The sequence below is a fragment of the Litorivita sp. NS0012-18 genome (assembly GCF_040371945.1).
In the GTDB taxonomy this organism is placed as follows: Bacteria; Pseudomonadota; Alphaproteobacteria; order Rhodobacterales; family Rhodobacteraceae; genus Litorivita.
This window is the reverse complement of record NZ_BAABWS010000001.1, coordinates 1,074,195-1,186,291: the sequence shown is the minus strand read 5'-3', so window position 1 is coordinate 1,186,291 and position 112,097 is coordinate 1,074,195. Positions and strand designations below refer to the sequence as shown.

Below are 112,097 nucleotides of genomic sequence, written 5' to 3'. Positions count from 1 at the left end.
AACCGCTCGCCCACCGTCGGGTCGCGGTCGAGCCCGCGTTTGAGCGTGCGCGCCCATTTTTGATAGCCGATGGAGCGCGCCGACATATTGATCGACAGGCGGATATGGGGTTGCTCGTGCAGGGTGCGCAGGCCTTTTTCCAAGGCGAGGCAATCAATCAACCGTCCGGTTTCCGTGGTCTCGATCGCATCGATGAAATCGCCTGCGGGGATCACGCGGCCGGTTTCGTCAAGCACGCGGATCAACCCCTCGTAAAAGGCCGGTTGGTCCTGTTGCAGCGCCTGCACCACAGGTTGGTAGGCCAGCATGACCTGATTATGCTCGACCGCCTCTTGCACCATATGCAGCGTCGAGCGGTCGCGCGAGGTGACGGCGTAATCGAGCGGATTGTGGTGGCCTTGGGGGATATTCGCGCGGATGCGTTTGATATTCGCGCGGCGGGCGGCTGCGCGCGGATTGTCAACATTGGCGTCTTGTGAGTCGCTCGGATGTTCCATGTAAATATGTCCCTTTCACCGCTTACAAATCTGCGCCTCAAGGGCTAACAATCTCTTAACCCGCGCCGATGTTGCGGGGCTTTGGTTAACGAAACGAGACCGGCGGTTTTGCCGGAGAAAGGCGCGCGACATGGGCGAGCGTTGCGGGTGGGTCGGACCCGAGCAAATCTATATCGACTATCATGACTTCGAATGGGGCGTGCCCGAATATGACAGCCGCGCGCTTTGGGAAAAGCTGATCCTCGACGGGTTTCAAGCTGGGCTGAGCTGGATCACGATCTTGAAAAAGCGGGACGGATTTCGCGAGGCTTTTGAAGGGTTTGACCCGAATGTCATCGCCACATGGGGCGAGGCAGAGGTGGCGCGTTTGGTGCAAGATACGCGCATCATCCGCCACCGCGGCAAGATCGAGGCGACCATCGGAAATGCGCGCGCGTGGCAGGCGATCGAGGCCGAGGAGGGCTTTGCCAAATGGGTGTGGTCCTATGTCGGCGGCGCGCCGGTGCAGACCCGTTTTGACACGCTCTCGCAGGTGCCCGCGAGCATGGCAATCTCTGTGCAACTGTCGAGAGATTTGAAGAAACGGGGATTCAAATTTTGCGGACCGACGATTGTCTATGCCTTCATGCAGGCGGTCGGCATGGTGAACGACCATCTGCTGGACTGCCCCGCCCATGCGGGGGTGGCGGCGATGGCGGCGGATGTGCCCGATTGGGGCAAGGTTTAGGGCGCTCTCAAGCAGGCTTTGGCCGGATCAGGCCGGATCGGCAAGGGCGCTCAAGATCGCGATGGCGCTGGGCGAGGCCCAATCGGCATCGCCGGTCAGCCGCGCGATCTCCATGCCCTGCGCGTCAAGGATCACCGTGATCGGCAGGCCCAAAACCGCCATATCGCGCGCAATGGCGCTTTTGGGGTCGCGGTGGCGGGGCAGGCTATCGGCCCCCACTTCGGCCAGAAATTTGTCAATCGCGGGGGGCGCATTGCGGCCCGTGGCGAGGGTGACGACGTGGATCTTGTCGCCCAACTCGCGCTGCAATTTGGCAAGGCTTGGCATTTCCTCGCGGCAAGGCGCGCACCATGTCGCCCAGAAGTTCAACACCGTCACCTTGCCGCGGTAGTCGGCCAATGTGCCGCTGCCGCCGTCCTTTTTGGTAAAGGGCAGGGCCGAGGCCTCTTTGGGCGCGGGGGCAAAGACCAATTTGCGCATATCGTCCTCGCGCAGGGCCTCAAGCGCGCTGTAATCCACGGGGGCGGAGCGCGCGGCGGGGTTTTTGAGCGCCACAAAGCCGATTGCCGCAATTGCACCCACGACAAGGGCCGTATAAACCAGCGCGGAACGATTGAATTTCATTTTGCCTCCCAAGGGTGCTGCGAGCTATGACCGAAAAAACCTCGAACCAGATGTGGGGCGGCCGTTTTGCCGCCGGACCCGATGCGATCATGGAGGCGATCAATGCCTCGATCTCATATGATCAGCGGATGGCCCCCCAAGATATTGCCGGCTCTCGGGCCCATGCGGCGATGCTCGCCGCGACGGGTATCGTCACTGATAAAGACGCCGAGACGATGAGGGAAGGCCTGCTCACGGTCTTGTCAGAGATCGAGGGCGGCACGTTCGAATTTTCCACCGCGCTTGAAGACATCCATATGAATGTCGAAGCGCGGCTCAAAGAGATCATCGGCGAGCCTGCGGGGCGGTTGCATACGGGCCGCTCGCGCAATGATCAGGTGGCGACCGATTTCAAACTTTGGGTGCGCGACCAGATGGACGCCGCCATTGAAGGCATCGAAGCCTTGATCCGCGCGCTTTTGGCGCAGGCCGAGGCGGGGGCCGATTGGGTCATGCCGGGGTTCACCCATTTGCAAACCGCGCAGCCCGTCACATGGGGCCATCACATGATGGCCTATGTGGAGATGCTGGGCCGCGACATGTCGCGCTTCAAGGATGCGCGCGCGCGGATGAACGAATGCCCCTTGGGCGCGGCGGCTCTGGCGGGGACGTCGTTTCCCATCGACCGCGAGATGACGGCAAAGGCCTTGGGCTTTGATCGCCCTGCGGCCAATTCATTGGATGCGGTATCGGATCGCGATTTCGCGCTCGAATTTTTGTCCTGCGCGTCGATTTGCGCCATGCATCTGTCGCGCTTTGCCGAAGAATTGGTGATCTGGTCCTCGGCGCAGTTCCGTTTTGTCACCCTTTCGGACCGCTTCTCCACCGGCTCGTCGATCATGCCGCAAAAGAAAAACCCCGATGCGGCGGAGTTGATCCGCGCCAAGATCGGGCGGATTTTCGGGGCGAATGTCGCCTTGATGATGGTGATGAAGGGGCTGCCGCTCGCCTATTCCAAGGATATGCAAGAGGACAAGGAACAGGTGTTTGACGCCGCCGATAACCTGATGCTGGCCTTGGCCGCGATGACGGGCATGGTCGCGGATATGAGCGCCAACCGGCCCAGCCTTGAGGCCGCTGCCGGATCGGGCTTCTCGACCGCGACGGATCTGGCCGATTGGCTGGTGCGCGAACTCAACCTGCCGTTTCGCGATGCGCATCACGTCACCGGCGCGTTGGTGGCGATGGCCGAAGGGGCGGGCGTGGACCTGCCCGACCTCAGCCTTGCGCAGATGCAATCGGTCCATGCGGGGATCACCGAAGCGGTGTTCGGCGTTTTGGGCGTGCATAATTCGGTCGCCTCGCGCATGTCCTACGGCGGCACCGCACCGGCGCAGGTGCGCGCGCAGATCAAGCGTTGGAGCGAGGCCTTGGCATGAAAGCCGCGCTGATCCTTTTGACATTTGCGGCTTTGGCGGGCTGCGGCGTGGACGGCGCGCCGATCCGCCCGTCGCTCAATACCGGCGTGACGGTCGGGGCAAACGGCGTGCAAACCCATAGCCGCGTCAATGTCGGCATCGGCAGCCGCATCAACGTCGGGATCGGTCTGTGATGAGCCTTTTGCGGATGATCTACCTCGCGCTGGCGCTTTGGGGCGCGGTGCATCCGATGGGGTATTTCATCGCGTGGTTTCGCCAAAACGGTTTTGACATCGGCGCGATGGTCGATGCATGGCACGTCAATGCCGCCACCTCCGGTTTGGTGTGGGACCTGACCATCGCGGCGATTGCCTTGACGGTCTGGATCGTGGCCGAGGTCGCGGTGCGGCGCAACTTCGTGGCGCTCATCGCCATTCCCGCCACATTCCTTATCGGCGTGAGCTGCGGCTTGCCGCTTTATCTTTTCTTGCGCACGCGGCCCGTCTAGGCGCCGCTGCCCCGACCCCTCTTTCAGGAGCCTGACTTCATGGATCATTTCCTTTACCGCGACGGCGCGCTTTATGCCGAAGACGTCCCCGTGACCGAGATCGCCGCCGCTGTCGGCACGCCTTTCTACGTCTATTCCACCGCCACCTTCGAGCGGCATTTTCGCCTGTTCGACGAGGCTTTGGAGGGGATGGACCATCTGGTGTGCTATGCGATGAAGGCCGCCTCGAACCAAGCGATCCTCAAGACCCTTGGCGCGCTGGGTGCGGGCATGGATGTGGTGTCGGGCGGCGAATATGCGCGCGCCAAGGCTGCCGGCATCCCTGGCGAGCGGATCGTGTTTTCCGGCGTTGGCAAGACGGCGGAGGAGATGCGCATGGCGCTGACGGGGGGCATTCGCCAGTTCAACGTCGAGAGCGAACCGGAGATGGAGCGGCTCAACGCCGTGGCGCTGGAGTTGGGCGTCAAAGCGCCGATCACCGTGCGCGTCAATCCCGATGTCGATGCGAAAACCCATGCGAAGATCGCCACCGGAAAATCCGAAAACAAATTCGGCATCCCGATCAGCCGCGCCCGCGCGGTCTATGCCCATGCGGCGACGCTCGAAGGTCTCGATGTCATCGGGATCGACGTGCATATCGGCAGCCAGTTGACCGATCTTGAACCCTTCCGCCTTGCCTATCTCAAGGTCGCCGAATTGACCGAGGCGCTGCGCAGCGACGGCCATGATATTCGCCGTCTCGATCTGGGCGGCGGATTGGGCATTCCCTATACCCGCTCGAACGAGGCCCCGCCCTTGCCGCTCGATTACGGCGCGATGGTCAAGGAGACGCTCGGCCATCTGGGCTGCGAGATCGAGATCGAACCGGGCCGTTTGGTGGCGGGCAATGCGGGGATTCTGGTCTCCGAGGTGATCTATGTGAAACAGGGCGAGGACCGCGAATTCCTGATCGTGGATGCGGCGATGAATGATCTGATCCGCCCTGCGATGTATGACGCCCATCACGATATCATCCCCGTGATCGAACCCGCGCCGGGGTTGGAGGGGGCGAAATACGATATCGTCGGCCCCGTTTGCGAAAGCGGCGATACCTTTGCCAAGGGCCGCGAGATGGCGACGCTCAAGGCGGGCGATCTGGTGGCGTTCCGCTCGGCGGGGGCTTACGGCGCGGTGATGTCGAGCGAATATAACACCCGCCCGATGATCCCCGAGGTGATGGTGAAGGATGATCAATTTGCCGTCATCCGTGCCCGCCCCACCTATGAAGAGATGATAAACCGCGATACCCTTCCTTCGTGGCTCTAGCCACGGGGCAAGCGCGCGCTTAGGCTTTGCCTCAAGGCCGCGGGCGAATCTTCGGATGCGCCGCGGCAGGTGCGCGCGCCCGCGCGCGAGCGAAAGGATGGGATGACCGGATCCAAACCGCCTCTGGATGCGGCGCTTCGGGCGCTGCGCTGGCCTTTGGCCCTGACCCGCGCGGGGCTGTTTGCCGAACGCGCGGCCAAGGCGTTTTGGCCCTTCTGGTCGGTGGTTCTGGCGGCGCTTGGCGCGCTGATGCTCGGCCTGCACGAGATTTTGCCGCTTGAGGCCGTTTGGGTTTTGGCGGTTCTGGCAGGGGTTTTTGCCGTTGTTTTCGGGTCGCGCGGGGCTTTGGCCTTTCGCTTTCCCACCCGCGCCGAGGCGCGCGCGCGCCTTGATGCGACGATGCAGGGCCGCCCGTTGCAAGCCTTGGCCGACCGCCCCGCAACGCGCGGCGATGCGGCCAGCGCGGCGCTTTGGGCGGCGCATCAATCGCGTATGGCGGCGCGGGCGAGAACGGCAAAACCCGTGCCCGCCGATTTGCGCCTGTCGCGGCGCGATCCGTTCGGGCTGCGCTATGTGGCGCTCTTGGTGTTGCTGCTGGGGCTGGTCTTTGGCTCCTTCTGGCGGGTCGGATCGGTGGGCAGCATGGGGCCGCGCGGCGGCGGGGCGGCTTTGGCCTCGGGGCCGACATGGGAGGGCTGGCTCGCGCCGCCGCCCTATACCGGATTGCCGGTGCTTTATTTGCCCGACCTGACCGGCGAGAGCCTCAGCGCGCCTGCGGGAAGCCGCCTCACCTTGCGGTTCTACGGCGAGGTCGGCGCGCTCAACCTGTCGGAAACCGTGTCGGACCGCGCCGAAGATGTGCCCGCCGCCAGCGATCCGGCGCAAGACTTCGTGATCCGCAAGAGCGGCGATCTGGCGATCAATGGCGCGGGCGGGCGGGCGTGGCGCGTCGAGGTGACGCCGGATACGGCGCCCTCGGTCAAGATCACCGGCCCCGCCGAGGTCTCGGCGCGCGGCGAGACGACGGTGCCCTTTGCCGCCTCCGACGATTACGGCGTGATCTCGGGGCGCGGGGTGATCGCATTGGATTTGGCGGCGCTGGACCGGCGCTACGGGCTGGCCGCTGCGCCCGAGCCGCGCGCCCCGATCGAGGTGCAATTGCCGATGCCCATCGCCGGCAACCGCGCTGATTTCGAAGAACGGCTGATCGAGGAATTGTCTAAACATGCTTGGGCCAATCTGCCCGTGAAGGTGACGCTTTATGCCAGTGACGCGGCGGGCCAAGAGGGGGCGAGCGAGACCCTGCCCATGCGTTTGGCGGCGCGGCGGTTCTTTGATCCTCTGGCCGCTTCGGTGATCGAATTGCGCCGCGATCTTTTGTGGACCCGCGCCAATGCGCCGCGCACGGCGCAGCTCTTGCGCGCCATGTCCTATCAACCCGAAGGCCTGTTTCGCAATGACGGCGATTATCTGCAATTGCGCACGATCTTGCGGCGGCTGGAGGCGGCGATTGCGGCGGGCGAGACCATGGAGGAGGCCAGCCGCGACGAGATCGCCGAGGCGATGTGGGCCTTGGCCTTGCAGCTTGAAGAGGGCGATCTGGAGGATGCACGCGAGCGGATGAAACGCGCGCAAGAGCGCCTAGCCGAGGCGATGAAACGCGGGGCCAGCGAGAACGAGATCGCCGAGTTGATGCAAGAGCTGCGCGATGCCACCGCCGATTACATGCGCCAGCTTGCACGCGAGCAAAACCAAGAGGGCGAGCCGCCGCAGAGCGCCCAAAACGGCGATGCGATGCAGATGACGCAAAACGATCTGCAACGGATGATGGACCGGATACAGGAATTGATGGAGCAAGGCCGCATGGCCGAGGCACAGCAAGCCTTGGCCGAGTTGCAAGAATTGCTTGAAAACATGCGCATCGCGCAGGGCCAAGGCCAAGGCATGCAATCACCTGGAGAGCAGGCGATGGACGGGCTGTCCGAAACCCTGCGCGATCAACAATCGCTCTCCGATCAGGCCTTCCGCGACCTTCAGGACCAATTCAACCCCGGACAGCAGAGCGGCCAGCCAGGCCAGCAAGGTCAAGAGGGCGCGCAGGGGCAGCAAGGCCAGAGCGGTCAATCGGGCCAAGGCCAAGACGGGCAAAGCGGTCAGGGCCGAGGTCAGGGGCAGGGCCAAGATCAGGCCCAAGGTCAGGGACAGGGCCAAGGACAGGGCGAAGGGCAGGGTCAGGGGCAAGGCGAAGGCCAAGCCGGTCAAGGGCAGGGCGGTCAGGATCTGGCGCAAAATCTCGCCGATCGCCAGCGCGCCCTGCGCCAAGAACTCAACCGCCAGCGCAACAATCTGCCGCAAGCGGGCAGCGAAGGCGGCGAGGCGGCGCGCGAGGCGCTGGACCGCGCGGGCGAGGCGATGGAGGGGGCCGAGGATGCGCTGCGGCGCGACGATCTGGCCGAGGCCATCAACCGGCAAGCCGAGGCGATGGACGGGCTGCGCGACGGCATCCGCACCCTTGGCGAGGCCATGGCCGAAGCTGCGGGCGAGGGCGAGGGCAGCGATCGGCAGGCCCAAGGCGAGGGCCAAGGCAGCCCGAGCGGCGCGCGCGATCCTTTGGGCCGCACGCAGGGCAGTACCACCGCAACCTCCGATGGCGGGCGCGGTTATGATTCCGACGCTTACGGCCAAGCTCTTGAATTGCTGGACGAATTGCGCCGCCGCGCGGGCGAGGTGGAGCGCCCTGAAAAAGAACGCGACTACTTCAAACGCTTGCTGGAGCGGTTTTAAGCGGCGGCAAGGTTTCTTCGCTATTGCGGGTTGATCCATTCGGAAGCGCAATCTGCGGCGTTGGAGCTATTCGCTTGCGGCCGGATTTTGCGGCGCGGCGGTATTGGGCGCGCCTGCCATATCGTCCATCTTGGTCATCATCGACACCATTTTGGCGTCCAACCAGCCGCGCGCGCGGTCCACTTGCGCCGCATAGCCATTCACCGCAGGGGCGATGGCAGGCACGGCGGCGGAGATTTTCGCGGCATTGGCGTAGACCACCAAAAGCACCACGGCGATGAGAAGCGCGCCGAGAAAGCCGGAGCGGAAGCTGCGCTTTTGCGGCGCCTCGTCCATCACGCCGTCCTGATCTCCCGCCGAGGCGGGACGGCGGTCGCGGGTCGAGCGCAGGGTCGAGTTGATCTCTTCGATATCGGGCAACAGATCGCGGCGCGACCCGCCCATGGCGGCCAATGTGGCGGCGGTTTCGGCGGGCGGCTCCGGCTCTCCGCGCATCCGCGCCATGCGGATTTGCGCCTCGCGCTCGCGGCGGGTGTCTTCGACCGATGGCTCGTCGAGGCCCAGATCGCCTTGGCTTTCAAAGTCGCTGTTGGATTCGGCGGCGCGGGCGCGGGCCTCGCGTTCGGCCTCCTCGCGCAGCAATTCGGCGACACCGGCATCAAGCGGACGGCGGGGCGGGGCGGGCGCGTCATCATGGTCGGCCTCGCCCGAGGCCCATTCATCCGCGCCGGTTTCATCCTCGTAATAGTCGTCCTCTGCGCTGGCGATGGCCTGATCCTGTGCGGGCGGGGTCCAGTCGTCTTGCTGCGCGGCGCTCTCGTTGGCAGGCTCAGGCGTCTCGGTGATCTCGATGAAGGGGGCGTCCTCGTCCTCGCCGCGATCCTGTTCGGTCTCATCGCTCAGCCCGTAATCGGGCAGCGTGTCCTCGGCATCCTCAATCACGGGATCGGGCGCGGGGGCCTGCGGCTCGGGATCTGATGCCGGCCGATCCTCGACAAAGCTGTCTTGCTCGGCGGCGCTTTCGGCCTCTGCCTCGGCGGCGGCGATCTGTTTAGGGTGCTGCTGGAACCATGTGTCGCCGCAGCTGGAGCATTGCACATCGCGACCGCTTTCCGGAACCACTTCGTCCGGAACTTCGTATTGCGCCTCGCAATTCGGGCATACCAACCGCATTTCGCCCCCATGCCGCATTCGACGGCTTTTCCTGCTGCTCTATGGTTAACCTTAGAATGTTTCGTAGCAACCGAAAAGAGCAAAGGAAATCCAGCGGCAGCGGATTGAATATATGTCGCCGCTGGGGCACAACGGGCGGGCATATTGCGACAGGATATTATCGGGTGCCACGCGGGCAAACGGCGAGGCAAAGGGGCGTGCAGCGTGATCGAATTGGAGAATGTGGCCTATAGCTACGGCGGCGGCGAGCTGCTGAGCGATATCTCGTTGAAACTCGCGCCAGGGTCGTTTCATTTTCTCACGGGGCCGAGCGGCGCGGGCAAGACGACATTTCTCAAACTGTGTTATGGCGCCTTGATCCCCACGGCGGGGCAGGTGCGCCTGTTCGACAGCGACGTGCGGATGATGACCCGCGATGATGCGGCTTTGGCGCGGCGGCGCATCGGCGTGGTGCACCAAGATTGCCAGTTTCTCGACCATCTGCCCTTGGCCGACAATGTGGCGCTGCCGCTGACGGTTTCGGGGCGCGATACATTGGCCGAGGCGGCCAACCTCAAGGAATTGATGGGCTGGGTCGGGTTGACGGCGCGCTCTGCGGCCTTGCCGCCCGAACTATCCGGTGGCGAGCGCCAGCGCGCCGCATTGGCGCGCGCGGTGATCATGTCGCCCGATGTGGTTCTGGCCGACGAGCCGACGGGCAATGTCGATTGGGAGATGTCGCAACGCCTGCTCAAGCTATTGATCGAGCTGAACAAAATGGGCAAAACGATCATGATTGCGACCCATGATATGAACCTTATCCGCGCCGCCAAAAGCCAAGTGCAGGCGCGCGTCTTGCGCATCGCGCAGCGGCGGTTGCAATTGGCGGGGGCGGATTTGTGAGCATGGTGCAAACGATCCTTGCCTTTGCCGCGGGTGACCGGCAGGCCGACCGCGTGGTGCCGCCCACCGGATTTACGGCGCGGCTGACGCTGTTCGCCTCGGGGGCGATGGCGTTTTTGGCGGTCTTTGCCTTGGCGCTGTCCTTGGCGACCGGACGTTTGGCGGATCGTTGGGGCGAGGAGTTGACCCGTTCCTCGACCCTGCGCATTTCAGCCCCCGCCGACCAGATCGCGGCGCAAACCGAAGCGGCCTTGCGGGTGTTGCAAACCACACCGGGGGTGGCCTCGGCCCGTCCCCTGTCGGGCGACGAACAGCGCGCGCTGCTCGAGCCGTGGTTCGGCCCCGATATGCCGGTGGATCAATTGCCGATCCCGCAGTTGATCGACGTGGTGGAAACCGCCGAGGGCTATGACGCCGAAGGCCTGCGCCTGCGGTTGGCGGGCGAGGTTCCGGGCGCGATTTTGGATGATCACACCCGTTGGCGCAAACCGATGGTGCGCGCGGCCTCGCGGCTGCGGCTTTTGGGGTGGGTGTCGATTTTGCTCATCGGCGGGGCGATGGCGGCGATGATCACCTTGGCGGCGAATGCGGCCTTGGCGGCGAATGCGCAGGTCATCACCGTGATGCGGCTCGTGGGCGCGCGCGATGGTTATATCGCACAGGCCTTCGTGCGCCGCTTTACCCTGCGCGCTTTGGGCGGTGCGGCGGTGGGCACGCTCGCGGGGCTGGTCGCGGTGATGCTCTTGCCCTCGGCGCAGGCCGAAGGCGGGTTTTTGACCGGTCTGGGCTTTCAGGGGGTGCATTGGCTCACCCCGCTACTGATCCCGCCGCTGGCCGCTTTGGTCGGATTTGTGGCCACCCGTATGGCCGCCAACAAGACGCTCAAGGAGCTTCCCTGATATGCGCTATGCTTTGCAATGGATCCGCTCGCTGATCTTTGAAATCAACGTTTACCTGTCGATGTTGGTGCTGGGCGTGGTGTTCTTGCCTTGGGCCTTGCTGCATGCGCGCGGGGCCCATACGGCCTGTTCGCTCTATTGCCGCTGGATAAGGTGGAGCGCGGTGTGGATGATCGGATTGCGCACCGAAGTGCGCGGCACGCCCCCCACCGATGAGGTTATGGTCGCGGCCAAGCATCAGTCTTTCCTCGATATTTTGCTGATCTTCGGTTCGGTGCCCGCGGGCAAATTCATTATGAAACGCGAGCTTCTTTATACGCCGATCATCGGCCAATATGCCTATCGCATCGGCTGCGTTCCGGTGAACCGCGGCAAACGCGGCGCGGCGATCAAGAAGATGGTGGCCGATGTGGCGGCGGGGCTGGCCAAACCGGGGCAGTTGATCATCTATTCCCAAGGCACCCGCGTCGCACCGGGGGCAAAGGTGCCCTATAAGGTCGGCACGGCGGTGCTTTACGAGGATCTGGGCCAGCCTTGCGTGCCTGCGGCGACCAATGCGGGCGTGTTCTGGCCGCGCCGCGGGATTTACCGCAAACCCGGTTTGGCGGTGGTGGAGTTTTTGCCGACCATCGAGACGGGGTTGGAGCGGGCCGAATTTATGCAGCGGCTCGAAAGCGCGGTCGAGACGCGCTCAAACGCCCTGATGCGCGAAGCGGGGTTCGATTTGGATGGCAAAGATTGAGACGATAGAGGCGCTTGAGGCGCTTTATGGCGCGCCTTCGAAGGCGGCGCTGCGCAAGGTGGCCAAGCGGCTGACCCCGATGTATCGCCAGTGGATCGCGGCCTCGCGGTTTTGCATTCTGGCCACCAATGGGCCGGACGGCACCGATGCCAGCCCGCGCGGCGATGACGGTCCGGTGGCTTTGGAACTGGACGCGGGCCATTTGGCCCTGCCCGATTGGCGCGGCAATAACCGGTTGGATTCGCTTCGCAATATCGTGACGGACGGGCGTGTGTCACTGATGTTCATGGTGCCGCGCGAGGATACGGTCGTGCGCATCAACGGGCGCGCATGGCTCAGCAATGACGCCGATTTGCGCGCGCGCTTTACCCAGCGCGGCACCCATCCGGCCAGCGTGATCGTGGTCGAGATCAAAGAGGTCTATTCGCAATGCCCCAAAGCTTTGATGCGCTCGAACCTGTGGGCGCGCGACGATAAGGCATTGGTGCCGAGCCTTGGCCAGATTTTGGCCGAGATGACGCAGGGCGAGATCGGCGCGCAAGATTGGGACAAAGCCTATCCAAAACGGGCGCAAGAGACCTTGTGGTAGCGCCCCGCATAGGCGGGATATGATACAAAAAGGGCCGGAGAAACCTCCGGCCCTTTTGTTTGTTTACAGGTGCTTAAACGTGGATCGCCCCGTCGCCGCAGGCCAATGCTGCTTCGCGCACGGCTTCGGAGAAGGTCGGATGCGCGTGACAGGTCAGCGCCACATCCTGCGCCGAGGCGCCGAACTCCATGGCGACACAGATTTCGTGGATCAAATCCCCCGCGCCTGGCCCGATGATATGGCATCCCAGCACGCGGTCGGTGTCTTTGTCGGCCAGCAGTTTGACAAAGCCGTCGCCAGCGAAAACCGCCTTGGCGCGGGCGTTGCCCATGAAGGGGAATTTGCCGACCTTATAGGCGCGGCCCTCGTCTTTGAGCTGCTCTTCGGTGGCGCCGACCGAGGCGACCTCGGGGTGGGTATAGATCACGCCGGGGATGACGCCGTAATTCACATGGCCATGCTTGCCCGCGATGACTTCGGCGCAGGCCATGCCTTCGTCTTCGGCCTTATGGGCCAGCATCGGGCCGGTGATCACATCGCCGATGGCATAGATGCCTTTGACATTGGTCGCCCAATGGGCGTCGGTCTTGATCTGTCCGCGTTCGGTCATCTCGACGCCAAGCGCCTCAAGGCCGAGGCCGTCGACATAGGGGCGGCGGCCCGTGGCGACCAGAACCACATCGGCGTCGACGGTGGCTTCGCTGTCGTCCTTGCGCAATTTATAGGTGACTTTGGCCTTGGTCTTGCCGGTCTCCACGCTTTGCACGGCGGCGCCCATGATGAATTCAAGCCCTTGTTTTGTAAGCATTTTCTGGAACTGCTTTTGCACTTCGCCATCCATGCCGGGGGTGACTTTGTCCATGAACTCGATCACTTGGACCTCGGAGCCGAGGCGTTTGTAAACCGAGCCAAGCTCCAGCCCGATCACGCCTGCGCCGATGACGACCATCTTCTTGGGCACTTTGGGCAATTCGAGCGCGCCGGTGGAGGAGACGACGGTTTTCTCGTCGATCTCGACACCGGGGATCGAGGAGGGTTCGGAGCCCGAAGCGATGATGATATTCTTCGCTTCATGGGTCTCGTCGCCGACTTTGACCTTGCCCGCTGCAGGGATCGAGGCCCAGCCTTTGATCCAATCTACCTTGTTCTTTTTAAACAAGAATTCGATGCCTTTGGTATTGCCGGTGACGGTTTCGTCCTTATAGGCGAGCATCTGTTTGAAATCGACCGAGGGGGATTTGCCCTTCAGGCCCATTTTGGCGAAATTATGCTCGGCTTCATGCAGCATATGGCTGGCGTGCAGCATCGCTTTGGAGGGGATACAGCCCACGTTGAGGCAGGTGCCGCCGAGGGTGTCTCGGCCTTCGACACAGGCCACTTTGAGGCCCAGTTGGGCGCAGCGGATGGCGGCAACATAGCCACCGGGGCCTGCGCCGATGATGATAACATCGTAATTCGCCATGGGGATCTCTCCTTGGTTCAGACGGTCAGTTTAGAGGCAAAAATGCGGGTCGGTAAGACGTCGGTATAACGTCGGTATTGCGTCGGTGCGGATGGCGCGGCGGGCGGCATGCGGCGCGCGCGCGGCGCGGCCCCCTGCCATGGGTATGCAAAAGCGGCCGCTCATATCAGCGCCGCCAAAAACAGCGCCGCGCAGCAGGCCATGGCCACCAGCCAGATATAGCTGCGCCATGGTTGCCAGCCAAAGGCATAGGCGGGGGTATAAGCGGCGCGGGCGGCCAGATAGAGCGCGGCGGCCCCGCGGGTGAGGGCGGTAGATTGATCGCTCAGCGTGATGATCACCACGCCCAGACCGAAAAGCGGCAACATCACCGCGCTGTTGTCATAGGCGCGCAGCAGGCGGGCGGTGGTGGTGCGCATCTCGCGGCTGGGCATGCGGTCGCGCGGCGAGGTGGTATAGCGCGGGCCGACATCGACATTGGCCATATAGGAGGCCAGCGCAAACTGCGCGATATGGAGCAAGCCCGCGAGGGCGAGGATGGTGAGTTCGAAGGTCATGCGGCGGCTCCTGTGCGGGGGCGGAGAAGATAGCTGATCTGGATCGCGCCGGTTTTGCGCAGGGCGCTGCCGGTGCTGTCGCGGGCCAGATCGGCGCCATACCACGCATCGCCGAACCGCGCGCCGAGCCGCGGCGAGATCATGCCAAGGATCAGCGCATATTTGGCCCGCTCAAACAGGCCGATGGAGCGTTCGGCGATGAAATGCGTCTCGATCTTGCGCAGCGTGGCGCGATCAAAGGGAAACTCCCATGCCGCATCGGTTTGAAAGGGGCGAAAGGCGGCGCGAAACAGCCGCGCGGGCAGCCAGCTTTGCAGCGGATCGAGGGTGATGATTTTCGCCTGCGGCGCGGCCAGCGTATCGAGGCGGTCGAACAGCACCTCGATATGGCGAAAGTGATGGAACACCGAATGGGCATAGATCACGTCAAATCCGGTCTCGGTAAACCCGTTGTCGAGGATATCGCCGCTGTGGAAACGGGCGTTCGGGCGCGGGCCGAGGCGGGTTTGCAATTGCGCCACCTGCACGGGGCTGAGGTCGATGGCGTGGTATTCGCCCGCATGATCGGCAAGATATTCGGACAGGGCCGTGCCGGTGCCGCAGCCCAGTTCGAGCACTTTCTTGCCCGCCAGATCGCCGATCCATTCGCGGTGGCGCGCGTAAAATCCGGCGCGCATCGTGTCCGAGACCGCCGCGCTGGCCCGCGCGCGCAGCCAGCGCCACAGGTTGGTCGCGGGGCTGTTGATCTCGGAAATCGCACCGCCGTCGGTTTGGTCATAATAGTCCCTCTGCGCCAGATTGGTCCGGAGCATCTCATCGCGTGGATCAGCACAGGGGCGGGGCGCGCCGGTCATGACGGACAGGCCGCCACAGTGGTGAACAGCCCGCGGGTCAATTCGAAAGGGGCGGCGTCCGGATGATTGGCGGTGTAGAATTCGTCATTGCCCATCCATTCGTCACGGTGGCCGATTTCGGCGGCGGCCTCCATCCACGCGGGCGCGTAGTGGCCAGAGACAAGCTCGGTCACGAGGAAGCGGCCTTGCAGGCCAATAACAGTAAAGCAGGCATTTTCTTGCGCCGCGTCCACGGGGATAAACCGGTCTGCCTTACTGTCGTAGCTGTGCGATTTGAGCACCAGATCACCCGTTGCCAGCCGCGCGGGATTGGCGGTTTCGGCGTGCATACTACTGCCCCAAAGGGCGGTGCAGGCCGTTGCAAGATGGATCGGGCGGATCATGTGGAGCACCAATAAGCGCAGGGAAAGAGGGGCGGCACGCGAACCGGCCGCCCCGCAAGCAGGTTACAGATCCATCAACAGGCGGCGCGGGTCTTCGAGCGCCTCTTTGACGCGCACGAGGAAGGTCACCGCGCCTTTGCCATCGACGATGCGGTGGTCATAGGACAGCGCCAGATACATCATCGGGCGGATCACCACCTGACCGTTGATGGCCATGGGGCGGTCTTGGATTTTATGCATGCCAAGGATGCCCGATTGCGGCGGGTTGAGGATCGGCGAGGACATCAGCGAGCCGTAAACACCGCCGTTGGAGATGGTGAAGGTGCCGCCTTGCATCTCGGCCATCGACAATTTGCCGTCACGCGCGCGCGCGCCTTTTTCGGCGATGGCCTTTTCGATATCGGCAAAGGACATGGCATCGGCGTCGCGGATCACCGGCACCACGAGACCCGTGGGCGTGCCCGCCGCGATGCCCATATGGACAAAGTTTTTATAGACCACATCGGTGCCGTCAATCTCGGCATTGACCTCGGGCACTTCCTTGAGCGCATGGACGCAGGCCTTGGTGAAGAAGGACATGAAGCCGAGTTTGACACCGTGTTTCTTCAAGAACAGGTCTTTGTATTCGTTGCGCAGGGCCATCACCTCGGTCATGTCCACCTCGTTATAGGTGGTGAGCATGGCGGCGGTGTTTTGGCTGTCCTTGAGGCGGCGCGCGATGGTCTGGCGCAGGCGCGTCATCTTCACGCGTTCCTCGCGCGAGGCATCATCGGCCGAGACCGGCGCGCGCGGGGCGGCGGCGGCAGGGGCCGGCGCGGCACTTGCGCCCGCCGCGATGGCTTTGGCGACGTCTTCTTTCATCACGCGCCCGTCGCGGCCGGTTCCAGTCACGGCGTCGCGGCTGATGCCGGCTTCGGCCATGGCTTTCTTGGCGGCGGGGGCGTCCTCGACGTCTTTGCCGCCCGAGGCTGCGGGCGCAGGGGCCGAGGCCGCAGCCGCAGGGGCCGCAGCCGCCGCGCCCGCAGAGCCGGAGATCACGCCCAATTTGGCCGAGGCATCGACGGTGGCGCCTTCGGCGGCGGTGATTTCGCTCAGAACGCCACCGGCGGGCGAGGGCACTTCGACCGAGACCTTGTCGGTCTCAAGCTCGCAGAGCATCTCGTCTTGGGCCACGGTGTCGCCGACTTTCTTGAACCATGTGGAGACGGTCGCCTCGGTGACGCTTTCGCCCAAAGTCGGGACCATCACATCCACGGATTTGTCCGACCCGCCTGCGGCGGGGGCTGCGGCGGCTTTGGTGTCGGATTTGGCGGGGGCGGCCGCGGCAGCGCCGCCTTCGGTGATGGTCGCGAGCAAGGCATCGACGCCGACGGTTTCGCCCTCGGCGGCGACGATCTCGCCCATGGTGCCAGCGGCGGGCGCGGGCACTTCGACGGTCACCTTATCGGTTTCCAATTCGCACAGCATCTCGTCGGCAGCGACCGGATCGCCGGGTTTCTTGAACCAAGTGGCCACGGTGGCTTCGGTCACGGATTCGCCAAGTGTGGGGACGCGGACTTCGGTTGTCATGGGCTTATTTCCCTTTGATGGTCAGCGCATCGTCGATGAGCGCCGCTTGTTGTTTCTTGTGTTGGGTGGCAAGGCCGGTGGCCGGCGAGGCAGAGGCCGGACGGCCCGCATAGACCGGACGGCCATGTTTGGCTTTGATCCGGCCAAGCGCCCATTCGATGTTGGGTTCGATAAAGCTCCACGCGCCTTGGTTCTTCGGCTCTTCTTGGCACCAGACCATTTCAGCGCCTTTGAAGCGCTCCAGTTCGGCCACCAAAGACATGGCGGGGAAGGGGTAGAATTGCTCGATCCGCAGCAGGTAGACATCATCGATGCCGCGCGCGTCGCGCTCTTCGAGCAGGTCGTAATAGACCTTGCCCGAGCACATGACGACGCGTTTGATATCCTTGTCCTTCTTGAGCTTGGTGTCGGAATTGCCCTTTTCGGCATCATCCCAAAGCACACGGTGAAAGCTCGATCCGGTGGTGAAATCCTCGGCCGAGGAGATCGCCATTTTGTGACGCAGCAGAGATTTCGGCGTCATCAGAACCAAGGGTTTGCGATAGCTGCGGTGCAATTGGCGGCGCAGGATGTGGAAATAGTTGGCAGGCGTGGTGCAATTGGCCACGATCCAGTTGTCGCCGCCGCACATTTGCAAGAAGCGTTCGAGACGGGCGGAGGAATGCTCCGGCCCTTGGCCCTCGAACCCGTGCGGGAGCAGCATCACCAGACCCGACATGCGCAGCCATTTGCTTTCGCCCGAGGAGATGAACTGGTCGAACATGATCTGCGCGCCATTGGCAAAATCGCCGAACTGCGCTTCCCACATGACCAAAGCGTTCGGCTCGGAGAGCGAATAGCCGTATTCAAAGCCCAGCACCGCATACTCGGAGAGCATCGAGTCGATGACCTCATAGCGCGCCTGACCCTCGCGGATGGCGTTGAGCGGGTAAAACCGCTCTTCGGTCTCTTGGTTGATAAAGGCCGAGTGGCGTTGCGAGAAGGTGCCGCGGGTGCTGTCTTGGCCCGCGAGGCGCACGGGGTAGCCTTCGGTGAGCAGCGAGCCAAAGGCCAAGGCTTCGCCGGTGGCCCAGTCAAAGCCCTTGCCGCTGTCGAACATGGCCTTTTTGGCGTCGAGCAGACGGCCCACGGTTTTGTGGATCGGGAAGCCCTCGGGCGCGGTGGTCAGCGCTGTGCCGACCTCGGCCAAGGTTTCGGGGGCAATGGCGGTTTCGCCGCGCTGGTATTCCTCGCCCTCGCGGTTGAGATGCGACCAACGCCCGTCGAGCCAGTCGGCCTTGTTGGGTTTATATTCCTTGCCTGCCTCGAATTCGTCGTTGAGATAGGCTTGGAAGGCCGCTTTCATATCCTCGATCTCGCCCTCGGGGATCAGACCGTCCGCCACAAGCCGTTCGGTATAAAGCGACAGCGTGGTTTTGTGGCGCTTGATCTGGTTATACATGATCGGGTTGGTGAACATGGGCTCGTCGCCCTCGTTATGCCCGAACCGGCGATAGCAGAAGATATCGAGCACCACATCCTTGTGGAACTTCTGGCGGAATTCGGTCGCCACTTTGGCCGCGTGGACCACGGCTTCGGGATCGTCGCCGTTGACGTGGAAAATCGGCGCTTCGACCATCAGGGCGATGTCGGTCGGATAGGGAGACGAGCGCGAGAAATGCGGCGCGGTGGTAAATCCGATCTGGTTGTTCACGACGATATGGATCGTGCCGCCGGTGCGGTGCCCGACAAGGCCCGACAGGCCGAAACATTCGGCCACGACGCCTTGGCCCGCAAAGGCCGCATCGCCGTGCAGCAGGATCGGCAAAACCGCGGTGCGGTCCGCGTCTTGCAACTGCGCCTGTTTGGCGCGCACCTTGCCCAAGACCACGGGGTTGACCGCTTCGAGGTGCGACGGGTTCGCCGTCAGCGACAGGTGAACGGTATTGCCGTCAAATTCGCGGTCCGAGGAGGCGCCGAGGTGGTATTTCACATCGCCCGATCCGTCGACGTCTTCGGGTTTGAAGCTGCCGCCCTGGAATTCGTTGAAAATGGCGCGGTAGGGTTTGCCCATGACATTGGCCAGAACCGACAAACGGCCACGGTGCGGCATGCCGACCACGATGTCCTTGACGCCCAGATTGCCGCCGCGTTTGATGATCTGCTCCATCGCGGGGATGAGGCTTTCGCCGCCGTCCAGACCAAAGCGTTTGGTGCCCATGTATTTGACATGGAGGAATTTTTCAAAGCCCTCGGCCTCGACCAGCTTGTTCAGGATCGCCTTGCGGCCCTCGCGGGTGAACTGGATTTCCTTGCCGTAGCCCTCGATGCGCTCCTTGAGCCAACCGGCCTCTTCGGGGTTCGAGATATGCATGTATTGCAGCGCGAATGTGCCGCAATAGGTGCGTTTGACGATATCCATGATCTGGCGCAGCGAGGCGATTTGCAGGCCGAGCACCTGATCGATAAAGATCGGGCGGTCCATATCGGCCTCGGTAAACCCGTAGGCCTTGGGGTCAAGCTCGGGGTGCGGGTCGCGCCCGTGCAGGCCCAGCGGGTCCAGATCGGCGGCAAGGTGGCCGCGAATACGGTAGGCGCGGATGATCATCAGCGCGCGAATGCTGTCCAGAACGGCGCGTTTGATCGCCTCGTCGCTGACCTCGACGCCTTTTTCGGCGGCTTTGGCCTTGATCTTGTCGCCTGCGCCTTTGGCCTCGGCGGGCACGGCCCATTCGCCGGTCAGCGCCGCCGTTAGATCGTCATTGGGCACCGGCGGCCAGTCGCTGCGCCCCCAAGAGGGGCCGGAGGCCTCGGCCTTGACGTCCAGATCCGCATCGCCGAGCGCGCGGAAAAACTCCTGCCACGCTTCATCGACCGCATTGGGGTCATTGGCGTAACGGGCATACATCTGCTCGAGATATTCCGCGTTATGCCCCTGCATGAAGGAAGAGGCGTGGAAAGTGTCGTTAGGGCTTTGGTCGTTCATAATGACGGGCTCCCGAGGCCAGATGAGGAAAGCTGCGTGAGAGAGACCCGTTGGGGGCGGGTCCCCGTCGCGGGGCTTTGTGGGGGGCTCGGGGCCAAGACAGGCCCCGAGCCGTGATGTGTCAGGCAGGCAGGGCCGCGCGGGCCGCTGCCTTTGGCGTTTAGCCGTTCTTGATCGCTTCCATGACCGCTTCGCCCAAGGTGGCGGGGCTGTCGGCGACGACGATGCCAGCGGCTTTCATCGCTTCGATCTTGCTTTCCGCATCGCCCTTGCCGCCTGCGACAATCGCGCCGGCGTGGCCCATACGGCGTCCGGGAGGGGCGGTGCGGCCCGCGATGAAACCGGCCGTGGGTTTCCAGCGGCCTTTCTTCTTCTCATCGGCGAGGAATTGCGCGGCTTCCTCTTCGGCAGAGCCGCCGATTTCGCCGATCATGATGATCGAGGTGGTTTCGGGGTCGGCCAAGAACATCTCGAGCACGTCGATATGCTCGGTGCCTTTGATGGGGTCGCCGCCGATGCCCACGGCCGAGGATTGGCCAAGGCCCATATCGGTGGTCTGTTTGACCGCCTCATAGGTCAAGGTGCCCGAACGCGACACAACGCCGACCGAACCGCGTTTGTGGATGTGGCCAGGCATAATGCCGATTTTGCACGCATCGGGCGTGATCACACCGGGGCAGTTGGGACCGATCAGACGCGATTTGGAGTTTTCCAGCGCCTTTTTGACCTTCATCATGTCGAGCACGGGAATGCCTTCGGTGATGCAGACGATCAATTCCATTTCGGCGTCGATCGCTTCAAGGATCGAATCGGCGGCGAAGGGGGGCGGGACGTAGATGACCGAAGCATTGGCTTCGGTGCGGTCCTTGGCTTCGTGGACGCTGTCGAAGACCGGCAGGTTCAAATGGGTGCTGCCGCCTTTGCCAGGGGTCACGCCGCCGACCATTTTGGTGCCGTAGGCGATGGCCTGTTCGGAGTGGAATGTGCCCTGCGAGCCGGTGAGGCCCTGACAGATGACTTTGGTGTTTTCGTCGATAAGGACTGCCATTGGATTAACCTTTCACCGCTTTGACGATCTTCTGAGCGCCGTCTTTGAGATCATCCGCCGCGATCACGTCGAGGCCGGAGTTGTTGATGATGGCTTTGCCTTCTTCGACATTGGTGCCTTCGAGGCGCACAACCAGCGGAACCTTGAGGCCGACCTCTTTGACCGCAGCGACAACGCCTTCGGCGATGACGTCACAGCGCATGATGCCGCCGAAGATGTTGACCAAGATGCCTTTGACGTTGTCGTCCGAGGTGATGATCTTGAAGGCTTCGGTGACTTTCTCTTTGGTCGCGCCGCCGCCCACGTCGAGGAAGTTGGCAGGCTCAGCGCCGTAGAGTTTGATGATGTCCATCGTCGCCATGGCAAGGCCCGCGCCGTTGACCATGCACCCGATTTCGCCGTCAAGCGCGATATAGTTGAGGTCGTATTTGGAGGCCTCAAGCTCTTTGCTGTCTTCTTCGGTCTCGTCGCGCAGGGTCATGATGTCGGAATGGCGGTACAGCGCATTGCCGTCAAAACTGACCTTGGCGTCGAGCACCTTGAGATCGCCGGAGCCTTCGAGAACGATCAAGGGGTTGATCTCGAGCATCTCCATGTCTTTTTCAAGAAAGGCGCGGTAGAGGTTGCCCATCAAGGCGACGCATTGTTTGACCTGCGCGCCCTTGAGGCCGAGCGAGAAAGCGATGCGGCGGCCGTGGAAGGCTTGGTAGCCCGTGGCCGGATCAACCGAGAAGGACAGGATTTTTTCGGGGGTCGCTGCGGCGACCTCTTCGATGTCCATGCCGCCCTCGGTGGAGCATACGAAAGACACGCGCGAGGTCTGGCGATCCACCAGCAAGGCGAGGTAAAGCTCGTTTTCGATGTCCGAGCCGTCTTCGATGTAGATACGGTTGACCTGTTTGCCTGCGGGGCCGGTCTGGTGGGTCACGAGGGTGCGGCCCAGCATCTTTTTGGCTTCTTCCGCCGCTTCTTCAACGGAGAAGGCAAGGCGCACGCCGCCTTTTTCGCCTGCTTCGGCCTCTTTGAATGTGCCTTTGCCGCGGCCACCTGCGTGGATTTGCGCTTTGACGACCCAAAGCGGGCCACCCAATTCGCCAGCGGCGGCTTTGGCGTTCTCGGCCTTCAGGACGGCACGTCCCTCGGAGACCGGAGCGCCGTATTCGCGAAGCAGAGCCTTCGCTTGATACTCGTGGATGTTCATCAGACTGTCCCGTGTTGCTACGATTGCAATCGGTATAGGCATAAGGTTACGCCCCGTTTAAGGGATTTTTTGGTTAAAGGCGCGATTTCGGGGTGTTTTCTGTGATTTGTGATCACAGGTTTTAAGCGTGTGATCACAAATTAAGAGATGCTTAAGAATGAGGCAGGTTTCGCGAGGATCACGGCGACTCAAAGGCCCTGCCATCGGGCCGCGCAGCGCGATGCGGGGCCTCAAATGAAAAGGCGCCCCCGCGAGGGAGCGCCTTTCGGTCTCATGATACGATCGGCGCGGGTTTAGGCCAGCGAGGGATCGATCTCTTTACAGGCGGCAACGAGGCCTTTGACCGCATCGACGGATTTGTCGAACATCGCCTGCTCGTCTTTGTTCATCTTGATGTCGATGACTTTCTCGACGCCATTGGCACCGATCACCGTGGGCACGCCGACGTAGAAGCCGTTGAGACCAAGCGCACCGTCCACATAGGCGGCGCAGGGCAGAACGCGCTTTTGGTCTTTGAGATAGGCTTCGGCCATCTCGATCGCCGAGGTTGCGGGCGCATAGAAGGCCGAACCGGTTTTCAGCAGGCCAACGATTTCGGCGCCGCCATCACGGGTGCGCTGGATGATCGCGTCGAGCTTGTCTTGTGTGGTCCAGCCCATGTCGACCAGATCGGGCAGGGGGATGCCGCCAACGGTGGAGTAGCGCGCCAAAGGCACCATCGTGTCGCCGTGACCGCCCAGAACAAAGGCGGTGACATCGCGCATCGAGACGCCGAATTCCACCGACAGGAAGTGACGGAAGCGCGCCGAGTCGAGCACGCCCGCCATCCCGCAGACTTTCTCATGCGGCAGGCCGGAGAATTCGCGCAAGGCCCAAACCATCGCGTCGAGCGGGTTGGTGATGCAGATCACAAAGGCGTTCGGAGCGTGGGCAGCAATGCCTTCGCCGACCGATTTCATCACTTTGAGGTTGATGCCGAGCAGATCGTCGCGGCTCATGCCCGGTTTGCGCGGCACGCCTGCGGTGACGATGCAGACATCAGCGCCGGCGATGTCCTCATAGGATTGCGTGCCGGACATGGTCGCATCAAAGCCCTCGGAGGGGCCGGATTCTGCGATGTCGAGCGCTTTGCCCTCGGGGGTGCCTTCGGCAATGTCGAAAAGAACGACGTCGCCGAGTTCTTTCAGGGCTGCGAGGTGGGCGAGGGTGCCACCGATCTGTCCTGCGCCGATGAGGGCAATCTTGGGTCTGGCCATGGATTTATCTCCGGTCCGTTTGAAATCGCGCATGGGGTAGTGCGGAAATCGCGCTCGCGCAAGGGTGCTGCGCTGCGGCGGGGCGGGGAAATGGGCGGTTGCGGCGGCGCAAAATCGGCGTAAAGTCCAAAAGACACAAGGATTTAAGGGGCCGCGCCGGTGATCGACTTCTCGCTCAGCTTTTTTGCCGTGGCCCTGCCTGCGGTGCTCTTTGCGGGCATCTCCAAGGGCGGCTTTGGCTCTGGCGCGGCCTTTGCGGCCTCGACGATTCTGGCGCTGGTGCTGGAACCGGGGGCGGCTTTGGGGCTGATGTTGCCGCTGCTCATGGTGATGGATGCGGCGGGTATGCGGGCCTATTGGCGACGCTGGTCGCCCGTGGATGCGCGCCGTCTGGTCCTCGGCGCCTTGCCCGGCGTGGGGCTTGGCGCGCTGTTCTATGCGGCGGTGAGCGCCGATGGCGTGCGGCTGTTGATCGGGGCGATCTCGGTCGGTTTTGTGCTGTGGCAATGGGCGCTCAAGGCGGGGCTGAAATTCGGCGCGCGGCCCATGGGAGCGGCGGGCGGGATCACGGCGGGGGTGGTCGCGGGGTTTTCAAGCTTTGTCAGCCATGCGGGCGGGCCGCCGGCGGCGGTCTATCTGCTGACGCGGCCCTTGGAAAAAACCGCGTTCCAAGGCACCACGGTCCTCGTCTTTACGGTGATCAACGCGCTCAAGATGCTGCCTTACGGGTTTTTGGGCATCTTCACGCTCAACAGCCTTTTGGCCGATGTGATCTTGGCCCCTGTGGCGGTTCTGGGCACATGGATCGGGGTGCGGCTGCATTATATGGTCTCCAAAGAGACGTTTTTCGCGCTGACCTATGTGCTGCTGCTGGCGACGGGCGGCAAATTGATTTTCGATGCGTTGACCTGAGCCGCGCGCGGGGCGCCCGTGCAGATACAAAAAGCGCGCCATCTCTGGCGCGCCTTCGGGGTCTTGGGTTTGGCCAGTAGGTTTGGCCAGTGTCTTCAGGCGTCATTGCCCTCGGCGGGCAGGGCCTCGGCCAGTTCCTCAAAGGCCTGACCGGAGGCGACAAGGCAGGTCATGCCCGAGGGCATGGTGACCGTGATGGTCCATGTGCCGCTTTCGTCCGAGGCGAAAACCTCGACCACTTGGTTGTTGGCGCCAAGGCCGATGGATTGGCGCGTCTCGCCATATCCCGAGGCCAGCCGTTCCACGACGACATCGCGCGGGCCGCAGTTTTGCCGTGTCTGCGCGGCGGCGCCATTGGCCGCAAGCGCGGCGATCAGGAGGGGAAGGCTCTTAAAAAGCAGTTTCATCGCGTTAACCTTTGCTCAATGGGGAAACCGCTCTTGGGGGGCCGCATCTGTTCAAGGCTCCACGCCTGTGCGGCCGGTTTGGCTTCCGGTGTTTCATCTTGCGCAGGTTGCCTCTTTGCGGTCTGAGGCGGTCAGTGGCGGCTTTGGGCTTGGCCCCGCTCTTTCATCCGGCGCATGGGATAAAGGTGCGCCTTGGCCCTGAAGTTAAGGTTAATCCGCCGCCCGTTCCGTCGAATTGTAGGCATTTTGGGTGGCCATCGCGCCCGACTTGCCTTGTCTCGCAGCGTTTTTTCTGCATTGCGGCGCAAATCCACTTGAACATTTGTGCAAAAAAGTGCCACTTGCAGCGCAACATTATTACCGGAGAGTTAAAATGGACCAGACCGACCGCCCCTACCGTTCCGTGTTGTATATCCCCGGCTCCAAGGACCGCGCATTGGACAAAGCACGCGGCTTGCCTGTGGATGCGATCATCTTTGACCTTGAGGACGCGGTGACGCCCGAGGCCAAGGTCGAGGCGCGCGCCACGCTCAAAGCCGCGCTCGATCAGGGCGGCTATGGGGGCCGTGCCAAGATCATCCGCATCAACGGGCTTGATACCGAATGGGGCGCGGGCGATGTTGCCGCGCTGAAAGATTGCGATGTCGACGCCTTCCTTTTGCCCAAGGTCAACAGCGTCGCCGATATCAACGCGCTCAGCGATCTTTTGGGCAATGGCAAAGCCATCTGGGCGATGATGGAAACGCCTTTGGGCATTTTGAACGCGCTCGAAGTGGCCGCGCATCCGCAATTGACCGGATTTGTCGCGGGCACCAATGATCTGGCCAAAGAGCTGAACTGCCGCGCGCGCGCCGACCGTTTGCCGATGATGATGGCGCTGCAACAAATCCTTCTGGCGGCCCGTGCCCATAACGTCATCGCGATCGACGGCGTCTATAACCAGTATAAGGATGAAGAGGGTCTCAAGCTCGAATGCGATCAGGGCCGCGATCTGGGCTATGATGGCAAAACCTTGATCCACCCCGCGCAGGTTGCCGTCACCAATGCGGCTTTTGCCCCCTCCGAGGCCGAGATCGACCTTGCCCGCCGCCAGATTGCCGCGCTTGAGGAGGTCGAGGCGACGGGGCAGGGCGTTGCGGTTGTGGACGGGAAAATCGTCGAAAACCTGCATGTCGAGACCGCAAAAAAGCTGTTGGCCAAGGCCGAGGCTATTGCCGCGCTGGGCGAATAGGCGCACCCTGACGGCGACAATGGACAGGCAGGGCGCCTGAAGACACCAAGGCGCCCGCCCAGCAACAGGGATGACAGCCATGACTTTACTCGTTCTCGGAATTGCGATCTGGATCGGCGCGCATTTGCTCAAACGGCTCGCGCCGGACCTGCGCGCCAGCATGGGCGAGAAACGCGGGCGCGGGATCATCGCGCTGGCGCTTTTTGCCTCGCTGGCCTTGATGATCATCGGCTTTCGCGGCGCGCCGCAGATCGATCTGTGGTATCCGCCCGCGGTTTTCACCCCGATCAACAACCTGCTGATGCTCTTGGCGGTGTTCCTTTTTGCCGTCTCCGAATCCAAAGGCGCCCTGCGTGCGAAAATCAAACATCCACAGCTCTATGCGGTCAAAACATGGGCCGTGGCGCATTTGCTGGTGAATGGCGATCTGGCCTCGGTCTTGCTGTTCGGCGGCATGTTGTTCTGGGCCGTGGTTTCGGTGATCTTGATCAACCGCAGCGGCGATTTCGTGCCCAAAGAGGCCGGCCCCGCCAAACGCGATATCATCACCGTTTTGGCGACGCTGGTCGCCTATGCGGTGATTGTCGCCATCCATTCGTGGCTTGGCTATTCGCCTTTCGCCTGACCCCTGCCTGATAAGGTTTTTCCAAGATGCCAGATATTTACCGCCTGCTGACCGAGGATGACACATCGGCCTTTTGCCATAAGGTCAGCGAAGCGCTGGGCAAGGGCTGGGTGCTCTATGGCGATCCGAGCTATGCCTTTGATGCCGCGCGCGGCGTGATGCGCTGCGCCCAAGCGGTCATAAAGACCGTCGATGCGCCCTATACCCCCGATATGAAACTAGGAGAGCAATAATGGCCAAGACGAATGCCGGTCGTTTTTTCGAGGATTACACACTTGGCGATGTGATCGAACATGCGGTGCCGCGCACCGTTTCGGGGGGCGAGCGCGCGCTTTATCATGCGCTTTATCCGGCGCGCCATGCGCTCTATTCCTCGGACGAATTCGCCCGCGCCAGCGGCCTGCCCGCTTCGCCGATCGATGATCTGGCGGCCTTCCATGTGGTCTTTGGCAAAACCGTGCCGGATGTCTCGCTCAATGCGGTGGCCAATCTTGGCTATGCCGAGGGGCGCTGGCTCTTGCCGGTCTATGCGGGCGATACGCTGCGCTCGACCTCCGAAGTGATTGGCCTCAAACAAAATTCCAACGGTAAAACCGGCGTGGTCTATGTGCGCACCCGCGGCCTCAACCAGCGCGATGAAGTGGTGATGGACTATGTGCGCTGGGTCATGGTGCGCAAAAACAACCTCGATGCGCCCGCGCCCGAAACCGTGGTGCCCGACTTGTCCAAGGTTCTGGCGGTCGAGGATCTGGCGATCCCTGCGGGGCTGGATTTCACCAATTATGACTTCACCCTCGCGGGCGAGGCGCATCGGTGGGGCGATTACGAGGTGGGCGAGCAGATCGACCACGTCGACGGCGTCACCATCGAAGAGGCTGAACATATGATCGCCACGCGCCTGTGGCAAAACACCGCCAAAGTGCATTTCGACGCGACCTTCCGCCCCGACGGGCAGCGCCTGATCTATGGCGGTCATGTGATTTCGATGGCGCGCGCCCTGTCGTTCAACGGTCTGGCCAATGCGCAGATGATCGTGGGCCTGAACGGCGGCGCCCATGCCAACCCGTGCTTTAGCGGTCTGACCGTCAAAGCGTGGTCCGAAGTGCTCGACAAGCGCGAAACCTCTGCGCCTGGTGTCGGGGCGATCCGCTTGCGGCTTGTGGCAACCTCGGGCAGCGCGCCTTTTGCGCTCAAGGGTGAGGATGGCAAATATCTGCCCGAGGTTCTGCTCGACCTCGACTATTGGGCCTTGATGCCGATGTGATCTCTGCCTCCGGCGGGGATATTTGGAGAACCTGCAAATCAAGCGCCCTGCTTTGCAGGTTCGTCAAATATCCTCGCCGAAGGCATAAGAGTCGCGCGAAGCGCCTTGGCGGTGCGGCGCGGGAGGTCACGCTTTGTTAATTTGTGATCACACTTTTATTCTCTGTGATCACACGGCGCCCAAAATCTTTGCCTTTGCAGCATTTTCTGTGTCTCGACATGCGCCTCATAGGTGACACGGCGTAAAAAAACGCTATGACAGAGGGCAGCAAGGGAACCCTGAAAGGATTTGATATGGCCGATGTGAATCGTGGCAACCGCCCGCTCTCGCCGCATCTTTCGATTTATCGCCCCCAGCTGACATCCATCACGTCCATTTTGACGCGGATCACCGGCAATGCGCTGTTGATCTCGGCGCTTTTGGTCGTTTGGTGGTTCTTGGCGGCGGCAACATCCGAAGAGTATTTCAACGTCGCCAATGGCGTGATCACAAGCTGGTTCGGCGATCTGGTCATGTTCTTCTCGGTTCTGGGGCTGTGGTATCACACGCTCGCCGGTTTGCGGCATCTGATCTGGGACAATGCCATCGGGCTTGACCTGCCGACCGCCTATAAAATGGGCTATGCGGTTTTGATCGGCTCTGTTGTTTTGACGGCTTTGACCGTCGTGATTTTGTAAGGGGGCGATCATGCGTTATCTGACAGACCGCAAGACAGCCGTCGGCATGGGATCGGCGAAAACAGGCACCGCGCATTTTTGGGCGATGAAAGTCTCCTCCGTGGCGCTTTTGCTGCTGGTTCCGTTGTTCGTGGCGACATTCGGTTGCGCCTTGGGCGGCACCTATGAAGAGGTCATGGCCTATTACAGCCGACCGTTCCCCGCGATTGTTGCGGCGCTGACCTTTATCGTGGGCTTCAAACATTTCAACGACGGCGCGCAGGTGTTGATCGAGGATTATGTTCACGGCTTGGCGCAGAAGATCTCGCTGATCCTGCTCGCCTGTATTTCCTATGCTGCGATGGCGACGGGCGTTTTCGCCATTGCCAAAATCGCGCTTTAAGACCGGAGTTCTAGCAATGGCTGCTTATGAATACGAAACGCACGAATATGACGTGGTTGTCGTTGGCGCCGGCGGGGCCGGTTTGCGTGCGACGCTCGGCATGGCCGAACAGGGGTTGCGCACCGCTTGCGTGACCAAGGTTTTCCCGACCCGTTCGCACACCGTGGCCGCGCAGGGCGGGATTGCCGCCTCGCTGTCCAACATGGGGCCGGACAACTGGCAGTGGCATATGTATGACACGGTCAAGGGCTCGGACTGGCTCGGCGATACGGATGCGATGGAATATCTCGCCCGCGAAGCGCCCAAGGCGGTTTACGAGCTGGAGCATTACGGCGTGCCGTTCTCGCGCACCGAAGAGGGCAAAATCTACCAGCGTCCCTTTGGCGGTCACACCACCGAATTCGGCGATGGTCCCGCGGTGCAGCGTACCTGCGCCGCCGCCGACCGGACCGGCCATGCGATTTTGCATACGCTTTACGGGCAATCGCTCAAGAACAACGCCGAATTCTATGTCGAATATTTCGCCGTCGATCTGATCATGTCCGATGATGGCGTGTGCCAAGGCGTGGTGTGCTGGAAGCTTGATGACGGCACCTTCCACATCTTTAACGCCAAGATGGTGGTTCTGGCCACGGGCGGCTATGGCCGCGCCTATTTCTCGGCCACCTCGGCCCATACCTGCACCGGTGACGGCGGCGGTATGGTGGCGCGCGCGGGTCTTGCGCTTCAGGATATGGAGTTCGTGCAGTTCCACCCGACCGGCATCTATGGCTCGGGCTGTTTGATCACCGAGGGCGCGCGCGGCGAGGGCGGGTATCTGACCAACTCCGAAGGCGAGCGGTTCATGGAGCGTTACGCGCCCCAATATAAAGACCTCGCGCCGCGCGATTACGTCTCGCGTTCGATGACGATGGAAATCCGCGAAGGCCGCGGTGTGGGCGAACATGGCGATCACATCCACCTGAACCTGTCGCACCTGCCTGCCGAAGCCTTGGCCGAACGTCTTCCGGGGATTTCGGAAAGCGCCAAGATTTTCGCCGGTGTCGATGTCACCAAAGAGCCGATTCCGGTTTTGCCGACGGTGCATTACAACATGGGCGGTATCCCGACCAACTATTGGGGCGAGGTGTTGAACCCGACGGCCAAGGATCCCAATGCCGTTGTGCCGGGTCTGATGGCTGTGGGCGAGGCGGGCTGTGCCTCGGTGCATGGGGCCAACCGTTTGGGTTCGAACTCGCTCATCGATCTGGTGGTCTTTGGCCGTGCCGCCGCGATCCGCGCCGGCAAGGTGGTGGACGCCGAGGGCGCGAACCCCGTGCTCAACCAAGCCTCGATCGACAGCGCCTTTGACCGTTTCGACGGGCTGCGCAATGCTTCGGGCGGCACGCCCACGGCGGAATTGCGCCTCGAGATGCAGCGCACGATGCAAGCGGATGCGGCGGTGTTCCGCACCGCCAAGACCATGAAAGAAGGCGTTGAGAAGATGACCGCGATTGCGGGCAAGCTGGGCGATCTGAAGGTCACGGACCGCAGCCTCGTGTGGAACTCGGACCTGATGGAAACGTTGGAGCTGACCAACCTGATGCCCAACGCTTTGGCCACCATCGTCGGTGCCGAAGCGCGCGAAGAAAGCCGCGGCGCCCATGCGCATGAGGATTTCGCCGCCCGCGACGACGAGAAATGGCGCGTGCACACGATCAGCCGCGTTGATGGCAACAAGGTCGATCTGAGCTATCGCCCCGTGGTCAAGGATCCTTTGACCACAGAGGATGAAGGCGGCATCAGCCTCAAGAAAATCGCGCCCAAAGCGCGGACTTTCTGATGCGGCGCGGCGGGTTCATAATCGCCGGTGGGTTGATGATGGTGGCGGGTCTTGCGGCCTGCACCTCGCAAAAGCGCCCCGATGTTGTGACCTCGTGTATGTTCGATGTCGCCGCACCGGGCAGCTATACCTATGAGGCGGGGGCCGCCGTGCCTGTCGTCACGCCGGTCGAGGATGGCACGCCCGAAGGCGCGGCTTTGCTCAATGCCTGTATTTCGGGGCGTTTGGCGGGGCAGGCGCCGCAACGCATGGTCGCCTCGGACCGCTATGCGGCGGGCAATGCTTCGGCAGCGCGCCCGTCCTCTGCCGATATCTTGCGCCACCGCAAACCGTTCAATGTCTATGACCAAAGCGCCTGTCCGGGCGGTATGTCGGGCATGTATGGCGGCGTCTCTTACTGCACGGGGAATTGAGGCATGATGGCTTTGACCCCCCGCACCGAAACTCTCGCTCTTCGCCCGCTTCGGGCGCAGATGTCCTAGCCTTAGCCAAGGAGATCGTCCCATGGTCCAACTGACCCTACCCAAGAACAGCCGCATCAAAACCGGTAAAACATGGCCCAAGCCCGAGGGTGCCACGAATGTGCGCAAATTCTCGATCTACCGCTTTGATCCGGACGCGGGGGAAAACCCGCGTGTCGATACCTATTTCCTCGACATGGACAAATGCGGCCCGATGGTTCTGGACGCGCTGATCAAGATCAAGAACGAGATCGACCCGACGCTGACCTTCCGCCGGTCGTGCCGCGAAGGCATCTGTGGCTCTTGCGCGATGAACATCGACGGGATCAACACGCTGGCCTGTATCTACGGGATGGACGAGATTTCGGGCGATGTGAAAATCTACCCGCTGCCGCATATGCCGGTGGTCAAGGATTTGATCCCTGATCTCACCCATTTCTATGCGCAGCACGCCTCGATCATGCCGTGGCTGGAGACGAAAACCAACCGTCCCGCCAAGGAATGGCGCCAGTCGATCGAAGACCGCAAGAAGCTTGACGGTCTTTATGAATGCGTGATGTGCGCCTCGTGCTCGACGTCTTGCCCCTCCTATTGGTGGAATGGCGATCGCTACCTCGGGCCTGCGGCTTTGCTGCATGCTTACCGCTGGATCATCGACAGCCGCGACGAGGCCACGGGCGAGCGTCTGGATGAATTGGAAGATCCGTTCAAGCTCTACCGCTGCCACACGATCATGAACTGCGCCAAGACCTGCCCCAAGGGCCTCAACCCCGCCAAGGCCATCGCAGAGATCAAGAAAATGATGGTCGAGCGCACCGTTTAAACGGGCGGGCTAACGATCAAAGACCACTGCGGGCGCCTCTTTTGCGGGGCGCCCGTTTTGCGTTCTGGACCCATAGGTCAGCTTTGCGAAAACCGCATGGCGTGGTTGCGAAAATTGGGGGATGTGCGCGATGCTGCGTTGCGGCATGATGGACGCAGGGAGGGCGTCACGCAAACATCCATGAGGCTCCCAATGGCACAAAAACACCCCACATCTGCTGAGTTGCGCAAAGCGCAAGCCGCGCTTGATGCGCTCAATGTCGCTTATGAATATTTCACGCCCGCGCCTTGGCTCGCGGCGCGCGCCGATGCGAAACCCGCCGCGCCTGACGATTATCTGCCGCTCGGCCACGCGGCCTGACGGCGGCAGAAGCGCGGGACGATAAATCACCGGATTTGAGGCGAGAGGGCTTTCCCTTTCGCCTCTTTTCTTGTGAGGTGGGCGCATGACACAGCCCCGCTCCCCCAAAGACGCCGCCGCCCGCCGCGCCATCGCGCCGGTGATTTGCTATCCCACCGACAGCCTGCCGCGCCCCGATCTGCCGCGCCTCATGGCCGCGCGCCGCGGCGCGATGCGTAGCGCACAGGTCACCGTGCCGCCCCGCGAGGCAGCGGCGTTTCGCGTCGCGGCGGGATCGTTTTTTCGCATATCCCTGCCCGAAGGGTCGCAGGTCGGCGATTTGAACCTGTGGAATGCGGAGCGTTTGGACGAGCGGTTCTATTCGGGCAAGACCCGCGCCTTACATGGCACCCATCTGTCGGTGGGTGATCGGATGTGGTCGTGCCACCCCTATTTGCGCCCGATGGCGACGGTGATCGCCGACAGCCTCGATTGGTATGGCATCGACGCCTATGGCGGCGCGGTGCATGACGTGATCGGCACGCGCTGCGATCCCTATACCCATCATTTGCTCAGCGGGCAGGACTATCACCATTGTTGCCACAGCAACCTGATCCGCGCGCTGGCGCAGGCCGAAGGGCTGACGGCGCAAGAGGCCGAGGCGCATGTGCATGATGTGCTCAACGTCTTTATGTGCACGGGCTTCACGCGCGAGACGGGGCAGTATTTCATGAAGGCCTCGCCCGCGCGGCAGGGTGATTTCATCGAGTTTTTCGCCGAGATCGACCTGCTTGGCGCGCTCTCCGCCTGTCCTGGTGGCGATTGCAGCGCCGAGCATAGCTCGGACGCGGCGCAATGCTATCCGATGCGGGTCGAGGTCTTTACGCCGCGCGCAGGGGCCTTGGGCGATTGGACGCCGCCGCCGGTCAACGGCTATGGCGGCGGCCACGGGTTTTAGGGGCTAGCAGTAGCGCTCGACGCCCATCATCTGACTGTCCGAATAGCGATCCCCTGCGGCAAATCCGGCGGGCAAGAGCCGCGCGATCTCGGCGCGGTCCTCTTGCGAGAAGGAGATCTCGGCCGCGCCGAGCCATTCGTTCAAATGCGCCGCCCTGCGCGTGCCGGGGATGGGGATGAGATGATCGCCCTTGTCGAGCACCCACGCCAGAGCCGCCGCCGAGGTGGTCCATCCTTTGGCGCGGCAAAATGCGCGGAACCCGTCGATTTTCTCCAGGTTATAGGCGTAGTTCGGCTCCATGAAGCGCGGCGAGACGGCGCGCCAGTCGTGTTTGCCCATCTGCGCCGGGTCGACCGAGGTCTCGCCGAACATCCCGCGCGCCAAGGGCGAGAAGGGGATAAACGCCGTGCCCAATTCGGCGCAGGTCTCGATCAGGCCCAGTTCCGGCAAGCGGGTCCAAAGCGAATATTCGTTTTGCACCGCCGCGCAGGGCGCCACCGCATGGGCGCGGCGCAAGGTGGCGGGGCACACTTCCGAGAGGCCATAGGCGTCGATCATGCCTTCGGCTTTGAACTTCATCAAGGTTTCGACCACCTCTTCGATCGCGATGCGCGGGTCGCGGCGGTGGATATAGTAAAGCTCGACCTTGTCACGCCCCAGCTTTTGCAAACTGCCCTCCAATTCGGCGCGCAGGTGGTCTTCGGTATTGTCGATCCGGCGCTCGGGGCGCACGATGATGCCGCCTTTGGTGGCCAGCGTCACCTTGGCACCGGTCTGGCGCAGATAGGACCCGATCACATTCTCCGAACGGCCCAGCCCGTAGATATTGGAGGTGTCCCAAAAATCGATCCCCGCCGCATCGGCGGCGGCGAGGCAGTCCATCGAGGTTTCGTCTTCGGTGGCACCGAAGAAACCGGCGAAACTCATACAGCCAAGGCCGATGGCCGAAACCATCGGGCCATCGGCACCAAGTTGTCGTTTGGGAAGGGGCATGAAGATATCCTTGTGTTGATGGGGCTGGCGCGGCGAATTGCGCCCTATCGGGTCCAGAGCACCCGCGCCTTAAGGCGCGCGCGGTCAATGGCATAGCGGGTCTCGCCGGTCGGGCAACAGCGCGGCTCGCCGGTTTTGAGCGTGGTCAGCGTCACCTCGATCCGGTCGGGCAAAAACAGCGGGTCGCGCGGATTATGACCATAAAGATCAGAGATCAAGCCGTGAAAGGTGAATTGCAGCGGCGGGTGGTCCAATGTGTAATAGGCGACGGCGATGCTGGTGTTGCCCGCCGATCCTTGGATCCACTCATAGACAATCGCCAAGGCTTCGCGCGCCTGATGCGGCGCGGGGCGGTCGGGCAAAAAGAACGATGCTTCGACCACGCCGGAGCCTTGGGCAAGCTGCGGGAAAAGCACCGCATCCAGATCGGGCCACGCCTCTTGTGCGGCGGCGCAAAGCGGCGCGGCGGCAAAAAGCAAAGCGGATAGGAACGACCGGCAAAACGGCATCGGCACCTCAATCATGACCTAAGGTCACAGTGCCTTGGCCCGCGCCGATATTCAAGTGTCAGGCGAAGGCGGCCTTCAGCGCGATGTCGACCATATCGCCAAAACTGCGCTCGCGCTCCGCCGAGGGTAGGGCGTCTTGCGTCAAAAGATGGTCGGAAACCGTCAGGACCGCCAAGGCGCGCACGCCGTGGCGCAGAGCGAGATTGTAAAGCTCGGCCGCTTCCATTTCGACGCCCAGAATGCCGTGGCGGGTCATTTGCTCGGTCAGGTCGGGGCGCTCGTCGTAGAACACATCCGACGAATAGATGCCGCCGACATGGGTTGCGACATCCACCGATTTGGCGGCCTCGGCGGCGGCGGACAAAAGGCCAAAATCGCAGCAGGGCGCGAAATTGAGTTCCTTGAAAATGCCGCTCGACGGGGTCGAAAGCGTGCTGGCCGTCATGGCGAGGATGATGTCGCGCACCTTGACCGCATGTTGCATCGCACCGCAGGAGCCGATGCGGATCAAGGTTTTCGCGCCGTAATCGCGGATCAATTCATTGGCGTAGATCGACAGGGATGGCATCCCCATGCCCGAGCCTTGGATGGTGACGCGGTGGCCGTTCCATGTGCCGGTATAGCCGAGCATCCCGCGGGTTTCATTGACCAATTCGGCCCCTTCCAAAAACGTCTGCGCCGCCCATTTGGCACGGTAGGGATCACCGGGCATGAGGACGGTTTCGGCGATCTGGCCTTTTTCGGCTCCGATATGGATGGTCATAGGGCTCTCCTCGCGAATGGATTAGCGTTGGTATTTGATAAAGGGCGTCAGCGTGGCGATGCGGTCATAGAGCTTGCGTGCCGTGGCATTGAACTCTTGGGTCATCCAATAGACCGAGGGCGTGCCATTGGCATCGGCCTCGGCATAAACAGCCTCGATCAGCGCGCGCCCGATGCCTTGGCCGCGCACATCCGGATCGGCATAGAGGTCTTGCAGATAGCACACGCGCTCGCGCTTCCAGTTGTGCGCATGATAGATGTAGTGGACGAGGCCCACCGCGCGCCCGTCCAGCAGCGCAAGCCGCGCGTTTTGGTCGGGGTGATCGGCAGACAGGAGCCGCTCGAAGGTGGTGTTGCTGACCTCCTCGGGCAGGGTGCTTTCGTAAAAGGTCAGATAGGCGGTCCAAAGGCGGTGCCATTCGGCTTTGTCGGCTTGCATGAGGGGGCGGATTTCGAGGGGCATGGGCGGCTCCGGTCTGTGTTTTGCGCAAGCCTATGCGCGCGCGGCGCAATAGAAAAGGCCCGCCGCGACGATTGTCGGGCGGGCCGTTTTCAAATTTCGTGATGTCTCTTATTCGGCGGCGACCGATTGCGGGTCCACCAGCGTGACGATGTCCATCATGATGGTGTTGAGCTCGAAATCCTTGGGGGTATAGACCTTGGCCACACCCATGGCGAGCAAACGTTTGGCATCGTCATCGGGGATGATGCCGCCGACGACAACGGGGATATGCGTCAAGCCTGCCGCGCGCATCCGCTCCATCATGTCCTCGACCAGCGGGATATGCGAGCCGGACAGGATCGACAGGCCGACAACATGGGCCTCGCCGTTTTGCGCGGCCTCGACCAATTGCTCGGGCGTCAGGCGGATGCCCTCGTAATCGATATCCATGCCGCAATCACGGGCGCGGAAGGCGATTTGCTCGGCGCCGTTGGAATGCCCGTCAAGGCCGGGTTTGCCGACGAGGAACTTGAGGCGGCGGCCCAATTTGTCCGAGACGGTGTTGACCGCATCGCGGATGTCATCAAGGCCTTCGGTCTTGTTCGACACCGATCCCGACACGCCGGTCGGGCCGCGGTATTCGCCAAAGACGCTGCGCATTTGCGCGGCCCATTCGCCGGTGGTGACCCCCGCCTTGGCCGCCGCGATCGACGGACCCATGACGTTGTCGCCCGCCGCCGCAGCAGCGCGCAGATCGGCAAGGGCTTTTTCCACCGCATCGCTGTCACGCGCGGCGCGCCACTCGTTCAAACGGCTGATCTGTTCGTTCTCGACGGCCGGATCGACGACCATAATGCCGCCATCGCCGGTCATCAGCGGCGAAGGCTCGCCCTGTTGCCATTTGTTGACGCCCACCACGATGGTTTCGTTCTTTTCGATACGGCCCAAACGCTCGGCGTTGCTCTCGACGAGGCGCGATTTCATATATTCGATCGAGGAGATCGCGCCGCCCATGCTGTCGAGGTTGGCCAATTCAGCGCGCGCCCCTTCCTTGAGCGCGGCGACCTTGGCGTCCACGGCGGGGTTGCCGTCGAACAGGTCCTCATATTCGAGCAGGTCGGTTTCATAGGCCATGATCTGCTGCATCCGCATCGACCATTGTTGATCCCACGGGCGCGGCAGGCCGAGCGCCTCGTTCCATGCGGGCAATTGCACGGCGCGGGCGCGGGCGTTTTTCGACAAGGTCACGGCCAGCATCTCGATCAGGATGCGGTAGACGTTGTTTTCGGGCTGTTGCTCGGTCAGGCCAAGGCTGTTGACCTGCACGCCATAGCGGAAGCGGCGGAATTTCGGATCGGTGATGCCGTAGCGCTCGGCGGTGATCTCGTCCCACAATTCGACAAAGGCGCGCATTTTGCACATCTCGGTCACAAAACGGATGCCCGCGTTCACAAAGAAGGAAATCCGGCCCACGAGGGTGGGGAAATCTTCGGCGGGGACTTTGTCTTTCAGCTCGTCGAGAACCGCAATGGCGGTGGCAAGGGCAAAGGACAATTCTTGCTCCGGCGTCGCGCCCGCCTCTTGCAGGTGATAGGAGCACACGTTCATCGGGTTCCATTTGGGCACGTTGGTATAGCAATATTCAGCCACATCCGCGATCAGTTTGAGCGAGGGTTTGGGCGGCAAGATATAGGTGCCGCGGCTGAGGTATTCCTTGATGATGTCGTTTTGCACCGTGCCTTGCAGCTTGGAGATATCGGCGCCTTGCTCTTCGGCGGCGGCGATATAAAGCGAGAGCAGCCAAGGCGCGGTGGCGTTGATGGTCATCGAGGTGTTCATCTGCTCCAGAGGGATCTGGTCGAAGAGGGTGCGCATATCGCCGATATGGCACACCGGCACGCCAACCTTGCCGACTTCGCCGCGGCTGAGGATGTGATCGCTGTCATATCCGGTTTGGGTGGGCAAATCGAAAGCCACCGACAGGCCGGTTTGCCCCTTGGCGAGGTTGCCACGATAAAGCGCGTTGGAGGCTTTGGCCGTGGAGTGACCCGAATAGGTCCGGATCAGCCAAGGGCGGTCTTTTTTCACTTCGGGTGCATCGGTCATGGCAGGCCTCCGGCGGCATAGGGATGAATCAGTTGAGCAATATTATTGCGTTACCGATTAGATAGCCGGAATTTCATGTCTACGTCAATTCGCCGCAATGCGGCATAAGTCGCAACCCTGCGGCATTATTCGGCCAAACCGGTCGTATCTGCGCTCTCGGGCGGGGCCCAGATCATCGTGGTCGCATAGGAAAACCCCAATATCCGCCGCAATGGCCATGCGGAGTGGGTCTCGCCCGCAACGAAACCTTGGCGTTCATAGAGGGCGCGCGCCCGCGGATTGGTGTCGATCACATCAAGGCGTAGCTGCCGATACCCGCGCGTCACGGCGGTTTGCTTGATGGCGGTGAGCAAGGCCGATCCGACCCCGCGCCCGCGCGCCTCTTTGGTCACAAAAATACCGTCCATCAGCAATTCATCCGGCGTCAGCTTGCGTTCAAGCGCAGCAAGCACCGGAGCGCGCAAAAGCGTATGCCACCAGCCATAATGCTGGGCCAATTCCGTAAGCCCGCCGCCGGAAAACGCCCCCTGAGAGGTTTTGAACCCCGCAAGCCCGAGCAAGCGGCCTTGCGGCGTGCGCGCGCAGACACAGTAGTCAGGATCGAGGGTTTGCGCGAAAAATGCCGTGGCTTTCGGCGCTGGCGCCATGATCTTTCCAAGCTTGGCGCCGAAGGCCTCCCAAAACAGGGCGGCGGCCAGTTGTCGCTCGCTGTTATGAAAACCGGTGGAGAGCGGGGGAGGCGGATGAGACATGCCTTGAATATGGGCACCCAGCGCGAAAAGAGAAGAGGATCGCGAAAACGTCGCGTAATTTCTGCGCCTGCGAGGTTATAAAATTTCAAAATCGCCATAAGTAGGATTGCATTGTTGCGCGCACGTTAATATCTCTACCCCCGATGGGCCGCGATTCTGCATTGCGGCATGGAGACACGCACAGGAGGCTACTATGGCTGATTTCGCGCAATACGACGCACCAAAGAAAGACCTTTACGAGATTGGCGAGATGCCGCCGCTGGGCCATGTGCCAAAGCAAATGTATGCTTGGGCGATCCGCCGCGAGCGTCACGGCGAGCCGGACACGTCGTTCAAGAAAGAGGTCGTGGACACGTGGCAAATCGACAGCCACGAGGTTCTGGTGCTCGTGATGGCCGCTGGCGTCAACTATAACGGCGTTTGGGCGGGCCTCGGTCAGCCGATCAGCCCCTTTGACGTGCATGGCGATCCCTATCACATCGCGGGCTCCGATGCCTCGGGCATCGTTTGGGCCGTGGGTGACAAGGTCAAGACATGGAAAGTCGGCGACGAGGTGGTCATTCACTGTAACCAAGATGACGGCGACGACGAAGAGTGCAACGGCGGCGATCCGATGTTCTCTCCGACGCAACGTATCTGGGGCTACGAGACCGGCGACGGATCTTTCGCACAGTTCACCCGCGTGCAAGCGCAGCAGCTTATGCCGCGCCCCAAGCACCTGACATGGGAAGAGGCCGCTTGCTACACGCTGACGCTGGCCACCGCATATCGTATGCTCTTTGGTCACCACCCCCATGAGCTCAAGCCCGGTCAGAACGTTCTGGTTTGGGGCGCGTCGGGCGGTCTTGGCTCCTATGCGATCCAATTGGCGAATACCGCCGGTGCCAATGCGATCGGTGTGATCTCGGACGAGAGCAAACGCCAGTTTGTGATGGATCAGGGCGCCAAGGGCGTGATCAACCGCAAGGATTTCAACTGCTGGGGCCAATTGCCCACGGTGAACAGCCCCGAATACAACGAATGGCTCAAAGAAGCGCGCAAGTTCGGCAAGGCGATCTGGGACATCACCGGCAAGGGCGTGAGCGTCGATATGGTGTTCGAACACCCCGGTGAGGCGACCTTCCCCGTTTCGACCCTTGTGGTGAAAAAGGGCGGTATCGTTGTGATCTGCGCCGGCACCTCGGGCTTCAACTGCACCTTCGACGTGCGCTATATGTGGATGCACCAGAAGCGTTTGCAAGGCTCGCACTTCGCCAACCTTAAGCAAGCCGCATCGGCCAACCGCCTGATGATCGAGCGCCGCCTTGATCCGTGCATGTCCGAAGTCTTCGCATGGGATGACATCCCCGCGGCGCATATGAAAATGCTGCGCAACGAGCACAAGCCGGGCAACATGGCCGTTCTGGTCCAAGCGCCCAAAACCGGTTTGCGCACCGTTGAGGACGTGATCGAAGCGGGCAAGTAAGCCGCGCCCGATCAAGATTAACCCTGTCTTTAACAAGTCTGGGTCATTCTAAGCCTGCGAATCGAGTGATCGGTTCGCAGGCTTTTTGGTTCGAATGGGTGCGTTTTTATAAAACAAGGCCTTAGAATCTCTGGCCTCACTATTTTTGGGGAGTGGAAATACGCGAATTTCGCATTTTTCACTCGCGTGCTACGATATTATTAACCATTCGTTAACCACTCACGGGCGAGATTCACCATGCAGAATGACTGGATACTGGACGTACTCTCCGACTTGAAAACTTTTGCTTCGGGCAATGGTTTGACAGCCTTGGCTGAACAGCTGGATGATGCCACGCTGATCGCTGCGGCAGAGCTTGCGTCGCATGGAAAGGGGCCGCGACAACATGCCTGCACCGAGGCAACAACGGCTGGAAGCTATATTGGAGGATCTCGAACAGGCCTCCGAGCTTGAACATATGCAAGACGTCAGCGAAGCGCTTCGCGACGTCTTCAAGGTCGATCATCTCGTCTATCATTGGGTCAGCAGCAATGGTGAACAATATGGATGCGGCACCTATGACCCTGAATGGGTTCAACATTACATCTTAAAAGACTACCTGCGCGTCGATCCCGTTGTGGTCGGCTGCTACCAACGCTTCCATCCGGTGGATTGGAAGCGACTGGATTGGAGCAGCAAAGCGGCGCGGGCCTTTCAAGCGGATGCCATCGCCCATGGGGTCGGCAATCAAGGCTACTCCGTGCCTATCCGCGGTCCCAACGGCCAGTTCGCGCTCTTCACCGTTTCGCACAATTGCGACGATGACACTTGGGCGGCCTTTACCGAGGCGAACCGCCGCGATCTGATCCTGATCGCGCATTACTTCAATCAAAAGGCCATCGAGTTCGAACCCGATCGTACGCCGGAGCCTGCGCAGCCGCTCTCGCCGCGCGAGATCGATGCCATGACGCTTTTGGCGATCGGATACAGCCGCGCTCAGGTTGCCGAAACGCTCGCGATTTCCGAGCATACGCTGCGGGTCTATATCGAGGCCGCGCGCTTCAAGCTGGGCGCGATGAATACGACTCACGCCGTTGCGCGGGCGTTGTCGCGCGGGCTGATCGTCGTATAGAATTTCTTTACCCGCGCGCCCCTTGACCTGCGGCGCGCGGGTGTTTTCCTTATTTTTAAGGCCTGTTGAGCCTTCTTGACATGGGCGCGCGCTGGTTGGGGTGCGTTAACCATATAGCGCTATTCTCCTTTTGTTCTCATCGGAAAAAGGGGCTTCCAAATGATCCGCTATATCTATGCCAACGATCTTCATGCTTATCCCAAACTGGCGCGCTCGATGTTTCTTGACCGTGCGGACCAATTCAAAACCCGCCTTGGTTGGGAGGTCACCGTGGATGCAAACGGTGAGGAGCGCGATGAATATGACGCGCTCAACCCGCTTTATGTGATTTGGGAAAAGGCCGATGGCACCCACGGCGGCTCGATGCGGTTGTTGCCCACCACGGGGCCGGTGATGATCAACGATCACTTCAGCCATTTGACCGGCGGCGTGCATATTGAAAGCCCGCTGATTTGGGAATGCACCCGCTTTTGCCTCGCGCGCGACACCGATCCCAATACCGCCGCCGCGCTGATGCTGGCGGGCGGCGAGGTGATGACCGGTTTTGGCGTCAAACACTACGCCGGTGTGTTCGACGCGCGCATGGTGCGCATCTATCGCCTGATCGGCTCCTCGCCCGAGGTGCTTGGCTCGCAAGGGGCGGGGCGCGACAAGATTTCCGTCGGCCTGTGGGAGTTCACCCCCGAGGCGCAGGCGCGCGTGGCGCAGCGCGCGGGTATCTCCCCGCAATTGTCACGGCTTTGGTTCGAGCGTGCCTTTGGGCGCAAAACCCGCCAACGCATGGCAAAATCCGCCTGATCCGCACCGCAAATCGCACCTGATAGGCCTTCGGCAAAGGATGGTCTCTGGCCCTTCATGGCGCGGTGATTTATCGTTGCGCCATGTCCCAACTTGCCCCCGTCTCCAGCGTCACATTCTCCCACGATCAGGCCGCCGCCTTTGACAGCATCGCCGAGGCGCTGCGCGGGGCGGGTGTGGATATCGAAAATGCGACCCTGACCCCGCCGCGTGATGGCGGCGCCTCGCAGGTTCTGGCCGTGATCGGCAAGGCGGGGTCGGGCAAAACGCTCCTGCTCGCAGAGCTTTACCGCGCCATGGAAGAGGCGGGGGTGCAATTGGTCAGCGGCGATTTCGAAAGCCGCAAAGCGCGCGACAAACGCAGCCTCGCGATCCTCGCGCCGACCAATAAAGCGGCCAGCGTTTTGCGTCTGCGCGGGGTGCCCGCGACGACGATCCACCGCATTCTTTATACGCCGGTCTATGATCCCGAATACGAGCGCATCGCCGAATGGTTGGCGGGCAATGGCGAGCGGCCCGAGATCGACGGGTTGACTGAGGTTGCGCTTGACCGCGCCTTTGCCTTCTTTCAAAGCAACAAATCCATTCCGGGTGCGATGGCGGCGGCGGGGCTGCGCGGGTCGGATTTCATCACCGGATGGAAGCGGCGCGAAGAGGGGCTTGATATCGGTTTCGTCGATGAGAGCTCGATGCTCGACGAAAAGCAATTCAATGATCTCAAAGAGATTTTTTCCACCCTTGTGCTGTTTGGCGATCCGGCGCAGCTTGCCCCTGTCGGGCAATCGGGGTCGATGGTGTTTGACGGGCTGAGCGCGCCTGCGAAGCTCGAATTGAGCCGCATCCACCGCCAAGACGCCGACAATCCGATCTTGGATCTGGCCCATGCTCTGGCCGATCCGGCGCTTGAATTCCATCACTTCGAGGCGATGATCGAAGAGAAGGCCAAGTGCGACGACCGCGTGATCTGGGCCAGCCGTGTCGAGGTGGATTTGATGGCGCGCAGTCCGGTTCTGGTCTGGCGCAATGCCACGCGCATCCGGTTGATCAACGCCTTTCGCGCCGTGCATGGCGCGCCCGAAACCGCGCTTTTGGCCGGAGAGCCGCTGATCTGCGACGGGTTGGAATTGCCGCTCAAACATCGCAAGAAACGGCTCGATCTTGAGGCGCGCGGCCTGATCAAAGGCGCGCAGGTGGTCTATTTGGGCGAGGGGCGCAAACCGGGGTTTTCGCGGCTTCATGTGATGGGGGCGGAAGACCCGCAACTTTCGGCGGCTTCTATCGTGAAAATCGAAAAACCTGATGAGGAAGAACCCTTTATCCCCTTTGCCGCCCGTATGGGGGCGACGTTTTTGCACGGGGCGGCGGTGACGATTCACAAGGCGCAGGGCAGCCAGTGGGAGAATGTTCAGGTCTTTGCGCCCGACCTCTATGTGGCGGCCAAAATGGGCCGGATCGAGGCGGGTCAACCGCTTTGGAAACGGCTGGCCTATGTGGCGATCACCCGCGCCGAGCAGCGGCTTTATTGGGTGGTGCGCAACCGTCTGGCAAAGCCGACCTATGGATTGACGGTCGATGATTTGACGCCCGCAAGCGTGCCCTTGGAACTGAAATTGCAATCGGAGGCGGCCCCATGAACAGCATCATGATCACTGGCGCAAGCAGCGGCATCGGCGCCGCGTGCGCGCAGGCGTTTTTGGACGCGGGGTGGCGCGTCGGGCTTTTGGCGCGCCGCGCCGAGCCGCTTGAGGATTTGGCGCAAGGGCGCGGCGATGCGGCGGTGATTTTGCCCGCCGACGTAACCGACGAGGCGCAGGTCGAGGCCGCATTCGAGCGCTTCATCCAAAAGGCTGGGCGGCTCGACGTATTGTTCAATAATGCGGGAATGTTCGGACCGATGGCCCCGATTGACGAGATCAGCCTTGCCGAGTGGCAATCGGTGGTCGATCTCAATCTGACGGGGATGTTTTTGGCTGCGCGCGCGGCCGTTCGCCAAATGCGCGCACAAAACCCCCAAGGCGGGCGGATCATCAACAACGGGTCGGTTTCGGCCCATAGCCCGCGCGCGGGATCGACCTGTTACACCACGACAAAACACGGGGTGTCGGGATTGACCAAGACCCTGTCCTTGGACGGGCGGGCCTATAATATCGCCTGCGGGCAGATCGATATCGGCAATGCGCGCACGGCGCTTTTGGAGGAGATCATCGCGCAAAACCCCAAGGATGCGCCGCCGGTGATGGATGTCGCGGATGTGGCCAAATCGGTGCTCGCCATGGCGCAGTTGCCGCTTGAGGCGAATGTGCAAAGCATGATGCTGATGGCGACCAAGATGCCGCATATCGGCCGCGGCTAACGCCGGATCAGCGTTCGCGGATCAACCGGAACAGCGCCGAGGCCCCCCATCCGGCCAGCACCGCCAAAGCCAAAGACAACAGCCCGTAGACCAGAGGTTGGCGGCGCGAGAGATTGAACAAAAACTGCTCCAAACCGACTTTGCGCACGGCGATGTCGCTGTCGTGGCTGGCAATGATATTCCCGCTGCGGGCAAGGAATATGCGCACCTGATACATTCCATCGGTCAAATTCGCGGGCAGCGAAATCGAGGTGCTAAACAGCGTGTCTTGGGCCACTTCGACGGTGCTATCGAGCTGTATGAACGCGCCTTCATCGGTGCGGATACGGATCACCGCATCGGCGAAATCCTTGCCGCGCGGGTTCAACAGCCGCGCCGTATAGGCCCGCACCGCGCGCGGGATCGAGATGCGTTCGCGCCGGTCATCCTTGGCGGAAATCACCTCACCCAAAGGCGCGGAGCTGGCCACGGCGTAGAAGGAAGGCGCGGCGTCGATGACTTCGGATTCGGTGTTGATCCAGATGCCGTAACGCCGCTCCTTGCGCCGCACAACAAGCGGCGCGAGCGGCCCTGCGACGGTGATCACCACATCGAGGTTTTCGGGAGGGATCGGGGCTTCGCGCTTGATCGCGCCAAAGATCAAAAGCTCGGATCCGGAGAAATCGGCGGTGATGGCGATGCTGTCTTGCGACAGGCCGAGCACGATATCCTCTTGGGCGCAGAGCGGCGCGGCGCAAAGCCATGCAAGCAGTATGGCCCCGATGCGCGCGATCATTTGGCGACCATCGGCGCGACGGAGTAGACCTCGCTGGGCGGCAAGAGCAGGTCAAGCGCCAGTTTGGCGCAGACCAAAAGCACCAAGGCCCCGAGCAGGACGCGCAAGGATTCGGGCCGCATTTTCGCGCCGATCCGCGTGCCGAATTGCGCCCCCACGACGCCGCCGAGGATCAACAAAACCGCCAAGGCGATGTCGACGGTATGGTTGGTCGTCGCGTGCAAAAGTGTCGTGAAGGCGGTGACAAAAAGGATCTGGTAAAGCGAGGTGCCGATCACGACTTTGGTTGGCATTCCAAGCAGATAGATCATCGCGGGCACCATGATGAAGCCGCCGCCGACCCCCATGACGGCCGAGAGCACACCGACAAACAGCCCGACCATCACGGGCGGCAGAACCGAGATATAAAGCCCCGATGTGCGAAACCGCATTTTGAACGGAAGTGCGGTGATCCATCCGCGCTGACGGCGCGGTTTGGGGGTGCTGGCCTTGCTGCGGCGCATGGCGCGCAGGCTTTCCACCATCATCAAACCGCCGACGATGCCCAGAAAAACCACGTAACACAGGTTGACCATCAAATCGACTTGGCCGAGCGCCTTGAGGTAATTGAACGCCATCACGCCAAGCGCCGAACCGGCCAGACCGCCGAGCAACAAAACGGTGCCCATGCGCAGGTCGACATTCTTGCGCCTCAGATGCGCCAAAAGCGCCGAGAAGGAGGAGGCGACGATTTGATTGGCTGAGGTGGCCACCGCAACGGCGGGCGGAATGCCGACAAAAAACAGCAAGGGCGTGATCAAAAAACCGCCGCCAACGCCAAACATGCCGGACAAAATGCCCACAATTCCGCCCAGCCCCAAAAGCAGGAACATGTTGACCGAGACTTCGGCGATGGGCAGGTAGATTTGCATATCCACTCCTAACGCGGCAGCGCAGCAAAAAGCAATCGGCCTGCGATGTTTGGCGCGAAAAAAGGCCGCAGCGCGCGGGGCAGTCTAGCCTATCGTTCCTTGATGTAAGGTTCACCGCCGGCGCGTGGCGGGATGGCTTTGCCGACGAAGCCCGCGAGGATCACCACCGTCAAGATATAGGGCAGCGCGTCCATGAATTGCACCGGCAGAGGGATGCCCGCAAGCTCGATGCTTTGGAAGCGCAGCGCGATGGCTTGGAGCAGGCCAAAGAGCAAAGTGGCACCAAGCGCATACCACGGCCGCCATTTCGCAAAAATCAGCGCCGCGAGGGCGATGAATCCGCGCCCTGCGCTCATCTCTTTGACAAATCCGGCTTGCAAGGCGGTCGCCAGATAGCCCCCCGCAATGCCGCACAGCACGCCGCAGATCGCCACAGCGGCAAAGCGCAGGCCGATCACCGAAACCCCCGCCGTATCGACGGCGGCAGGGTTCTCGCCCACGGCGCGCAGGCGCAGGCCGAAGCGCGTGCGATAGAGCAGCCACCACGTTGCGGGCACACAGGCCAGCGCGAGATAGACGAGGATCGTCTGCCCCGAGATCACTTCGGAATAAACCTGTTGCAGCGGGCCAGCCTCGGCGATCAGGTCCGATAGGGGGCGCGCGGCGGCTTTGGCCTCATCCGGGCCGATGGCGAAGGGCAGGGTGATCTGCTCGAACCGCGCGCCGCCGATCAGCGACGGCGTGCGCCCGCCTTGGCGAAACCATGCTTGGGCGATGAGAACCGTGAGGCCCGAGGCAAGGAAATTGATCGCCACGCCGGAGATCAGTTGATTGCCGCGAAAGGTGATCGAGGCGATGCCGTGCAACGCCGAAAGCGCCATGGAGGCGGCGACCCCCGCCAAGAGGCCGAGCCAGACCGAGCCGGTCATAAAGGCAATGGCCGCCGAGAAAAATGCGGCGGCGAGCATTTTGCCCTCCAGCCCGATGTCGAAAATGCCTGCGCGCTCGGAAAACAGCCCCGCAAGACAGGCCAAAAGCAGGGGCGTTGCAAGGCGGATGCTGCTGTCGAGCACTTGCAAGATCGTCAGATAGTCCATCTCTACATCACACCTTTGTTGTCGCGAGTTTGACCGCAAAGCCGAGGAAAAACAGGCCCAAGAGCGCCTCGACGGGGCGGCGCGCGCGGGCGTATCCGGCGCGGATCGGCGCCGAAGACAGCAGCACGGCCCAAAGCCCGTGCCCCAAGACCGAATTGACAAAGGCTCCGGCGACAAAAAGCGCGATCACATGCAGCGGCGCGCCGCCGATCCCGCCAAGCGCCGCAATGGCGACCCAAAAGAGCAAGGCCTTGGGGTTGGAAATTTGCATCAAGAAACCCGCCAGAGCATCGGCGCGCGCGCTGCGCGCGTGCGGGGCGTCGGCGGCTTTGATTTGCGGCGGGCGGGCGGCTTTTTTGAAGGCGCCGTAAGCCATCCAAAGCAGATATCCCGCGCCAAGGAATTTGACGGCGATCATCAGGCCAGCGGTTTTGGCCAGAAGCGCCGCCAGCCCGAGCACGGTGGCCAGGGCCAAAACGATGGCGCCAACTCCGATGCCAAGCGCGGTGGTCAGCGCCGCGCCGCGCCCGCGCGTCGTTGCCACGCCGAGGATCAACATCACCCCCGGTCCGGGGGAGAGGACGCCAGTCCATTGGATCGACCACGCCAAGAGCAGTTGCGGCAGATACTCGCCCATCACGCGCCCTCCTTGCGGCGCACCGCGAGGAACAAACGCTCCAGCGGCATGCGCACCATATTGTCGAGCGCGCCGGTGAAGAGGATCACCAAGGCTTGGATCACGACGATGAGTTCGGAGGGGATGTTGGTCCAAAGCGCCAGTTCCGCGCCGCCTTGGTAGAGAAAGCCGAAGAGCAATGCGGCGAGCAGCACGCCGAAGGGGTGGTTGCGCCCCATCAGCGCCACGGCGATGCCGATGAACCCCGCGCCTTCCACGGCGTTCATCACGAGGCGTTCGGCCTCGCCCATGACGTTATTGATCGCCATGCCGCCCGCCAATGCGCCCGAGATCAGCACCGCGATGATTGCCACTTTGGGCGCGGAAATCCCCGCATAGGTCGCGCCGCTTTCCGAATGGCCCAAGGCGCGGATCTCATAGCCCAGCCGCGTGCGCCAGATCAGCGCCCAAACAAAGACACAGGCCAAAAGCGCCACGATGAGAGAGACATTCGCGGGCGCGGATTTGGAGAAATTGATCCCCAAAGGCAACAGCATGTCATGCAGCGTCGGCAAATGCGTGGCTTCAGGGAATTTGGCGGTGGACGGGTCCATAACCCCTTGGGGCCGCAGGATATTCACCAAAACATAATTGAGCAGTGCGGCGGCGATAAAGTTGAACATGATCGTGGTGATCACGATGTGGCTGCCGCGCTTGGCCTGCAAATAGGCGGGGATCAGCGCCCAAGCCGCACCAAAAAGCAGCGCCGCGCCAAAGCCGCCGAGCAGCGCGAGGGTCCAATGCGGGAAGGGCACATAAAGGCACACCAGCGCCGCGCCAAGCCCGCCGATCATCGCTTGGCCCTCGCCGCCGATATTGAACATCGCGGCGTGAAAGGCCACGGCGACGGCCAGCCCCGTGAAGATAAAACTGGTGGTGTAATAGAGCGTATAGCCCCAGCCATTGGTCGAGCCAAAAGCGCCCTGCACCATGATTTTGACGGCCTCGACGGGATTTTCGCCGATGGCAAGGATCACCAGCGCCGATAGAGTTCCGGCCAAGATCAGCGAGATCAGCGGGACGAGGATCACATCGGCCCATTGTGGCATTTTTTGCATCTACCGGTTCCCTGCTGCTTGGGGGGCATTGGCGGCGGGCTCGGCTTTGGCGGCCTGCGAGATGTGCCAGCCCTGCATCCGCTGCGTGTCTTCGCCGCCCATCCCCGCCATGAGGCAGCCCAAACCGATATGATCGGCGCTGGCGGCGGGGCCGTGGCCCATGATCTGCCCGTCGCACATGACGGCAATCCGGTCCGAAAGCGCCATGATTTCATCCAGCTCGACCGAGACCAAAAGCACCGCCTTGCCCGCGTCGCGCAGGGCGATGATCTGGTTGTGGATGAACTCGATCGCGCCGATATCGACGCCGCGCGTCGGTTGCCCGATGAGCAAAATGTCGGGGGATTGTTCGATCTCGCGGGCGACGACGATCTTTTGCTGATTGCCACCGGAAAAGTTTTTGGCCGCCAGTTTCGGATTGGGCGGGCGCACGTCGAAACGGTCCATCTTGGCTTGGGCTTCGTCGATGATGGCGGCGTTGTTCATAAACGGTCCGCGCGCCCATTTGGGGTCGCGGTGATAGCCGAACACCGTATTTTCCCAAGCGGCGAACTCCATGATCAGACCTTCGCTCTGGCGGTCTTCGGGGACATGGGCGATGCCGCGCGCACGGCGCGAACGACCGTCCGAATGGCGCCCCGTCAGGTCAAGCTCTTGGCCCTTCATGCGCACCGATCCGGTCGCGGTTTGCATCCCGCCGAGCACTTCGAGAAGCGCCGATTGACCGTTGCCCGCCACCCCCGCGATGCCGAGCACCTCTCCGGCCCGCAGCTCCAGATCGATGCTGCGCAGCCGCTCGATCCCGTCGGCATCAATGACCCGCAGCCCGCGGATTTCCAAGACCGTCTCGCCCGGGGTTGCATCGGTTTTTTCGATTTGAAGCAAAACCTTACGCCCGACCATCAATTCCGCCAACTGCTCTGGCGAGGTTTCGGAGGTCGTGACCGTGGCGGTCATTTCGCCGCGCCGCATGACCGAGACCGTATCGGTGATCTCCATAATCTCGCGCAGCTTGTGGGTGATCAGGATGATGGTTTTGCCTTCCGAGCGCAGCCGGTCGAGGATGCGAAACAACTGGTCCGCCTCGGCAGGGGTCAAAACGCCCGTCGGTTCGTCAAGGATCAAGATATCGGCGCGCCGGTAGAGCGCCTTGAGGATCTCGACACGCTGCTGCATGCCAACGCCGATCTCTTCGATCAAGGCGTCGGGATCGACCTCCAAACCGTATTCGGAGGCCAAAGATTGCAATTCGCGCCGCGCTTTGGCGAGGCTGGGGCGCAAAAGCCGCCCGTCTTCGGCGCCAAGGATGACGTTTTCGAGAACCGTGAAATTTTCGACCAGTTTGAAATGCTGGAACACCATGCCGATGCCCGCCGCGATGGCGGCTTGGCTGTCGGGGATGCGGGTTTTGTGGCCCGCGATATAAATCTCGCCCGCGTCGGCTTTGTAGAAGCCGTAAAGGATCGACATCAGCGTGGATTTGCCCGCGCCGTTTTCGCCGATAATGCCGTGGATCGTACCAGGCATGACGCGAATGGAGATGTCTTTATTGGCCTGTACCGGCCCGAAGGCCTTGGAAATGCCTTTGAGTTCGATCGCAGGTGAATTAGTCAACATCTTTCTCCACGCAATACCCACCCCTAGTGGGGGAGCCTGCCCCATCATTGATCAACCACGTGTCGGTCCACGTTCCGCCAACTGAAGAGCGCTCGATGGTTTGCACCACTGCGACGCGCTCGTTGGTACCGTTGACTAATAGCCAAATACCATCGCTGCTAGATTTGATTACCGAATAGGAGGCGGATGGGTCGTCTGAACGATCCGCCACTTTCGCAGTTAGGTCCACGTTGATCGTGATTTCATATTCGCGGTTTTCCGCGGCTGTCCATTGGCACACGAAACTCAACTGGTTCGCTTCGTGCTCAGCATGCAGAATTGAAGCGATGAGCGGAAGCAGGCCTGAGACAAATATGAAGATTAATCGTTGCATGTGGTTTGCCCTGAGCCGAACCAACGGTTCAGGGCACCTTTACTTACTCGACCGGGCAGGTGCTGTCGGACATGTAATCGTGGACCACGATTTCACCACTGGCGATTTTGGCCTTCGCGCCGTCAACCATTGCGGCCATTTCGTCATCAACCAGCGACGCGTTATGCTCGTCCAGCGCATAGTCGATGCCGCCATTGGCGACGCCCATCACGTTGAAACCGGTTTCCAGATCGGTGCCCGCCTTCATCGCATCATAGACCGCGTTGTCGACGCGCTTGAGCATCGAGGTCAGAACCTTGCCGGGGTGCATGTAGTTTTGGTTGCTGTCGACGCCGACCGAGAGGATGCCCTCATCGGCTGCGGTTTGCAAAATGCCCACGCCGGTGCCGCCAGCGGCCGCATAGACCACATCGGCGCCTTGGCTGATCTGTGCTTTGGTCAACTCGGAGCCTTTGACGGGGTCATTCCATGCGGCGGGGGTGGTGCCGGTCATGTTCTGGATGATTTTGGCATCGGGGTTCACGGCTTTGACGCCCTGCACATAGCCGCAGGCGAATTTGCGGATCAGCGGGATATCCATGCCGCCGACAAAGCCCACGGTGCCCGATTTCGACGCTTTGGCCGCCATCATGCCAACAAGGTAGGAACCTTCGTGCTCGTTGAAGACCACCGAGCGCACGTTGGGCGCATCCACGACCATGTCGATGATCGCGAATTTGGTGTCGGGGTAATCGGGGGCCACTTCGCCCAAGACGTTGCCAAAGGCAAAACCGGTCATGACGATCGGATTGGCGCCGGCTTCGGCGAAACGGCGCAGGGCCTGTTCACGCTGGGCTTCGGATTTCAACTCGATCTCGCGAAAGGTGCCGCCGGTTTCCTTGGCCCAACGCTCTGCGCCGCTAAAGGCAGCCTCGTTGAAGGATTTGTCGAATTTCCCGCCAAGGTCAAAGATCAGCGCCGGTTCGGCCAATGCGGCTCCTGCGCAGAGCGCGGTCGCGGCAGCGGCGCTCAGAATAGATTTCATAAAGGTCATGGAGTGTCTCCCAGTCATGTCACGCCCTCTTTGCGGGGCAAACGGTTTACAAGGAGGGATCGCGGCCCGCGCGCGGCGGGCGCAGCCCCCCAGCATACGCGCAGATCGTCGTGATCCTGCACCGGATTAGGCCGCAGGCGCGATAAGGCGTCAACCGGTTTCTGACCATTTGGACAACTGGGGGCGCGATTTCGCGTCTTTGACCTTAGGCCAACTGCTTAACCATCAGGCAGGCATCTGCATCGGCGCGCCCTTTGCGCCGGTAGTAGGCCTTGCGGCGTCCGGTTTCGATATATCCGGCGCGCTGATAAAGCCCGCGGGCGGGGGCGTTGTCATCGGCGACGTCCAAAAAGGCCTGATCGGCGGCGCGCAGGCGCGCTTCGGCTTCAAAGGCTTGCAGCGCGGCGCGGCCAAAGCCCTGGCCTTGATGCGCCGAAGCGCAGGCAATCGTCAAAAGCTCTGCCTCGCCCGCCACAACGCGGCCAAGGGCAAAAGCGTGCGGAGCGGAGCTATTGGGCAGGGCGCAAGCAAAAACATGCGGCGAGGCCATCAGCGCGGCCAGTTCCTTTGCGCTCCACGGGCGGTCATGGATAAAGGCGGCCGCATGGATTACCGCGAGCCTGTCGGGCAGGCCCTCGGTCACGGTAAAATCACCGGCGCGGGGTCGCGCGGCGGGGCGGCATCGGCGGCGCGGATATAAAGCGGCGCGGGGGCGGGATGCTCGCGCGAGACGGCGAGGCGCGCGGCGGCCACGCGGGCGATGTTTTCGGCGAGTGTTGCGGCCTCGGGCGGCAGGGCCAGAGGGCCAAGGGCTTCGGCCTTGTCGCGCGGCAACAGGGCGGGCGCGGCGGGATCGGCATTGGTGTAAAGCTGGTCGCGGGGGGCGGGAACGGCGGCGATGGCGCCGGGCGCGTCAAAGGCGATGGCCGCAAAGGTCGACACGCCGATCGCTGGGGCCTTGGGCAGCGCCAAGGCCAAGCCCCGCGCCGCCGAGACCGAAATGCGGATGCCGGTAAAGTTTCCAGGCCCGACGCCAACGCCGATCCCGTCCAGATCCGCCCATGCCTTGCCGTGGCGCGCGAGCAGCTCTTCGAGCAGGCCCATCAGGCGCTCGGCTTGGCCGCGGCTCATGGGTTCGGCGCGCGCTTCGAGCAGCCTGTCGCCTTCAAGCAAAGCGGCCGCGCAATGCGCGGCCGATGTGTCAAATCCGAGGATCAATGCCATAGGGATGCGCCGGTCAAACTGCGACGGGGCGCACTTCGGTCACTTCGGGAATATAATGGCGCAGCAGGTTCTCGATGCCCATTTTGAGGGTCAGCGTCGAGGAGGGGCAACCGGCGCAAGCGCCCTGCATATGCAAATAGACAACGCCGCGTTCAAACCCGTGGAAGGTGATGTCGCCGCCATCTTGAGCCACGGCGGGGCGCACACGGGTGTCGAGCAATTCCTTGATCTGCACCACGATCTCGCCGTCTTCGCCGCTATGTTCGGCATGGCCCGAGGAGGGCGCCGCCGCATCCGAGGCCATAACCGGTTGGCCGGATTGGAAATGCTCCATGATTGCGCCGAGAAGGGCGGGTTTGATATGGTCCCAATCCACGGCTTCGGATTTGGTGACGGTGATGAAATCGGTGCCAAAGAACACACCTGCGACCCCGTCCACCGCAAAGATACGCTGTGCCAAGGGCGAGATTGCCGCGCCGGAGGCATCGGGGAAATCGGCGGTGCCCATCTCCAGAACGCTTTGCCCGGGGAGGAATTTGAGCGTGGCGGGGTTCGGGGTGGATTCGGTTTGAATGAACATGATGCGCCCTTTCTGGTTGGGTTCAGATATGCGCTCGGGCGCGGTCCGTGTCAAGGTTTAGAATGGTTCTAAACTGTGCGGCGGGTCTTTGGCTTTACCGGACCCAGCGCCTGATCGGCGGGCCATCCCTTTGCGATGCAGAGCGCGGCGACGGCGCCGCGCGCCTCAGGTGACCGCCTCGAGCCGCTCTTTGGACATATCGCCAGGCACGATGGTGATCGGGATCGGCAGGCTTCCGGCGTTCTTGGTCAGTTGCGTCACCAAGGGGCCAGGGCCTTTGCGGCCGGTGCCCGCGCCAAGCACCAGAACGCCGATATCGGGATCGTCCTGCACTTGGGCGATGATCTGCGCCACCGGTTCGCCCTCGCGGATCACCAATTCGGGGTCGATGCCCTGTTTGTCGCGCATCCATTTGGCGAAAACCTCGAAATGCACTTCGATCCGCTCGCGCGCCTCTTCGCGCATCAAATCCGAAACGCCGATCCAGTGGTTGAATTCGTCCGGCTCGATCACCGAGAGGATTTCAACGCCGCCGCCGGTATTGGCCGCGCGCATCGCCGCGAACCGCATGGCGTTGAGGCATTCGCGGCTGTCGTCCAGCACAACGAGGAATTTACGCATGATCGGTCTCCTTCGCGGCGGATCATGCCGCAGGCAGCGCAGCGGGGCAATGGAGATGATGAGGCGCGGCGCAGCGGCGCAAGGGGGCGGTTGCCGCGCAACATAGGCCGCGCGGCGAAGGTGGCTTAGGCCGCCTCGGCCAAAAGCGCCTCCAGATCGAGCGGGGCGTTGACCATTTTGAGCGTGCCGCTGTCGTCGCGGGGCCAATCGGCCTCGGCGCGGTCACAGTAGAGTTCAACCCCGTTGCCGTCAGGGTCCGACAGGTAGATCGCCTCCGATACGCCATGATCGGCAGCGCCGTCGAGTGCGATCCCCGCCTCCAGAACACGGCGCAGCGCATCGCCAAGCGCGGCGCGATCAGGGTAGAGGAAGGCGGTGTGATAGAGGCCAGGGTGGCCGCGCGGCGCGGGGCCTGCGCCTTGGCTTTCCCATGTGTTGAGCCCGATATGGTGATGATAACCGCCCGCCGACAAAAACGCCGCCTGAGCGCCATAGCGTTGTTGCAGCTCGAATCCGAGCACGCCGGAGTAAAAGCCGATGGCGCGTTCGAGGTCAGAGACCTTGAGGTGGACATGGCCGATGCGGGTTTGGGGGTGGACAGGTTTGGTCATCATTGCCTCGCGTTTGGGGTGCGAGGAAGATGGCATCTGCGCAAATTATGCACAATTGCGAGAATATAGAGAGACATGGTGCGCGGGTGCGCAGTGGCGCGGCAAAGCCCCCCAAGGGTGCAAGAGCGCACCCTTGGAGGTCTTGCTCATTTGCGCTTAGGCGAAGGCGGGGTTTGCCCCTTTGCGGCGGCGCAGGCCAAACAGCGCCGCAAGCCCCGTCAGCAAGCCCCATGCAGCGGCGGGCAACGGAACGGCAGGCGCGGCCATGGCGGAATAGGTTGCCGAGCGGATTTCATCGCCACGGTAATATTCCCAGACAAGAAACTGGTCACCGATGGTCGTGGCCGTGCGCGAGCCGAAAAACATATCGGCAGTGCCACCGTCATGTTCGCCGAAGATGCGGAAGGAGAGCCGCGTCGGATCTCCCGCCGTGATATCGGTATCGGTCCACAGATAGGCCTGTGTGCCTTCGGGTCCGTCGAGGAAGGTCGGGATCACGCCTGCGCTCCATGTGGCGGATCCAAGCATCACATCCTCAAGAACTTCAACGGTTTGATAGCCATACCAGTCGTGGGTCACGCCCGCTTCGCCCGTGGTGTAAACGATCGCGCCTGCGGTATCGACGCGCAAGGAGACGGTGACCGACCCGTCATAGGGCGATAGGCCAAAGACGTCGTCATCGCCGTCAACTTGGCCATCAACGGGGTTTGTGCCGAAATCGGCGGCGGTCCAAGAGCCGGTGATGTCGAGGTCGATGACGGCAGCATTTACAGACAGGGGAAGCGTCGATAGCACGAGTGCCGAGAGAAGATGTTTCATATCTCATTCCTTTAAATTGGGTTGTCAAAAATAGTCAGTCGTAAAAAATCGGACCCTGTGCCCGGTCATGAAATGACGACCGGTGCAGGGGTAAATCGGGCCGAAAATTGCGACCGTGGCTAAAAATAACCCAAACCGGCCCGAGACGCAATTGATCTCGGGCTGATCCGGCGCGTTGCTGCGTTCTTGCTTGTTTTTCCGCCGTCCCCCTGCCTTAGCGGGACGGCGGTCTGCGTCAGGCTTTGGGCACCACCATACCGACGATATCGTAGGTTTGCGCGAGGATCGGGGCTGCGATCTGGCGGGCGCGGGTGGCGCCTTTGGTCAGGATGCGGTCGATCTCGTCGGGATGCTCCATCAGGCGGGCCATCTCGGTGCTGATCGGCGAGAGTTTGGCGACCGCCAGATCGACGAGCATCGGTTTGAATTGCGAGAACTGCTTGCCGCCCGCTTCGGCCAGAACCGCATCGACGCTCATATCCGCCAATCCCGCATAGATGTTCACCAGATTGCGCGCCTCGGGGCGATCTTCCAAACCCTTGGCCTCGGAGGGCAGGGCCTCGGGGTCGGTTTTGGCCTTGCGGATTTTCTTGGCGATGGCCTCGGCGTCATCGGTCATATTGATCCGGCTGGCGTCCGAAGGGTCGGATTTCGACATTTTCTTCGACCCGTCGCGCAGGCTCATCACCCGCGTGGCCGCGCCCTCGATCACCGGTTCGGTCATCGGGAAGAAATCAACGCCGTAATCGTGGTTGAACTTGGCCGCCACGTCGCGCGTCAGTTCGATATGCTGCTTTTGGTCCTCGCCCACGGGGACATGGGTGGCGTGATAGACCAAGATATCGGCGGCCATCAGCGCGGGATAGGCAAAGAGGCCCAGCGAGGCATTCTCACGGTTCTTGCCAGCTTTGTCCTTGAACTGCGTCATGCGGCTCATCCAGCCCATGCGCGCCACGCAATTGAAAATCCAGCCCAATTGCGCGTGTTCGGGCACTTGGCTTTGGTTGAACAGCATGGATTTGGCCGGATCGAGGCCCGCCGCGATGTAACCTGCGGCCAATTCGCGGGTTTGGCGGCGCAAGGCATCGGGGTCTTGCCAGACGGTGATCGCGTGCAGATCGACCATGCAATAAAGCGTCTCGATCCCGCTTTCTTGCATATCGACAAAGCGCTTGATCGCGCCAAGGTAATTGCCAAGGGTCAAACCGCCCGAGGGCTGGATGCCTGAAAACACGCGGGGGGTGAAGGCTTGTGGGCCGCGGGATTGCGTTTGGACCGCATCCGTCATGATGTCTCTCCATCTGGATTTATCTGAGGCCTTGGCTTACCTAGGGCCCAGCGGCCCGTCAAGCGAAGGCCGAAGCCCGAGGAGAGAGCCGCCGATGCAAACCCCGCCCCATAGGCCCAATAGCGGCCCGAACGCCAGCCCCGTCAACCCGATGCCGCCCTTTGTTGTGGCGCTGTTCTTGCTCATCGCGGGGATCGAGATCGCCTTTTCGGCAGGGGCGCGGGGGCTTGTCGGCGGGCCAGGTGCGGTTGGATGGCGCTTGGAGGCGGTGCAAGCCTATGCATTCTCCGGCGATGTGTTCGGTTGGATGCTCGCCAACGGGCAATACCCCAAAGAGCATCTGATCCGTTTCGTCACCTATCTGTTTGTGCATGGCTCCTTTACGCAGGCGGCTTTTGCCGGTGTGATGCTGTTGGCGCTGGGCAAATGGGTGGGCGAGGTGTTTGGCGCCTTGCCGACCTTGGCGGTGTTTTTCGGATCGGGCGTTTTCGGCGCGCTGGCCTTTGGGCTCTTGACCAATGATCCGGTGCTGATCGGCGCATTTCCGGCCGTTTACGGGTTGATCGGGGCCTTTACCTATCTGCTGTGGGTCAAACTGGCGGCCACGGGCGAACATCAAGGCCGCGCCTTTTCCCTGATCGGGATGCTGATGGCGATCCAATTGGTGTTCAGCGTGATTTTCCCCAATGGCAGCAAGGATTGGGTGGCCGATCTGGCAGGGTTTGCAGCGGGGTTTGCGATCTCGCTTCTGGTCAGCCCTGGAAGCTGGCACCGCATCCGCGGCAAGCTGCGCCGCGACTAAGCGGTTTCAAGGCGGAATTTAACGAAGGTTTCGCCGCCGTGGGTGACTTGCCCGATGCGGCGCGCGCCCAGCCGCCCCAGCGGGCGCAGATGGCGGCGCGTGGGCGGCAATAGAAAGGTCACGAAAGGGATGCGCGGATCGCCTCGGGCATAGGCCAGAGCCTGCCGCGCGATCCTTGGCCCCAATCCAAAGACCTCGGGGCGCAGCACAAGGCCGAAATCCCATTCGGCCTCCGCGCCACGGCCCTCGCGCTGAAACCCGCCCCAGCCCAGATAGCGCCCGCCGCGCGCAAACCCCCAATGACCCAATCCGTTTTCGGCCCATGTGGCCTCTTTGGCGGCGACAAAGGCCTCGGCCTGCGCGATGTCCCATGGCGTCTTGAGCAACGGCATGTGTTCCGCCATACGCGCATCGGACATATGGGCGGCAATATCGGCGCGGTCAAAAGCACTCAGGCGCAGAAAATCGATGGTCTTGTTGGTCATGGTCTGCATCGTGGTGGATTTGCGGCGCGGCGCAAGGGGGGGCTTGGCTTCGGCGATCACATCGGCGTGCCCATCACAATGGCGTGCTTGCGCTCACCCTTTGCGCCGCCGCATCGCGCCTTTGACTTCGGACAGATGCAGCGCGCCGACCATTTGCGCGATGGCGAAATACCCGATGATGCCCACCGCGATCAAGACCACCAGCGCCCCATAGCGCAGCCCGCTCATGGCCAAAAGCGGCGCCAGCACAAGCTGCGCGCCGTAGAGCAGCGCGCCCATGGCGAAGGCGGCGATCAGGATACGCCAGATGCGTTTGTGATAGCGCGCGTCAAAGCGGGCCACCTCGCCAAAGCTGCGGCTGCCGAGGATCAGCAACGCAACCATGCCCCAGCCCGCTATCGTCGTCGCCCAAGCGCAGGCGATCCAGCCGATAGAGGGGCTGAGCCCGAAGGCGATGACGGCATTGATGATCACCGCGATCACCGCAAACCGGAACGGAGATTTCGTATCGCCGCGCGCAAAAAACAGCGGCTGTAGCACTTTTTGCATCACGAAGGCGGGCAGGCCGAGGCCGTAAACGGCGACGGCTTGGGCCATGGCGGCAGTGTCGGCGGTCCCTGTTGCGCCGCGCTCGAAAAGTACCGAGACCAAGGACAGGGGGATCACCACGAGGGCCACGGCGGCGGGGATGGTCAGCGCCAAAGAGATTTCCGCCGCTCGGCTCAGCGCCTCGCGCCCGCCCGCATCATCACCGGCCTGCAAGCGGCGCGACAGGTCGGGCAGCAAAACGATGCCCACGGCAATGCCCACCACTCCCAGCGGCAATTGATAAAGCCGGTCCGCAGCATAGAGCCAGCCGACCGCCTTGTCGAAATGCGAGGCGACCTGTTGCCCGACCAGAAGGTTGATTTGCATCACCCCGCCCGCCAGCGCGGCGGGCACGGCGACTTTGACGAGCGCTTTCATTTGCGGGGTCCAGCGCGGGCGCTGGGGCCGGATGCGCAGGCCCGCCTTATCCGCCGCGCGCCAGACCAGCCCAAGCTGCGCCGCGCCGGTGAAGGGCACGGCCCAGACCAGAGCCGTGGCAATCGGCCCGTCCAAAAGCGCCGCGCCGATCATCGCGCCGATCACCCCGATGTTGAGCAAAACAGGCGCAGCCGCGGCAGCGGCGAAATGGCCCGCCGCGTTCAACACGCCAGAAAACAGCGCTGCCAGCGAGATGAAGAAAATATAGGGAAAGACCACGCGGCCAAATTCGACCGTCAGATCGAAGCGCTCGGAACCGGCAAAACCCGAAGCCGTGGCCCAGACCAGCGCCGGCATGAACAACAGCGCCAATGCGCAAAACAGCATAAGCACAAAGGCCAGCCCGCTGAGCGCCTCGCGGCAAAACCCGATGGGGTCGTCATCCGCTTCGAGCCGTTTGGAAAACATCGGCACAAAGGCGGCGTTAAACGCGCCTTCGGCGAAAAAGCGGCGGAACATATTGGGCAAGCGGAAGGCGGCGACAAAAGCGTCCAGCACCGGACCAGGACCGATGTAGGCCAGCAAGATCACCTCGCGCAGCACGCCCAGAACACGGCTTGCAAGCGTCCAGAACCCTACGGTCAGGAAACCCGACATCAAGCGGATCGGTTTCATGGGCGGCGTCCTCATACCCTTGCGCCCCTGCGCGGATGGCGGCGGGGCGGCTGCTCGTGGGGCCTCGTGATGTGGGCGCCCTATGGAGACGGGTATACCAAGCGCGGCGCGCGCCGCCTATGGGAAAAACACAGCGCGAGATCGGGGCGAGGTTGAGCGAGCGCGCGGCGGCGCCTGCACGGGCGCAGGCGGTTTGCGCTGTGCCGGTCGTATGCGCGGCCTCGCATCGCGCCGAGGCGGGCAGCGGCGCGATGGTGCTAGGACAAAGATGTCGCTACGACAAAACGGCCTGCTTTGCCCCTTGCTCGATCGCTTCGCGCAGCTTTTTTTCCAAAGAGGCGCGCTTGGACTCGGAGTAGTATTTCAGCCCGAACATATCCTTGACGTAGAAGGTATCGACCACCTGCTCGCCATAGGTCGCGATGCCCGCATTGGCGATATAGACGTTGTTATTGGCCATAGTGCGGGCCAGATCATACAAAAGCCCCGGACGGTCGCGGGTGTCGACTTCGATGATGGTGTAAATCTCCGATCCCTCGTTATCAAAGGTGATCGAGGTGGGCACATTGAAGGCGCGCTCGCGCTTTTTGATCTTGTCGCGCGACTTGATCGCATCGCGGGCGACGACCTCGCCTTTGAGGGTCTTTTGGATCATCGTGCGCAGCCGCGGCAAGCGCTCGGCCTCGAAAGGGTGGCCGTCGGCGTCCTGTATCCAAAAGGCCGCCGTGGCATAGCCGTCTTTCGACGTATAGGTGCGCGCATCCACGACATTGGCCCCGACCAAGGCCAAGGCACCGGAAAGGCGGCTAAAGATACCGGGGTGATCGACCAGAGCAAAAAGCGCGCGGGTGGCGTCGCGGTCCTCGTCAGGGTGCAAATCAATGCGGATTTCGTCGTCATCGATCCCGTCGAGCATGGTCGCAAACAGCGCATGGGCGGTGACGTGCAGACCTTGCCAATAGGGCGGGTAGTGGCGGTTGATCTCGACGCGCAGCTTCTTCTCGGGCCAATCGGGGAATTCGGCGCGTAGGTTTCGCTTGGCTTCGGTGCCGCGTTGCTCGCGGTTGAGCGCCTCGAGCCCGTGTTCCAAGGCGACGCGCGTTTGGCGGTAGAGCGCGCGCAAAAGCGAGGCTTTCCAGTTGTTCCAAACTCCCGGCCCGACGCCGCGAATGTCGCAGACGGTCAAGACGGTCAACAGATCAAGCCGTTTGACCGATTGCACGGCCTTGGCAAAATCGCGCACCGTGCGCGGATCGGCGATATCGCGTTTTTGCGCCATATCCGACATGAGCAAATGATAGCGCACCAGCCATTCGACCGTTTCGCTGTCTTGTTTGTTTAGCCCCAGTCTCGGCGCGACCTTGCGGGCGATCTGCGCCCCCAGCACCGAGTGATCAAGCTCGCGCCCTTTGCCGATGTCATGCAAAAGCATGGCGATATAGAGCACCTTGCGGTTGACCCCTTTCTCAAGGATTGAGGAGGCCACGGGGAGTTCCTCGTCAAGCTCGCGGCGCTCGATCTGGGCGAGGTTGCGGATCACCTGAATCGTGTGCTCGTCCACCGTGTAGCTGTGATACATGTTGAATTGCATCATCGCGACGATGGGTTCGAATTCGGGAATAAAGGCGGCCAGAACGCCCAATTCATTCATCCGGCGCAGGGCGCGTTCGGGGTTGCCGTGTTTGATCAGCAGGTCGAGGAAAATGCGCTGGGCTTCTTTGTCGTTGCGCATCGCATCGTCGATCAGATGCAGGTTCGCCGTCACCAGACGCATGGCGTCGGGGTGGATCAACATGCCCGTGCGCAAGGCCTCTTCGAAGAGGCGCAAGATGTTGAGCTTATTGTCCAAAAACACGTCCCGATCTGCGATCGCGAGGCGGTTGTTGATCACCTCGTAGAGGTCTTTGACCTTGGGCGTGCGGCGGAAAATCCGCTCTAGCAGCGGGCCGGATTTCACATGTGCCGCTTCGAGTTTGGTCAGAAAAATGCGGGTCAGGTCACCGACCGCCGTGGCGTGGCGGAAGTACTCTTGCATGAAGTGTTCGACCGCGCGGCGGCCGGTTTTGTCGCTATAGCCCATGCGCGCCGCCACCTCGACCTGCGCATCAAAGGTCAATTGGTCGGCGGGGCGATCCGCGATCAAATGCAAATGGCAGCGCACGGCCCAAAGGAATTCCTGCGCTGCGGCGAATTTGGCGTATTCGTCTTTGCGAAAGACCCCCAGATCGACCAGTTCTTGCGTGGTTTGCACCTTGTAGAGATATTTGGCGATCCAATAGAGCGATTGCAGATCGCGCAGCCCGCCTTTGCCTTCCTTGACATTCGGCTCGACCACGTAGCGTTGGCCGCCTTGTTTCTCATGGCGGCTGTCGCGCTCTTCAAGCTTGGCCTCGATGAATTCGCGCTCGGAGCCTTTGAACAGTTCACTCCACAGCTTTTGGTCCAACTCCTCGGCCAGTTTGAGATCGCCGCCAAGGGTGCGGTGCTCCAAAAGCGCGGTGCGGATGGTGAAATCCTCGCCGCCCAGTTTGATGCAATCGCGGATCGTGCGGCTGGAATGGCCGACCTTGAGGCGCAGGTCCCACAAGATATAGAGCATGGCTTCGATCACCTGCTCGGCCCATGCGGTGATTTTCGACGGGGTTAGAAACAGCAGATCGACATCGGAATGGGGGGCCATTTCGCCGCGCCCGTAGCCGCCGACCGCCACCAAAGCGAGGCGGTTTTCCGCGCCTTTCGGGGCAGGGTGCAAATAGGTCAAAGCGATGTCAAAGGTCGTCAGGACCAGACAATCGGTCAGATAGGTATAGGCCCGCGTCACCGGATCGGCGTCGAAGGGACGCGCGGCAAAGGCCTGTTCAATCGCCGCATTGCCGCGCTCTCGCTCGGCACTAAGCGCCTCGACCGTTGCTTTGCGCACAGCGGCGGGGCTGGTGTCCTTGGCAATTTGCGCATCCAGATGTGCGCGCAGGGCGGGGGCGTCAAAAATATCTTGCGCATCACAGATCAGGTTCTGCGGCGGGGGAGGCAATTTTGTCATCAAGCCTGTTCTTTTTTCTGGGCGTGCATGGGGCGGGCGAGGCCATGCATAGCGCGATCCGTCTTGGCGATGTGTTAACATGCGCATGAGGCAGGGAAAAGCGCGGCTTTTGCCACATCAGGGCCGGAGCGATGGGGTCTTGGCCAATGCAAATCGCGCGCCCCGCCGGTGAGCGAAGCGCGCGATCTATGCGTTTGGTCTTGGGAACGCGGCGGGCGCGGGCGGGGTGCTTAAAATCCGCCGCCAGAGAAGCCGCGCGGCGCGGGATCGAGGATCACGACCTTTTTGTTCTGGATCGTGGCCACCGCTAATCCGCGCTCGTTGGTGCCATTGGGGCGCAAACGGAACACGCCGCCGACGCCTTGGAACCCTGCGCTTTGCGTCAGGGCCGAGGCGGTCAATGCATCGGCCTTGCCAGCTTTGACCAATGCGCCGATGGCTGCGATCCCGTCATAGGCCAAACCGCCAATGGGATGGGGCGGGCTGCCAAAGGCGGCGCTGTAGCGCGATTGGAATTGTGCGGCCAAAGCGGGATCGGGCAAGGCAAACCATCCGCCCTGAACTCCTGGCAGATCGGTGGTTTGCGCGGGCACGTCCCAACGGGTCAGGCCGATGTATTGCATCGACGAGGAGGGCAGACCGGCCTCTGGCAACATTTGCGACAGAAGCGGCAGATCGGCATCGGAATTGGCGGTCATGAAAATCGCATCCGCCGCGCCGTTGGTGGCGGCGGCTTTGATCTGCGGAATGGCCGCGATCAACCCTTGTTGCGAGAATTCATAGCCTACGGATCCGGCGATGGCTCCGCCCGCGCGGCTCACCGCGCCCGAGATCGCCTGCGCCCCGAGCTGCCCGCCGATGTTATCGGCATGGGCGATGAGGATGCGTCTTTTGCCTTGGCGCGCGGCGTAATTGGCCAAACGGTTGGCCGTGTTGTCAAAGGTCGGGCCAAGCACAAAGACATTGCCGCCCGCGATGGTCACATTGTTGGAAAACGACATCACGTTGACGCCCGAAGGGGCAACCGCGACACCGGCGGCATTCGCGGCTTCGGCAAAGACGGGGCCGAGGATGATTTTGGCGCCATCCGCGACGGCCTGTTTCGCGGCGGTCTGCGCTTGGCCTGCGTTGCCCGCCGTGCCGTAAACGCGCAAATCGATTTTCACGCCGCTCAAATCGGTGATGGCCAAGCGGGCCGCGTTTTCAAGGCTTTGCGCCAGCAGGTCATCTCCGGGATTGCCCGATCCGCGCGGCACCAAGAGGGCGACGGGAACGGGGGCATTGGCGTCGATCTTTGGCCCGCCCGCCATGCCAGCCCCGGGAATCGCCAAAGGCTCACAAGCGGCAAGTGCGACGGCAGCAACAGCAGAGGCGACCCAAGGGATCACGCGGCGAAGGCCCTTGCGGGCGGGGGTTAAAACAGCAAACATAAGTAATCTCACTCCCTCGAGATCGGATGGCCCGTTCTGGGCCTTTGTTTCGAGACAATATAATAGAGACACAGAGGGGCGGGTCTAGACATGAATCCGAACAGCGCGGTTTACGGTGCGAAAAACGGCCCGCTTGCGGGCGGGCTGTATTTGATTGCAACGCCGATTGGCACGGCGCGTGATATCACGCTGCGCGCGCTTGATATCCTTGCCAGCGCGGATGTTCTGGCCGCCGAAGACACGCGCACGATGCGCAAGCTGATGGATATTCACGCGATTGCCGTCGGGGATCGGCCGATGCTGTCCTATCACGACCATAATGGCGGCAAGATACGCCCCAGATTGCTGCAATATCTGGCCGAAGGGAAATCTGTGGCCTATGGGTCCGAGGCGGGAACGCCGCTTGTTGCCGACCCCGGTTTTGATCTGGCCCGCGCGGCGCGCGAGGAGGGGTATCTTGTCACCTCCGCGCCCGGACCATCGGCGGTGATCACGGCGCTGACGATTGCCGGATTGCCGACGGATCGGTTCATGTTTGCAGGGTTTTTGCCAAGCGCCAAAGGACAGCGGAAAACCGCCCTTGCGGCGCTCAAAGATGTGCCGGCGACCTTGGCCTTTTACGAATCGCCCAAACGCATCGCCGCCATGCTGCGCGACGCGGCGGAGGTCATGGGCGAAGAGCGCCAAGTGGCCGTTTGCCGCGAGTTGACCAAGAAATTCGAAGAGGTGCTACGCGGCACGCTCGCGCAGGTCGCGCAGACCTGCGCCGAGAAAACGCTCAAAGGCGAGATTGTTGTGCTGATCGACCGCGGGCATTTACCTTCCATTAACCAGATTGAGCTAGAACAAGAAGTGAACAAAGCGCTCGCCGAGATGTCGGTGCGCGATGCTGCTGATGCGATTTCTGCGCGGTTTAACTTGCCGCGTCGGCAGGTCTATCAAGTCGCGCTGGAATTGGACAAAGGCAAAGTTTGAGGGGCCGGTATGAGCCTGCAGATGGAATTTGATTTCGCGGCGGCCCGTGCCGTGCCTTTGCCGCCTGCAGCCTTGGCGCGTCGCAGTCGGGGGCAGGTGGCCTATCTTTACGGCCGCGCCGCAGAAGAGGCCGTCGCGCGTCATTACCAGCGTGGCGGGTATCGCCTTCTTGAGGAGAGGTGGCGCGGAAAAAGCGGCGAGATCGACCTGATATTCGGGCGCGATGATGCGATTGTTGTCGTGGAGGTCAAGGCCAGTAGCAGCCACGCAAGGGCGGCTGAGCATCTGACCATCAGGCAGTTACAACGAATTTTTCGCGCCGCCTCCGAATACCTTGGCCATTGCCCGAATGGGCAATTGACCGAGATGCGCGTCGATCTGGCCACGGTCAATCGCTTTGGCGAGATCGAGACCCGCGAGGGGCTTTTCGCGGATTTCTGATTTGCCCTCAGCCCGAGCTTGCGCCATGTAAGTGGAGACACAGCTTGAGAGGCGCGCGATGAAGATTGCATTTCAAATGGACCCCATCGGTCCGATCAACATTAATGCCGATAGCACCTTCCGCATTGCCGAAGAGGCGCAGGCGCGCGGGCATGAGCTTTTTTACTACACGCCGGATTGCTTGGCTTACGAAGAGGGGCGGATCACCGCGCGGGGCTGGCCGCTTACGGTGCAGCGGGTTGAGGGAAACCATTTCTCGCTCGGTGCCGAGCAGGTGGTTGATCTGGCGGAGTTCGATGTCGTTTGGCTGCGCCAAGACCCGCCGTTTGACATGTTTTATATCACCACGACGCATCTGTTGGACCGGTTAAAAGACACCACGCTTGTGGTCAACGATCCGTTTTGGGTGCGCAATTACCCTGAAAAGCTTCTGGTTCTGGATTTTCCCGACCTGACCCCGCCGACGACCATTGCGCGCGATTTGCAGACCATTCGCGCGTTCAAGGAAAAGCACGGCGATATCATTCTCAAGCCGCTATATGGCAATGGCGGCGCGGGGGTTTTCCGGTTGACGCAAAGCGACCGCAACCTCGCGTCCTTGCACGAGCTGTTCACAGGTTTTTCGCGCGAGCCATTGATTGTCCAAAAGTTTCTGCCTGCGGTGTCCAAGGGCGACAAGCGGATCATCTTGGTCGGTGGGGCGCCGGTGGGTGCGATCAACCGTGTGCCCGCCGAAGGAGAAACGCGCTCGAACATGCATGTGGGCGGGCGGCCCGAGAAGATCGGCCTAACGGAGCGTGATCTCGAGATTTGCGCCGCGATTGGTCCGCTCTTGCGTGAAAAAGGTCAGGTCTTTGTCGGGATCGACGTGATCGGCGACTATCTGACAGAAATCAACGTGACCTCGCCGACCGGCATTCAGGAGTTGGAGCGGTTTGACGGCACGAATATCGCCGAGAAAATCTGGTTGGCGATTGAAGCCAAGCGCCAATGAGCCTGCGGCTGTGGCTATTGAACGGCGCTTTGCGCCTGTTCGAGCGCCGGTTTTTATCCCGCGTCAGTGATCCGGCCGAGGCGCGCTACGCCTTTGCGCGCAAAGCGCGGATCCTGTTTCGGCCGGATAGGTGCGTGCCGTTATCCCAAAACCGTATCGGCACTCTGGAGTGTCTTGACATCGGTCGCCAAGAGGCGGGCGTTTTGCTTTATTTTCATGGTGGTGCCTATATTTTTGGCGCCCCGCGCACCCATGCCGCGATGCTGGTCGAACTGTCGAAGATGACAAAGATGAGCGCCGTTTTGCCCGACTACCGGCTTGCGCCCGATGCGCCTTTTCCAGCGGCCTTTGACGATGCCGTGGCGAGCTATGAGGCATTGATCGCGCGGGGCGTTGCGCCAAATGATATTGTGATCGGCGGGGATAGCGCGGGGGGCGGTTTGGCCTTGGCGCTCTTGGCGCATATTTGCGCGACAGGCTTGCCGCAGCCGCGCGGATGTTTTGCGCTCTCGGCCTATACTGACATGTGCAACAGCGGCCCAAGCGTCATAAGCAATGCTGCTGCGGAGGTCATTTTGCCCGCCGCGCGAATGGATGAAATCGGGCAGATGTATTTACAAGGTCACGATGCCAGTGATCCACGCGCATCCCCTCTTTATGCTCATTTTTCAGGAGCTTGTCCTGTCTACTTGGCGGCGAGTACGGATGAAATTCTGCTGGACGATAGCCGCCGGATTGCGGCGCGGATGCGTGAGGCGGGCGTTGATGTCGATCTGCATCTGCGCGCAGGCATGCCCCATGTTTGGCAGATGTTTCATCGCTATTTGCCGCAGGCGCGCGACGATCTGGCGCATCTGTCCGGCTGGATCAAAACTCTTTCAGCGAGGTGAGGCGAAAGCTGATGGCCTCGGCGATATGCGGTTTGCGCACGCTCTCGCTTTGCGCAAGGTCCGCGATGGTGCGGGCCACGCGTAGCACGCGGTGATAGCCGCGGGCCGTCATGCCAAAACGCTGCGCCGCGCGGGTCAGGATGTCGCGTCCTTCGGGGTCGGGCGCGGCGATCTCTTCGAGAAGCTTTCCCTCCGCATCGGCGTTGAGGCGCGCGGTCGGGTGCGCGGCAAAACGTGCGTTTTGCACGGTGCGCGCGGCGGCGACGCGGGCGGCAATCGCGGCGCTGCTGTCGCCGGTGGCGGGCAGGTCGAGGTCCTGAAATGAGACAGGCGGCACCTCGATGCGCAGATCGAACCGATCCAAGAGCGGGCCGGAAATGCGGCCCATATACTCGTCGCCGCAGGCAGGGACGCGCGCGCAGGCGCGGGCGGGATCGGAAAAATATCCGCATTTGCAGGGGTTTGCAGCGGCGACCAGCAGAAATTTTGCCGGATATCTGACATGGGCATTGGCGCGGCTTACGGTCACCTCGCCGGTTTCAAGCGGTTGGCGCAGGGTTTCGAGCGCGCTGCGGGGAAATTCGGGGAATTCGTCCATGAAGAGTATTCCGTTGTGGGCAAGGCTGATTTCACCTGGACCGGCGCGGCGTCCGCCTCCGACCAAGGCGGCGGTCGAGGCGGTGTGATGCGGGTGTTGAAACGGGCGCGCGATGCGCAGCCCGCCCTCGGGCAGCACGCCAGCGACCGAATGGATGATCGAGGTTTCGAGCGCCTCGGCCGCATTCATCGTCGGCATAAGCGCGGGCAGGCGTGCGGCCAGCATCGATTTTCCAGATCCAGGGGTGCCGACCATGAGGATATGATGGCGCCCTGCGGCGGCGATTTCGAGCGCCCGTTTCGCGCGCTCTTGTCCTTTGACTTCGGCCATATCGTTTGCGGGCAGGGCGGGCGTGTCGATGCTGCGGGGCGCGGCAAGGTGCAAAGGGCTGCGCCCGTTGAAATGCGCAACGATGGCGGCCAGAGAGCGCGGCGCAAGCACCTGCGCATCACCCACCCATGCGGCTTCGGACCCGCAGGCGGCAGGGCAGATGAGAAGCCTGTCTTCGGCAGCCGCATGAAGAGCCGCAGGCAAGGCGCCGGTCACCGCAACAAGGCCGCCGTCGAGCGACAGCTCGCCCAAGGCAACCGCGCCTTCCACCGCGTCCTTGGGGATCACCTCAAGCGCCGCAAGCATGGCCAAGGCGATGGGCAGGTCAAAATGGCTGCCCGCCTTGGGAAGGTCGGCGGGCGAGAGATTGATCGTGATACGTTTGGAGGGCAGCGCGATGCCCATCGATGTGAGCGCCGCGCGCACGCGTTCGCGCGCTTCCGAGACGGCCTTGTCCGGCAATCCGACCACGGCGAGCGCGGGCATGCCGGCGCTGACGGCGCATTGCACCTCGACACTGCGCGCATCGACGCCGTCGAAGGCCACCGTATAGGCGCGTGTGGTCATGGGGTCTCCCGCGGTGAACCCGCCTCACAAAGCCGAGGCGTTTATCATGGTTAACGCGGGAGAGGTTTACGAAGTGTTAAGGGATCAGATGGGTTCCGGCCATGGCGAGGCCGTCAGGTTCTCGCCGTAAGGGTAGGGATCGTAGCGCGTTTTGAGCCCTTCGGCGCGCCATGCTTTGAAGGTCGGATCGGCGAGGTGGCGCGCGACATATGCGGCGGCTTCGGGGCCGACATCGAGACCGTAACCGGCGATGCGTGCGGCGACGGGCGCATAGAACACATCGGCCAGCGAATATGCCCCAAAAAGCCACGGCCCGTCCGGCGCATGGCTGCGCGCAAGGGCCCAAAGCTCTTGGATCCGCGCAAGATCGTCGCGTACGGCTTGGCTTGGCTCAAAGTCGCGATATTGATGCTCCAATTGCATGGGGCAGGCGCCGCGCAGGGCGGTAAAGCCCGCGTGCATTTCGGCGCAAAGCCATCGCGCATGGGCGCGCGCGGCGGGATCGGCGGGCCAAAGCCCCGCGTCGGGGTGCCGCTCGGCGAGGGTTTCGGCCATCGCAAGGCTCTCACCGATGATCACCCCCTCGGGTGTTTTGAGCGTCGGAACCAGCCGCGCAGGCGCGAGCGGGGCCATATCATCGGCCATTGTGCCGCCATAAAGTCCGATCATGTTTTCGGTATAGGGAAGCCCGAATTTTTCCAGCATCAACCAGCCGCGCAGCGACCAGCTCGAAAATGTGCGATCGCCGATATAAAGTGTGTAAGTCATGACCCTGCCTTGTGAAATCAATATGAGCCAAGGCTAGGCCAGCGCCCTGCGCAAGAGCAAATGAAATTGCGCGCTGAGCCGCATCACGGAATGTGATTGACCCGATGAGGGCGCCACGGGCCTGCGGGATCGCCGGTCCAGTGCAATTCGGTCACCGAGAGATTGTCGATTTTTTGGGCGAAAGCCTCGGAGGCGGTTTGCCCGCGGGCGGTTTGCACTTGGCTGAGGATCGCGCCGAAATGGGCGACGGCGATGATGTCACGGCCCGGATGGGCGGCGATCAGGCGCTGTGCGGCGGCGCTGACGCGGACGTGAAGATCGTTCCAGCTTTCGCCATCGGGGGCTTTCACATCGCCCGGCTCTTCCCAAAACCTTTTGATATGGGCGGGGTCATCAACCTCGTTGAACCGTTGCAATTCCCATGCGCCGAAATGGATTTCGCGCAGATCACGATCATGGGGCAGGCGCCTGCGCGCCCCTCCGATGGCCGTCGCCGTATCGACCGCGCGGATCAGATCGGAGGAGATCACCAAAGCATCTTGCGGCAAATGGGCGTCAACGCGGGCAATCAGGGCGGCGTCGCTCAGATCGGCTGGAATATCCGACCAACCGACCATGGAATTTGCATGTGTCGGCCCATGGCGGACCCAGAAAAACCGGCTCATGGCGCGGTCTTGAGGTGGAGCGGCAATCCGGCGGCGACGAGGGTCACCTGATCGCAGATTGCCGCCAGTTCGCGGTTGAGCCGCCCTTGGGCATTGGCAAAAGCCCGCGAAAGGCTGTCGCCCGCGATGCCGCCAAATCCGACCTCGTTAGAGACAATGACGACGGGCGTAGGGGCGGCCTCAAGCGCGTGGAGCAGGCGCGCGGTTTCGGCCTCGATCTCGCGGTTCGCCATCATCTGATTGCTCAGCCACATGGTGGCGCAATCGAGAAGCGCCGCGCTGCCTTCGGGCAACTCGCCCAAACTCGCGGCGGCTTCCAGCGGCGCCTCAATGGTGCGCCATTTTGCGCCGCGTTCTGTGCGGTGGCGCGCGATCTTGGTGCGCATTTCATCATCCAGCGCCTCGGCCGTGGCGATATAGTATGGCTCTAGCCCGCTGGAAAGAATGAGGTTTTCCGCAAAATCGGATTTCCCCGAGGCAACGCCCCCTAGGATCAAAGTCAGTTTTGGCAACATCCTCGCATCCTTTTTTTGAACCAAATGCCGTCTGGCGCGTAGTTCTTATGACCTCACAGGGCCGAGGGCGCAAGCGCGCCTAAGATGCTTTGAGGCGCCGACACGGATGGACGCACAGCGAACGGGGGCCGCAAAATGGCATTGGACGCACCACAGGATTTCACATTTTCGCGCCGCGCGATGAAGGCAGAGATGCTCGACGCGGAAACGGAATTGGCGCTGGCCTATGCATGGCGCGACGAGCGCGACGAGGCGGCGCTGCACCGGCTGATCACGGCCTATATGCGTTTGGCGATTTCTATGGCGGGCAAGTTTCGCCGTTACGGCGCGCCGATGAATGATCTGATCCAAGAGGCGGGGCTCGGGTTGATGAAGGCGGCCGATAAATTCGACCCTGATCGGGGCGTGCGGTTTTCGACCTATGCCGTGTGGTGGATCAAGGCCTCGATCCAAGAATACGTCATGCGCAATTGGTCGATGGTGCGCACCGGCAGCACCTCTTCGCAAAAATCGCTGTTTTTCAACATGCGCCGCGTGCGTGCGCAGATCGAGCGCGAAGCCATGGCGCAGGGCGAGACGCTTGACGGCTATCAGTTGCGCAAAATGATTGCCCATGAAATCGGCGTGCCGCTGCGTGATGTGGAGATGATGGAAGGGCGCCTGTCCGGCTCTGATTTCTCGCTCAATGCGACGCAATCGGCCGAAGACGAGGGGCGCGAATGGATCGACGCGCTGGAAGATGACGGTGCGCAGGCCGAGCAGATCGTCGAGCAAGACCACGACCGCGCGGCCCTGCGCGCATGGCTCGTCGAGGCGATGGATAGGCTCAATGCGCGCGAGCGGCTGATCATTCGCGAGCGCAAGCTGCGCGACGATCCGCGCACGTTGGAAAGTCTTGGCCAAGAGTTGAACCTGTCCAAAGAGCGGGTGCGGCAATTGGAGGTCGCAGCCTTTGCCAAAATGCGAAAGAGCCTCGAAAGCCACGGGCGCGAGGTTCTGGAGCTTTTGGGGTGATGTGATCCCATGACGTGTCGGGGCCGCGATATTTGCGGGTCTTATTGTGCTTTGCCTTGCTCTTGCCCCTTGGCGGCCAACTGCCTAGTGTCGGCGGGGTCGGCGCGCCGCGCGCGCATCAGGGGAGAGACGCCAAATGCTGGCATCCAAACGCATTTTGCTCATCATCGGCGGCGGGATCGCGGCTTATAAATCCTTGGATTTGATCCGGCGGCTCAAAGGATTGGGCGCCGAGGTCACGCCCGTTTTGACGCGCGCTGCAGAAGAATTTGTCACGCCCTTGTCGGTGGCGGCTTTGGCGGGTGCGCCGGTGCACCGCGATCTCTTTGATCTGACCACCGAAGCCGAGATGGGCCATATCCAATTGTCGCGCAGCGCCGATTTGATCGTGGTGGCCCCCGCAACGGCGGATCTGATGGCCAAGATGGCACAGGGCCATGCCAATGATCTGGCCTCGACGCTTTTGCTGGCGACCGACACGCCGGTGCTTATCGCGCCTGCGATGAATGTGCGCATGTGGGAGCATCCGGCCACGCAGCGCAATATTGCGCAACTCAAATCCGATGGCATTCGCTTTGTCGGCCCCGATGCGGGCGAAATGGCCTGCGGCGAATTCGGCGCGGGGCGTATGGCCGAGGTGCCCGATATTTTGATGGCGGCCGAGACCTATTTCGAAGCGGGGGTCTTGCAAGGCAAGCGCATCATTGTGACCTCTGGTCCGACCCATGAACCCATTGATCCGGTGAGATATATTGCCAATCGCTCGTCCGGTGCGCAGGGCACGGCGATTGCTGCGGCGCTGGCGGCTTTGGGGGCCGAGGTGGTGTTTGTGACGGGCCCCGCCGATGTGCCGCCGCCGCCGCATGTCGAGGTGGTGCGGGTCGAAACTGCGGCGCAAATGAAAGAGGCGGTCGAGAGCGCCTTGCCCGCCGATGCGGCAGTGTTTGCGGCCGCTGTGGCCGACTGGCGCGTGGCCTCGGCTTCGGCCTCGAAAATCAAGAAAAAAGACGGCGCTTTGCCGGTTTTGGAATTTTCCGAGAACCCCGATATCCTCGCGGGGGTGAGCCAGATGGCGCAGGGGCGTCCGAAACTGGTCGTCGGTTTTGCCGCCGAGACCGATGATGTGGTCGCCCATGCAACGGCGAAACGGGAGCGTAAAGGATGCGATTGGATCGTGGCCAATGACGTGCGCCCCGAAACCGGCATCATGGGCGGCAGCGAAAATGCCGTGGTCTTGATTTCCGGCGACGGCGCCGAAAGCTGGCCGCGTATGGGCAAGGGGGCGGTGGCAGAGAAGCTGGCCGCGCGTATTGCCGAGGCTTTGGTGCAATAGATTTCGCGCCCTTGGCGGGCATAGTGGAAGACAGCAAAAAGAGGCGGGCGCGATGATCACCGTGAAGCTGAAATGGGCAGAGGCGGCGGACCGCTCGCAGCCTTTGCCGCGCTATGAAAGCGCGCAGGCGGCGGGTGCGGACCTGCGCGCGAACTTCCCTGACCGGACGGGGATTTCATTGGCGCCAGGCGCACGGGCCTTGATCCCGACGGGGCTGCATCTGGAGGTTCCTGCGGGATATGAGGTGCAATTGCGCCCGCGCTCGGGGCTTGCTCTCAAGCATGGGATCACCTTGCCCAATAGCCCTGGCACGATTGACAGCGATTATCGCGGTCCCTTGGGGGTGATTTTGCTCAATGCGGGGCAGGAATTGTTTTACGTGGCGCATGGCGAGCGGATCGCACAAATGATCGTTGCGCCGGTGTTGCAGGCGCGCTTCGAGATCGCCGAAGCCTTGAGCGAGACCGCGCGCGGCGCGGGCGGGTTCGGGTCGACGGGGCGCGAATGATCACGGTTATTGCCATGGCAGGTGCGCTTTGGGGGATCGGGGCGCTGATGGGCGCGCCGCGTTCCTTGCGATGGGGCATGATCGCGGCGCTTTGGGCGGCGGTGGTGTTGATGCATCTGGTCTTGCCCCAAGGCGCGGCGCTGCGCATGCAAACGGGCGGATCGGTTGCGCCGTGGTTGCTACTTGGCGGGTTTGGCGTTCTGGTCGCGGGCTACGGGCGCGTCATTGCCGCGTTGAAAGCACGGGCGCGGGGCGCGGATACGGATGCTGTGGATAAGCCGTTGTTCAGCCAGACAGAATTGGAACGCTATGCCCGCCATATCGTGTTGCGCGAGCTTGGCGGTCAGGGGCAGCGCGCGCTCAAGGAGGCGCGGGTTTTGGTGATCGGGGCGGGGGGGCTTGGCTCGCCCGCTTTGATGTATCTGGCGGCGGCGGGTGTCGGGACCATCGGCGTGATTGATGCCGATGTGGTGGAGAACTCCAATCTGCAACGGCAGGTCATCCACCCCGACGCCAATATCGACATGCCCAAGGTGTTTTCGGCGCAGCGGGCGATGCAGGCGCAGAACCCCTTTATCACCGTGCGGCCCTATCAGCGGCGGTTTGACGAGGGCTTTGCCGAAACGCTGGGCGAGTATGATCTGATCCTCGACGGCACCGATAATTTCGAGACGCGCTATGCGGCGAACCGCATGGCAGTTGCGGCGGGCATCCCGTTGATTTCAGGCGCCTTGTCGCAATGGGAGGGGCAGCTTTCGGTGTTCGATCCGCAAAGCGGCGGGCCGTGTTATCAATGCATCTTCCCCGAAGCGCCCGCGGCGGGGCTGGCGCCGTCTTGCGCCGAGGCGGGGGTCGCGGCGCCGCTTCCGGGGGTGATCGGGGCGATGATGGCGATGGAAGCGGTCAAAGTGATCACCGGCGCGGGATCGGCTTTGCGCGCGCAGATGCTCATTTACGACGCGCTTTATGGCGAAAGCCGCAAGATCGCGCTCAAACCGTGCGGCGATTGTCCGGTGTGCGGCGGCAAAGGCTCTGGAAACTCCTGAGGCGCGGGCATAGCTTGGGCGCAAAGGAGAGCCGCCATGACCAACCCGCTTTTGACCCGATGGACCAGCCGTTTCGAGATGGCCCCGTTTGATGCGATTTCGGATGCGGATTTCGAACCCGCATTTGCCGAAGCCTTGGCCAGCCATGAGGCCGAGATCGAGGCCATCGCACAAAACGGCGCGGCGCCCGATTTTGACAATACCATCGGGGCGCTGGAGGCGGCGGGCAAGGATCTGGATCGGGTTCTGTCGGTGTTTTTCACGGTTGCGGGGGCCGATAGCAACGCCGAGCGCGAGGCGTTGCAGCGCAAGTTTTCCCCTGCTCTGGCCGATCACGCCTCGAAAATTTCGTCAAACAAGGCGCTTTTTGCGCGGGTCGAGGCGCTTTGGGACGGGCGCGACGCCTTGCCGCTGAGTGATGAGCAGGCGCGGGTTTTGATGCTGACCCATCGCAGCTTTGTGCGCTCGGGCGCGGCGCTTGAAGGGGCGGCGGATAAGCGGATGCAGGCGATCAAATCGCGCTTGGCGGTTCTGGGCACCGAGTTTACGCAAAATCTATTGGCCGATGAGCGCGAATGGAAAATGGAATTGGCCGAGGCCGATTTGGAGGGGCTACCGCAGTTTTTGATCGATGCGGCCCGCGCGGCGGGGGCGGAGGCGAATACAGGGCCGGTGATCACCCTGTCGCGGTCCTTGGCCACGCCGTTTTTGGCCAGTTCGCCGCGCCGCGATCTGCGCGAAAAGGTCTGGCGGGCCTTTACGGCGCGCGGGGCCGCGAAGAACCCCGAGATCGCCAAGGAAATCCTTGCCCTGCGCCATGAGCGGGCGCAGCTTTTGGGCTATGACAGCTTTGCCGATTACAAGCTCGAGACCGAAATGGCCAAGACGCCCGAGGCGGTGCGCGAGTTGTTGATGGCGGTATGGGCACCGGCCAAAGCGCGCGCCGAGGCGGATGCGCAAAAGCTTGAGGCGATGCTACATCGCGACGGGCTGAACGGTGATCTGGAGCCGTGGGATTGGCATTACTATGCCGAGAAGATGCGCGCCGAGGCGTTTGATTTTGACGAGGCGGCGCTCAAACCTTACCTGCAACTCGACAAGATGATCGAGGCTTCTTTTGCTTGCGCGACGCGGCTTTTCGGGCTGGAGTTCACGCCGCTCGACGTGCCGCTTTACCACCGCGATTGCCGCGCATGGGAAGTTACCCGAGATGGCGCGCATGTGGCTGTTTTCATTGGCGATTACTTCGCGCGCGGCTCCAAACGGTCGGGGGCGTGGTGCTCTGCCATGCGCAGTCAGGCCAAGCATCCGCAGGTGCAAAGCCCCGTGGTGATCAACGTGTGCAATTTCGCCAAGGGCGATCCGGCGCTGCTTTCTTATGACGATGCGCGCACGCTGTTTCACGAGTTCGGCCATGCGCTGCACCAGATGCTGTCAAATGTGACATATGAAAGCATTTCGGGCACCTCGGTGGCGCGCGATTTCGTTGAATTGCCCAGCCAGCTTTATGAACATTGGCTCGAAGTGCCGCAGGTTCTGGCCGAGTTTGCGATCCATGCCGAAACCGGCGAGGCGATGCCGCAGGAGATGTTGGAAAAACTGCTGGCGGCTGCGAATTTCGGGCAAGGCTTTGCCACGGTCGAATATGTCGCCTCGGCTTTGGTCGATCTGGAGTTTCACCAAGGCACGCCGCCCAGTGATCCGATGGCACGGCAGGCGCAGATTTTGGAGAGCATCGGCATGCCGCGTGCCATTGCCATGCGTCACGCCACGCCGCAGTTCGCCCATGTGTTTTCGGGCGACGGATATTCGAGCGGTTACTACAGCTATATGTGGTCCGAGGTGATGGATGCGGATGCGTTTGAAGCCTTCGAGGAAAAGGGCGATGCCTTTGACCCTGATCTCGCAAGGGCGCTCGAAGAGCATATCCTGTCCAAAGGCGGGTCCGAGGATGCAGGCGCGCTTTACGAGGCCTTCCGCGGGCGGCTTCCAGGTGTTGAGGCTTTGCTCAAGGGGCGCGGGTTGGCGGCCTAGGTCTGGCCTGCCCCATGGAAAAGCGGGGCCCGAACCACAGGCGCGGTTCGGGCCAGCATGCTGATTTAGAACGTCTGGTCGTAATCGCCGACCGAGGGTTCGGTACGGATCACATCATCGACCTCTTTGAAGATCGCGCGCAGTTCCGCGTCGCTGACCGAGCTTTCGCAGACCACGACCAGATTGGGCGTGTTCGATGAGGCGCGCACGAGGCCCCAAGAGCCATTGTCGAGGATCACGCGGGCGCCGTTGACGGTGACCACCTCTTTGATGGCACGGCCTGCGAATGTATCGCCTGCGTCGGCTTTGGCGACCAGTTTGGCGACCAAGCGTTCGAGCACCTCGTATTTTTCGAGGTCCGAGCAATAGGGCGACATGGTCGGCGTTGAATAGGTCACCGGCAGGGCTTTGCGCAGGTCCGACATTTTCATATCGGGGTTGCGGTCCATCAATTTACAAATCTCGACCGCGACCCGCATGCCGTCGTCATATCCGCGGCCCACAGGTTCGGCCATGAAGTAGTGGCCCGATTTCTCGAAGCCCGCCAAAGCGCCAAGCTCATGCACGCGGCGTTTCATATGGCTATGGCCGGTTTTCCAGTAATCCGCCTTAACGCCATTGGCGATAAGCTCGGGATCAGAGGCAAACAGGCCTGTGGATTTCACATCCGCGACAAAGGTCGAGTTGGGGTAAATCTTTGACAGATCACGGGCCATGATGACGCCGACCTTATCGGCGAAAATCTCTTCGCCTTCGTCATCCACCACGCCGCAGCGGTCGCCATCGCCGTCAAAACCAAGCGCGAAATCCGCGCCCGAGGCTTTGACCGAGGCGCTCATGTCATGGAGCATTTCCATCGCTTCGGGGTTGGGGTTGTAGTGAGGGAAAGTGTAGTCGAGCGCATTGTGGCTCTCGACGACTTCGACGCCGATCCGTTCAAAGAGTTTGGGCCCATAGGCCGAGGCCGTGCCGTTGCCCGTCGCGCAAACGACCTTGAGCTTGCGGGTCATTTTGAAATCGCCCACGAGGTCGTCCATATAGGCGTCGAACACGCCGTCGACGAATTCGTATTTGCCGCCGTCACGGGCCACGCCCTTGTCATTGAGCACGATGTCTTTGAGCTCATTCATCTCGTCGGGGCCGTGGGTGAGCGGCATGTCAAAGCCCATTTTCACGCCCGTCCAACCGTTGGGATTGTGCGAGGCCGTGACCATCGCCACGCCGGGCACGCCCAAATGGAACGAGCTGAAATAGGCCATCGGCGTGATGCAAGGGCCGATGTCTTTGACGGTGACGCCTGCTTGCACAAGGCCAAGGATCAGCGCGTTCTTGATGGTCAGCGAATAGTCGCGGTAATCGTTTCCGACCGCGATCACGGGCTCGATCCCGCGCAGGTGCATTTGCGTGCCGATGCCGAGACCCAGCGCCGTCATGCCAGGCAGGTTGATCTCTTCGGGGTATTTCCAGCGGGCGTCATATTCACGAAATCCGGTCGGGGTGATCATCGGATCGCGCAGGAATTCCCAAGTGTTGGGGGCGACGGTGGGCAATGGTTTGGTCACGGGATCAATCTCTCTTTGGTCAGGTCTTGACGAAAATCATAGCGTGGAATGGGCGGGGTTAAAGCTTGAGCGGGTGCGCTTTGGCCAAATGGTCGAATTCCATAAGCGTTTGCACCAGATCGGGCATTTGATCGAGCGGGATCATGTTGGGCCCGTCCGAGGGGGCGGTATCGGGGGCCTCATGAGTTTCGATAAACACCGCAGCGACGCCAATGGCGACAGCAGCGCGGGCCATAACGGGGGCAAATTCGCGTTGCCCGCCCGATGATCCGCCCATCCCGCCAGGTTGCTGCACCGAATGGGTGGCATCCATCACAACGGGGTATCCGGTCGCGGCCATTTGCGGCAGGGCGCGCATATCGGCGACCAGCGTGTTGTAGCCAAATGAGGTGCCGCGCTCGGTCAGCAAAATGCGGGTGTTGCCGGTGCTCTCGATTTTGGCGACGACATTGGCCATGTCCCAAGGGGCGAGGAACTGCCCCTTTTTGACGTTGATCACCGCGCCGGTTTTGCCCGCCGCGATCAACAGATCGGTTTGGCGGCACAAGAAGGCGGGGATTTGCAAGACATCGCACACCTCGGCCACGGGGGTGCATTGCGCCTCATTGTGGATATCGGTCAGAACCGGCACGCCAAGCTCGGCCTTTACGGCCTCCATCACACGCAGGCCCTCGTCGATGCCAAGGCCGCGTTTGCCCGTGACGGAGGTGCGGTTGGCCTTGTCAAAACTGCCCTTGAAAATGAATTGCGCCTTTGCAGCGGCGCAGGCCTTTTGCATGGCGCTGGCGATCATCAAGGCATGATCGAGGCTTTCAAGCTGGCACGGGCCGGCAATCACGGTGAGCGGGCGGGTTTGACCAACGGTCAAAGCCCCGATTTTTACGTCCGTCATGTTACGAGGATACCTGTTCTCTGAGGATCGAAGAAGTCAGGGAGACCATCAGATAGATGCCCGAAAAGATCAAGAAGGCGAGAACGGTATTCTCAAATCCCTTGGGGTAGGAGGGGTCTTCGGGGGCGACGGGGCGCACCGATGTGGTGAGATAGCGCACCTGACGGTTGGCCTCCAAAGCGGTTTGTTTTTCGTTCTGTAGCGCCGATTGCAAGAACAGGTCGGCAGTGGCCAGATCGGCCTGCGCCATCTGGATTTGCGCGGCTTTTTCGGCCAGCGAGCTTTCGCCGGTCGTCGCATCGGTCATCTTTGCGCGCAATTCATTGAGCAGCGCTTGCAAGCGGCGCACATCGCCGCGTGCGCCTTCGACCTTGGCGCTGTTGGGGCGCGCATTGTCGAGCATCGCGGCCAGTTGAAGCTCTTTTTCCTGCAACTGGATCTCGACATTGTTGATCTGCCCGCGCAGCGCCGTGATGATGCCTTCGGGATCGATGAAGGTGCCCTCTTGCAGGCGCACAAGGCGCTCTTGGGCTTCGCGGCGCTCTTGTTTGGCGCGCTCAAGGCTTTCGGCGGCGGTGGTCATACCGTCTTCGCGTTTGCGGCGCGACAGATCGTCAACGCGCTCTTCGGCATATTCGATCAGATGCTCGGAAAAGACCGCCGCGACTTGCGGCTCGGCGGCGGTGACTTCCATGCGCAGCACGCCTTCGGTCGGATCGTAGCCGATTTTTACGTTCTTTTTGAAGATCTTATAGGCATCCTCGATCGAGGCGTCGGGATCAAGCCGTTGGATCGCGTCGATGTAGTCTTTTTGGAAATGACTGCGAAAGCCGACGTCGCCATCAAGGCGTAGCATCGCATCCTTGGATTGCAGGTAGGATTGCACCGCGATGCTGTCTTGCGAGGTGGCAAATTGCGTGCCGGACAAAAGTCCGCCCAAACCGCCGCCGCCTTGGTTGTCGGCTTGCAGGATCAAAAATTCGGATTTGGCCGAATACATCGGTGTTGCCACGGCAAAGAAATAATAGGCGGCCATGATGGTGGGCAAGAAGACAAAAGCCGACAGACGGGCCAGCAAAAGCATGGATTTCTTGCGGCGACGTTTTGCCAGATCGCGCTGGATTTGCGCGATCTCGATAGCGCGGCGGTCGGCGGGGCTCATATCCGTGGCGGGCAGGTTCTGGCTTGCGCTCATCGCTTGCGGCAGTTGGTTGCGCGCCGGTTGCGTGGCGGGTAGGCCGCCGCGGCCAGTGGTGGCGGGTGGGCCGTCCCCGGCCGCCTCCGTGTCTGGCAATGCGCCTTGGGCGTCGGGGTGGCTGGCGTCTTGGGGGATCACCAGTTCGAGCATATTGGCGCGTTGGAACGGATCGATGCCCTTGGCGCGCAAAAGCCGCACGGCGTCAAAATCCGAAGTCGGCGCAAGGCCGTTCTTTTGCGCGACACGGCGGGCCATGCGCAATTGCCGCCCCGTCAGGCCTTCCTTGCGGATATGGTCGATATCGAGGCTGGTGTTGTGTTCGCGCGCCGACGACACGTCGCCCTCGCGCGCGGGTGCTTGCGCGGGGCGCGGCGTTGCGGCGCCTTGGGGCGGGGCGGCGGCTGGGCGCGGTTGCGGGGCCGCTTCGGCCTGCGCGGGTCTTGCGTCTTGCGCGGTCGGCGCGCGCGCGCCGGTTGCTTCGGGGCGCAGCGGCGGCGCGGTTTGTTGATTGCGCGGTGTGCCCATACCCTCGGGGCGCGCGGGTGCGGGCGCAGCGCCTTGCGGGGCTGCGTTTTGTGCAGGGGCTGCGGGCTGTCCTTCGGTCAAAGGCGCGGCGCGGCGGATGCGGAATTTTCTAGCTTTGGGTTTCGTAGTCATAGAGCTGTTTCGCTTCTTCCAAGCTATCGAACATATAAATTTGCCCGCCCATCAGGACCGCTGCCGAATTGGCAAAGCGTTCCAGTGTTTTGGGCTGGTGTGAGACGATCACCACGGTGGTGGTGCGCAGGCGTTCCTTGAGAATCTCGCCGGCTTTGCGGTTGAATTCCACATCGGTGGACGAGGGCATGCCCTCGTCAATGAGGTAGATATCGAAGTCGAGCGCCAGCATCAGCGCAAAGGAAAAGCGCGCGCGCATCCCTTGGCTATAGGTGCCGAGCGGTTGGTCGAAATACTCGCCAAGATCGCACATCCAGCGGCAGAAGGCTTCGACATAATCAGGGTCCAACCCGTATAGGCGGGCGATATAGCGGCTGTTTTCAAAGGCGGAGTGTTTGGACACGACCCCGCCCATAAATCCCAAGGGGAAGGAAATGCGGCAATCGCGGCGCACTTCGCCCTCGTCGGGTTTTTCCAGCCCCGCCATCATATTGATCAGCGTGGTTTTACCGGTGCCATTGGGCGCGAGAATCCCGAGCGATCTGCCAAGCTCAACCTTGAACGACACGCGGTCAAGGATCACCTTGCGCTGCGTGCCGGTCCAAAAGGACTTGCTGACATTCTCGAACTCGAGCATTTCTCGCTCCGGTTGCTGCTCACCCTTCTGTTCTAGAAGGGCATTATTAACTTTGTGTTTGTGGGCTTTGGGATCAAGGACATGGTTGATGCCATGGCCGCCTGATGATCACTTTGCCCCTCTTGCCGACATATTATGCCGGATCAGGAAACAATAAAACATCTCACTGGGGCCAAAATATGGCACCGGATACGAAAAAACCGGCCCGCGAGGGGGCCGGTTTTGTTGAGCTTTGCTGGCAATTTAGCGCCCTTGCCTTAAATCTGCCGCTTCTCGACGCGGCAGACCAGACCGGCAACAATCGAAATACCGGCGGCGGCGAAGCTAAAGAGCGCGCCCATTTTGGCCGCATCCTGCACCGGTCCGGCGTCAAAGGCGACGGATGCGATGAAGAGCGAGACGGTGAAACCGATCGCGGCCACGCAGCCGATGACAAACAAATCGATGATCCGCATGCCCTGCGGCAAGCCAAGGCGCAAGACGCGCGCGCCGATATAGCCAAAGATCAAGATGCCCAAAGGTTTGCCGATGATCAAACCGCCCAGCACAAGCCAAGTCGGCTCGCTGATGGCGGAGAACTCGACGCCTGCATTGACCAAGCCGAAGAAGAACAAGATGATCTCGACCGGATGTTTGAGCAGATGCTCGATGTGATTCAAAAGGTCGGTCAGATATTGCTCTGCCTCCGAGAAGATCCCGAACGCGCGGTCCGCATGGGGGATTGTCGGCACGATGGGCAAAAGGCCAAGAGCGGGGTGAATGCCCGAGCGCATAAAGCCGTACCAGCTGATACAGGCGGCGATCGCATAGGGCCAAAACCCGAGCTTGTTGCGCATCCATGTCGAATTCGGGCGCATCTGGTTGCCGCGGTCCAAACGGCGCGGCAGCCAGTTGGCCAAGACATAAACCGCCACCGCTGCGGCCAAGGACAGGCCGAGCCATTGCGGCGCAAGATCGCCGGAGGGATAGAAAATCGCCAAGATGATCAGGCCCGCCGCGTCATCGGCGATGGCCAACAAAAGCAAGAAGCGCACCGCAGGGTGCCCCGCGCCAAAGACAATCCGCCCCACCAGATAGGAAAAAGCGATATCCGTCGCGGTCGGGATCGCCCAACCGTTGGAGACGTTGCTATAGGTGTCGGGCCAGATGAACAGCGCCATGCCAAGGTAAATCGCAATCGGTCCGACCATGCCGCCGAGCGTTGCAAACAAGGGCGTTGCCGCCTTTTTGCCGCGCAGCGAGCCGTTCTTGAGGATGATGGCTTCCCAGACTTCCTTGGCGGCGATGGCAAAGAACAGCGCCATCAACACGTCGTTGATAAGGTAATGCAGCGTCAGCGTGCGGTGCCCGTCATGCGGATGCCCGATGGGCGCGTGATCCCAGATCACGAACTCGACGAAATGGTGATAGCTTTCGGCGTTCACATTGGCCCAGACCAAAGCAGTCAGCGCGCCGATGATCAGCAAAAGGGAATAGTTGGTAAGGAAGTTCCAGACGCGATACATATCAAGGGGCCTGTTTTGTTGTTCGTGCCCTGCGCAATTAGGACATTTGCCGCCAAGGGGCAAGCGAAGGGCGGCAAAAACGGCAGATGTGCATGTGCTGCGCATGTCATGATGCGCGCATACTGTGCGGATTGGCGCGGATGGGGGGCAGGCGAGGGGTCTCATATGAATGAGCGAAGTGATGAAGATATTCCGCAAGTGGCAGAGGCGCTTTGCGCGCGTATCAAGGCCTGCCGGATTTGCGCCGCACGCTTTGCCGCGACGAAAACCGCGCATATCCCGCGCCCAGTGCCGTGGTTTTGCGCATCGGCGCGGATTTTGATCGCGGGGCAGGCGCCGGGAATGCGGGTGCATCAATCGGGCATTCCTTTTGATGATGCCTCGGGCGAGCGGCTGCGCGACTGGCTCGGGCTGGATCGCGACATGTTTTATGACCGCGCCCGCATCGCGGTGGTGCCGCAGGCCTTTTGCTTTCCTGGATATTCGGCGAAGGGCGCGGATTTGCCGCCGCCGCCGGTCTGCGCGCAAACATGGGGGGCGCAGGTGCGCGCGGCCTTGCCGAATATTGCGCTGACGGTCTTGGTCGGCGGGGCGGCGATGCGCAATTATCTGGGCGGCAAAGCCTCGGTCACGGCGACGGTGGCGGATTGGCGCGCGCATGCGCCGCGCATCTTCCCCTTGCCTCACCCGTCGTGGCGCAATACCGCTTGGCTCAAACGCAACCCGTGGTTCGCGGCACAGCTCTTGCCCGAATTGCGCCAACAGGTTGAAAAGGTGTTCAATGACTGACCCCGCCCCGACGCTTACCCCGCTTGATGGCGCCCATGCCGCGATGGAGGCCGCGCCCGACGATGATGCCGCCCGATTGCGGTTTTTCGAGAGGCTGGCCGACAGCGAGCTGTTCTTGCTGCTCACCAAAGAGCCGCAGGGAGAGAACATCGAGCCGGAACTCTTTGAATTGTCAGACCATTCCTTTGTTTTGCTGTTCGACCGCGAAGAGCGTTTGACCGGTTTCACGGGCCGCCCTGCGCCCTATGCGGCGCTGTCGGGGCGCGTGGTTGCGGGGCTTTTGGCGGGCCAAGGCATCGGGCTTGGCGTCAATCTGGAGGTGGCGCCTTCGTCGATTCTGATCCCGCCCGAGGCGGTGGATTGGTTGGTGGATACGCTCGGCAATGCGCCGCAAGAGGCCGAAGAAAAGATCGCCGAATTTACTCCGCCCAAGGGATTGCCCGAGGCTTTGCTTGGCGCGATTGACGCCAAATTGGCCAGCGCGGTCGGCATGGCGCGGATGGCCTATCTGGTCGGTGTGCGATTTGAAAGCGGCGGGCAGGGGCATATGCTCGGCTTCGTCGACGCATTGCCCCATGCCGAAAGCGCGCTGGCCAAAGCCGCCGCCGAGGCCTTGACCTTTTCGGGGATCGAGGCGGGGGCAATGGATGTTGCGTTCTTCCGCGCCTCGGATGCGGCGGCAGGGAAACTGGCCAAGGTGGGATTGCGGTTCGATCTGCCGCAGCCCGACGAGAGCCTCGCCGCCCCGCGCCCCGCGCCTGGATCGGACCCGAGCAAACCGCCGATCCTGCGCTAGGCCCGTCTCAATACCCGCGCGCCGCATCCACCAGATGAAGCATCTCTTCGCCCGCTTCACTACGGCGGATGTTTTCGGCCACGACCTGCGCCGCCGTCTCGGGCCGCGTTTCCGAGGCGATATGCGGCGTGACGGTGATATTGGGATGCGCCCAAAACGGATGGGCCTGCGGCAAGGGCTCGGCGCGAAACACATCCAAAGTGGCATGGCCGATTTGCCCCTCATCCAGCGCCGCAATCAACGCCTCGTCGTCGATCAATGGCCCGCGTCCTGGGTTGATGATCACCGCGCCGCGCGCCATTTGCGCCATCGATTGCGCGTTTATGACGTTTTCGGTCGCAGCGGTTTTCGGGAGCAAAAGTACCACAATCTCAGCGCCTTGCAGGGCGCTTTTCAACCCCTCGTCGCCGTGATGACAGGTGATCCCCGCGATGGATTTGGGCGAACGGCTCCACCCGTGCACCTCAAATCCGAGCGCCGCGAGCGCCTCGCCCACGGCTTGCCCCAAGGCGCCCAAGCCCAAAACGGTGACCTTCCGGCTCCATGCCAGCGGCGGCACTTTGGGATCCCATATCGGTTCGTTGCGGGTGATCTGCGCATCCATTCCCAGATGATGGCGCAGCACATGCCCCGTGCACCATTCCACCATGCCTTGCGTCAACCCCGTATCGACCAATCGCGCCAGAGGGACGCGCAGCGTCGGGTTGCCCGCTACATGTTCGACCCCTGCCGAAAGGGTTTGCACGGCCCTCAGGCGGGGGAAGGCGGCGTAGTCTTGCGGTGCGTCTTTCACGCTGATCAACAGATAGCGCGCCTCTTGTGGGTCCACTTGCGGGCCGATCTCGGCCTCGACACCCGCCGCGGCAAGGGCGGTTTTGAGATGGGTCTCATAGCTGTCCCAAAGACCGGCGCGGCCTGCGAAAAGGACTTTAACAGTCATGGGTAAGCCTTTGTGTTTGGGCCGGTTATCGCGGCCTGTGGACATGGGCGCTTTGGATCAATCCAAAGGCCACCATCAAGACCAACATGGCCGAGCCGCCATAGCTGACCAGCGGCAGCGGCACGCCGACGACAGGCGCAAGCCCCATCACCATCGACATGTTCACGGCAAAAAAGAAAAAGAATGTCGACGCAAGGCCGAAGGTCATCAAAGAGGAAAACCGGTCCTTGTTGGAGAGCGCCGAGGCGAAGCAGAACACGATAATGAGCGCATAAAGCCCCAGAAGCGTCACCCCGCCGACGAAACCGAATTCTTCGGCCAGAGTGGTGAAAATGAAATCGGTGTGCTTTTCCGGCAGGAAGTTCAACCGGCTTTGCGTGCCTTGCATAAACCCGCGCCCCGTCCATCCGCCCGACCCGAGCGCGATCTTGGATTGGGTGATGTGATAGCCCGCGCCAAGCGGATCGGTGGAAGGGTCCAAAAACGTGTCGATCCGCCTGTATTGGTAATCTTTGAGCAATTGCCACGGCGTGCCGCGCGATTTGAATACGGCTGTGACAAGCCCGACGCCCGTAGCCAATACGGCGGCGAAATAGGACCAATGCACACCGGCCATAAACATCACCACCGCCCCCGACGCGATCAGCAAAAGCGAGGTGCCAAGGTCGGGTTGCTTGAGGACCAAAAACGTCGGCACCAAAATGATCAGCGCGGGCACAATCACCCAAACCGGATGCGAGACACGTTTTGTCGGCAGCCAGTCGTAATAGGAGGCCAGCAGCAACACCAGCGTGACTTTCATCAACTCCGAAGGTTGCAAACGCATGAAGCCAAGGTCGATCCAGCGCTGCGCGCCCATGCCGACCGTGCCGAAAAATTCGACTGCGATCAGAAGGATAAGCGAGACGAGATAGGCAGCACCAGCGGTATTGCGCCAAAACCACGCGGGCACCATGCCGACGATAAACATGATCGCAAGACCAAGGCCAAAGCGCTTCATCTGCGCCTCCGACCACGGGTCAAACCCGCCACCCGCGACCGAGTAGAGCATCAAGAAACCGGCGCTGGCCACGGCGATGAGCAGCAAGGTCAAAGGCCAGTTGAAATAGAGAAATTTGCGCAGCCCCGTGGGCGCGGATTTGACCGAATACTCAAGATAGCTCATGCGCGTCCGCTCCCGTCGGTGTCGGGGGCGGGGCGGGCTTGGCGCAGACGTTTTTGCTGCGCGGCGATGCGGCCTCGGTCTTTGGCCGGATAGGCCGACAGGGGCGGGTCTTCGCCGTAGAGGGCTTGCAAGGTGATGTCGCGGGCGATGGGCGCGGCTGCGGTCGATCCGCCGCCGCCATGTTCGACCACGACCGCCACCGCGACCTTGGGATTGTCATAGGGCGCAAAATCGACAAACAGCGCGTGATCGCGCCGCTCCCACGGCAGATCGCGGTTCGAGCGCACGCCCGAGCGTCGCTCGGCGGCGGTGATGTTGCGCACTTGGCTGGTGCCGGTTTTTCCCGCCATTTCCATGCCCTTGGCGGTGATGCGGCTCCCAAAGGCCGTGCCGCGCCGGTTGTTGGAAACATCGAACATCGCCTTGCGCACATGGCGCAGGTTGTTTTCATTCAGCCCGAGGCTTTCGCCCGCCGCAAAGGAGGTTTCGACCCCGTCGACGGATTTGACCAGACGCGGCACCAAGGCGCGCCCCGTGGCAATCCGCGCGCTCATCACCGCCAGCTGCAGCGGCGAGGCCAGAACAAACCCTTGCCCGATCGAGGCATTGACGCTGTCGCCGATCACCCATTCCTTGCCAAAGCTTTGTTCTTTCCACGCTTTGGTCGGGGCGCGGCCCGTGGCCACGGCGCTCATCGGGATGTCGAATTTCTGGCCGATGCCAAGACGCATCGCCATGGCCGAGATTTTCTCGATCCCGACCTCCAGCGCGAGGTTATAATAATAGACATCACAGCTTTCGCGCAGCGAGGAGGCGAGGTTTACGTGCCCGTGGCCCGCGCGTTTCCAGCAGTGGAATTTATGACCGGCCACCTCAAGATGCCCGCCGCAATATTCGGTGTCGAGCGGCGTGATGATGCCCTCTTCCAATCCGGCCAGAGCCGTCACCATTTTGAACGTCGAGCCAGGCGGATAAAGGCCCTGCACGGATTTGGTGGCAAGCGGGCGATAGGTGTTTTCGGTCAGGGCGCGGTAGTCGGTGGTCGAGATGCCGCGCACGAATAAATTCGGATCAAAACTGGGCGCAGAGGCGATGGCCAGAAGATCGCCGCTCTCGCAATCCATCACCACCGCCGCCGCGCTTTCCTCGCCCAAACGGGCTTGGCAATAGTTTTGTAGCATGTGGTCGATGGTCAGTTGGAAGTCCTTGCCCGCGCGGCCTTCCTTGCGGTCCAATTCGCGCATCTCGCGGCCTGCGGCATTGACCTCGACCTGTTTGATACCGGCCTTGCCACGCAGGTCTTCTTCGTGTTTGGCCTCCATGCCGATTTTGCCGATCTGGAAACGCGGGGTTAGCAACAGCTGGTCGGGATTGTCGATTTTCGACAGGTCATAATCGCTGACCGGACCGACGTAGCCGACCACATGCGCCATGTCCTGACCCAAAGGATAGTGCCGCGACAGGCCGACTTCGGGCGTCACACCAGGCAGGGCGGGGGCGTTGACCGCGACGCGCGACATGGCCTCCCAAGAGACGCGATCCGCGATTGTCACCTGCGTGTCGCCGCGCAATGATCGAAGCTCGCTTAAGGCGCGCTCCATCTCAGTGGGATCAAGCTCGATAAGCTGCGCCAGCCGCCCGAGCACGGCCTCGACGTCGCCCGCGTCCTCGCGCACCATGGTGATGCGGTAAGAGGGGGCGTTTTCGGCCAAAATCCTGCCGTTGCGGTCGAATATCTGTCCGCGCGAGGGCGGGATCAGGCTGATTTTGATGCGGTTCTCTTCGGCCAGAAGCCGGAATTTGTCGGCCTCTTCCACCTGCAGATGCCGCATCCTGAGCGCCAGCGCCCCCATGAACGCGGCCTGAGCGCCGCCCAAAATAAGCCCGCGGCGCGTCACCTTGCGCGCGGTTTCGAGGCTATCGCGGTTGTTGCGTTTCATAGCCTTTGTCCTAACGCGTTCACCTCGGCGAGCGAAGGCCGCCGCACGCCAAATAGCGTGATCGTGATCAAAACCGCGAGCGGATAGCACAAGAGCGTCATGATCAACTGGATCAAGGTCAGGCCCAAAGGCGCCTGATCCACCAGCAACAGCGCGAGGATCACACGATAGCTCAGCGCCAGCACGATCAAGGCGGTTGCAACGCTCACCCATTCCACCGCGAAGCTCTGATCGCGCAAGGAGACGGCGCGCGCGCGCAGCCCTTGGACCGTGAGCACCATCAAGGCGGCCCATAATCCTGGCGGGCGTTGATAGAGCAGATCGGCCAAAAGCGCGACGGCCGCAATCGCCAGAACGGGCGTGTATTCAGGCCGGCGCAGCACCCAAGCACAGGTAAAACCGGCCAGAAGATCGGGCCCAGCCCACGCGCGCGGAACGGTTTCAAACGGCATAAGATTGAAGAATATCAATAGAATACATAGCGCCAGATAGGCCGCCCGCATGGACCAAAGCCGCCAAAATGGATGTTCACCCATCGCGGTTTTCCTTTGGCGCGGCGCTCAGGGGGAGAGGGGAGCCATTGGTGACGGGGCGCCCTGGATCGCTGATCTGCTCGGCGCCGTGATCACGCAAAACGCGCAGGAATTCGAGCCGCTCGTAATCAGCGGCAAGGCGCACGCGCAGCCGCCCGCCCGGGTCTTTTGCGACCTGCCCGATCAGCAATCCCGGCGGAAATACCCCGCCATCGCCTGAGGTCACCACCCGATCGCCCGGGCGGACAAGATCGGCATCCTCCAAAAAGGCGATGGGCGGCGCGGCGGTGTTGTCGCCGCCGATCATCCCTCTTTGCCCCGAGGGTTGGATCGTGACGGGCACGCGGCTCGACGTATCGGTGAGCAAGATCACCCGCGAGGTATGTTGTCCGACGCCAGAGATTCGCCCGACAAGCCCCAGCCCGTCCATCGCCGCCCATCCGTCGATGATTCCGTCGCGCGCGCCCACATTGAGCAGCACCGATTGCCGGAACGGCGAGCCGCTGTCGGCCATCACAACGCCGGTGATATAGGTCAGTTGCGGATCAAGCCGCACATTGTTCAAATCCAAAAGCCGCGCGTTTTCCTGCTCAAGCTGAAGCGCCGCCTCCTTCCAGGCCTTCATCTGTTGAAGCTCGCGGCGAAGCTCGCCGTTTTGCTCGACAATACGTTGATAACTTTGGAAATTTCTCAGCAGGTTCACCGCGCCGGTGACCGGAGCCATGGTCCAGTCAAAGCTGGGCATAACGCGGTCGATCACCTGCGAGCGAAACCGTTCGACGCGCGGGCTGTCGATGCGCCAGACGAGGAAAATCCCCAAGAGCAACAGAAGCAGAAGCCCGACAAGCATACGCTTGAGCGGACCGGAATATTCTTCGCCTTGATTGCGATCCCGTGCCATGGGGCATGGACCTCGTGGGGTTAAGGAACGGTGGGGCCTGTGCGCAGGGTGGGGGGCTTAGCTGTCGTAGTCAATCGCGTGGCGCAGCTGTTTTTCGAACTCGAGCGCCTTGCCGGTGCCGAGCGCCACGCAATTGAGGCTCTCGTTGGCGATGGAAACGGCCAATCCGGTTTGTTCGCGCAAGGCCAGATCAAGATCGCCCAGCAACGCGCCGCCGCCCGTCAGCATCACGCCGCGGTCAACAATATCGGCGGCCAGATCGGGCGGGGTCGCCTCAAGCGCGGTCATCACCGCTTCGCAGATTTGCTGCACCGGTTCGGCCAAGGCTTCGGCGACTTGGGCTTGGGTGATCTCGGTTTCTTTGGGCACGCCGTTCAAAAGGTCACGGCCGCGGATTTGCATCGAAGTGCCGCGTCCGTCATCGGGCATACGCGCCGTGCCGATCGAGGTCTTGATACGTTCGGCGGTGGATTCGCCGACGAGCAAATTTTGCTGGCGGCGCAAGTAGTTGATGATCGCCTCGTCCATCCGGTCGCCGCCCACGCGCACCGAGCGCGCATAGACGATATCGCCCAGCGACAGAACCGCGACCTCGGTGGTGCCGCCGCCGATGTCGACGACCATATTGCCCGTCGGGTCGGTGATCGGCATGCCCGCGCCAATGGCCGCGGCAATCGGTTCGGCGATCAATCCGGCGCGGCGTGCGCCCGCCGATAGAACCGATTGGCGAATGGCGCGTTTTTCCACCGGTGTGGCGCCATGGGGGACGCAGACGATGATCTTGGGCTTGGAGAAGGTCGAGCGTTTGTGCACCTTGCGGATGAAATGTTTGATCATCTCTTCGGCGGTATCGAAATCGGCGATGACCCCGTCGCGCATCGGGCGGATCGCCTCGATCGAGCCGGGTGTGCGGCCAAGCATCAATTTGGCATCCTCGCCCACCGCGAGCACTTTTTTCACGCCGTCTTTGACATGGTAGGCGACGACCGACGGCTCGGCCAGAACCACGCCTTTGCCTTTGACATAGACAAGCGTGTTGGCGGTGCCGAGGTCAATCGCCATATCGGCGGAAAACAGGCTGGGCAGTTTGTTGAAAATCGACATGCGAGGGGACCTCGTGGGAAATAGACAATCGCCCGCGACTCGTCTTGGCTGCAGGCCTTTGCTCTTATAGGGGGATGGTTCGCTTTGTGAAAGGGGCGTTAACGGGGAATACGGCGGTGTTTCGCTCGTTTCGGGCGTGGGCGCAGGGCGAAGTATGATTGCAAAAAACCGGCCGGACCGCCATATATATTGATAGGTGAAGAGCGGGGCGCAAGATGCTGTCATATCAACATATTTACCATGCGGGCAATCTGGCCGATGTGCACAAGCACGCGCTGCTTTGCGCCGCGCTTGACTATATGACGCACAAAGATAAGCCGCTCAGTTATATCGAAACCCACGCGGGGCGCGGGCTTTATGATCTTGGCGCGGCCGAGGCGTTGAAAACCGGTGAGGGGGCGGCTGGCATTGATCTGGTGCGCGCGCGCGGTTGGTTTGCGCCCGATCATCCCTACATGCGCGTGCTGAGCCGCGTGGCCGAGGTGCATGGGGCGCAGGCCTACGCCGGATCGCCGGTTCTGGCCGCCGAGACCCTGCGCGATATGGACAGCCTGCATTTCGCCGAGCTGCATCCGCAGGAATTTACCGCTTTGGAATATGCGATGTCGCCTTTTGGTGCCAAATGCGCAAAGGCCGACGGGTTGGCCCATGCCATGGCGATTTGCCCGCCGATGCCGCGCCGCGGGATGATCCTGATCGATCCAAGCTATGAAATCAAAACGGAATATCAGGATTTGCCGGTGTTTATCGGCAAGCTGAACCGTAAATGGAATGTCGGGGTGATCGCGCTTTGGTATCCGATTTTGACCAGCGGCGCGCATAAAGAGATGGTGGCGGCGCTGCGCAAGATGTCATTGCCGGACGTCTTGGATCATCGGGTCTATTTCCCGCCTGCCCGCGAAGGGCATGGGATGATCGGGTCGGGCATGTTCATCGTCAATGCGCTCTACGGGCTGGATGCCGAGGCGTCGGCCTTGAGCGGGAAATTCTCAGCCCTCGCCGGCTGATTGTTCGAAATTGTAAAATTCGGATGCCGTCTCTGTGGGTATCTACCCCCCTCAGATTGACGGAGTCGCTTTGCGCAGGTGATGTGGCTTGCCTCAAAACAATAAGGTCCGGCGCGCTGGCCGGACCTTACCTATGGATCTACCCTATCAATCAGGACGGATCGGTGTAGGACACTTCGCGGCGATCCTCACCTGGCGCGGATTTTTCACGCCGCACCAAGAGGCGGTTGAGCGCGTGCACATAGGCGCGCACCGAGGCGACGACCGTATCGGTATCGGCCGATTGCCCCGTCACGATGCGCCCGTCCTCTTCCATCCGCACCGAAACCGTGGCCTGCGCGTCGGTGCCTTCGGTGACCGCGTGCACTTGATAAAGCTGCAAGCGCGCGTTGTGCGGGAACAGCGCCTTGACCGCATTAAAGGCCGCATCCACGGGGCCGTCGCCAGTGGCTTCGGTCGCGGATCCCACCCCATCGATCATCAAGGTCAGCGCGGCGGTTTGAGGCCCCTCGGTGCCGCAGACCACGCGCAGGCGCTTGACTTGGATACGGTCGTTTTCGGGATCTTCACCGACCCGCATCAGCGCGATGAGATCGTCGTCATAGACCTCTTTTTTGCGATCCGCGAGTTCCTTGAAGCGAACAAAGACGTCCTTGAGCTGGTTGTCGGCAAGTTCGAAGCCCAGATCACCCAATTTGGCACGCAAGGCGGCGCGGCCCGAATGTTTGCCCAGCGGCAAGGAGGTGCCCGCGAGGCCCACGTCCTGCGGGCGCATGATCTCGAAGGTTTCGGCGTTCTTGAGCATCCCGTCTTGGTGGATGCCGCTTTCATGGGCAAAGGCGTTTTTGCCGACGATCGCCTTGTTGAACTGCACCGCAAATCCCGACACGGCGGCGACGCGGCGCGAGATGTTCATGATTTTCGTCGTATCAATGCCGGTTTGGTAGGGCATGATGTCATTGCGCACTTTGAGCGCCATGACCACCTCTTCGAGCGCGGTATTGCCCGCACGCTCGCCCAGACCGTTGATGGTGCATTCAATCTGCCGCGCGCCCGCCTCGACAGCGGCAAGCGAATTGGCCGTCGCCATGCCAAGGTCGTTATGGCAATGGGTGGCAAAGATGATCTCGTCTGCGCCCGGCACACGTTCGAGGAGCATCCGGATCAAGGCGGCGCTTTCGCGCGGGGCGGTGTAGCCGACGGTATCGGGGATGTTGATCGTGGTCGCGCCCGCTTTGATCGCAATCTCGACCACGCGGCACAGGTAGTCTTCCTCGGTGCGGGTGGCATCCATGGGCGACCATTGCACATTGTCGCACAGATTGCGCGCATGGGTCACCGTCTCGTGGATGCGTTCGGCCATCTCGTCCATAGTGAGATTCGGAATGGCGCGGTGCAGGGGCGATGTGCCGATAAAGGTGTGAATGCGCGGCTGCGCGGCGTGTTTCACGGCCTCCATACAGCGGTCGATATCGGCAAAGCTGGCGCGGGCAAGGCCGCAGATCACCGAATTTTTCGAATTCATCGCAATTTCCGAAACGGCCTTGAAATCGCCCTCCGAGGCAATCGGGAAACCGGCTTCGATAATATCGACGCCCATTTCGTCGAGCAGGCTGGCGATCTCCAGCTTTTCCGCATGGGTCATCGTGGCGCCGGGGCTTTGTTCGCCGTCGCGAAGGGTCGTGTCAAAAATCAAGACGCGGTCTTGTTTGGAAATATCGGTCATGTCGGGGTCTCTTTTCTATGTCTGCTAAAGCTATGGCGCGGAAAGCACATCCTCTGAGCGGTCGCGCCGATAGGGCACGCTCAGAGGCGGCTTAGCAGCAGACGCAGGGCAAGGTCCGCGCGCGCGGCGCGCAGCGGTGCGTTTTGGGCGGCAGCAAAGCGGCGCGCGGCAAAAGCGATATGTCCCTTGGTCATCATGGGGGAATGTATAGGAGTGCGGTTTGCAAATGGAAAGTGCGAATTTACCTTGATCGGCAAATGCGCGCCGCTATCTGCGCCCTATGGACAGAGCATTGGTGATAGGCGCTTCGGGCGGAATTGGCAGCGCGGTGGTCTCGGCGCTGGACGCGCGCGGGGTCGAGGTGTGCGGATTGTCGCGCCGCCGCGACGGGTTGGACGTGACCGACGAGGCCTCGGTCGCGGCGCATCTGGGTGCGCTTGAGGGGGCGTTTGATTTGGTGTTCGTGGCCACCGGCGCATTGGAAATCGGCGGGGCCGCGCCCGAAAAAAGCCTCGCGCGGCTCGAGGCGCGGGCCATGGCGGATCAATTCGCGCTCAATGCGATCGGTCCGGCCTTGGTTTTGAAACATGCGCTGCGGCTTTTGCCCAAGGACCGGCGCGCGGTGTTTGCGGCGCTGTCGGCGCGGGTGGGGTCGATTGGCGATAACCGTTTGGGGGGCTGGCACAGCTACCGCGCGGCCAAGGCGGCGCTGAACCAGATCCTGCATGGCGGGGCGATCGAGATCGCGCGCAGCCACCCGCAGGCCATCTGTGTGGCCCTGCATCCGGGCACTGTGGCGACGGATTTTACCGCCAGATATCTGGGGCGGCATCCGGCGGTCAGCGCCGATGAGGCGGCACAAAATATCCTTTCGGTGCTCGGCGCGCTGACCCCTGCGCAAAGCGGCGGGTTTTTCGACTGGACCGGCGAGGCGGTCGCGTGGTGAGGCGGCTCGTGCTGGTGCTGGGCGACCAGTTGAGCGAGCAGATCGCCGCGCTGAAGGCGGCGGATAAGGCGCGTGATGTGGTGGTCATGGCCGAGGTGATGGAAGAGGGCACCTATGTGCGCCACCATCCCAAGAAGATCGCGCTGGTGCTGTCGGCGATGCGCCATTTCGCGCAGGCGCTCGAGCAAAGCGGCTGGACCGTGGCCTATAGCCGTCTGGATGATGCGCAAAACGGTCAAAGCCTATGCGCCGAGGTGCTGCGGCGCGCCGAAGAATTTGGCGCGGGCAAGGTGATCACCACCCGCGCCGGCGAATGGCGCGTGATCGAGGCGATTGATGCGCTGCCGCTTGAGGTCGAGGTGCTTGAGGACGACCGGTTTATCGCAACGCACCGTGATTTCGACCTCTGGGCCGAGGGGCGCAAGGCGCTCAGGATGGAGTATTTCTATCGCGAGATGCGGCGCAAGACCGGATTGCTGATGGAGGAAGGGGAGCCCGCAGGCGGGCAGTGGAATTTCGATCATGACAACCGCAAGCGGGCCGAGCCGGACCTGCTGCGCGCCAAGCCGATGGAATTTACGCCCGATGAGGTGACGCAGGAGGTTCTCACCCTTGTCGAAGCGCGATTCCGTGGGCATTTCGGGCAATTGCGCCCGTTTTCCTATGCGGTCACGCGCGGGCAGGCGTTGCGTGCGTTGGATCATTTTCTGCGCTATCAACTGGCCGGTTTTGGCGAGACGCAAGATGCGATGCTGGCGGGGGATGCCTTCCTCAATCACGCGGTTTTGTCGCCCTATATGAACCTTGGGCTTCTGTCCCCGCGCGAAGTTTGCGATCGGGTCGCCGAGGCCTATGCGGCGGGGGAAGTGCCGATCAATTCCGCCGAAGGGTTTATCCGGCAAATCATCGGCTGGCGCGAATATATGCGCGGGATCTATTTTCATGAGGGGCCGGATTATGTGCGGCGCAACGCGCTGGGCCATAGCCGCGATCTGCCGCCGCTCTATTGGGGCGCCAAGACCGATATGGCCTGCATGCAGGCGGCGGTGGCGCAGACCAAGGCGCTTGCCTATGCCCACCATATCCAGCGATTGATGGTCACGGGCAATTTCGCGCTTTTGGCGGGGATCGATCCGGCGCAGGTGCACGAATGGTATCTGGGCGTCTATATCGACGCTTTCGAATGGGTCGAGGCGCCCAATACCGTGGGGATGAGCCAGTTTGCAGATGGCGGGGTGATTGCCTCCAAACCCTATGTGTCTTCGGCCAATTATATCAATAAGATGTCCGACTATTGCAGCGGCTGCGCCTATGATGCGCGGGTCAAGACGGGCGCGGGGGCCTGCCCGTTCAACTTGCTCTATTGGGCGTTTTTGATGCGCCATGAGGAGCGGTTCAAATCCAACCCGCGGATGGCGCAGATGTATCGCACGTGGGACCGGATGGAGGCGGGTAAACGCGCCGATATTTTGGCGCAGGCCGAGGCGTTTTTGGATCGTATGTGCGCAGGCGAGACGGTGTAGCGCGGCCTATTCGGCGGGCGGCTCGGTAGCGGGCGCAGGCGCGGCGGCGCTATCGCTATCGCTTGCGGGGTCGGTATCCGTGTCGGTTTTGAGCGCGCCGTTTTCCCAATCCCCGCTGGCCTCTTGGCCGCTGGCATAGCGCATGGTGCCGTTGCCTTGGCGTTTTCCGGCGCGGAAATTGCCCTCGTAGATATCGCCATTGGCATAGGTGGCCACGCCCGTGCCGCTGATCTCTCCGGCCTTCCATTCCCCTTTATAGCTAAAGCCGTCGGCCATTTTGATCATGCCGGTGCCGTCGCGCTGCCCGCGAGCAAAATCGCCCTCATAGACGGTGCCGTCGGGGTAGGTGGCTTTGCCCTTTCCGTGGCGCTGGCCGTCGCGCCATTCGCCCTCGTAGCGATAGCCGTCGGCATAGGTCATCACCCCTTGGCCGTGGTTTTGCGCGTTCTGGAACTGGCCCTCATAGACAAGGCCGTTGGGATAGGCCGCGCGGCCGGTGCCCTCGATGACGCCGGCTTTCCAGTCGCCCTCATAGGTGGCGCCATCGGCATAGGTGATTTTGCCGGTGCCATCGGCCAGATCACCGCGAAACTGCCCGACATAGACCGATCCGTCGGGATAGGTGACCTGCCCTTGGCCCTCGATCTGCCCCGCGACCCAATCGCCGGTATAGATATAGCCGTCGGCGCCGGTGAATGTGCCTTTGCCTTGGCGTTTGTCATCGGCAAAATCGCCTTCATAGGTGTCGCCATTGGCATAGGTGACCTTGCCCTTGCCTTGGCGGCGCCCCTCGACAAGCGTGCCCTCGTAGACATCGCCGTTGGCTTGGGTCAATGTGCCGGTGCCGTTGATTTGTCCGCCTTTCCATTCGCCGACGTAAACAAGCCCGTCAGGGATGGTCAGCTTGCCCATGCCTTCGCGCGCGCCCGCGACGATTTCGCCTTCATAGATTGCCCCATCGGGATAGGTGATCTTGCCGGTGCCCTGTTTGATCCCGTCGATCCATTCGCCGTCATAGATATAGCCGCCAGGGCTTTGCATGATGCCCGTGCCGTGGTGCATGGCGTTGCGAAATCCGCCGTCATAGCGCACGCCATTGGCATAGATCGCCACGCCCGTGCCCATGATCTTGCCGTCTTCCCATGTGCCCTCATAGGTGCCGCCATCCGAAAAGACGATTTTGCCGGTGCCTTCGGGTTTGCCCTTGGCAAATTCGCCCTCATAGACCGACCCGTTGGGGAAACGCGCCGCGCCTTGGCCGCGAATTTCGCCCATTTCCCAATTGCCCGTGTATTCATATCCGTTGGGCAAACGGTAGGTGCCGGTGCCATGCTGCAACCCGTTTTTGAAGGTGCCTTCATAGACGCCGCCATCATCATATTGCTTGGTCTGCACGCCGCCGTCTTGGGCGTGGGCGGGCAGGGGGGCGATCCCCGCGCTTGCGGCGATGAAAAGGCAAAATCCGAAAGTTTTCAGAGCAGTGTTCATGGAATCTCCGGTGGGTGTGGCGGCCCGTTAAGCTGGGTTTAAATCTAGCGGCCCGCTGGGCGCGGGGCAACTGGTTAACCGCTGTGTCGGCGGCGCGGCACCTATGGCGCGGGAGCGGCGCAATGGCGGCGGCGGGGCGGGCGCATCGGCGCGGCGCGGCAATTCGGCTTTTCCTTCGGCTCCGATCTGATACATCAGGGGCAATAGGACCCGATAGGACAGACCCAATGGCCGACCGCTTTCGTATGACCCTTGCACAGCTTAACCCCACTGTGGGCGATCTTGGTGGCAATGCCGCAAAGGCGCGCGAGGCATGGGCGACGGGCAAGGCTGCGGGCGCCGATCTGGTCGCGCTGCCCGAGATGTTCATCACCGGATACCAGACCCAAGATCTGATCATGAAACCCGCCTTTCATCAGGCCGCCATGGCCGAGATCGAGGCGCTGGCGGCGGCCTGCGCCGATGGTCCGGCGCTGGGCATCGGGGGGCCATGGATCGAGGGGCGCGGGCTTTATAACGCCTATTACATCTTGCATGGCGGCACGGTGACGGCGCGGGTTCTCAAGCACCATTTGCCCAATGAGACGGTGTTCGACGAGGAGCGCCTGTTCGAGCATGGCGATGTGACGGGGCCGTTTGTCGTGAGCGGTGTGCGCATCGGCGCGCCGATCTGCGAGGATGCGTGGCACGAGGATGTGTGCGAGACATTGGCCGAGACGGGGGCGGAAATCCTGCTCGTGCCCAATGGCTCGCCCTATTATCGCAACAAATTCGAGACGCGGCTCAATCATATGGTGGCCCGCGTGGTCGAAACCGGATTGCCTTTGGTGTATCTCAATATGGTCGGCGGGCAGGATGATCAGGTGTTTGATGGCGGCACATTTGTGCTCAACCCCCATGGCAAGCCCGTGGTGCAATTGCCGGTCTTTGACGAGGTGATCAGCCACGTCGATTTCGCCCGCACCGATGACGGATGGCGCGCCGAGGAGGGGGATTTCACAACACACCCCGACGCGATGGAGCAAGATTACCGCTGTGTCGTCGAGGCCCTGCGCGATTATATGGGCAAGACGGGGTTCAAAAAGGTGCTGCTTGGCCTGTCGGGCGGGATCGACAGCGCGATTGTCGCCACCATCGCCGCCGATGCTTTGGGGCCGGAGAATGTGCGCTGTGTGATGTTGCCGTCCGAATATACTTCGCAGGCCTCGCTTGACGATGCCGAGGCCGTGGCCAAGGCTTTGGGCTGCCGATACGATTATGTGCCGATCAAACAAGGGCGCGCCGCGATCACCGCGACGCTGGCGCCTTTGATGGAAGGCACCGAGCCGGACATTACCGAAGAGAATATCCAGTCGCGCCTGCGCGGGCTGCTGCTTATGGCGCTGTCGAACAAGTTCGGCGAGATGCTTTTGACCACGGGCAATAAATCCGAAGTGGCCGTCGGGTATGCGACGATTTATGGCGATATGTCAGGCGGTTATAACCCGATCAAGGATCTCTACAAAACGCGGGTGTTCGATATTTGCCGCTGGCGCAACGCGCATCACCGCCCCGAATGGATGATGGGCCGCGCGGGCGAGATGATCCCTGCCAATGTGATCACCAAACCGCCCTCCGCCGAATTGCGCGAGGATCAAAAGGACAGCGACAGCTTGCCCGATTATCCGGTGCTGGATGGCATTTTGGAAATGTTGGTGGATCGTGAGGCATCGGTCGCGGATTGCCTTGCGGCGGGATACACGCGCGAAGACGTCAAGCGGGTCGAGCATCTGCTCTATATTTCCGAATATAAACGCTTCCAATCCGCGCCTGGTCCGCGGCTGTCCAAGCGCAGCTTCTGGCTTGACCGGCGCTATCCGATTGTGAACCGCTGGCGTGACGACGGATAGGGCGTTTGGCTGCGCCCGAATGTGAGCCGCAGCCTTGAACTTGGGAAATTTGAAACGAGGCCGCCCGTGGAAATACGTGCGGCCTCGCCCGTTCTAGCCGCCCATGACCATTTGGTAAGAGGTGGGCACATAATGGAACCCGTCGCCGCGCGTTTCCACATATCCGGTCGCGGGGAAGGGCATGTGATAGCCGACAAAGGGCGTGCGGGTCGCGGCCAGCATATCCAAGATTTTGCGGCGGGTGGCGGCGGCGGCGCTTTTGTCCATGTCAAAGCGCACTTCCCAATCGGGATGGGCGAGCGACCAGACATAGTGATTGGCGAAATCCGCGCCCAGCAGCATTTGTTGCCCGCCGCTGTCGAGCATATAGGCCATATGGCCAGGGGTGTGGCCAAAGGCGGCCATACCCGTGATGCCCGAGGCCGCCGCCCCGCCTTCACCGATAAAGCTCATCTTTTCGGCCAAGGGGCGGACTTTGGCGTCGAAACCTTCGTTGCCTGCCTTGGCCCAGTGGTCGAATTCCGCCTGTCCGGTGACATAGGTCGCATTGGCAAAGGTCTCGCCGCCCTCGCCCATCAACCCGCCGATGTGATCGCCATGCATATGGGTGATCACGACTTTGTCGACCTGCTCGGCGCCATATCCCGCCGCCTCCAGCGCATCGGTGATGCCCGCAGGGTTGGTGCCGGTGTCAAAGAGGATCAACTCGGCGCCGGTGTTGACCAATGTCGGGGTAAAGAAAAACTGCGCCGCATCCGTCGGGATCATCGCGGCCTCGGAGACGGCGGCAAATTCTTCATCCGATGCGTTCAGGCCAAAGATTTTATGCGGCTCGGGCACGGTGCGGGTGCCAGCAAGCAGCGTGGTCACCTCGAAATCGCCCAGCTTGAAGCGCGTATAGGGGGCGATGCTGGCCCCCATCATTTCGGCGGCGGCGCTGGCGCGCGAGGGTTTGAATGCGGCGGCCAAGGGCAGGCTGGCGGCCCCCAAAAGCGCGGCGCGCCGGCTCATGGTCATGGGGTGGGTCATGGATTGGTCTGCGGCGGTTGCGATCACGCGTGCGGTGTCTTTCATAGCAGTCTCCCTGATGATGGGCGCTTTGGCCCTTTGTCCTGACCCAAAGATAGGGCCGCGCATGCGTTGGTCAAAACCCGCGCGATCCGATCACGCAAAGGTGAGCGCCGCCTTGCCAAGGCCCGCCGCGCCGCGCAGCCTTTTCTGGACAATTTCGCCCGCCTGTGACATGGGGCGAGGCAACAGGAGTTTGCCATGACCACCACCCGTTTCGCCCCGTCCCCCACCGGCTATATCCATGTCGGCAATTTGCGCACCGCGCTGTTCAACTATCTGATCGCGCGTAAATCCGGCGGGCAGTTTATCTTGCGCCTTGATGATACCGATCCCGAGCGTTCCAAGGTCGAATATGCCGACGCGATCCAAGAGGATCTCGAATGGCTTGGCCTGACGTGGGACCGGATCGAAAAGCAATCTGACCGTTTGGACCGCTACGAGCAGGCCGCGCAGGAATTGCGCGACAAGGGCCGGTTTTACGAGTGTTTCGAGACGCCGACCGAATTGGATCTCAAGCGCAAGAAGCAACTCAATATGGGCAAACCGCCGGTCTATGACCGCGCGGCGCTGACCCTGAGCGATGCGCAAAAAGAGGCGCTGCGCGCCGAGCGCGGCAATGGCCATTGGCGGTTCAAGCTTGATCTGGAACGCATTGAATGGACCGATGGCATTCTGGGCGATCTGTCGATTGATGCGGCCTCGGTCTCCGATCCGGTGCTCATTCGCGGCGACGGTCAATTCCTTTATACGCTGGCAAGCGTCTGTGATGACGTGGATTTCGGCATCACCCATGTGGTGCGCGGGTCCGATCACGTGACCAATACCGCGACGCAAATCCAGATTATCCAAGCCTTGGGCGGCACGGTGCCGTCCTTTGCGCATCACTCGCTTTTGACCGGCCCGCAGGGCGAGGCATTGTCCAAACGCCTTGGCACATTGGCCTTGCGCGATCTACGTGAGCAAGGCGTGCAGCCGATGGCGCTGTTGTCGCTGATGGCGCGGCTCGGATCGTCCGATCCCGTGGAATTGCGCACCGATATGACACAGTTGATCGACGGGTTCGAATTGGGCCATTTCGGGTCGGCCCCGACGAAATTCGATGTGCAGGACCTGTTCCCGCTCACCGCGAAATACCTCAGCCAGCAACCGCTCGAGGCCGTGGCAGACCAGATCGCCGCGCTGGGCGTGCCGGACGATCTGGCCGCGCAGTTTTGGGAGGTCAGCCGCGCCAATATCACGACGCTGGGCGATTTGTCTCGCTGGTGGAGCCTGTTCCGCGACGGGGCCGATCCGGTCATCGACGCCGAAGACAAGGAGTTTGTCGCGCAGGCGATGGCGCTGTTGCCGGATGGGCCTTATGACGGCGAAAGCTGGGGCGCATGGACCAAAGCGGTGAAAGAGGCCACAGGGCGCAAGGGGCGCGGGCTGTTCATGCCGCTGCGCAAGGCGCTGACGGGCCAAGAACACGGGCCGGATATGTCGGCGGTCCTGCCGCTGTTGCAAGTGATCCGCGCCAAGGGCTGATCCGCGCGCCGCTTCGAACCAGAAAAGCCCCGCCCTTAATTGGCGGGGCTTTTTGCATCCGTGCGGGCGCGTTACGCGTTCTTTTCCGCCGCGCTCTGGGCGCCGATGCGCGCGCGGTCCTGCTCAATCGGCAAGGCCGCCTCGGCATAGGCGCGGGCCGTGCGGCTCAAGGCGCGGGCGGCCTCGGCCACATCGCTTCGAGGGGTTTGGCTCAGATGGCCGAGCGCCTCTTGCAAGCGCAAAGCCACCTCGATCTGCCCGGCCCCGTCGCGGGCCAGCGCGGCAAAGGCACAAGAGAGCAACTCCTCGGCAGGAAGCTGCGGGACAAAGATCGTCGGGTAGCGCGTTTGTGCCTGCGCGGTCTCGCCCGAGTTTCGCGCCCAGTTCCAAAGCAACCTCTCGGCCCGCCCGATCACATCTACCGCCGTGCCCTGATCGTTGATCCCCGGCGAGAGGGCGCGCGATGCGACCTCGCCCAAGACCTTGAGACCGAAACAAGCGTCTTGCTCAAAGGTGCGCGTATCGCCGATGACGAAACAGGCCTCGGCAGCGGTGATCTGCGCGGGGGTCAATCCGGCGACATCGGCCAAGGGCATGCCCTCCAAAACAAATGCGCCAGGGCGGCAGCGCAGGTAGACCTGCCCTGTCTGGCCTTGCAGATTGGTGATGTATTCGCTCAATTTCGGCAGGTCGATGAATTGCACATGGCCGCAGGCGCGGGCGCGCAAGGGCAGAGCGCCGCTGGGCAATACCGTATCGCTTGTCAGGGGCACGGCGCCAAAATACGGGGCCTCGGCAAACTGGATCAGCGCCGATTTTGCGACCTGCTCGACGCTGCGCAAGGTGGCGTCGATGCTGCCCAGACTGCTCAGATGTTCGATCCATCGCAGCATGGCGAGGATGACCAAGACCACGACAAAGATCGTCACGCCCAATACGATCACCGTCGCGCCATCGGCATAGGCATGTGATTGGAACAGAATGATCGCCGAGAGCGAATAGACGAAAGCGCCGATGAAGGTGGCCAGAACCGTTTGCGTCGTGGTGTCTTGCAAAAGGAGCCGCTGCGCGCGCGGCGTGGCTTGGGCCGAGGCGGCGCGGTGGGCCGAGACCATCACATTGAGCGAGAAGGTGGACACCGCCAACATCCCCGAGGCCAGAATGGTCAAGACCGGCATCACCGCGTCGGGGGTAAAGCGCGCCGAGACTTTGGCGGGGATATAGCCTTCGAACAGCAAAGTCGCCAAGGCGGTGAGCAAGGCCAGAACCGCCATGCCGGAGACCCGCACCCAAAGACGGCGCAAAAGGCGGCGCACAATCAAGAGCGGTTTGGAGAGAAGATGGCTGTCGAGCAAGGCGGGGCGGTCTCCGTCGCGGGTCTGTCGAAAGGCTCACAGTAGCGCGCCAAGACGGCACGACCAGCCCCAATGACGCTCAAGCCATGCGGAATTTTGACAAAGATGCATCCAAGGGGCGCATTTTTTGGGTGCGATTGATCCATATCAAGTCATCTGCGGATAATTTTGCCCAAATTGCCAAGGGTCTCGTTTGGAGCAAGGGGTTTGACATGCGTATCACCAAAAGAAGCAATATCGCGATCCGCGTGCTGATGTTTTGCGGGGCGAATGCGGGGCGTCTGGTGACGAAATCCGAGGTGGCGCAGGTCTGTAACACGTCGGAAAATCACCTCGCGCAGGTGATCAACCGGCTTGGCCAGCTTGATTATCTCAAGACCCAGCGCGGGCGCGGCGGCGGCATCATGCTGGCCCGCCCGATGAGCGAGATTTGCATCGGCGCGATTTTCCGCGAGCTGGAAAGCCATGTGCCGATTGCCGAGTGTTTTGCCGATGTCGACAACTCCTGCCCATTGGTGGAGGCGTGCCGCCTTAAGCAAGCCGTGGCCGCGGCGGCAGAGGCGTTCTATGCCCATCTTGACGAGGTGAGCTTGGATGCGCTGGTTTGCGACAACAAGGCTTTGCACGAAATTCTGGTGCCTGCCTCGTGCTCCGGCGCGTCGCTCATGGCCGAGGCCTGAGACCGCGCGCGCATCGCGGCGCGATGTGATCGCCCGCTTGAGGATGCTCAACCGCTTGGCATATTTGGCGGCGGGTGGCGGTTTTGCGTCAAGATGCGGCGCTTTTGGGCATTGATCCTCTTGCGCGGGGCGGTTTTGCACACTAGCACAGATGTAGATCGGGAGAATCGCAGATGCGATGCCGAAGGAGCAACCGCCCCGGAAACTCTCAGGCCCAAGGACCGATCGCGACGCAATACTCTGGAGAGAGGCGCCACATGCGCCCGCCGAAGGGATAACGATCTCAGGCGCAAGGACAGAGGGGGCATCAGGGCGCGATGGGCCGGTTCGACCGGCGATATGGCGCGAAATTGATGTCTGCGCGCGCTTTTCCAAGGGCCGCACTGGCGAGGAAAAGGATGGGCGATGTCGGATCTTCTGCACACCCCGCTAATTGATTTGCATTTGTCGCTTGGCGCCAAAATGGTGCCCTTTGCGGGCTATGACATGCCGGTGCAATATCCGCTTGGCGTGATGAAAGAGCATCTGCATTGCCGCGCCGCTGCGGGGCTTTTCGACGTCAGCCATATGGGGCAGGTGATTTTGCGCGGCGAGAGTTACGCGCAGGTGGCGCTGGCGCTGGAGGCGCTGATCCCCGTTGATATTTTAGGGCTGGCCGACGGGCGGCAACGCTACGGGTTCTTTCTCAATGACCATGGCGGGATAGAGGATGACCTGATGCTGGCGCGCCGCGGCGACGAGGTTTTCATGGTGGTGAATGCGGCCTGCAAAACCGCCGATATCGCGCGGATGCGCACCGCGTTGGAGCCGCAGGGGATCACGGTCGAAGAGGTCACCTCGCGCGCGCTTTTGGCGCTGCAAGGCCCGCAGGCCGAGGCGGCATTTGCCGAGGTTGTGGTCGAAGCCGCGGCGATGACATTCATGGATGTCGCGATCTTCCCCTCGGCCTACGGCCCGCTTTGGGTCTCGCGCTCGGGCTATACGGGCGAGGACGGGTTCGAGATTTCGGTCGGCGCGCAAGAGAGCGAAGCCTTGGCGCGGCGGCTTTTGGAGGATGTGCGGGTCGAGGCAATCGGGCTTGGCGCGCGCGACAGCTTGCGGCTGGAGGCGGGGCTTTGCCTTTACGGGCATGATATGGACGCGACTGTGACGCCTGCGGCGGCGGCATTGACATGGGCGATCCAGAAGGTGCGGCGCAGCGGCGGCGCGCGCGCGGGCGGCTTTGCGGGGGCCGATGTGGTTTTGGCCGAATTGCAAAACGGCGCTGTAACGCGCCGCGTTGGCCTCTTGCCCGAGGGACGCGCGCCGATGCGCGAGGGGGTGGAGCTTTTCTTGACCCAAGAGGGCGGCGCGCCGGTGGGCCGTGTGACATCGGGGGGCTTTGGCCCGACGGTCGGCGGCCCCGTGGCGATGGGATACCTGCCCACCGAGACCGCCGAGATCGGCACGGTCGTCTACGGCGAATTGCGCGGCAAACGTATGCCTGTGAGGGTGGCGGCATTGCCGTTCGTTCCTGCGAACTTCAAACGATAACCTACTGCAATACATGACAAAGCGGCGCGGCCGCATCTTTAGGAGACGACAATGAAATTCACCGAAGAGCATGAATGGCTGCGCGAGGAAGACGATGTGATCGTGGTCGGGATCACCGAACACGCCAGCACGCAATTGGGCGATGTGGTCTTTGTCGAATTGCCCGAGGTCGGCACCACGGTGACCAAGGACGAAGAGATCGTCGTGATCGAAAGCGTCAAGGCAGCCTCGGATATCCTTGCGCCTATTGACGGCGAGATCGTCGAGGTCAACGAGGCCTTGGTCGATGATCCGGGCAAGGTGAACGACGATCCGATGGGCGATGCGTGGTTTGTGAAAATCAAGGCCTCCGATCCGTCGCAGATGGACGATTACATGGACGAAGCCGCCTATAACAAGCTGGTCGGATAGGCGATGCAGGTGCGGCGGATCGTGGCCAATCTGGCGGCGCTAAACCCCGCTGAGAGCGCCGCGTTCTACCATGACCTTTTGGGCTTGGAGGTGGCGATGGACTTGGGGTTCATCGTCACGCTGGCTGCGCCGGCTTCGACCCAAGAGGCACAGCTTTCCTTTGCTTGCGAAGGCGGGTCGGGCAGGCCGGTCCCTGATCTTTCGATCGAAGTGGATGATCTTGATGCGATTTTGCCGCGCCTGTCGGCCATGGGGATCACGCCTGAATACGGCCCCGTATCGGAGCCTTGGAACGTCCGGCGGCTGATGCTGCGCGACCCTGCCGGACGCCTTATCAATATACTTTGCCACTGCGTTTGACCGCGAGGACACTGCCATGACCTTCACGCCCACCGATTATTTGCCCTATGATTTCGCCAACCGGCGCCATATCGGCCCTAGCCCTGCGGAAATGGCGCAGATGCTGGCGCTGCTCGAGGTGCCGGATTTGCAGACATTGATCGAGCAAACCGTGCCCGAAGGTATCCGCGCGGCATCGGCTCTGGAGTTCGGCAAGCCCAAGTCGGAGAGCGAGTTGCTCTTTCACATGCGCCGCGTGGCCAAGAAGAACAAGGTGCTGACCTCGCTGATCGGGCAGGGCTATTACGGCGCCATCACGCCCCCCGCGATCCAGCGCAATATCTTGGAAAATCCCGCGTGGTATACGGCCTACACGCCCTATCAGCCGGAGATTTCCCAAGGCCGTCTTGAGGCCTTGCTGAACTTCCAGACGATGATTTCCGATCTCACCGGATTGGAGGTCGCCAATGCCTCGCTTTTGGACGAATCCACCGCCGCCGCCGAGGCGATGACCATGGCGCAGCGGGTGGCAAAATCGAAAGCGCCCGCGTTTTTCATTGATGAAAACTGCCATCCGCAGAACATCGCGGTGATGCAAACGCGGGCGAAACCGCTTGGCATCGAGGTGATCATTGGCGCGCCCGAGGATCTGGATGCGAGCGCCGTCTTCGGCGCGATTTTCCAATACCCGGGCACCTATGGCGACTTGGCGGATTTCACCCCGCAGATGGAGGCGCTGCATGCGGCCAAGGCGCTGGGTATCGTGATTTGCGATCCGCTGGCGCTGACCCTGCTCAAAGAGCCCGCCGCGATGGGCGCGGATATCGCCGTCGGCTCGGCGCAGCGCTTCGGCGTGCCGATGGGCTACGGCGGCCCGCATGCGGCATTCATGGCCACGCGCGACGGGTTCAAACGCAATATGCCAGGCCGGATCGTCGGCGTGTCGATCGACGCGCGCGGCAACCGCGCCTACCGGTTGTCTTTGCAAACCCGCGAGCAACATATCCGCCGCGAAAAGGCCACATCGAACGTGTGCACTGCGCAGGCATTGCTTGCGGTGATGGCCTCGATGTATGCGGTGTTCCACGGCCCCGAGGGGCTCAAAGCCATCGCGCAGCGCGTGCACCGCAAGACCGAGCGTCTGGCGCGCGGCCTGAGCGAGGCGGGGTTCAAGGTCCTGCCCGAAACCTTCTTTGACACGATCACGGTCGAGGTCGGTCCGTTGCAATCGGCGGTGATGAAATCGGCGGTGGACGAGGGGATCAATTTGCGCGCCGTGGGCGAGACACGTGTTGGTATCGCCTTGGATGAACGCGCCCGCCCCGAAACCATCGAGGCCGTCTGGCGCGCCTTTGGCATCACCCGCAAGGATGATGATTTCAACGCGCGCTACCGTTTGCCGGAAAATCTGATCCGCAGGTCGGAGTATCTCACCCATCCGATTTTCCACATGAACCGCGCCGAGACCGAGATGATGCGCTATATGCGCCGTTTGGCCGACCGCGATCTGGCTTTGGACCGCGCGATGATCCCTTTGGGGTCGTGCACGATGAAGCTCAATTCGGCGGCGGAAATGATGCCGGTGACATGGGATGAGTTTGCGCTGTTGCATCCTTTCGTGCCCGACGATCAGGCGGCGGGTTACCTTGAGATGATCCATGATCTGTCGTCGAAGCTGTGCGAGATCACCGGCTATGATGCGCTATCGATGCAGCCCAATTCCGGCGCGCAAGGCGAATATGCCGGTCTGTTGACCATCGCCGCCTATCAAGAGGCCAATGGCGAGGGGCACCGCAAAACCTGCCTCATTCCGATGTCGGCCCATGGCACCAACCCCGCCTCGGCGCAGATGGTCGGATGGGATGTGGTGCCGGTGAAAACCGCGGCCAACGGCGATATCGACGTGGCGGATTTTCGCGCCAAGGCCGAGGCGCACCGCGGCACGCTGGCCGCTTGTATGATCACCTATCCCTCGACCCACGGGGTGTTTGAGGAGACGGTGCAGGAGGTCTGCGCGATCACCCATGAGAACGGCGGGCAGGTCTATATCGACGGGGCGAATATGAACGCCATGGTCGGCATCTCGCGCCCGGGAGACTTGGGCGGCGATGTCAGCCATCTCAACTTGCACAAAACCTTCTGCATCCCCCATGGCGGCGGCGGTCCCGGCATGGGGCCAATCGGGGTCAAATCGCATCTGGAGGCGTTCTTGCCCTCGCATCCGGCGCGCGGCATGGGCGCGGCGGGGCCGGTTTCGGCGGCGCCCTTCGGCTCGCCGTCGATCCTGCCGATCTCTTGGGCCTATTGCTTGATGATGGGCGGCGAGGGTCTGGCACAGGCGACCCGCGTGGCGATCCTCAACGCCAACTATATCGCCACCCGTTTGCAGGGCGCTTTCGACGTGCTCTATCGCGGCGGCAAGGGCCGCGTCGCGCATGAATGCATCATCGACACCCGCCCGTTCGAGCAAAGCGCAGGCGTCACGGTCGAGGACATCGCCAAGCGGTTGATCGATTGCGGTTTTCATGCCCCGACGATGAGCTGGCCCGTGGCGGGCACCTTGATGATCGAGCCGACCGAAAGCGAGACCAAGGCCGAGCTGGACCGGTTTTGCGATGCGATGCTGGCGATCCGCGCCGAGATTGGCGATATCGAAGAGGGGCGCAGCGACCCTGCCTCGAACCCGCTCAAACACGCGCCCCATACGGTCGAGGACCTCGTCGGCGCATGGGAGCGGCCCTATAGTCGCGAGCAGGGATGCTTCCCGCCTGGCGCCTTCCGCGTCGATAAATACTGGGCGCCGGTGAACCGCGTCGATAACGTCTTTGGGGATCGCAATCTTGTCTGCACCTGCCCGCCGATGGAGGATTACGCCGAAGCGGCAGAGTAGCTTTGTCTCGCGCGCGCGGTCATTCGCGCGCGCGCAGCACCCCTGCGGGGCGCGCTTGCAAAGGCCCCCAAGCAAATCCGAGCGCGGCCAGAAGCGTGGCGGCAATGCCGCCCGCGATGATGGCAAAGGCGTTGGACCAGATCACCTCGAAATCGCTTTCCATGATGAAATGCAGCACGGCCCAGCCGCCCGCCAGCCCTGCGGCCAATGCGACAAGGCCCGCCGCCGCGCCTAAAAGCGCCGCGCGCAGGGCAAAGCTCCATAGGATACGGGCGCGGGTCGCGCCGAGGGTTTTGAGGATCGCCGCCTCCACGCGCCGCGCGCCGGTGCCAGAGGCCGCCGCCCCGATCAGCACCAAAAATCCGGTCAGCAAGGTCGCCGCCGCGCCGTAGGAAATCGCCCCCGCCAACCCGTTGAGCAGGGTCGAGACCCGCTCGATCGCATCGCGCACACGGATCGCGGTGATATTGGGATAGGCCTTGGCCAGATCACGCAAAAGCGGCGCTTCGGCGGCCTCATCGGCATAGACGGTGGCGATGAAGCTATGGGGCGCGCCCGATAGGGCCGCCGCGTTCATCGCCATGACGAACCCCATGCCTGCGGTGGAAAAATCCACCTCGCGGAATGATGTGATGGTCGCGGTGATCTCGTGGCCGAGGATGTTGACGGCCATGGTATCGCCGAGGTGCAGGCCCATCTCTTCGGCCTCTTCGGCGGCAAAGCTGATCTGCGGCGGGCCGTCATAGCCCGCGCCCCACCATGTGCCTGCGGTGATTTTTGTGCTTTCGGGCATGGCATCGGCATAGGTGATGCCGCGATCGCCGCGAATGACCCAATGCTCGCCCGCCACTTCGGCGGCGGGGCGTTCGTTGATGCGGGTGATCACGCCGCGCAGCATCGGCGCGCTTTGCATCTGGCGCACGCCTGCATCGCCTTCGACGCGGGCGGTAAAGCCGTCCATCTGGTCCTTTTGGATGTCGACAAAGAAATAGCTGGGCGCCTCTTGCGGCAGATCGCGGGCAATCGCGCCGCGCAGGTTGCCGTCGATTTGCCCCACGGCGGCCAGAACCGACAGGCCCAGCCCCAAGGACAGCACCACAGGGGCGGCGTCCGATCCGCGCCCGCCAATCGCCGCCAAGGCCCACCGCAAGGCAGGGGCGCGGCGCAGCCCTTTGCGCCCGCGCCGCGCCGCCCATGCCATGCTCGCCGCGCAAAGCGCCAAGAGCGCCAGCGCAAAGAGCAAACCGCCCGCCGTGATCAAGGTCAGCTTCCACGCGCCGTTGAACAGGGCCGCCAGCGCGACCAGCGCCGCCAATAGCCCCGCGATCAGCGCCAGCATCGCAGGGCGCGGCCAGCGCCGCGCCGCGCCGAAAGCATCGCGAAACAGCGCCGCCGCGCGAATCTCATCAAGCCGCGACAGCGGCGCGAGGGTGAATATCGCCGCCGTCAGCGCGCCGTAGATCGCCGCCTCGATCAAGGGCAGCGGATAAAGGCCAAAGGCCGCAGGGATCGGCAATTGCGCCGCCAGAACCGGCGCCAGAAGCAAAGGCAATCCCGCCCCGAGGACAAGGCCGATCACAATGCCCAAGGCCGACAGGGCCGCGATTTGCAGCGCATAGATCGCAAAGATCATCCGCCGCTCTGCCCCCAAGGTGCGCAGCGTGGCGATGACGCCGGTCTTGCCCGCCAGATAGCTGCTCACCGCAGAGGAGACGCCAATGCC

The 112,097-nt window shown here is 61.9% G+C and carries 107 protein-coding genes and 1 riboswitch (2 of these 108 cut by a window edge); of the genes, 49 read left to right on the top strand and 58 right to left on the bottom strand.

Annotated elements, in window-relative coordinates:
- Positions 1-497, bottom strand: partial view of an EAL domain-containing protein gene (locus tag ABWV64_RS05650; protein WP_353343292.1) — the 5' portion only. It extends 403 nt beyond the left edge of the window; the window shows 497 of its 900 coding nt (coding positions 1-497); it begins with the start codon at positions 495-497; the stop codon falls past the left edge of the window.
- A 130-nt stretch (positions 498-627) separates the two neighbouring features.
- Here ABWV64_RS05650 and ABWV64_RS05645 point away from each other — a divergent pair, with 130 nt between their 5' ends.
- Positions 628-1,224 carry a DNA-3-methyladenine glycosylase I gene (locus ABWV64_RS05645; protein ID WP_353343291.1) on the top strand — a complete coding sequence of 199 codons (597 nt, stop codon included), beginning with the start codon at positions 628-630 and terminating at the stop codon, positions 1,222-1,224.
- Positions 1,225-1,251: 27 nt separating this feature from the next.
- On the opposite strand, the gene ABWV64_RS05640 is transcribed toward ABWV64_RS05645, so the two are convergent.
- Positions 1,252-1,848: a TlpA family protein disulfide reductase gene (locus ABWV64_RS05640; protein WP_353343290.1), complete on the bottom strand. Its 597-nt coding sequence runs from the start codon at positions 1,846-1,848 to the stop codon at positions 1,252-1,254.
- 26 nt (positions 1,849-1,874) lie between these two features.
- Between ABWV64_RS05640 and argH the strand changes: the two genes are divergently transcribed.
- From argH to ABWV64_RS05615, 5 genes are all read left to right on the top strand, one after another.
- Positions 1,875-3,266, top strand: coding sequence for an argininosuccinate lyase (argH, locus tag ABWV64_RS05635; protein WP_353343289.1), 1,392 nt, complete (start codon positions 1,875-1,877; stop codon positions 3,264-3,266).
- Positions 3,263-3,439: a hypothetical protein gene (locus tag ABWV64_RS05630; RefSeq protein WP_353343288.1), complete on the top strand. Its 177-nt coding sequence runs from the start codon at positions 3,263-3,265 to the stop codon at positions 3,437-3,439. Before argH ends, ABWV64_RS05630 begins: the two co-directional genes overlap by 4 nt.
- Positions 3,439-3,753 (top strand): DUF2834 domain-containing protein, encoded by a 315-nt coding sequence (locus ABWV64_RS05625; RefSeq protein WP_353343287.1) that lies wholly within the window; start codon positions 3,439-3,441, stop codon positions 3,751-3,753. The genes ABWV64_RS05630 and ABWV64_RS05625 overlap by 1 nt, the downstream gene beginning before the upstream one ends.
- A 39-nt stretch (positions 3,754-3,792) precedes the next feature.
- A complete protein-coding gene (gene lysA, locus ABWV64_RS05620; protein WP_353343286.1) occupies positions 3,793-5,058 on the top strand; it encodes a diaminopimelate decarboxylase in 1,266 nt (421 codons plus the stop codon).
- A gap of 102 nt (positions 5,059-5,160) precedes the next feature.
- The gene (locus tag ABWV64_RS05615) at positions 5,161-7,842 is read left to right on the top strand and encodes a DUF4175 domain-containing protein (protein WP_353343285.1); all 2,682 of its coding nucleotides are present in this window, start codon (positions 5,161-5,163) and stop codon (positions 7,840-7,842) included.
- A gap of 66 nt (positions 7,843-7,908) precedes the next feature.
- On the opposite strand, the gene ABWV64_RS05610 is transcribed toward ABWV64_RS05615, so the two are convergent.
- The gene (locus ABWV64_RS05610) at positions 7,909-9,015 is read right to left on the bottom strand and encodes a zinc-ribbon domain-containing protein (protein WP_353343284.1); all 1,107 of its coding nucleotides are present in this window, start codon (positions 9,013-9,015) and stop codon (positions 7,909-7,911) included.
- 204 nt (positions 9,016-9,219) lie between these two features.
- On the opposite strand from ABWV64_RS05610, the gene ABWV64_RS05605 reads away from it, so the two are divergent.
- The 4 genes from ABWV64_RS05605 to ABWV64_RS05590 are packed head-to-tail and all read left to right on the top strand — an operon-like array spanning position 9,220 to position 12,127.
- The gene (locus tag ABWV64_RS05605; RefSeq protein WP_353343283.1) at positions 9,220-9,897 is read left to right on the top strand and encodes a cell division ATP-binding protein FtsE; all 678 of its coding nucleotides are present in this window, start codon (positions 9,220-9,222) and stop codon (positions 9,895-9,897) included.
- A gap of 2 nt (positions 9,898-9,899) precedes the next feature.
- Positions 9,900-10,796, top strand: coding sequence for a cell division protein FtsX (locus ABWV64_RS05600; RefSeq protein WP_353344532.1), 897 nt, complete (start codon positions 9,900-9,902; stop codon positions 10,794-10,796).
- Position 10,797: 1 nt separating this feature from the next.
- Complete coding sequence (locus tag ABWV64_RS05595; RefSeq protein ID WP_353343282.1) at positions 10,798-11,538, top strand: lysophospholipid acyltransferase family protein; 741 nt, start codon at positions 10,798-10,800, stop codon at positions 11,536-11,538.
- Positions 11,525-12,127, top strand: a complete 603-nt coding sequence (locus tag ABWV64_RS05590; protein ID WP_353343281.1) for a pyridoxamine 5'-phosphate oxidase family protein — start codon at positions 11,525-11,527, stop codon at positions 12,125-12,127. The genes ABWV64_RS05595 and ABWV64_RS05590 overlap by 14 nt, the downstream gene beginning before the upstream one ends.
- Positions 12,128-12,200: 73 nt before the next feature.
- Here the strand turns inward: ABWV64_RS05590 and lpdA are convergent, their stop codons facing one another.
- The 9 genes from lpdA to mdh all read right to left on the bottom strand — a co-directional run bounded on the left by lpdA (position 12,201) and on the right by mdh (position 23,422).
- Positions 12,201-13,589 carry a dihydrolipoyl dehydrogenase gene (lpdA, locus tag ABWV64_RS05585; protein WP_353343280.1) on the bottom strand — a complete coding sequence of 463 codons (1,389 nt, stop codon included), beginning with the start codon at positions 13,587-13,589 and terminating at the stop codon, positions 12,201-12,203.
- A gap of 161 nt (positions 13,590-13,750) precedes the next feature.
- Entirely contained in the window at positions 13,751-14,146 is a 396-nt protein-coding gene (locus tag ABWV64_RS05580) for an MAPEG family protein (RefSeq protein ID WP_353343279.1), read from the bottom strand.
- The gene (locus tag ABWV64_RS05575) at positions 14,143-14,958 is read right to left on the bottom strand and encodes a class I SAM-dependent methyltransferase (RefSeq protein WP_353343278.1); all 816 of its coding nucleotides are present in this window, start codon (positions 14,956-14,958) and stop codon (positions 14,143-14,145) included. The genes ABWV64_RS05580 and ABWV64_RS05575 overlap by 4 nt, the downstream gene beginning before the upstream one ends.
- Positions 14,959-14,996: 38 nt before the next feature.
- The gene (locus ABWV64_RS05570) at positions 14,997-15,383 is read right to left on the bottom strand and encodes a hypothetical protein (protein ID WP_353343277.1); all 387 of its coding nucleotides are present in this window, start codon (positions 15,381-15,383) and stop codon (positions 14,997-14,999) included.
- A gap of 63 nt (positions 15,384-15,446) precedes the next feature.
- Positions 15,447-16,952 (bottom strand): 2-oxoglutarate dehydrogenase complex dihydrolipoyllysine-residue succinyltransferase, encoded by a 1,506-nt coding sequence (gene odhB / locus ABWV64_RS05565; RefSeq protein WP_353343276.1) that lies wholly within the window; start codon positions 16,950-16,952, stop codon positions 15,447-15,449.
- A gap of 4 nt (positions 16,953-16,956) precedes the next feature.
- Complete coding sequence (locus ABWV64_RS05560; RefSeq protein WP_353343275.1) at positions 16,957-19,917, bottom strand: 2-oxoglutarate dehydrogenase E1 component; 2,961 nt, start codon at positions 19,915-19,917, stop codon at positions 16,957-16,959.
- Positions 19,918-20,077: 160 nt separating this feature from the next.
- Positions 20,078-20,965, bottom strand: coding sequence for a succinate--CoA ligase subunit alpha (gene sucD, locus ABWV64_RS05555; RefSeq protein ID WP_353343274.1), 888 nt, complete (start codon positions 20,963-20,965; stop codon positions 20,078-20,080).
- Positions 20,966-20,969: 4 nt separating this feature from the next.
- Positions 20,970-22,166 (bottom strand): ADP-forming succinate--CoA ligase subunit beta, encoded by a 1,197-nt coding sequence (sucC, locus tag ABWV64_RS05550; RefSeq protein ID WP_353343273.1) that lies wholly within the window; start codon positions 22,164-22,166, stop codon positions 20,970-20,972.
- A gap of 293 nt (positions 22,167-22,459) precedes the next feature.
- On the bottom strand, positions 22,460-23,422 hold the full coding sequence (gene mdh, locus ABWV64_RS05545) for a malate dehydrogenase (RefSeq protein ID WP_353343272.1): 963 nt from the start codon (positions 23,420-23,422) through the stop codon (positions 22,460-22,462).
- A 159-nt stretch (positions 23,423-23,581) separates the two neighbouring features.
- Between mdh and ABWV64_RS05540 the strand changes: the two genes are divergently transcribed.
- Positions 23,582-24,334, top strand: a complete 753-nt coding sequence (locus ABWV64_RS05540; protein ID WP_353343271.1) for a sulfite exporter TauE/SafE family protein — start codon at positions 23,582-23,584, stop codon at positions 24,332-24,334.
- 95 nt (positions 24,335-24,429) lie between these two features.
- On the opposite strand, the gene ABWV64_RS05535 is transcribed toward ABWV64_RS05540, so the two are convergent.
- Positions 24,430-24,741: a hypothetical protein gene (locus ABWV64_RS05535; protein ID WP_353343270.1), complete on the bottom strand. Its 312-nt coding sequence runs from the start codon at positions 24,739-24,741 to the stop codon at positions 24,430-24,432.
- Between the two features lie 373 nt (positions 24,742-25,114).
- Here ABWV64_RS05535 and ABWV64_RS05530 point away from each other — a divergent pair, with 373 nt between their 5' ends.
- From ABWV64_RS05530 to ABWV64_RS05480, 11 genes are all read left to right on the top strand, one after another.
- Positions 25,115-25,972, top strand: coding sequence for an HpcH/HpaI aldolase/citrate lyase family protein (locus ABWV64_RS05530; RefSeq protein WP_353343269.1), 858 nt, complete (start codon positions 25,115-25,117; stop codon positions 25,970-25,972).
- A 79-nt stretch (positions 25,973-26,051) separates the two neighbouring features.
- Entirely contained in the window at positions 26,052-26,597 is a 546-nt protein-coding gene (locus ABWV64_RS05525) for an NnrU family protein (RefSeq protein WP_353343268.1), read from the top strand.
- 26 nt (positions 26,598-26,623) lie between these two features.
- The gene (locus ABWV64_RS05520) at positions 26,624-26,830 is read left to right on the top strand and encodes a DUF1737 domain-containing protein (protein ID WP_353343267.1); all 207 of its coding nucleotides are present in this window, start codon (positions 26,624-26,626) and stop codon (positions 26,828-26,830) included.
- A complete protein-coding gene (locus ABWV64_RS05515) occupies positions 26,830-27,861 on the top strand; it encodes a MaoC family dehydratase (protein WP_353343266.1) in 1,032 nt (343 codons plus the stop codon). The genes ABWV64_RS05520 and ABWV64_RS05515 overlap by 1 nt, the downstream gene beginning before the upstream one ends.
- 293 nt (positions 27,862-28,154) lie before the next feature.
- Positions 28,155-28,538: a succinate dehydrogenase, cytochrome b556 subunit gene (gene sdhC / locus ABWV64_RS05510; protein ID WP_353343265.1), complete on the top strand. Its 384-nt coding sequence runs from the start codon at positions 28,155-28,157 to the stop codon at positions 28,536-28,538.
- Between the two features lie 10 nt (positions 28,539-28,548).
- Positions 28,549-28,920, top strand: coding sequence for a succinate dehydrogenase, hydrophobic membrane anchor protein (sdhD, locus tag ABWV64_RS05505; RefSeq protein ID WP_353343264.1), 372 nt, complete (start codon positions 28,549-28,551; stop codon positions 28,918-28,920).
- Positions 28,921-28,936: 16 nt separating this feature from the next.
- Complete coding sequence (gene sdhA, locus ABWV64_RS05500; RefSeq protein WP_353343263.1) at positions 28,937-30,742, top strand: succinate dehydrogenase flavoprotein subunit; 1,806 nt, start codon at positions 28,937-28,939, stop codon at positions 30,740-30,742.
- Entirely contained in the window at positions 30,742-31,155 is a 414-nt protein-coding gene (locus ABWV64_RS05495; protein WP_353343262.1) for a hypothetical protein, read from the top strand. Before sdhA ends, ABWV64_RS05495 begins: the two co-directional genes overlap by 1 nt.
- Before the next feature lie 91 nt (positions 31,156-31,246).
- Entirely contained in the window at positions 31,247-32,026 is a 780-nt protein-coding gene (locus ABWV64_RS05490) for a succinate dehydrogenase iron-sulfur subunit (protein ID WP_353343261.1), read from the top strand.
- A 192-nt stretch (positions 32,027-32,218) separates the two neighbouring features.
- Entirely contained in the window at positions 32,219-32,386 is a 168-nt protein-coding gene (locus ABWV64_RS05485) for a hypothetical protein (protein ID WP_353343260.1), read from the top strand.
- Positions 32,387-32,471: 85 nt separating this feature from the next.
- Positions 32,472-33,323, top strand: coding sequence for an urea carboxylase-associated family protein (locus ABWV64_RS05480; protein ID WP_353343259.1), 852 nt, complete (start codon positions 32,472-32,474; stop codon positions 33,321-33,323).
- A gap of 3 nt (positions 33,324-33,326) precedes the next feature.
- Here ABWV64_RS05480 and ABWV64_RS05475 read toward each other — a convergent pair whose 3' ends face one another.
- From ABWV64_RS05475 to ABWV64_RS05450, 6 genes are all read right to left on the bottom strand, one after another.
- Positions 33,327-34,316 (bottom strand): aldo/keto reductase, encoded by a 990-nt coding sequence (locus tag ABWV64_RS05475; RefSeq protein WP_353343258.1) that lies wholly within the window; start codon positions 34,314-34,316, stop codon positions 33,327-33,329.
- 44 nt (positions 34,317-34,360) lie between these two features.
- On the bottom strand, positions 34,361-34,840 hold the full coding sequence (locus ABWV64_RS05470) for a hypothetical protein (RefSeq protein WP_353343257.1): 480 nt from the start codon (positions 34,838-34,840) through the stop codon (positions 34,361-34,363).
- A gap of 43 nt (positions 34,841-34,883) precedes the next feature.
- The gene (gene deoD, locus ABWV64_RS05465; RefSeq protein WP_353343256.1) at positions 34,884-35,588 is read right to left on the bottom strand and encodes a purine-nucleoside phosphorylase; all 705 of its coding nucleotides are present in this window, start codon (positions 35,586-35,588) and stop codon (positions 34,884-34,886) included.
- A 21-nt stretch (positions 35,589-35,609) separates the two neighbouring features.
- Positions 35,610-36,050 carry a GNAT family N-acetyltransferase gene (locus tag ABWV64_RS05460; protein WP_353343255.1) on the bottom strand — a complete coding sequence of 147 codons (441 nt, stop codon included), beginning with the start codon at positions 36,048-36,050 and terminating at the stop codon, positions 35,610-35,612.
- A gap of 108 nt (positions 36,051-36,158) precedes the next feature.
- Entirely contained in the window at positions 36,159-38,135 is a 1,977-nt protein-coding gene (locus ABWV64_RS05455; RefSeq protein WP_353343254.1) for a methylmalonyl-CoA mutase family protein, read from the bottom strand.
- Positions 38,136-38,260: 125 nt separating this feature from the next.
- A complete protein-coding gene (locus ABWV64_RS05450; protein ID WP_353343253.1) occupies positions 38,261-38,887 on the bottom strand; it encodes a GNAT family N-acetyltransferase in 627 nt (208 codons plus the stop codon).
- Between the two features lie 193 nt (positions 38,888-39,080).
- Here ABWV64_RS05450 and ccrA point away from each other — a divergent pair, with 193 nt between their 5' ends.
- The 5 genes from ccrA to ABWV64_RS05425 all read left to right on the top strand — a co-directional run bounded on the left by ccrA (position 39,081) and on the right by ABWV64_RS05425 (position 44,614).
- Entirely contained in the window at positions 39,081-40,352 is a 1,272-nt protein-coding gene (ccrA, locus tag ABWV64_RS05445) for a crotonyl-CoA carboxylase/reductase (RefSeq protein WP_353343252.1), read from the top strand.
- Between the two features lie 385 nt (positions 40,353-40,737).
- Positions 40,738-41,463 (top strand): helix-turn-helix transcriptional regulator, encoded by a 726-nt coding sequence (locus ABWV64_RS05440; RefSeq protein ID WP_353343251.1) that lies wholly within the window; start codon positions 40,738-40,740, stop codon positions 41,461-41,463.
- 159 nt (positions 41,464-41,622) lie between these two features.
- Positions 41,623-42,261, top strand: coding sequence for an acyl-homoserine-lactone synthase (locus tag ABWV64_RS05435; protein ID WP_353343250.1), 639 nt, complete (start codon positions 41,623-41,625; stop codon positions 42,259-42,261).
- An 83-nt stretch (positions 42,262-42,344) separates the two neighbouring features.
- Positions 42,345-43,895 (top strand): ATP-dependent DNA helicase, encoded by a 1,551-nt coding sequence (locus tag ABWV64_RS05430; RefSeq protein WP_353343249.1) that lies wholly within the window; start codon positions 42,345-42,347, stop codon positions 43,893-43,895.
- Entirely contained in the window at positions 43,892-44,614 is a 723-nt protein-coding gene (locus ABWV64_RS05425; protein WP_353343248.1) for an SDR family oxidoreductase, read from the top strand. Before ABWV64_RS05430 ends, ABWV64_RS05425 begins: the two co-directional genes overlap by 4 nt.
- 7 nt (positions 44,615-44,621) lie before the next feature.
- Here the strand turns inward: ABWV64_RS05425 and ABWV64_RS05420 are convergent, their stop codons facing one another.
- The 15 genes from ABWV64_RS05420 to trpS form a co-directional block, all read right to left on the bottom strand.
- Positions 44,622-45,389 carry a TIGR02186 family protein gene (locus ABWV64_RS05420; protein WP_353343247.1) on the bottom strand — a complete coding sequence of 256 codons (768 nt, stop codon included), beginning with the start codon at positions 45,387-45,389 and terminating at the stop codon, positions 44,622-44,624.
- On the bottom strand, positions 45,386-46,300 hold the full coding sequence (locus tag ABWV64_RS05415; RefSeq protein WP_353343246.1) for a sulfite exporter TauE/SafE family protein: 915 nt from the start codon (positions 46,298-46,300) through the stop codon (positions 45,386-45,388). Before ABWV64_RS05415 ends, ABWV64_RS05420 begins: the two co-directional genes overlap by 4 nt.
- An 89-nt stretch (positions 46,301-46,389) precedes the next feature.
- Positions 46,390-47,397 carry an ABC transporter permease gene (locus ABWV64_RS05410; protein ID WP_353343245.1) on the bottom strand — a complete coding sequence of 336 codons (1,008 nt, stop codon included), beginning with the start codon at positions 47,395-47,397 and terminating at the stop codon, positions 46,390-46,392.
- Between the two features lie 7 nt (positions 47,398-47,404).
- Positions 47,405-48,034: a LysE family translocator gene (locus ABWV64_RS05405; RefSeq protein WP_353343244.1), complete on the bottom strand. Its 630-nt coding sequence runs from the start codon at positions 48,032-48,034 to the stop codon at positions 47,405-47,407.
- Positions 48,034-49,131 (bottom strand): ABC transporter permease, encoded by a 1,098-nt coding sequence (locus ABWV64_RS05400; RefSeq protein ID WP_353343243.1) that lies wholly within the window; start codon positions 49,129-49,131, stop codon positions 48,034-48,036. The genes ABWV64_RS05405 and ABWV64_RS05400 overlap by 1 nt, the downstream gene beginning before the upstream one ends.
- Positions 49,132-50,748, bottom strand: coding sequence for an ABC transporter ATP-binding protein (locus ABWV64_RS05395; protein WP_353343242.1), 1,617 nt, complete (start codon positions 50,746-50,748; stop codon positions 49,132-49,134).
- Positions 50,738-51,121: a hypothetical protein gene (locus ABWV64_RS05390; RefSeq protein ID WP_353343241.1), complete on the bottom strand. Its 384-nt coding sequence runs from the start codon at positions 51,119-51,121 to the stop codon at positions 50,738-50,740. Before ABWV64_RS05390 ends, ABWV64_RS05395 begins: the two co-directional genes overlap by 11 nt.
- Positions 51,122-51,164: 43 nt before the next feature.
- Entirely contained in the window at positions 51,165-52,154 is a 990-nt protein-coding gene (locus ABWV64_RS05385) for a BMP family lipoprotein (RefSeq protein ID WP_353343240.1), read from the bottom strand.
- A gap of 205 nt (positions 52,155-52,359) precedes the next feature.
- Positions 52,360-52,797, bottom strand: a complete 438-nt coding sequence (locus ABWV64_RS05380; protein ID WP_353343239.1) for a GNAT family N-acetyltransferase — start codon at positions 52,795-52,797, stop codon at positions 52,360-52,362.
- Entirely contained in the window at positions 52,794-53,378 is a 585-nt protein-coding gene (tsaB, locus tag ABWV64_RS05375) for a tRNA (adenosine(37)-N6)-threonylcarbamoyltransferase complex dimerization subunit type 1 TsaB (RefSeq protein WP_353343238.1), read from the bottom strand. The genes ABWV64_RS05380 and tsaB overlap by 4 nt, the downstream gene beginning before the upstream one ends.
- A 13-nt stretch (positions 53,379-53,391) precedes the next feature.
- On the bottom strand, positions 53,392-53,958 hold the full coding sequence (locus ABWV64_RS05370; RefSeq protein ID WP_353343237.1) for a NifU family protein: 567 nt from the start codon (positions 53,956-53,958) through the stop codon (positions 53,392-53,394).
- Between the two features lie 165 nt (positions 53,959-54,123).
- Positions 54,124-54,579 carry a universal stress protein gene (locus ABWV64_RS05365; RefSeq protein WP_353343236.1) on the bottom strand — a complete coding sequence of 152 codons (456 nt, stop codon included), beginning with the start codon at positions 54,577-54,579 and terminating at the stop codon, positions 54,124-54,126.
- 125 nt (positions 54,580-54,704) lie between these two features.
- Positions 54,705-55,190 carry a VOC family protein gene (locus ABWV64_RS05360; RefSeq protein WP_353344530.1) on the bottom strand — a complete coding sequence of 162 codons (486 nt, stop codon included), beginning with the start codon at positions 55,188-55,190 and terminating at the stop codon, positions 54,705-54,707.
- A 156-nt stretch (positions 55,191-55,346) separates the two neighbouring features.
- A complete protein-coding gene (locus tag ABWV64_RS05355; protein WP_353343235.1) occupies positions 55,347-56,009 on the bottom strand; it encodes a hypothetical protein in 663 nt (220 codons plus the stop codon).
- Between the two features lie 235 nt (positions 56,010-56,244).
- Positions 56,245-57,297, bottom strand: coding sequence for a tryptophan--tRNA ligase (gene trpS / locus ABWV64_RS05350; RefSeq protein WP_353343234.1), 1,053 nt, complete (start codon positions 57,295-57,297; stop codon positions 56,245-56,247).
- A gap of 94 nt (positions 57,298-57,391) precedes the next feature.
- On the opposite strand from trpS, the gene ABWV64_RS05345 reads away from it, so the two are divergent.
- Complete coding sequence (locus ABWV64_RS05345; RefSeq protein ID WP_353343233.1) at positions 57,392-58,099, top strand: rhomboid family intramembrane serine protease; 708 nt, start codon at positions 57,392-57,394, stop codon at positions 58,097-58,099.
- Here the strand turns inward: ABWV64_RS05345 and ABWV64_RS05340 are convergent.
- From ABWV64_RS05340 to ABWV64_RS05325, 4 genes are all read right to left on the bottom strand, one after another.
- Positions 58,096-58,593: a GNAT family N-acetyltransferase gene (locus tag ABWV64_RS05340; protein WP_502902636.1), complete on the bottom strand. Its 498-nt coding sequence runs from the start codon at positions 58,591-58,593 to the stop codon at positions 58,096-58,098. The genes ABWV64_RS05345 and ABWV64_RS05340 overlap by 4 nt on opposite strands.
- Positions 58,594-58,677: 84 nt before the next feature.
- Positions 58,678-60,225 carry a murein biosynthesis integral membrane protein MurJ gene (gene murJ / locus ABWV64_RS05335; RefSeq protein ID WP_353343232.1) on the bottom strand — a complete coding sequence of 516 codons (1,548 nt, stop codon included), beginning with the start codon at positions 60,223-60,225 and terminating at the stop codon, positions 58,678-58,680.
- 274 nt (positions 60,226-60,499) lie between these two features.
- Positions 60,500-63,265 carry a [protein-PII] uridylyltransferase gene (locus ABWV64_RS05330; RefSeq protein WP_353343231.1) on the bottom strand — a complete coding sequence of 922 codons (2,766 nt, stop codon included), beginning with the start codon at positions 63,263-63,265 and terminating at the stop codon, positions 60,500-60,502.
- A 230-nt stretch (positions 63,266-63,495) separates the two neighbouring features.
- Positions 63,496-64,695: a penicillin-binding protein activator gene (locus ABWV64_RS05325; RefSeq protein WP_353343230.1), complete on the bottom strand. Its 1,200-nt coding sequence runs from the start codon at positions 64,693-64,695 to the stop codon at positions 63,496-63,498.
- A 90-nt stretch (positions 64,696-64,785) separates the two neighbouring features.
- Here ABWV64_RS05325 and rsmI point away from each other — a divergent pair, with 90 nt between their 5' ends.
- The 4 genes from rsmI to ABWV64_RS05305 are packed head-to-tail and all read left to right on the top strand — an operon-like array spanning position 64,786 to position 67,995.
- Positions 64,786-65,670 carry a 16S rRNA (cytidine(1402)-2'-O)-methyltransferase gene (gene rsmI, locus ABWV64_RS05320; protein WP_353343229.1) on the top strand — a complete coding sequence of 295 codons (885 nt, stop codon included), beginning with the start codon at positions 64,786-64,788 and terminating at the stop codon, positions 65,668-65,670.
- Positions 65,671-65,679: 9 nt separating this feature from the next.
- Positions 65,680-66,111, top strand: a complete 432-nt coding sequence (locus ABWV64_RS05315) for a YraN family protein (protein ID WP_353343228.1) — start codon at positions 65,680-65,682, stop codon at positions 66,109-66,111.
- Between the two features lie 58 nt (positions 66,112-66,169).
- Complete coding sequence (gene gshB / locus ABWV64_RS05310) at positions 66,170-67,105, top strand: glutathione synthase (RefSeq protein ID WP_353343227.1); 936 nt, start codon at positions 66,170-66,172, stop codon at positions 67,103-67,105.
- Positions 67,102-67,995, top strand: a complete 894-nt coding sequence (locus ABWV64_RS05305) for an alpha/beta hydrolase (RefSeq protein WP_353343226.1) — start codon at positions 67,102-67,104, stop codon at positions 67,993-67,995. The genes gshB and ABWV64_RS05305 overlap by 4 nt, the downstream gene beginning before the upstream one ends.
- Here ABWV64_RS05305 and ABWV64_RS05300 read toward each other — a convergent pair.
- The 4 genes from ABWV64_RS05300 to cobU form a co-directional block, all read right to left on the bottom strand.
- Entirely contained in the window at positions 67,973-69,490 is a 1,518-nt protein-coding gene (locus tag ABWV64_RS05300) for a YifB family Mg chelatase-like AAA ATPase (protein WP_353343225.1), read from the bottom strand. The genes ABWV64_RS05305 and ABWV64_RS05300 overlap by 23 nt on opposite strands.
- Positions 69,491-69,574: 84 nt before the next feature.
- Complete coding sequence (locus ABWV64_RS05295; RefSeq protein ID WP_353343224.1) at positions 69,575-70,258, bottom strand: glutathione S-transferase; 684 nt, start codon at positions 70,256-70,258, stop codon at positions 69,575-69,577.
- 83 nt (positions 70,259-70,341) lie between these two features.
- Complete coding sequence (locus ABWV64_RS05290; protein WP_353343223.1) at positions 70,342-70,923, bottom strand: histidine phosphatase family protein; 582 nt, start codon at positions 70,921-70,923, stop codon at positions 70,342-70,344.
- Entirely contained in the window at positions 70,920-71,438 is a 519-nt protein-coding gene (gene cobU, locus ABWV64_RS05285; protein WP_353343222.1) for a bifunctional adenosylcobinamide kinase/adenosylcobinamide-phosphate guanylyltransferase, read from the bottom strand. The genes ABWV64_RS05290 and cobU overlap by 4 nt, the downstream gene beginning before the upstream one ends.
- Positions 71,439-71,573: 135 nt before the next feature.
- Between cobU and ABWV64_RS05280 the strand changes: the two genes are divergently transcribed.
- From ABWV64_RS05280 to ABWV64_RS05260, 5 genes are all read left to right on the top strand, one after another.
- Positions 71,574-72,452: an RNA polymerase factor sigma-32 gene (locus ABWV64_RS05280; RefSeq protein ID WP_353343221.1), complete on the top strand. Its 879-nt coding sequence runs from the start codon at positions 71,574-71,576 to the stop codon at positions 72,450-72,452.
- 136 nt (positions 72,453-72,588) lie between these two features.
- Positions 72,589-73,785 (top strand): bifunctional phosphopantothenoylcysteine decarboxylase/phosphopantothenate--cysteine ligase CoaBC, encoded by a 1,197-nt coding sequence (gene coaBC, locus ABWV64_RS05275; protein ID WP_353343220.1) that lies wholly within the window; start codon positions 72,589-72,591, stop codon positions 73,783-73,785.
- A gap of 52 nt (positions 73,786-73,837) precedes the next feature.
- Positions 73,838-74,293, top strand: coding sequence for a dUTP diphosphatase (gene dut / locus ABWV64_RS05270; protein ID WP_353343219.1), 456 nt, complete (start codon positions 73,838-73,840; stop codon positions 74,291-74,293).
- Positions 74,290-75,339 carry a HesA/MoeB/ThiF family protein gene (locus ABWV64_RS05265; protein ID WP_353343218.1) on the top strand — a complete coding sequence of 350 codons (1,050 nt, stop codon included), beginning with the start codon at positions 74,290-74,292 and terminating at the stop codon, positions 75,337-75,339. The genes dut and ABWV64_RS05265 overlap by 4 nt, the downstream gene beginning before the upstream one ends.
- 36 nt (positions 75,340-75,375) lie before the next feature.
- Positions 75,376-77,373: a M3 family metallopeptidase gene (locus ABWV64_RS05260; RefSeq protein WP_353343217.1), complete on the top strand. Its 1,998-nt coding sequence runs from the start codon at positions 75,376-75,378 to the stop codon at positions 77,371-77,373.
- 65 nt (positions 77,374-77,438) lie between these two features.
- Here the strand turns inward: ABWV64_RS05260 and ABWV64_RS05255 are convergent, their stop codons facing one another.
- The 5 genes from ABWV64_RS05255 to ABWV64_RS05235 all read right to left on the bottom strand — a co-directional run bounded on the left by ABWV64_RS05255 (position 77,439) and on the right by ABWV64_RS05235 (position 83,824).
- Complete coding sequence (locus ABWV64_RS05255; RefSeq protein ID WP_353343216.1) at positions 77,439-78,935, bottom strand: phosphomannomutase/phosphoglucomutase; 1,497 nt, start codon at positions 78,933-78,935, stop codon at positions 77,439-77,441.
- Positions 78,936-78,993: 58 nt separating this feature from the next.
- Positions 78,994-79,827 carry a 3-deoxy-8-phosphooctulonate synthase gene (gene kdsA, locus ABWV64_RS05250; protein WP_353343215.1) on the bottom strand — a complete coding sequence of 278 codons (834 nt, stop codon included), beginning with the start codon at positions 79,825-79,827 and terminating at the stop codon, positions 78,994-78,996.
- A gap of 1 nt (position 79,828) precedes the next feature.
- Positions 79,829-81,682 (bottom strand): KpsE/RkpR family capsule polysaccharide export protein, encoded by a 1,854-nt coding sequence (locus ABWV64_RS05245; protein ID WP_353343214.1) that lies wholly within the window; start codon positions 81,680-81,682, stop codon positions 79,829-79,831.
- Positions 81,660-82,319, bottom strand: a complete 660-nt coding sequence (locus ABWV64_RS05240; protein WP_353343213.1) for an ABC transporter ATP-binding protein — start codon at positions 82,317-82,319, stop codon at positions 81,660-81,662. Before ABWV64_RS05240 ends, ABWV64_RS05245 begins: the two co-directional genes overlap by 23 nt.
- A 257-nt stretch (positions 82,320-82,576) precedes the next feature.
- Positions 82,577-83,824, bottom strand: a complete 1,248-nt coding sequence (locus ABWV64_RS05235) for a Na+/H+ antiporter NhaA (protein WP_353343212.1) — start codon at positions 83,822-83,824, stop codon at positions 82,577-82,579.
- A gap of 165 nt (positions 83,825-83,989) precedes the next feature.
- Here ABWV64_RS05235 and ABWV64_RS05230 point away from each other — a divergent pair, with 165 nt between their 5' ends.
- Both ABWV64_RS05230 and ABWV64_RS05225 read left to right on the top strand, forming a co-directional pair.
- Complete coding sequence (locus tag ABWV64_RS05230; protein ID WP_353343211.1) at positions 83,990-84,613, top strand: uracil-DNA glycosylase family protein; 624 nt, start codon at positions 83,990-83,992, stop codon at positions 84,611-84,613.
- Positions 84,606-85,409 carry an SseB family protein gene (locus ABWV64_RS05225; RefSeq protein ID WP_353343210.1) on the top strand — a complete coding sequence of 268 codons (804 nt, stop codon included), beginning with the start codon at positions 84,606-84,608 and terminating at the stop codon, positions 85,407-85,409. Before ABWV64_RS05230 ends, ABWV64_RS05225 begins: the two co-directional genes overlap by 8 nt.
- 7 nt (positions 85,410-85,416) lie before the next feature.
- Here ABWV64_RS05225 and ABWV64_RS05220 read toward each other — a convergent pair whose 3' ends face one another.
- The 6 genes from ABWV64_RS05220 to ABWV64_RS05195 are packed head-to-tail and all read right to left on the bottom strand — an operon-like array spanning position 85,417 to position 91,992.
- Positions 85,417-86,349 (bottom strand): 2-hydroxyacid dehydrogenase, encoded by a 933-nt coding sequence (locus ABWV64_RS05220; protein ID WP_353343209.1) that lies wholly within the window; start codon positions 86,347-86,349, stop codon positions 85,417-85,419.
- Between the two features lie 25 nt (positions 86,350-86,374).
- Entirely contained in the window at positions 86,375-87,514 is a 1,140-nt protein-coding gene (gene rodA / locus ABWV64_RS05215) for a rod shape-determining protein RodA (protein WP_353343208.1), read from the bottom strand.
- The gene (gene mrdA, locus ABWV64_RS05210) at positions 87,511-89,454 is read right to left on the bottom strand and encodes a penicillin-binding protein 2 (RefSeq protein ID WP_353343207.1); all 1,944 of its coding nucleotides are present in this window, start codon (positions 89,452-89,454) and stop codon (positions 87,511-87,513) included. Before mrdA ends, rodA begins: the two co-directional genes overlap by 4 nt.
- Entirely contained in the window at positions 89,451-89,990 is a 540-nt protein-coding gene (locus ABWV64_RS05205) for a rod shape-determining protein MreD (protein WP_353343206.1), read from the bottom strand. Before ABWV64_RS05205 ends, mrdA begins: the two co-directional genes overlap by 4 nt.
- Complete coding sequence (gene mreC, locus ABWV64_RS05200) at positions 89,983-90,888, bottom strand: rod shape-determining protein MreC (protein WP_353343205.1); 906 nt, start codon at positions 90,886-90,888, stop codon at positions 89,983-89,985. The genes ABWV64_RS05205 and mreC overlap by 8 nt, the downstream gene beginning before the upstream one ends.
- 57 nt (positions 90,889-90,945) lie before the next feature.
- Positions 90,946-91,992 (bottom strand): rod shape-determining protein, encoded by a 1,047-nt coding sequence (locus tag ABWV64_RS05195; protein WP_353343204.1) that lies wholly within the window; start codon positions 91,990-91,992, stop codon positions 90,946-90,948.
- A gap of 215 nt (positions 91,993-92,207) precedes the next feature.
- Here ABWV64_RS05195 and rlmJ point away from each other — a divergent pair, with 215 nt between their 5' ends.
- Complete coding sequence (gene rlmJ, locus ABWV64_RS05190; protein ID WP_353343203.1) at positions 92,208-92,999, top strand: 23S rRNA (adenine(2030)-N(6))-methyltransferase RlmJ; 792 nt, start codon at positions 92,208-92,210, stop codon at positions 92,997-92,999.
- A gap of 151 nt (positions 93,000-93,150) precedes the next feature.
- Here the strand turns inward: rlmJ and ABWV64_RS05185 are convergent, their stop codons facing one another.
- Entirely contained in the window at positions 93,151-94,725 is a 1,575-nt protein-coding gene (locus ABWV64_RS05185) for a 2-isopropylmalate synthase (protein ID WP_353343202.1), read from the bottom strand.
- A gap of 280 nt (positions 94,726-95,005) precedes the next feature.
- On the opposite strand from ABWV64_RS05185, the gene ABWV64_RS05180 reads away from it, so the two are divergent.
- The gene (locus ABWV64_RS05180; protein WP_353343201.1) at positions 95,006-95,671 is read left to right on the top strand and encodes an SDR family NAD(P)-dependent oxidoreductase; all 666 of its coding nucleotides are present in this window, start codon (positions 95,006-95,008) and stop codon (positions 95,669-95,671) included.
- Entirely contained in the window at positions 95,668-97,194 is a 1,527-nt protein-coding gene (locus tag ABWV64_RS05175; RefSeq protein WP_353343200.1) for a cryptochrome/photolyase family protein, read from the top strand. The genes ABWV64_RS05180 and ABWV64_RS05175 overlap by 4 nt, the downstream gene beginning before the upstream one ends.
- A gap of 6 nt (positions 97,195-97,200) precedes the next feature.
- On the opposite strand, the gene ABWV64_RS05170 is transcribed toward ABWV64_RS05175, so the two are convergent.
- Positions 97,201-98,682, bottom strand: coding sequence for an MORN repeat-containing protein (locus tag ABWV64_RS05170; protein WP_353343199.1), 1,482 nt, complete (start codon positions 98,680-98,682; stop codon positions 97,201-97,203).
- Positions 98,683-98,909: 227 nt separating this feature from the next.
- Between ABWV64_RS05170 and ABWV64_RS05165 the strand changes: the two genes are divergently transcribed.
- Positions 98,910-100,571, top strand: a complete 1,662-nt coding sequence (locus tag ABWV64_RS05165; RefSeq protein ID WP_353343198.1) for an NAD+ synthase — start codon at positions 98,910-98,912, stop codon at positions 100,569-100,571.
- 93 nt (positions 100,572-100,664) lie between these two features.
- Here ABWV64_RS05165 and ABWV64_RS05160 read toward each other — a convergent pair whose 3' ends face one another.
- On the bottom strand, positions 100,665-101,600 hold the full coding sequence (locus tag ABWV64_RS05160; protein ID WP_353344526.1) for an MBL fold metallo-hydrolase: 936 nt from the start codon (positions 101,598-101,600) through the stop codon (positions 100,665-100,667).
- A 240-nt stretch (positions 101,601-101,840) separates the two neighbouring features.
- On the opposite strand from ABWV64_RS05160, the gene gltX reads away from it, so the two are divergent.
- The gene (gene gltX, locus ABWV64_RS05155; RefSeq protein WP_353343197.1) at positions 101,841-103,166 is read left to right on the top strand and encodes a glutamate--tRNA ligase; all 1,326 of its coding nucleotides are present in this window, start codon (positions 101,841-101,843) and stop codon (positions 103,164-103,166) included.
- A gap of 71 nt (positions 103,167-103,237) precedes the next feature.
- Here the strand turns inward: gltX and ABWV64_RS05150 are convergent, their stop codons facing one another.
- A complete protein-coding gene (locus tag ABWV64_RS05150; RefSeq protein WP_353343196.1) occupies positions 103,238-104,521 on the bottom strand; it encodes a DUF2254 domain-containing protein in 1,284 nt (427 codons plus the stop codon).
- A 212-nt stretch (positions 104,522-104,733) separates the two neighbouring features.
- Here ABWV64_RS05150 and ABWV64_RS05145 point away from each other — a divergent pair, with 212 nt between their 5' ends.
- From ABWV64_RS05145 to gcvP, 5 genes are all read left to right on the top strand, one after another.
- The gene (locus ABWV64_RS05145) at positions 104,734-105,201 is read left to right on the top strand and encodes an RrF2 family transcriptional regulator (RefSeq protein ID WP_353343195.1); all 468 of its coding nucleotides are present in this window, start codon (positions 104,734-104,736) and stop codon (positions 105,199-105,201) included.
- 149 nt (positions 105,202-105,350) lie between these two features.
- A riboswitch (glycine riboswitch) is annotated at positions 105,351-105,435 on the top strand.
- A 171-nt stretch (positions 105,436-105,606) separates the two neighbouring features.
- Positions 105,607-106,734 (top strand): glycine cleavage system aminomethyltransferase GcvT, encoded by a 1,128-nt coding sequence (gene gcvT, locus ABWV64_RS05140; RefSeq protein ID WP_353343194.1) that lies wholly within the window; start codon positions 105,607-105,609, stop codon positions 106,732-106,734.
- Between the two features lie 51 nt (positions 106,735-106,785).
- Positions 106,786-107,145 (top strand): glycine cleavage system protein GcvH, encoded by a 360-nt coding sequence (gene gcvH / locus ABWV64_RS05135; protein ID WP_353343193.1) that lies wholly within the window; start codon positions 106,786-106,788, stop codon positions 107,143-107,145.
- A 3-nt stretch (positions 107,146-107,148) separates the two neighbouring features.
- Positions 107,149-107,505 carry a VOC family protein gene (locus ABWV64_RS05130; protein ID WP_353343192.1) on the top strand — a complete coding sequence of 119 codons (357 nt, stop codon included), beginning with the start codon at positions 107,149-107,151 and terminating at the stop codon, positions 107,503-107,505.
- Positions 107,506-107,521: 16 nt separating this feature from the next.
- Complete coding sequence (gene gcvP, locus ABWV64_RS05125) at positions 107,522-110,374, top strand: aminomethyl-transferring glycine dehydrogenase (protein ID WP_353343191.1); 2,853 nt, start codon at positions 107,522-107,524, stop codon at positions 110,372-110,374.
- Between the two features lie 19 nt (positions 110,375-110,393).
- Here the strand turns inward: gcvP and ABWV64_RS05120 are convergent, their stop codons facing one another.
- On the bottom strand, positions 110,394-112,097 hold the 3' portion of the coding sequence (locus tag ABWV64_RS05120) for an ABC transporter permease (RefSeq protein ID WP_353343190.1). The gene runs 855 nt beyond the window's last position; only the last 1,704 of its 2,559 coding nucleotides appear in the window; the start codon falls outside the window, past its right edge — the gene reads right to left on this strand; its stop codon occupies positions 110,394-110,396.

Bases quoted from the DNA above. Each gene is read 5' to 3' on its own strand.
- ABWV64_RS05645 (WP_353343291.1), top strand. From the start codon at position 628: ATGGGCGAGCGTTGCGGGTGGGTCGGACCCGAGCAAATCTATATCGAC.
- ABWV64_RS05640 (WP_353343290.1), bottom strand. From the start codon at position 1,848: ATGAAATTCAATCGTTCCGCGCTGGTTTATACGGCCCTTGTCGTGGGT.
- argH (WP_353343289.1), top strand. From the start codon at position 1,875: ATGACCGAAAAAACCTCGAACCAGATGTGGGGCGGCCGTTTTGCCGCC.
- ABWV64_RS05630 (WP_353343288.1), top strand. From the start codon at position 3,263: ATGAAAGCCGCGCTGATCCTTTTGACATTTGCGGCTTTGGCGGGCTGC.
- ABWV64_RS05625 (WP_353343287.1), top strand. From the start codon at position 3,439: ATGAGCCTTTTGCGGATGATCTACCTCGCGCTGGCGCTTTGGGGCGCG.
- lysA (WP_353343286.1), top strand. From the start codon at position 3,793: ATGGATCATTTCCTTTACCGCGACGGCGCGCTTTATGCCGAAGACGTC.
- ABWV64_RS05615 (WP_353343285.1), top strand. From the start codon at position 5,161: ATGACCGGATCCAAACCGCCTCTGGATGCGGCGCTTCGGGCGCTGCGC.
- ABWV64_RS05610 (WP_353343284.1), bottom strand. From the start codon at position 9,015: ATGCGGTTGGTATGCCCGAATTGCGAGGCGCAATACGAAGTTCCGGAC.
- ABWV64_RS05600 (WP_353344532.1), top strand. From the start codon at position 9,900: ATGGTGCAAACGATCCTTGCCTTTGCCGCGGGTGACCGGCAGGCCGAC.
- ABWV64_RS05595 (WP_353343282.1), top strand. From the start codon at position 10,798: ATGCGCTATGCTTTGCAATGGATCCGCTCGCTGATCTTTGAAATCAAC.
- ABWV64_RS05590 (WP_353343281.1), top strand. From the start codon at position 11,525: ATGGCAAAGATTGAGACGATAGAGGCGCTTGAGGCGCTTTATGGCGCG.
- lpdA (WP_353343280.1), bottom strand. From the start codon at position 13,589: ATGGCGAATTACGATGTTATCATCATCGGCGCAGGCCCCGGTGGCTAT.
- ABWV64_RS05580 (WP_353343279.1), bottom strand. From the start codon at position 14,146: ATGACCTTCGAACTCACCATCCTCGCCCTCGCGGGCTTGCTCCATATC.
- ABWV64_RS05575 (WP_353343278.1), bottom strand. From the start codon at position 14,958: ATGCTCCGGACCAATCTGGCGCAGAGGGACTATTATGACCAAACCGAC.
- ABWV64_RS05570 (WP_353343277.1), bottom strand. From the start codon at position 15,383: ATGATCCGCCCGATCCATCTTGCAACGGCCTGCACCGCCCTTTGGGGC.
- odhB (WP_353343276.1), bottom strand. From the start codon at position 16,952: ATGACAACCGAAGTCCGCGTCCCCACACTTGGCGAATCCGTGACCGAA.
- ABWV64_RS05560 (WP_353343275.1), bottom strand. From the start codon at position 19,917: ATGAACGACCAAAGCCCTAACGACACTTTCCACGCCTCTTCCTTCATG.
- sucD (WP_353343274.1), bottom strand. From the start codon at position 20,965: ATGGCAGTCCTTATCGACGAAAACACCAAAGTCATCTGTCAGGGCCTC.
- sucC (WP_353343273.1), bottom strand. From the start codon at position 22,166: ATGAACATCCACGAGTATCAAGCGAAGGCTCTGCTTCGCGAATACGGC.
- mdh (WP_353343272.1), bottom strand. From the start codon at position 23,422: ATGGCCAGACCCAAGATTGCCCTCATCGGCGCAGGACAGATCGGTGGC.
- ABWV64_RS05535 (WP_353343270.1), bottom strand. From the start codon at position 24,741: ATGAAACTGCTTTTTAAGAGCCTTCCCCTCCTGATCGCCGCGCTTGCG.
- ABWV64_RS05530 (WP_353343269.1), top strand. From the start codon at position 25,115: ATGGACCAGACCGACCGCCCCTACCGTTCCGTGTTGTATATCCCCGGC.
- ABWV64_RS05525 (WP_353343268.1), top strand. From the start codon at position 26,052: ATGACTTTACTCGTTCTCGGAATTGCGATCTGGATCGGCGCGCATTTG.
- ABWV64_RS05520 (WP_353343267.1), top strand. From the start codon at position 26,624: ATGCCAGATATTTACCGCCTGCTGACCGAGGATGACACATCGGCCTTT.
- ABWV64_RS05515 (WP_353343266.1), top strand. From the start codon at position 26,830: ATGGCCAAGACGAATGCCGGTCGTTTTTTCGAGGATTACACACTTGGC.
- sdhC (WP_353343265.1), top strand. From the start codon at position 28,155: ATGGCCGATGTGAATCGTGGCAACCGCCCGCTCTCGCCGCATCTTTCG.
- sdhD (WP_353343264.1), top strand. From the start codon at position 28,549: ATGCGTTATCTGACAGACCGCAAGACAGCCGTCGGCATGGGATCGGCG.
- sdhA (WP_353343263.1), top strand. From the start codon at position 28,937: ATGGCTGCTTATGAATACGAAACGCACGAATATGACGTGGTTGTCGTT.
- ABWV64_RS05495 (WP_353343262.1), top strand. From the start codon at position 30,742: ATGCGGCGCGGCGGGTTCATAATCGCCGGTGGGTTGATGATGGTGGCG.
- ABWV64_RS05490 (WP_353343261.1), top strand. From the start codon at position 31,247: ATGGTCCAACTGACCCTACCCAAGAACAGCCGCATCAAAACCGGTAAA.
- ABWV64_RS05485 (WP_353343260.1), top strand. From the start codon at position 32,219: ATGGCACAAAAACACCCCACATCTGCTGAGTTGCGCAAAGCGCAAGCC.
- ABWV64_RS05480 (WP_353343259.1), top strand. From the start codon at position 32,472: ATGACACAGCCCCGCTCCCCCAAAGACGCCGCCGCCCGCCGCGCCATC.
- ABWV64_RS05475 (WP_353343258.1), bottom strand. From the start codon at position 34,316: ATGCCCCTTCCCAAACGACAACTTGGTGCCGATGGCCCGATGGTTTCG.
- ABWV64_RS05470 (WP_353343257.1), bottom strand. From the start codon at position 34,840: ATGATTGAGGTGCCGATGCCGTTTTGCCGGTCGTTCCTATCCGCTTTG.
- deoD (WP_353343256.1), bottom strand. From the start codon at position 35,588: ATGACCATCCATATCGGAGCCGAAAAAGGCCAGATCGCCGAAACCGTC.
- ABWV64_RS05460 (WP_353343255.1), bottom strand. From the start codon at position 36,050: ATGCCCCTCGAAATCCGCCCCCTCATGCAAGCCGACAAAGCCGAATGG.
- ABWV64_RS05455 (WP_353343254.1), bottom strand. From the start codon at position 38,135: ATGACCGATGCACCCGAAGTGAAAAAAGACCGCCCTTGGCTGATCCGG.
- ABWV64_RS05450 (WP_353343253.1), bottom strand. From the start codon at position 38,887: ATGTCTCATCCGCCTCCCCCGCTCTCCACCGGTTTTCATAACAGCGAG.
- ccrA (WP_353343252.1), top strand. From the start codon at position 39,081: ATGGCTGATTTCGCGCAATACGACGCACCAAAGAAAGACCTTTACGAG.
- ABWV64_RS05440 (WP_353343251.1), top strand. From the start codon at position 40,738: ATGCCTGCACCGAGGCAACAACGGCTGGAAGCTATATTGGAGGATCTC.
- ABWV64_RS05435 (WP_353343250.1), top strand. From the start codon at position 41,623: ATGATCCGCTATATCTATGCCAACGATCTTCATGCTTATCCCAAACTG.
- ABWV64_RS05430 (WP_353343249.1), top strand. From the start codon at position 42,345: ATGTCCCAACTTGCCCCCGTCTCCAGCGTCACATTCTCCCACGATCAG.
- ABWV64_RS05425 (WP_353343248.1), top strand. From the start codon at position 43,892: ATGAACAGCATCATGATCACTGGCGCAAGCAGCGGCATCGGCGCCGCG.
- ABWV64_RS05420 (WP_353343247.1), bottom strand. From the start codon at position 45,389: ATGATCGCGCGCATCGGGGCCATACTGCTTGCATGGCTTTGCGCCGCG.
- ABWV64_RS05415 (WP_353343246.1), bottom strand. From the start codon at position 46,300: ATGCAAATCTACCTGCCCATCGCCGAAGTCTCGGTCAACATGTTCCTG.
- ABWV64_RS05410 (WP_353343245.1), bottom strand. From the start codon at position 47,397: ATGGACTATCTGACGATCTTGCAAGTGCTCGACAGCAGCATCCGCCTT.
- ABWV64_RS05405 (WP_353343244.1), bottom strand. From the start codon at position 48,034: ATGGGCGAGTATCTGCCGCAACTGCTCTTGGCGTGGTCGATCCAATGG.
- ABWV64_RS05400 (WP_353343243.1), bottom strand. From the start codon at position 49,131: ATGCAAAAAATGCCACAATGGGCCGATGTGATCCTCGTCCCGCTGATC.
- ABWV64_RS05395 (WP_353343242.1), bottom strand. From the start codon at position 50,748: ATGTTGACTAATTCACCTGCGATCGAACTCAAAGGCATTTCCAAGGCC.
- ABWV64_RS05390 (WP_353343241.1), bottom strand. From the start codon at position 51,121: ATGCAACGATTAATCTTCATATTTGTCTCAGGCCTGCTTCCGCTCATC.
- ABWV64_RS05385 (WP_353343240.1), bottom strand. From the start codon at position 52,154: ATGACCTTTATGAAATCTATTCTGAGCGCCGCTGCCGCGACCGCGCTC.
- tsaB (WP_353343238.1), bottom strand. From the start codon at position 53,378: ATGGCATTGATCCTCGGATTTGACACATCGGCCGCGCATTGCGCGGCC.
- ABWV64_RS05370 (WP_353343237.1), bottom strand. From the start codon at position 53,958: ATGTTCATTCAAACCGAATCCACCCCGAACCCCGCCACGCTCAAATTC.
- ABWV64_RS05365 (WP_353343236.1), bottom strand. From the start codon at position 54,579: ATGCGTAAATTCCTCGTTGTGCTGGACGACAGCCGCGAATGCCTCAAC.
- ABWV64_RS05360 (WP_353344530.1), bottom strand. From the start codon at position 55,190: ATGACCAAACCTGTCCACCCCCAAACCCGCATCGGCCATGTCCACCTC.
- ABWV64_RS05355 (WP_353343235.1), bottom strand. From the start codon at position 56,009: ATGAAACATCTTCTCTCGGCACTCGTGCTATCGACGCTTCCCCTGTCT.
- trpS (WP_353343234.1), bottom strand. From the start codon at position 57,297: ATGACGGATGCGGTCCAAACGCAATCCCGCGGCCCACAAGCCTTCACC.
- ABWV64_RS05345 (WP_353343233.1), top strand. From the start codon at position 57,392: ATGCAAACCCCGCCCCATAGGCCCAATAGCGGCCCGAACGCCAGCCCC.
- ABWV64_RS05340 (WP_502902636.1), bottom strand. From the start codon at position 58,593: ATGCAGACCATGACCAACAAGACCATCGATTTTCTGCGCCTGAGTGCT.
- murJ (WP_353343232.1), bottom strand. From the start codon at position 60,225: ATGAAACCGATCCGCTTGATGTCGGGTTTCCTGACCGTAGGGTTCTGG.
- ABWV64_RS05330 (WP_353343231.1), bottom strand. From the start codon at position 63,265: ATGACAAAATTGCCTCCCCCGCCGCAGAACCTGATCTGTGATGCGCAA.
- ABWV64_RS05325 (WP_353343230.1), bottom strand. From the start codon at position 64,695: ATGTTTGCTGTTTTAACCCCCGCCCGCAAGGGCCTTCGCCGCGTGATC.
- rsmI (WP_353343229.1), top strand. From the start codon at position 64,786: ATGAATCCGAACAGCGCGGTTTACGGTGCGAAAAACGGCCCGCTTGCG.
- ABWV64_RS05315 (WP_353343228.1), top strand. From the start codon at position 65,680: ATGAGCCTGCAGATGGAATTTGATTTCGCGGCGGCCCGTGCCGTGCCT.
- gshB (WP_353343227.1), top strand. From the start codon at position 66,170: ATGAAGATTGCATTTCAAATGGACCCCATCGGTCCGATCAACATTAAT.
- ABWV64_RS05305 (WP_353343226.1), top strand. From the start codon at position 67,102: ATGAGCCTGCGGCTGTGGCTATTGAACGGCGCTTTGCGCCTGTTCGAG.
- ABWV64_RS05300 (WP_353343225.1), bottom strand. From the start codon at position 69,490: ATGACCACACGCGCCTATACGGTGGCCTTCGACGGCGTCGATGCGCGC.
- ABWV64_RS05295 (WP_353343224.1), bottom strand. From the start codon at position 70,258: ATGACTTACACACTTTATATCGGCGATCGCACATTTTCGAGCTGGTCG.
- ABWV64_RS05290 (WP_353343223.1), bottom strand. From the start codon at position 70,923: ATGAGCCGGTTTTTCTGGGTCCGCCATGGGCCGACACATGCAAATTCC.
- cobU (WP_353343222.1), bottom strand. From the start codon at position 71,438: ATGTTGCCAAAACTGACTTTGATCCTAGGGGGCGTTGCCTCGGGGAAA.
- ABWV64_RS05280 (WP_353343221.1), top strand. From the start codon at position 71,574: ATGGCATTGGACGCACCACAGGATTTCACATTTTCGCGCCGCGCGATG.
- coaBC (WP_353343220.1), top strand. From the start codon at position 72,589: ATGCTGGCATCCAAACGCATTTTGCTCATCATCGGCGGCGGGATCGCG.
- dut (WP_353343219.1), top strand. From the start codon at position 73,838: ATGATCACCGTGAAGCTGAAATGGGCAGAGGCGGCGGACCGCTCGCAG.
- ABWV64_RS05265 (WP_353343218.1), top strand. From the start codon at position 74,290: ATGATCACGGTTATTGCCATGGCAGGTGCGCTTTGGGGGATCGGGGCG.
- ABWV64_RS05260 (WP_353343217.1), top strand. From the start codon at position 75,376: ATGACCAACCCGCTTTTGACCCGATGGACCAGCCGTTTCGAGATGGCC.
- kdsA (WP_353343215.1), bottom strand. From the start codon at position 79,827: ATGACGGACGTAAAAATCGGGGCTTTGACCGTTGGTCAAACCCGCCCG.
- ABWV64_RS05245 (WP_353343214.1), bottom strand. From the start codon at position 81,682: ATGACTACGAAACCCAAAGCTAGAAAATTCCGCATCCGCCGCGCCGCG.
- ABWV64_RS05240 (WP_353343213.1), bottom strand. From the start codon at position 82,319: ATGCTCGAGTTCGAGAATGTCAGCAAGTCCTTTTGGACCGGCACGCAG.
- ABWV64_RS05235 (WP_353343212.1), bottom strand. From the start codon at position 83,824: ATGTATCGCGTCTGGAACTTCCTTACCAACTATTCCCTTTTGCTGATC.
- ABWV64_RS05230 (WP_353343211.1), top strand. From the start codon at position 83,990: ATGAATGAGCGAAGTGATGAAGATATTCCGCAAGTGGCAGAGGCGCTT.
- ABWV64_RS05225 (WP_353343210.1), top strand. From the start codon at position 84,606: ATGACTGACCCCGCCCCGACGCTTACCCCGCTTGATGGCGCCCATGCC.
- ABWV64_RS05220 (WP_353343209.1), bottom strand. From the start codon at position 86,349: ATGACTGTTAAAGTCCTTTTCGCAGGCCGCGCCGGTCTTTGGGACAGC.
- rodA (WP_353343208.1), bottom strand. From the start codon at position 87,514: ATGAGCTATCTTGAGTATTCGGTCAAATCCGCGCCCACGGGGCTGCGC.
- mrdA (WP_353343207.1), bottom strand. From the start codon at position 89,454: ATGAAACGCAACAACCGCGATAGCCTCGAAACCGCGCGCAAGGTGACG.
- ABWV64_RS05205 (WP_353343206.1), bottom strand. From the start codon at position 89,990: ATGGGTGAACATCCATTTTGGCGGCTTTGGTCCATGCGGGCGGCCTAT.
- mreC (WP_353343205.1), bottom strand. From the start codon at position 90,888: ATGGCACGGGATCGCAATCAAGGCGAAGAATATTCCGGTCCGCTCAAG.
- ABWV64_RS05195 (WP_353343204.1), bottom strand. From the start codon at position 91,992: ATGTCGATTTTCAACAAACTGCCCAGCCTGTTTTCCGCCGATATGGCG.
- rlmJ (WP_353343203.1), top strand. From the start codon at position 92,208: ATGCTGTCATATCAACATATTTACCATGCGGGCAATCTGGCCGATGTG.
- ABWV64_RS05185 (WP_353343202.1), bottom strand. From the start codon at position 94,725: ATGACCGATATTTCCAAACAAGACCGCGTCTTGATTTTTGACACGACC.
- ABWV64_RS05180 (WP_353343201.1), top strand. From the start codon at position 95,006: ATGGACAGAGCATTGGTGATAGGCGCTTCGGGCGGAATTGGCAGCGCG.
- ABWV64_RS05170 (WP_353343199.1), bottom strand. From the start codon at position 98,682: ATGAACACTGCTCTGAAAACTTTCGGATTTTGCCTTTTCATCGCCGCA.
- ABWV64_RS05165 (WP_353343198.1), top strand. From the start codon at position 98,910: ATGGCCGACCGCTTTCGTATGACCCTTGCACAGCTTAACCCCACTGTG.
- ABWV64_RS05160 (WP_353344526.1), bottom strand. From the start codon at position 101,600: ATGACCCACCCCATGACCATGAGCCGGCGCGCCGCGCTTTTGGGGGCC.
- gltX (WP_353343197.1), top strand. From the start codon at position 101,841: ATGACCACCACCCGTTTCGCCCCGTCCCCCACCGGCTATATCCATGTC.
- ABWV64_RS05145 (WP_353343195.1), top strand. From the start codon at position 104,734: ATGCGTATCACCAAAAGAAGCAATATCGCGATCCGCGTGCTGATGTTT.
- gcvT (WP_353343194.1), top strand. From the start codon at position 105,607: ATGTCGGATCTTCTGCACACCCCGCTAATTGATTTGCATTTGTCGCTT.
- gcvH (WP_353343193.1), top strand. From the start codon at position 106,786: ATGAAATTCACCGAAGAGCATGAATGGCTGCGCGAGGAAGACGATGTG.
- ABWV64_RS05130 (WP_353343192.1), top strand. From the start codon at position 107,149: ATGCAGGTGCGGCGGATCGTGGCCAATCTGGCGGCGCTAAACCCCGCT.
- gcvP (WP_353343191.1), top strand. From the start codon at position 107,522: ATGACCTTCACGCCCACCGATTATTTGCCCTATGATTTCGCCAACCGG.